General features: G+C 66.2%; 108 protein-coding genes, 4 tRNA genes and 4 pseudogenes (1 of these 116 cut by a window edge). 89 read left to right on the top strand and 27 right to left on the bottom strand.

Annotated elements, in window-relative coordinates; all coding sequences use genetic code 11:
• The 5 genes from D577_RS14310 to D577_RS0100370 form a co-directional block, all read left to right on the top strand.
• On the top strand, positions 1-1,320 hold a 1,320-nt coding region (locus tag D577_RS14310; protein ID WP_038035861.1), incomplete at its 5' end, for a YDG domain-containing protein.
• Positions 1,321-1,597: 277 nt separating this feature from the next.
• Positions 1,598-2,590: a hypothetical protein gene (locus D577_RS0100355; protein ID WP_244263415.1), complete on the top strand. Its 993-nt coding sequence runs from the start codon at positions 1,598-1,600 to the stop codon at positions 2,588-2,590.
• Positions 2,584-2,937 carry a hypothetical protein gene (locus D577_RS13490; protein WP_018945625.1) on the top strand — a complete coding sequence of 118 codons (354 nt, stop codon included), beginning with the start codon at positions 2,584-2,586 and terminating at the stop codon, positions 2,935-2,937. Before D577_RS0100355 ends, D577_RS13490 begins: the two co-directional genes overlap by 7 nt.
• A 201-nt stretch (positions 2,938-3,138) precedes the next feature.
• Positions 3,139-3,831, top strand: coding sequence for a hypothetical protein (locus D577_RS0100365; RefSeq protein WP_018945626.1), 693 nt, complete (start codon positions 3,139-3,141; stop codon positions 3,829-3,831).
• A gap of 248 nt (positions 3,832-4,079) precedes the next feature.
• Positions 4,080-5,120 (top strand): fatty acid desaturase, encoded by a 1,041-nt coding sequence (locus D577_RS0100370; protein ID WP_018945627.1) that lies wholly within the window; start codon positions 4,080-4,082, stop codon positions 5,118-5,120.
• A gap of 60 nt (positions 5,121-5,180) precedes the next feature.
• On the opposite strand, the gene D577_RS0100375 is transcribed toward D577_RS0100370, so the two are convergent.
• From D577_RS0100375 to D577_RS0100395, 5 genes and pseudogenes are all read right to left on the bottom strand, one after another.
• The gene (locus tag D577_RS0100375) at positions 5,181-5,702 is read right to left on the bottom strand and encodes a hypothetical protein (protein ID WP_018945628.1); all 522 of its coding nucleotides are present in this window, start codon (positions 5,700-5,702) and stop codon (positions 5,181-5,183) included.
• A 522-nt stretch (positions 5,703-6,224) separates the two neighbouring features.
• Positions 6,225-6,677: a hypothetical protein gene (locus tag D577_RS0100380; protein WP_018945629.1), complete on the bottom strand. Its 453-nt coding sequence runs from the start codon at positions 6,675-6,677 to the stop codon at positions 6,225-6,227.
• Between the two features lie 307 nt (positions 6,678-6,984).
• Positions 6,985-7,152, bottom strand: a pseudogene (locus D577_RS13860) (transposase); the annotation flags it as partial.
• Positions 7,153-7,254: 102 nt separating this feature from the next.
• Positions 7,255-7,419, bottom strand: coding sequence for a hypothetical protein (locus D577_RS14315; RefSeq protein ID WP_018140916.1), 165 nt, complete (start codon positions 7,417-7,419; stop codon positions 7,255-7,257).
• 3 nt (positions 7,420-7,422) lie between these two features.
• Entirely contained in the window at positions 7,423-8,469 is a 1,047-nt protein-coding gene (locus D577_RS0100395; protein WP_018945630.1) for a folate-binding protein YgfZ, read from the bottom strand.
• A gap of 111 nt (positions 8,470-8,580) precedes the next feature.
• Here D577_RS0100395 and sdhC point away from each other — a divergent pair, with 111 nt between their 5' ends.
• From sdhC to D577_RS0100425, 6 genes are read left to right on the top strand one after another with little or no spacing between them, the layout of a single operon-like run.
• Entirely contained in the window at positions 8,581-8,964 is a 384-nt protein-coding gene (sdhC, locus tag D577_RS0100400; RefSeq protein WP_018945631.1) for a succinate dehydrogenase, cytochrome b556 subunit, read from the top strand.
• On the top strand, positions 8,961-9,299 hold the full coding sequence (gene sdhD / locus D577_RS0100405; RefSeq protein ID WP_018945632.1) for a succinate dehydrogenase, hydrophobic membrane anchor protein: 339 nt from the start codon (positions 8,961-8,963) through the stop codon (positions 9,297-9,299). The genes sdhC and sdhD overlap by 4 nt, the downstream gene beginning before the upstream one ends.
• On the top strand, positions 9,296-11,071 hold the full coding sequence (sdhA, locus tag D577_RS0100410; protein ID WP_018945633.1) for a succinate dehydrogenase flavoprotein subunit: 1,776 nt from the start codon (positions 9,296-9,298) through the stop codon (positions 11,069-11,071). The genes sdhD and sdhA overlap by 4 nt, the downstream gene beginning before the upstream one ends.
• Positions 11,071-11,772, top strand: coding sequence for a succinate dehydrogenase iron-sulfur subunit (locus D577_RS0100415; RefSeq protein WP_018945634.1), 702 nt, complete (start codon positions 11,071-11,073; stop codon positions 11,770-11,772). The genes sdhA and D577_RS0100415 overlap by 1 nt, the downstream gene beginning before the upstream one ends.
• Positions 11,773-11,813: 41 nt before the next feature.
• On the top strand, positions 11,814-12,068 hold the full coding sequence (locus tag D577_RS0100420) for a succinate dehydrogenase assembly factor 2 (RefSeq protein WP_024329487.1): 255 nt from the start codon (positions 11,814-11,816) through the stop codon (positions 12,066-12,068).
• Complete coding sequence (locus tag D577_RS0100425) at positions 12,022-12,987, top strand: NifU family protein (protein ID WP_018945636.1); 966 nt, start codon at positions 12,022-12,024, stop codon at positions 12,985-12,987. Before D577_RS0100420 ends, D577_RS0100425 begins: the two co-directional genes overlap by 47 nt.
• A gap of 36 nt (positions 12,988-13,023) precedes the next feature.
• On the opposite strand, the gene D577_RS0100430 is transcribed toward D577_RS0100425, so the two are convergent.
• Genes D577_RS0100430 through D577_RS0100440 form a run of 3 tightly spaced genes read right to left on the bottom strand, consistent with a single transcriptional unit; the run spans position 13,024 to position 17,005 of the window.
• Positions 13,024-15,087 carry a DUF3488 and transglutaminase-like domain-containing protein gene (locus tag D577_RS0100430; protein ID WP_018945637.1) on the bottom strand — a complete coding sequence of 688 codons (2,064 nt, stop codon included), beginning with the start codon at positions 15,085-15,087 and terminating at the stop codon, positions 13,024-13,026.
• Positions 15,084-16,109: a DUF58 domain-containing protein gene (locus D577_RS0100435; RefSeq protein WP_018945638.1), complete on the bottom strand. Its 1,026-nt coding sequence runs from the start codon at positions 16,107-16,109 to the stop codon at positions 15,084-15,086. The genes D577_RS0100430 and D577_RS0100435 overlap by 4 nt, the downstream gene beginning before the upstream one ends.
• Entirely contained in the window at positions 16,091-17,005 is a 915-nt protein-coding gene (locus D577_RS0100440; protein ID WP_018945639.1) for a MoxR family ATPase, read from the bottom strand. Before D577_RS0100440 ends, D577_RS0100435 begins: the two co-directional genes overlap by 19 nt.
• Before the next feature lie 126 nt (positions 17,006-17,131).
• On the opposite strand from D577_RS0100440, the gene D577_RS0100445 reads away from it, so the two are divergent.
• Genes D577_RS0100445 through D577_RS0100475 form a run of 7 tightly spaced genes read left to right on the top strand, consistent with a single transcriptional unit; the run spans position 17,132 to position 22,145 of the window.
• Positions 17,132-18,283 carry an ABC transporter permease gene (locus D577_RS0100445; protein WP_026288821.1) on the top strand — a complete coding sequence of 384 codons (1,152 nt, stop codon included), beginning with the start codon at positions 17,132-17,134 and terminating at the stop codon, positions 18,281-18,283.
• 3 nt (positions 18,284-18,286) lie between these two features.
• Entirely contained in the window at positions 18,287-19,078 is a 792-nt protein-coding gene (locus D577_RS0100450) for an ABC transporter ATP-binding protein (RefSeq protein ID WP_018945641.1), read from the top strand.
• Positions 19,075-20,106, top strand: coding sequence for an MlaD family protein (locus D577_RS0100455; protein ID WP_018945642.1), 1,032 nt, complete (start codon positions 19,075-19,077; stop codon positions 20,104-20,106). The genes D577_RS0100450 and D577_RS0100455 overlap by 4 nt, the downstream gene beginning before the upstream one ends.
• Positions 20,106-20,738, top strand: a complete 633-nt coding sequence (locus D577_RS0100460; RefSeq protein WP_018945643.1) for a membrane integrity-associated transporter subunit PqiC — start codon at positions 20,106-20,108, stop codon at positions 20,736-20,738. Before D577_RS0100455 ends, D577_RS0100460 begins: the two co-directional genes overlap by 1 nt.
• Positions 20,738-21,253 carry a glutathione peroxidase gene (locus D577_RS0100465; protein ID WP_018945644.1) on the top strand — a complete coding sequence of 172 codons (516 nt, stop codon included), beginning with the start codon at positions 20,738-20,740 and terminating at the stop codon, positions 21,251-21,253. The genes D577_RS0100460 and D577_RS0100465 overlap by 1 nt, the downstream gene beginning before the upstream one ends.
• On the top strand, positions 21,250-21,777 hold the full coding sequence (gene tadA, locus D577_RS0100470; protein WP_018945645.1) for a tRNA adenosine(34) deaminase TadA: 528 nt from the start codon (positions 21,250-21,252) through the stop codon (positions 21,775-21,777). Before D577_RS0100465 ends, tadA begins: the two co-directional genes overlap by 4 nt.
• On the top strand, positions 21,774-22,145 hold the full coding sequence (locus tag D577_RS0100475; protein WP_018945646.1) for a hypothetical protein: 372 nt from the start codon (positions 21,774-21,776) through the stop codon (positions 22,143-22,145). Before tadA ends, D577_RS0100475 begins: the two co-directional genes overlap by 4 nt.
• A 196-nt stretch (positions 22,146-22,341) precedes the next feature.
• Here the strand turns inward: D577_RS0100475 and D577_RS0100480 are convergent.
• Both D577_RS0100480 and D577_RS0100485 read right to left on the bottom strand, forming a co-directional pair.
• Positions 22,342-22,417 (bottom strand) — tRNA-Thr (locus tag D577_RS0100480).
• A 1-nt stretch (position 22,418) separates the two neighbouring features.
• Positions 22,419-22,503, bottom strand: a tRNA-Leu gene (locus D577_RS0100485).
• A 90-nt stretch (positions 22,504-22,593) separates the two neighbouring features.
• Between D577_RS0100485 and queA the strand changes: the two genes are divergently transcribed.
• Genes queA through secF form a run of 5 tightly spaced genes read left to right on the top strand, consistent with a single transcriptional unit; the run spans position 22,594 to position 28,008 of the window.
• Complete coding sequence (gene queA / locus D577_RS0100490; RefSeq protein ID WP_018945647.1) at positions 22,594-23,679, top strand: tRNA preQ1(34) S-adenosylmethionine ribosyltransferase-isomerase QueA; 1,086 nt, start codon at positions 22,594-22,596, stop codon at positions 23,677-23,679.
• A complete protein-coding gene (gene tgt, locus D577_RS0100495; RefSeq protein WP_018945648.1) occupies positions 23,669-24,784 on the top strand; it encodes a tRNA guanosine(34) transglycosylase Tgt in 1,116 nt (371 codons plus the stop codon). The genes queA and tgt overlap by 11 nt, the downstream gene beginning before the upstream one ends.
• A 48-nt stretch (positions 24,785-24,832) precedes the next feature.
• Positions 24,833-25,162 carry a preprotein translocase subunit YajC gene (yajC, locus tag D577_RS0100500; RefSeq protein ID WP_018870412.1) on the top strand — a complete coding sequence of 110 codons (330 nt, stop codon included), beginning with the start codon at positions 24,833-24,835 and terminating at the stop codon, positions 25,160-25,162.
• A 13-nt stretch (positions 25,163-25,175) separates the two neighbouring features.
• The gene (secD, locus tag D577_RS0100505; protein WP_018945649.1) at positions 25,176-27,041 is read left to right on the top strand and encodes a protein translocase subunit SecD; all 1,866 of its coding nucleotides are present in this window, start codon (positions 25,176-25,178) and stop codon (positions 27,039-27,041) included.
• A gap of 16 nt (positions 27,042-27,057) precedes the next feature.
• Positions 27,058-28,008 (top strand): protein translocase subunit SecF, encoded by a 951-nt coding sequence (gene secF / locus D577_RS0100510; protein ID WP_018945650.1) that lies wholly within the window; start codon positions 27,058-27,060, stop codon positions 28,006-28,008.
• 111 nt (positions 28,009-28,119) lie between these two features.
• Here secF and D577_RS0100515 read toward each other — a convergent pair whose 3' ends face one another.
• Positions 28,120-28,947, bottom strand: coding sequence for an inositol monophosphatase family protein (locus D577_RS0100515; RefSeq protein WP_018945651.1), 828 nt, complete (start codon positions 28,945-28,947; stop codon positions 28,120-28,122).
• Positions 28,948-29,107: 160 nt separating this feature from the next.
• Between D577_RS0100515 and D577_RS0100520 the strand changes: the two genes are divergently transcribed.
• The 19 genes from D577_RS0100520 (at position 29,108) to D577_RS0100610 (ending at position 46,515) form a co-directional block, all read left to right on the top strand.
• The gene (locus D577_RS0100520) at positions 29,108-29,893 is read left to right on the top strand and encodes an RNA methyltransferase (RefSeq protein WP_018945652.1); all 786 of its coding nucleotides are present in this window, start codon (positions 29,108-29,110) and stop codon (positions 29,891-29,893) included.
• A 56-nt stretch (positions 29,894-29,949) separates the two neighbouring features.
• Positions 29,950-30,756 (top strand): serine O-acetyltransferase, encoded by an 807-nt coding sequence (cysE, locus tag D577_RS0100525; RefSeq protein WP_018945653.1) that lies wholly within the window; start codon positions 29,950-29,952, stop codon positions 30,754-30,756.
• A gap of 60 nt (positions 30,757-30,816) precedes the next feature.
• Complete coding sequence (locus D577_RS0100530; RefSeq protein WP_024329470.1) at positions 30,817-31,335, top strand: Rrf2 family transcriptional regulator; 519 nt, start codon at positions 30,817-30,819, stop codon at positions 31,333-31,335.
• Positions 31,335-32,558, top strand: a complete 1,224-nt coding sequence (locus D577_RS0100535; protein WP_018945655.1) for an IscS subfamily cysteine desulfurase — start codon at positions 31,335-31,337, stop codon at positions 32,556-32,558. Before D577_RS0100530 ends, D577_RS0100535 begins: the two co-directional genes overlap by 1 nt.
• Positions 32,559-32,606: 48 nt before the next feature.
• Entirely contained in the window at positions 32,607-33,014 is a 408-nt protein-coding gene (gene iscU, locus D577_RS0100540; protein WP_018945656.1) for a Fe-S cluster assembly scaffold IscU, read from the top strand.
• A 7-nt stretch (positions 33,015-33,021) separates the two neighbouring features.
• Positions 33,022-33,345, top strand: a complete 324-nt coding sequence (iscA, locus tag D577_RS0100545) for an iron-sulfur cluster assembly protein IscA (RefSeq protein ID WP_018870403.1) — start codon at positions 33,022-33,024, stop codon at positions 33,343-33,345.
• 121 nt (positions 33,346-33,466) lie between these two features.
• Entirely contained in the window at positions 33,467-33,988 is a 522-nt protein-coding gene (gene hscB, locus D577_RS0100550; protein WP_018945657.1) for a Fe-S protein assembly co-chaperone HscB, read from the top strand.
• A gap of 55 nt (positions 33,989-34,043) precedes the next feature.
• Positions 34,044-35,933 (top strand): Fe-S protein assembly chaperone HscA, encoded by a 1,890-nt coding sequence (hscA, locus tag D577_RS0100555; protein WP_018945658.1) that lies wholly within the window; start codon positions 34,044-34,046, stop codon positions 35,931-35,933.
• A 3-nt stretch (positions 35,934-35,936) separates the two neighbouring features.
• Positions 35,937-36,275 carry an ISC system 2Fe-2S type ferredoxin gene (gene fdx / locus D577_RS0100560; protein WP_018945659.1) on the top strand — a complete coding sequence of 113 codons (339 nt, stop codon included), beginning with the start codon at positions 35,937-35,939 and terminating at the stop codon, positions 36,273-36,275.
• A 19-nt stretch (positions 36,276-36,294) separates the two neighbouring features.
• Positions 36,295-36,498 carry a Fe-S cluster assembly protein IscX gene (gene iscX, locus D577_RS0100565; RefSeq protein WP_018945660.1) on the top strand — a complete coding sequence of 68 codons (204 nt, stop codon included), beginning with the start codon at positions 36,295-36,297 and terminating at the stop codon, positions 36,496-36,498.
• A gap of 299 nt (positions 36,499-36,797) precedes the next feature.
• On the top strand, positions 36,798-37,229 hold the full coding sequence (gene ndk, locus D577_RS0100570) for a nucleoside-diphosphate kinase (RefSeq protein WP_018945661.1): 432 nt from the start codon (positions 36,798-36,800) through the stop codon (positions 37,227-37,229).
• Between the two features lie 353 nt (positions 37,230-37,582).
• Complete coding sequence (locus D577_RS0100575) at positions 37,583-38,716, top strand: bifunctional tRNA (adenosine(37)-C2)-methyltransferase TrmG/ribosomal RNA large subunit methyltransferase RlmN (protein WP_018945662.1); 1,134 nt, start codon at positions 37,583-37,585, stop codon at positions 38,714-38,716.
• The gene (pilW, locus tag D577_RS0100580) at positions 38,716-39,489 is read left to right on the top strand and encodes a type IV pilus biogenesis/stability protein PilW (protein WP_018945663.1); all 774 of its coding nucleotides are present in this window, start codon (positions 38,716-38,718) and stop codon (positions 39,487-39,489) included. Before D577_RS0100575 ends, pilW begins: the two co-directional genes overlap by 1 nt.
• Positions 39,482-40,738 carry a helix-turn-helix domain-containing protein gene (locus D577_RS0100585; protein WP_026288823.1) on the top strand — a complete coding sequence of 419 codons (1,257 nt, stop codon included), beginning with the start codon at positions 39,482-39,484 and terminating at the stop codon, positions 40,736-40,738. Before pilW ends, D577_RS0100585 begins: the two co-directional genes overlap by 8 nt.
• Before the next feature lie 54 nt (positions 40,739-40,792).
• Entirely contained in the window at positions 40,793-42,067 is a 1,275-nt protein-coding gene (gene hisS, locus D577_RS0100590) for a histidine--tRNA ligase (RefSeq protein ID WP_026288824.1), read from the top strand.
• Positions 42,068-42,080: 13 nt separating this feature from the next.
• Positions 42,081-42,695, top strand: coding sequence for a tetratricopeptide repeat protein (locus D577_RS0100595; RefSeq protein ID WP_018945666.1), 615 nt, complete (start codon positions 42,081-42,083; stop codon positions 42,693-42,695).
• Between the two features lie 14 nt (positions 42,696-42,709).
• Positions 42,710-43,900, top strand: a complete 1,191-nt coding sequence (bamB, locus tag D577_RS0100600; protein WP_018945667.1) for an outer membrane protein assembly factor BamB — start codon at positions 42,710-42,712, stop codon at positions 43,898-43,900.
• 7 nt (positions 43,901-43,907) lie between these two features.
• Positions 43,908-45,359, top strand: a complete 1,452-nt coding sequence (der, locus tag D577_RS0100605) for a ribosome biogenesis GTPase Der (protein ID WP_018945668.1) — start codon at positions 43,908-43,910, stop codon at positions 45,357-45,359.
• Positions 45,343-46,515 carry an aminotransferase class I/II-fold pyridoxal phosphate-dependent enzyme gene (locus D577_RS0100610; RefSeq protein WP_018945669.1) on the top strand — a complete coding sequence of 391 codons (1,173 nt, stop codon included), beginning with the start codon at positions 45,343-45,345 and terminating at the stop codon, positions 46,513-46,515. The genes der and D577_RS0100610 overlap by 17 nt, the downstream gene beginning before the upstream one ends.
• 30 nt (positions 46,516-46,545) lie before the next feature.
• Here D577_RS0100610 and D577_RS0100615 read toward each other — a convergent pair whose 3' ends face one another.
• Both D577_RS0100615 and queF read right to left on the bottom strand, forming a co-directional pair.
• Positions 46,546-47,859, bottom strand: coding sequence for an FGGY-family carbohydrate kinase (locus D577_RS0100615; RefSeq protein WP_018945670.1), 1,314 nt, complete (start codon positions 47,857-47,859; stop codon positions 46,546-46,548).
• 7 nt (positions 47,860-47,866) lie between these two features.
• A complete protein-coding gene (gene queF / locus D577_RS0100620) occupies positions 47,867-48,289 on the bottom strand; it encodes a preQ(1) synthase (protein ID WP_018870388.1) in 423 nt (140 codons plus the stop codon).
• Positions 48,290-48,437: 148 nt separating this feature from the next.
• Between queF and smc the strand changes: the two genes are divergently transcribed.
• Genes smc through D577_RS0100645 form a run of 5 tightly spaced genes read left to right on the top strand, consistent with a single transcriptional unit; the run spans position 48,438 to position 56,016 of the window.
• Positions 48,438-51,953, top strand: a complete 3,516-nt coding sequence (smc, locus tag D577_RS0100625) for a chromosome segregation protein SMC (protein WP_018945671.1) — start codon at positions 48,438-48,440, stop codon at positions 51,951-51,953.
• A 32-nt stretch (positions 51,954-51,985) separates the two neighbouring features.
• Positions 51,986-53,185: a cell division protein ZipA gene (gene zipA / locus D577_RS0100630; protein WP_018945672.1), complete on the top strand. Its 1,200-nt coding sequence runs from the start codon at positions 51,986-51,988 to the stop codon at positions 53,183-53,185.
• A complete protein-coding gene (gene ligA, locus D577_RS0100635) occupies positions 53,182-55,320 on the top strand; it encodes an NAD-dependent DNA ligase LigA (protein ID WP_018945673.1) in 2,139 nt (712 codons plus the stop codon). Before zipA ends, ligA begins: the two co-directional genes overlap by 4 nt.
• Positions 55,317-55,709 carry a nucleotidyltransferase substrate binding protein gene (locus tag D577_RS0100640; RefSeq protein ID WP_018945674.1) on the top strand — a complete coding sequence of 131 codons (393 nt, stop codon included), beginning with the start codon at positions 55,317-55,319 and terminating at the stop codon, positions 55,707-55,709. The genes ligA and D577_RS0100640 overlap by 4 nt, the downstream gene beginning before the upstream one ends.
• Positions 55,702-56,016, top strand: a complete 315-nt coding sequence (locus D577_RS0100645) for a nucleotidyltransferase family protein (protein ID WP_018945675.1) — start codon at positions 55,702-55,704, stop codon at positions 56,014-56,016. Before D577_RS0100640 ends, D577_RS0100645 begins: the two co-directional genes overlap by 8 nt.
• On the opposite strand, the gene D577_RS0100650 is transcribed toward D577_RS0100645, so the two are convergent.
• Complete coding sequence (locus tag D577_RS0100650) at positions 56,013-56,864, bottom strand: ion transporter (RefSeq protein ID WP_018945676.1); 852 nt, start codon at positions 56,862-56,864, stop codon at positions 56,013-56,015. The genes D577_RS0100645 and D577_RS0100650 overlap by 4 nt on opposite strands.
• A 119-nt stretch (positions 56,865-56,983) precedes the next feature.
• Here D577_RS0100650 and D577_RS0100655 point away from each other — a divergent pair, with 119 nt between their 5' ends.
• A complete protein-coding gene (locus D577_RS0100655; protein ID WP_018945677.1) occupies positions 56,984-57,574 on the top strand; it encodes a cyclopropane-fatty-acyl-phospholipid synthase family protein in 591 nt (196 codons plus the stop codon).
• Positions 57,575-57,592: 18 nt separating this feature from the next.
• Here D577_RS0100655 and D577_RS0100660 read toward each other — a convergent pair whose 3' ends face one another.
• From D577_RS0100660 to D577_RS0100680, 5 genes are all read right to left on the bottom strand, one after another.
• On the bottom strand, positions 57,593-59,122 hold the full coding sequence (locus tag D577_RS0100660; RefSeq protein ID WP_018945678.1) for a phospholipase D family protein: 1,530 nt from the start codon (positions 59,120-59,122) through the stop codon (positions 57,593-57,595).
• Positions 59,123-59,258: 136 nt separating this feature from the next.
• Positions 59,259-59,335, bottom strand: a tRNA-Val gene (locus D577_RS0100665).
• Positions 59,336-59,724: 389 nt separating this feature from the next.
• On the bottom strand, positions 59,725-59,934 hold the full coding sequence (locus tag D577_RS0100670; protein ID WP_018945679.1) for a hypothetical protein: 210 nt from the start codon (positions 59,932-59,934) through the stop codon (positions 59,725-59,727).
• Between the two features lie 10 nt (positions 59,935-59,944).
• Complete coding sequence (locus tag D577_RS0100675; protein ID WP_018945680.1) at positions 59,945-60,949, bottom strand: sensor domain-containing diguanylate cyclase; 1,005 nt, start codon at positions 60,947-60,949, stop codon at positions 59,945-59,947.
• Positions 60,950-61,006: 57 nt separating this feature from the next.
• On the bottom strand, positions 61,007-63,157 hold the full coding sequence (locus tag D577_RS0100680; RefSeq protein ID WP_018945681.1) for an ATP-binding protein: 2,151 nt from the start codon (positions 63,155-63,157) through the stop codon (positions 61,007-61,009).
• Between the two features lie 173 nt (positions 63,158-63,330).
• Between D577_RS0100680 and D577_RS0100685 the strand changes: the two genes are divergently transcribed.
• From D577_RS0100685 to D577_RS0100745, 14 genes and pseudogenes are all read left to right on the top strand, one after another.
• Positions 63,331-64,113: a hypothetical protein gene (locus tag D577_RS0100685; RefSeq protein WP_018945682.1), complete on the top strand. Its 783-nt coding sequence runs from the start codon at positions 63,331-63,333 to the stop codon at positions 64,111-64,113.
• A 3-nt stretch (positions 64,114-64,116) separates the two neighbouring features.
• The gene (locus D577_RS0100690; RefSeq protein WP_018945683.1) at positions 64,117-65,346 is read left to right on the top strand and encodes a hypothetical protein; all 1,230 of its coding nucleotides are present in this window, start codon (positions 64,117-64,119) and stop codon (positions 65,344-65,346) included.
• 242 nt (positions 65,347-65,588) lie between these two features.
• The gene (locus D577_RS0100700; protein ID WP_018945685.1) at positions 65,589-66,620 is read left to right on the top strand and encodes a YafY family protein; all 1,032 of its coding nucleotides are present in this window, start codon (positions 65,589-65,591) and stop codon (positions 66,618-66,620) included.
• A 107-nt stretch (positions 66,621-66,727) separates the two neighbouring features.
• A complete protein-coding gene (locus tag D577_RS0100705) occupies positions 66,728-67,153 on the top strand; it encodes a hypothetical protein (RefSeq protein ID WP_018945686.1) in 426 nt (141 codons plus the stop codon).
• A 16-nt stretch (positions 67,154-67,169) separates the two neighbouring features.
• The gene (locus tag D577_RS0100710; RefSeq protein WP_244263416.1) at positions 67,170-67,598 is read left to right on the top strand and encodes a hypothetical protein; all 429 of its coding nucleotides are present in this window, start codon (positions 67,170-67,172) and stop codon (positions 67,596-67,598) included.
• Positions 67,599-67,695: 97 nt separating this feature from the next.
• Positions 67,696-69,676: pseudogene (locus D577_RS0100715) on the top strand (N-6 DNA methylase).
• A complete protein-coding gene (locus tag D577_RS0100720; RefSeq protein ID WP_208854532.1) occupies positions 69,673-71,052 on the top strand; it encodes a restriction endonuclease subunit S in 1,380 nt (459 codons plus the stop codon). Before D577_RS0100715 ends, D577_RS0100720 begins: the two are co-directional and overlap by 4 nt.
• The gene (locus D577_RS0100725) at positions 71,049-72,002 is read left to right on the top strand and encodes a GIY-YIG nuclease family protein (RefSeq protein ID WP_018945690.1); all 954 of its coding nucleotides are present in this window, start codon (positions 71,049-71,051) and stop codon (positions 72,000-72,002) included. The genes D577_RS0100720 and D577_RS0100725 overlap by 4 nt, the downstream gene beginning before the upstream one ends.
• 127 nt (positions 72,003-72,129) lie before the next feature.
• Complete coding sequence (locus tag D577_RS14210; RefSeq protein WP_155985553.1) at positions 72,130-73,293, top strand: hypothetical protein; 1,164 nt, start codon at positions 72,130-72,132, stop codon at positions 73,291-73,293.
• 23 nt (positions 73,294-73,316) lie between these two features.
• Positions 73,317-73,748, top strand: a pseudogene (locus D577_RS13865) (helix-turn-helix domain-containing protein); the annotation flags it as partial.
• 174 nt (positions 73,749-73,922) lie between these two features.
• Positions 73,923-77,117 (top strand): type I restriction endonuclease subunit R, encoded by a 3,195-nt coding sequence (locus tag D577_RS0100735; protein WP_018945691.1) that lies wholly within the window; start codon positions 73,923-73,925, stop codon positions 77,115-77,117.
• Between the two features lie 117 nt (positions 77,118-77,234).
• A complete protein-coding gene (locus tag D577_RS13870; RefSeq protein WP_077244309.1) occupies positions 77,235-78,776 on the top strand; it encodes a DUF726 domain-containing protein in 1,542 nt (513 codons plus the stop codon).
• A gap of 99 nt (positions 78,777-78,875) precedes the next feature.
• Positions 78,876-79,078 (top strand): annotated as a pseudogene (locus tag D577_RS14415) (DUF6361 family protein); the annotation flags it as partial.
• A 325-nt stretch (positions 79,079-79,403) separates the two neighbouring features.
• A complete protein-coding gene (locus D577_RS0100745; RefSeq protein ID WP_155985554.1) occupies positions 79,404-80,180 on the top strand; it encodes a hypothetical protein in 777 nt (258 codons plus the stop codon).
• A 52-nt stretch (positions 80,181-80,232) separates the two neighbouring features.
• Here the strand turns inward: D577_RS0100745 and D577_RS0100750 are convergent, their stop codons facing one another.
• Complete coding sequence (locus tag D577_RS0100750; RefSeq protein ID WP_018945694.1) at positions 80,233-80,880, bottom strand: ERCC4 domain-containing protein; 648 nt, start codon at positions 80,878-80,880, stop codon at positions 80,233-80,235.
• Between the two features lie 178 nt (positions 80,881-81,058).
• The gene (locus D577_RS0100755; protein ID WP_018945695.1) at positions 81,059-81,862 is read right to left on the bottom strand and encodes a hypothetical protein; all 804 of its coding nucleotides are present in this window, start codon (positions 81,860-81,862) and stop codon (positions 81,059-81,061) included.
• A gap of 244 nt (positions 81,863-82,106) precedes the next feature.
• On the opposite strand from D577_RS0100755, the gene D577_RS0100760 reads away from it, so the two are divergent.
• The 8 genes from D577_RS0100760 (at position 82,107) to D577_RS0100795 (ending at position 89,580) form a co-directional block, all read left to right on the top strand.
• Positions 82,107-82,757 carry an SOS response-associated peptidase gene (locus tag D577_RS0100760; protein WP_018945696.1) on the top strand — a complete coding sequence of 217 codons (651 nt, stop codon included), beginning with the start codon at positions 82,107-82,109 and terminating at the stop codon, positions 82,755-82,757.
• 199 nt (positions 82,758-82,956) lie between these two features.
• Positions 82,957-83,289: a hypothetical protein gene (locus D577_RS0100765; RefSeq protein WP_018945697.1), complete on the top strand. Its 333-nt coding sequence runs from the start codon at positions 82,957-82,959 to the stop codon at positions 83,287-83,289.
• 165 nt (positions 83,290-83,454) lie between these two features.
• Entirely contained in the window at positions 83,455-84,507 is a 1,053-nt protein-coding gene (gene recA / locus D577_RS0100770) for a recombinase RecA (protein ID WP_018945698.1), read from the top strand.
• The gene (locus tag D577_RS0100775; protein ID WP_018945699.1) at positions 84,488-84,982 is read left to right on the top strand and encodes a regulatory protein RecX; all 495 of its coding nucleotides are present in this window, start codon (positions 84,488-84,490) and stop codon (positions 84,980-84,982) included. Before recA ends, D577_RS0100775 begins: the two co-directional genes overlap by 20 nt.
• A 169-nt stretch (positions 84,983-85,151) precedes the next feature.
• A complete protein-coding gene (gene alaS / locus D577_RS0100780) occupies positions 85,152-87,767 on the top strand; it encodes an alanine--tRNA ligase (protein ID WP_018945700.1) in 2,616 nt (871 codons plus the stop codon).
• A gap of 91 nt (positions 87,768-87,858) precedes the next feature.
• Positions 87,859-89,112: an aspartate kinase gene (locus tag D577_RS0100785; protein ID WP_018945701.1), complete on the top strand. Its 1,254-nt coding sequence runs from the start codon at positions 87,859-87,861 to the stop codon at positions 89,110-89,112.
• Between the two features lie 62 nt (positions 89,113-89,174).
• Complete coding sequence (csrA, locus tag D577_RS0100790) at positions 89,175-89,378, top strand: carbon storage regulator CsrA (RefSeq protein ID WP_018945702.1); 204 nt, start codon at positions 89,175-89,177, stop codon at positions 89,376-89,378.
• Positions 89,379-89,489: 111 nt separating this feature from the next.
• Positions 89,490-89,580 (top strand) — tRNA-Ser (locus tag D577_RS0100795).
• Positions 89,581-89,651: 71 nt separating this feature from the next.
• Here the strand turns inward: D577_RS0100795 and D577_RS0100800 are convergent.
• From D577_RS0100800 to flgA, 4 genes are all read right to left on the bottom strand, one after another.
• The gene (locus D577_RS0100800; RefSeq protein ID WP_018945703.1) at positions 89,652-90,368 is read right to left on the bottom strand and encodes a flagellar brake protein; all 717 of its coding nucleotides are present in this window, start codon (positions 90,366-90,368) and stop codon (positions 89,652-89,654) included.
• 79 nt (positions 90,369-90,447) lie between these two features.
• Entirely contained in the window at positions 90,448-90,930 is a 483-nt protein-coding gene (locus D577_RS0100805) for a flagella synthesis protein FlgN (RefSeq protein ID WP_018945704.1), read from the bottom strand.
• Positions 90,931-90,934: 4 nt separating this feature from the next.
• Positions 90,935-91,252 (bottom strand): flagellar biosynthesis anti-sigma factor FlgM, encoded by a 318-nt coding sequence (gene flgM / locus D577_RS0100810; RefSeq protein ID WP_018945705.1) that lies wholly within the window; start codon positions 91,250-91,252, stop codon positions 90,935-90,937.
• A gap of 92 nt (positions 91,253-91,344) precedes the next feature.
• Positions 91,345-92,013, bottom strand: coding sequence for a flagellar basal body P-ring formation chaperone FlgA (gene flgA, locus D577_RS0100815; protein ID WP_018945706.1), 669 nt, complete (start codon positions 92,011-92,013; stop codon positions 91,345-91,347).
• 222 nt (positions 92,014-92,235) lie between these two features.
• On the opposite strand from flgA, the gene D577_RS0100820 reads away from it, so the two are divergent.
• The 14 genes from D577_RS0100820 to D577_RS0100885 all read left to right on the top strand — a co-directional run bounded on the left by D577_RS0100820 (position 92,236) and on the right by D577_RS0100885 (position 105,863).
• A complete protein-coding gene (locus D577_RS0100820; protein WP_018871225.1) occupies positions 92,236-93,165 on the top strand; it encodes a chemotaxis protein in 930 nt (309 codons plus the stop codon).
• Between the two features lie 195 nt (positions 93,166-93,360).
• The gene (locus tag D577_RS0100825) at positions 93,361-94,176 is read left to right on the top strand and encodes a protein-glutamate O-methyltransferase CheR (protein ID WP_018945707.1); all 816 of its coding nucleotides are present in this window, start codon (positions 93,361-93,363) and stop codon (positions 94,174-94,176) included.
• 187 nt (positions 94,177-94,363) lie between these two features.
• Positions 94,364-94,774, top strand: a complete 411-nt coding sequence (flgB, locus tag D577_RS0100830; RefSeq protein WP_018945708.1) for a flagellar basal body rod protein FlgB — start codon at positions 94,364-94,366, stop codon at positions 94,772-94,774.
• Positions 94,775-94,795: 21 nt separating this feature from the next.
• Positions 94,796-95,218 (top strand): flagellar basal body rod protein FlgC, encoded by a 423-nt coding sequence (gene flgC, locus D577_RS0100835; RefSeq protein ID WP_018871222.1) that lies wholly within the window; start codon positions 94,796-94,798, stop codon positions 95,216-95,218.
• Between the two features lie 10 nt (positions 95,219-95,228).
• Complete coding sequence (locus tag D577_RS0100840) at positions 95,229-95,924, top strand: flagellar hook assembly protein FlgD (protein ID WP_018945709.1); 696 nt, start codon at positions 95,229-95,231, stop codon at positions 95,922-95,924.
• Between the two features lie 33 nt (positions 95,925-95,957).
• Positions 95,958-97,202, top strand: a complete 1,245-nt coding sequence (gene flgE / locus D577_RS0100845; RefSeq protein WP_018945710.1) for a flagellar hook protein FlgE — start codon at positions 95,958-95,960, stop codon at positions 97,200-97,202.
• Between the two features lie 35 nt (positions 97,203-97,237).
• A complete protein-coding gene (gene flgF / locus D577_RS0100850; RefSeq protein WP_018871219.1) occupies positions 97,238-97,978 on the top strand; it encodes a flagellar basal-body rod protein FlgF in 741 nt (246 codons plus the stop codon).
• A gap of 43 nt (positions 97,979-98,021) precedes the next feature.
• Positions 98,022-98,810 (top strand): flagellar basal-body rod protein FlgG, encoded by a 789-nt coding sequence (gene flgG / locus D577_RS0100855; protein WP_018945711.1) that lies wholly within the window; start codon positions 98,022-98,024, stop codon positions 98,808-98,810.
• 37 nt (positions 98,811-98,847) lie between these two features.
• Positions 98,848-99,519 (top strand): flagellar basal body L-ring protein FlgH, encoded by a 672-nt coding sequence (flgH, locus tag D577_RS0100860; protein WP_371180219.1) that lies wholly within the window; start codon positions 98,848-98,850, stop codon positions 99,517-99,519.
• A 19-nt stretch (positions 99,520-99,538) separates the two neighbouring features.
• Positions 99,539-100,753, top strand: coding sequence for a flagellar basal body P-ring protein FlgI (locus D577_RS0100865; protein WP_026288828.1), 1,215 nt, complete (start codon positions 99,539-99,541; stop codon positions 100,751-100,753).
• The gene (gene flgJ / locus D577_RS0100870; RefSeq protein WP_018945714.1) at positions 100,753-101,835 is read left to right on the top strand and encodes a flagellar assembly peptidoglycan hydrolase FlgJ; all 1,083 of its coding nucleotides are present in this window, start codon (positions 100,753-100,755) and stop codon (positions 101,833-101,835) included. The genes D577_RS0100865 and flgJ overlap by 1 nt, the downstream gene beginning before the upstream one ends.
• 59 nt (positions 101,836-101,894) lie before the next feature.
• Positions 101,895-103,799, top strand: coding sequence for a flagellar hook-associated protein FlgK (gene flgK, locus D577_RS0100875; protein WP_018945715.1), 1,905 nt, complete (start codon positions 101,895-101,897; stop codon positions 103,797-103,799).
• Positions 103,800-103,865: 66 nt separating this feature from the next.
• Positions 103,866-105,110: a flagellar hook-associated protein FlgL gene (gene flgL / locus D577_RS0100880; RefSeq protein ID WP_018945716.1), complete on the top strand. Its 1,245-nt coding sequence runs from the start codon at positions 103,866-103,868 to the stop codon at positions 105,108-105,110.
• 54 nt (positions 105,111-105,164) lie between these two features.
• On the top strand, positions 105,165-105,863 hold the full coding sequence (locus D577_RS0100885; protein WP_018871212.1) for a hypothetical protein: 699 nt from the start codon (positions 105,165-105,167) through the stop codon (positions 105,861-105,863).
• Positions 105,864-105,897: 34 nt separating this feature from the next.
• Here the strand turns inward: D577_RS0100885 and D577_RS0100890 are convergent, their stop codons facing one another.
• A complete protein-coding gene (locus D577_RS0100890) occupies positions 105,898-107,532 on the bottom strand; it encodes an alpha-D-glucose phosphate-specific phosphoglucomutase (protein ID WP_018945717.1) in 1,635 nt (544 codons plus the stop codon).
• 115 nt (positions 107,533-107,647) lie between these two features.
• On the opposite strand from D577_RS0100890, the gene D577_RS0100895 reads away from it, so the two are divergent.
• Positions 107,648-108,151 (top strand): DUF1249 domain-containing protein, encoded by a 504-nt coding sequence (locus tag D577_RS0100895; RefSeq protein ID WP_018871210.1) that lies wholly within the window; start codon positions 107,648-107,650, stop codon positions 108,149-108,151.
• A 12-nt stretch (positions 108,152-108,163) separates the two neighbouring features.
• Here the strand turns inward: D577_RS0100895 and D577_RS0100900 are convergent, their stop codons facing one another.
• Entirely contained in the window at positions 108,164-108,655 is a 492-nt protein-coding gene (locus D577_RS0100900; RefSeq protein ID WP_026288829.1) for an Lrp/AsnC family transcriptional regulator, read from the bottom strand.
• Between the two features lie 155 nt (positions 108,656-108,810).
• Here D577_RS0100900 and D577_RS0100905 point away from each other — a divergent pair, with 155 nt between their 5' ends.
• The 4 genes from D577_RS0100905 to D577_RS0100920 all read left to right on the top strand — a co-directional run.
• A complete protein-coding gene (locus D577_RS0100905; RefSeq protein WP_018945720.1) occupies positions 108,811-110,511 on the top strand; it encodes a 2-isopropylmalate synthase in 1,701 nt (566 codons plus the stop codon).
• Between the two features lie 174 nt (positions 110,512-110,685).
• Positions 110,686-111,210 carry a DUF302 domain-containing protein gene (locus D577_RS0100910; RefSeq protein ID WP_018945721.1) on the top strand — a complete coding sequence of 175 codons (525 nt, stop codon included), beginning with the start codon at positions 110,686-110,688 and terminating at the stop codon, positions 111,208-111,210.
• Positions 111,211-111,568: 358 nt separating this feature from the next.
• Positions 111,569-112,804 (top strand): organoarsenical effux MFS transporter ArsJ, encoded by a 1,236-nt coding sequence (gene arsJ, locus D577_RS0100915; RefSeq protein WP_026288830.1) that lies wholly within the window; start codon positions 111,569-111,571, stop codon positions 112,802-112,804.
• Between the two features lie 113 nt (positions 112,805-112,917).
• A protein-coding gene (locus D577_RS0100920; protein WP_018945723.1) for a diguanylate cyclase crosses the window boundary here: on the top strand, positions 112,918-113,027 show its beginning. The gene runs 1,051 nt beyond the window's last position; only the first 110 of its 1,161 coding nucleotides appear in the window; its start codon is at positions 112,918-112,920; the stop codon falls past the right edge of the window.

The raw sequence follows: 113,027 nt of genomic DNA on the forward strand, positions 1-113,027 counted from the left end.
CTCGAGAACCTGGTGGCCGGGGAAGACCTGGCATTGACGGAGCTGGCGGCGGCGTTTGCCGACGCCAATGCCGGCGAGGCGATCACGGTGAACCTCACCGAGGCGGAGCTGGCCGACGGAGATGAAGGCCGGGCCAGCAACTACACCCTGTTGAGCACTGACTGGCCGACCACCACGGCGACCATTGACCCGCGTGCCGTGACGCTGGATGGCGAGTTCAGCGCCGAAGACAAGGTCTACGACGGCAGTGCGGAAGCCACGCTGGCCGACACCGGAGGCCTGAGCCTCAATAATCTGGTTGAGGGCGAAGCGCTGAATCTGGAGAGCCTGGCGGCGGCTTTCGAGCAATCGGATGTGGGTGAGAATCTGGCTGTCAGTCTCACCGGCGAGGGGCTCGCGGACGGAGAGGGCGGCAGCGCTGACAACTACACCCTGAGTCTGGATGGTGCGCCGGCGACCACGGCGAGCATTGACCCGCGTGAGTTGACGCTGGGTGGCGAGTTCAGCGTTGAGGATCGGGAGTACGACGGCACGACCGAGGCGGCCTTTGACGACACGGAAGGCCTGATCCTCGAGAACCTGGTGAACGGGGAGGACCTGGCATTGACGGATCTGGCGGCGGCGTTTGCCGACGCCAATGCCGGCGAGGCCATCACGGTGAACCTCACCGAGGCCGGTATTGCAGATGGGGTGAAGGGCGCTGCGGACAACTACACCTTGAGCCTGGACGGCGCGCCCACGACCACGGCGACCATCGACCCGCGCACCGTGACGCTGGGTGGTGAGTTCACCGCCAGGAACAAGGTCTATGACGGCACGACGGAAGCGATCTTTGACGAGACGGACGGCCTGAGCCTCGAGAACCTGGTAGACGGGGAGGACCTGGAGCTGACGGATTTGGCGGCGGCGTTCGCCGAAGCTGGGCCTGGCGAGGACATCGAGGTGTCGCTGACCAATGCGGAACTGGAGGATGGGCAGAACGGCGAGGCCAGTAACTATGCTCTCTCCCCTGACGGCTGGCCAGTGACCCATGCGTCCATCGAGCCCGAGCCCGAGCCCGAGCCCGAGCCCGAGCAAGAGGGGGTGTCAGCCGGAGATACGGGCGACGTGCTGAGGCGTGCGGATGATTCTGCCGATGGTGATACGGCCCTGGAGAACGAAAGACGCACGGACCCGGTTGCGCCGGACATGGCGGTGGGACCCATCAGTGGAAGCGCCACGCTGACCGCGCTCATGCAGAGCGAGATCCTGGTGGACGAACGCGACCTTTCCGGCCCGGTGGAGTTGGTCGATGATGACGACAGCGAAGAAGGCCAGTGAGGGTTCGGCTGCACCTGCCGTGATGTGATCGCGGTAGCGCGTTCACGGGGCTGGCACGTCGGCACGGCCCCGATCCACGTGATGGCAAAACCTCACCTCGATCACCACCTGACCCTGGCCGAGAAGCGGGCGGCGCGTGGTGTGTAATGCCCGAGGATGGGGGCTGCCGCGGGGGTGCCCGTTCCTGCCTCGGTGACCGGGAGCGAAGCTAACAGGATGTCCGGACGCTAACAAAAAAAATGTTAGCGATAGAAAATTGTGTTAGCGTTGCCCGACGATGACGCTAGGCAAGGCATTTGCGCGGTACTTCGAGCAGGAGACGGGGCTGCCCGTGACCTGGGGGCGGGCTTTGCCTGCCAATCTGCCCACGTACCTGCGCCAACTGTTGGAGCTGCACGAATGCACGGTCGACGGCGAGCGCGCGGTGGCGGTGCTGCTGCGCGACGAGAGCCGAATTCGAGGCACCCGCGCCTTTGTCGCGCAGATCGAGAAGGCCATGGAATTGGCGGGCGAGGCGGACTCGGCGTACTGCCTGGTGGCCGATGCATTGCCCAGCTATCTGCGACGGCGGCTGGTGGGTGTGCGGGTGCCCTTCGTGGTGGTCGGCGAGCAGATCTACTGGCCGCGCCTGGGCTATCTGATGACCAACCAGCGCTCTCAGCGGCGGGGCGCGGCACCCACCGAGCGGCTAAGCCCGGCCACGCAGGCGGTCTTCGTGGCCATGTTGCTCGGCCAGATCGCCATGCCTGCCAGCGCGACTGCGATGGCTGAACCACTGGGCTATACCGCCATGAGCATGAGCCGTGCAATCAAGGAACTGGAAGGCAATGGGCTGGTGCGCACCGAGCTCCATGGGCGGGAGCGCGTTGTTGAGCTCGCCGCGCCGCCGAAGGATCTATGGCAGAAGGCGCAACCCTGGTTGCGCAGCCCGGTACGCGAGACGGTGCGGGTGATGGCAACGGATATTGCGGAATGGTCGCTGCCGCGTGCTGGCGAGTCGGCGCTGGCCGAGTACTCCCTGCTGGGACCACCCGCTGAGCCGGTCTATGCCCTGGCCAGCCGCGCCTGGCGGCGGCTTGGGCAGGGCCTGGAGCTGATTCCCGTGCAGGACGACGGCACTTGTCAGGTGGAGCTATGGCGCTATCCGCCGGAAGCGAGTGCGCGCGAGGGATGTGTGGACCCGCTCTCGCTGGATCTGAGCCTGCGTGACCGCACCGACGAGCGTGTGGAGCAGGCGGTCGAGGAAATGCTGGAAGCCTTGCCATGGTGAGAGGGCTGGAATGGTTCGCCAAGCGCTTTGCCGGCTTCCAAGATTGCTACGTGCTGATCGGCGGGGCAGCGGCTTATCTGGTGCAGGAGGAAGCCGGCCTGGATCCGCGCGCGACGCGGGATCTCGACATCGTGCTGTGCGTGGAGTCGTTGACTGCCGAGTTCGGACAGCGCATGTGGGATTTCATCGAAGAAGGGGGCTACGCGGTGCGCCAGGCGGGAGAGGCGCCGCGCATGTTCTATCGCTTCAGCAAGCCGAGCGATCCGCATTTCCCGACGATGCTCGAATTTTTCGCCCGCTATAACCCGGATGTGGAGAGCGCGCCGCATTGCATCCTCTGGGCTTGAATCAGGTGACAACTACGTTGACCGATAGGGGGCGAAACCGACTAATACCTCTGGACCGCCGAGGACCACGACGCGGACGTCCTCTACAATCCAGGAGAGATCTCACAATCCCCCGCCAGTGGGGCCGGTTCTCCCGTTGACGTCGCTTCACTGCCACGAGTGTTGCGCGGCACCTTGCCCTCAGACTCCAGGAGAGATGCGATGTACCAGTTTTACGCGCGAGCGATACTGATCGGCGTCGGCCTCTGCACCTCCGGGGCCACCCTCGCGGAGACATCGGCGTCTCCGATATCGACGGTTCAAGAGGTTGAGGCTGGGGATCTTTTCCCTCTGGTTCCCGGAAAAAGCACGTTCAGGGTGGTTGACGGAGACGGAGAGGGTCGGCAAGTGGTGCAGGAACTGATTCCCGCAGAAGGTGAAGGCCGCTGGGAAGTTCGGTTTGGTGACTACAACATTCTCCATCTTTCCGAGCTTTGGGATGGCAGCGTGGTGCTGACCGGTCTGGACGTGCTGACGCAAGGCCAGACCGTGCTGTACGAGCCACCCGTGGTGCTGCTACCCAGCAGGATAGTGCCCGATCGGACATGGAGCGCCTCTGGCAGGGCCACCGTCGTGAATAGAGAGACGCAAGAGGTTGAACACACGGGTGAGTATAAGCACCGAGTCATGCCCATCACTCTAGAGCGGTATGCGACTCCGGCGGGTGATTACGAAGGCTTCCTGGTGCCGATCGAGCAGAGCATCGATCTTGATGCTCCGGCGGCGATCCGGTTTTGGCTCGATCTTGGCTTCTCCCCCGGCCAAGGACTGGTGAAACGGTCGATGAAGTTCGTCGTCGACAAACCCCTGTGGTTCGGCTCGACCACACGCCGCACAGCAGATCTCGTCCGTTAGGTGCCCTATCGGTCAACGTAGTTGGCGCTTTTGAAGCCCACCCCGGGGCTGCCTGCGCGGGGTAGCGGCATCGCGGGTTCGGTGTGCGGTATCAAACAGACGGTGAACGCGCATGGGTCCAATATGTCTTAAAAGGCAATGGCTATTGTGACCGGTATCGGGGCGATGGCTCTGTATCAGAAACCGGCACGCCGGCGATGGGTTGCGAACCCGTAGGTTGGAGGTCGAGCCTATTACGGAGTCCATACATGGATCCAGAAGTACTGCACCAGGAAACAACCGGTGATCCCCGAGCGTTACAGCGGGCACTGTCCGCTTATCGTGCGCCGCGCCTCGCCCGCAGCGTCTTCGAACTGCTCGTTACGATGATCCCGTTCGGCCTTTTCTGGTTTTTGACCTGGGCAAGCGTGAGCGCGGGCTACTGGCTCGGCCTGTTGCTGGTGATACCCGCCGCTGGATTTCTCGTGCGGCTGTTCATGATCCAGCATGACTGCGGGCACGGGTCGTTTTTTCCGTCCCGGCGCGCCAACGACTGGGTGGGACGGGCCCTGGGGGTATTGACGCTCACGCCCTACGACCTCTGGCGCCACACCCACGCCCTCCATCACGCGCACTCGGGCAATCTGGATCGCGCTGACGAGGGGGGCATCGACACCTTGAGCGTACGTGAATACCAGGCCCTGCCGCGGGCGCAGCGGCTGCGTTACCGGCTGTACCGCCACCCGCTGATCCTGTTCGGCCTGGGTCCGGTCTACCTGTTCATGTTGCGGAACCGCGTACCCGTCGGGTTCATGCGCGCGGGATGGATGCCGTGGCTGAGCACCATGGGTACGAATGCGGCCATCGTGCTGGTCGTCATTGCGATGATGTCGCTGGTGGGGGTGGGTACCTTTCTTCTGGTGCACCTGCCGATCGCGATTCTGGCTTCTTCCATCGGCGTCTGGCTGTTCTATGTGCAGCACCAGTTCGAGAATACGCGCTGGGCGCACGACGAGGAGTGGTCCTTCCGCGAAGCCGCGCTCTACGGGAGCTCCTGCTATGATCTGCCGGCTCCTTTGCGCTGGATGACCGCGAATATCGGGGTCCATCACGTCCATCACCTCGCCAGCCGCATCCCGTTCTACCGGTTGCCCGAGGTGCTGAAGGATTTCCCGCAGCTTCGCGAGATTAGTCGTCTCACGCTGCGGCAAAGTCTCCACTGCGCACGACTCGCCCTGTGGGACGAGGAGCGTCGGCGTCTGGTCCCCTTCGAGCATGCGAACGCGGAGACGCCTCCGGTGCGCCCGTGAGAGCGACGAGCGATACACGCAAATCCTGCGTGCGTGTCTGGTCCCGGCCCCGGACGAGAATCAGAAGTTGTAGCCAAGTCCGACGGTGTACGAAACGTCACCATCGAGGAACGCATTCTCTGCGTCGTTCGCGCGGCTGAAGAACCACTGGTATTCAATGCGACCCAGGGCGTAGGTGTCGTCCAGGACGTAGTACTTCAAGCCCCCATCCAATCCGGCGAACCCGCTGTCGTTGACGCCGTCGCCGTAGAATGCGCCCAGGCTCCCGCCAGCGAAGGGACGCAGGCGGCCGGCAGTGTTTTGAAAGAAGTCATTGGTCAGGAAGTCGCCCTCGAAGTCGGCGTAGTGAATGTCCTGGCGGACGCCGAGGACCAAGTGGCCACGCAGATACCAGCCTATATCACCCGTGATGCCGAGGTTGGTGTTGTCGAAACTCCGGTCACTGCTGCCACTTCCGGAAAGCGAGAATTCGCGGTCGCCTATGGAGGGCCCAAAGTTGGCGGCCGATCCTTGTTGAGCCTGGACGGAAAGGGTGAATGGTCCAGCCAGGCAGAACATGACTGCGATCACCTTTTTCATCATTACGTGCCTCCTGAAACGTTACCCACCGCGTTGGCCTGGCGCAGAGCCTTTGGAGTGCGACTGCGACCGGGAGGGCCCGCTTTGCATCCGAAACGGCAGATTGGGGTCGCAACCGAGGGGGCATCTGTTCGTTGCCGCACATTCGTCACCGGGCGTGTTGGGTTTCAGGTGACAGGAGACAGAAAAAAGGCAAGAGAATAGGTGCTTAAAGATTCTTTCGATACTTCATATGAGGTGTTCAAAAGGATCTTCAGCGAGATGCTGGTTGAAGCGCGTTTGCGTGTTCTCGCGGGGTCGCCCCATGTCGTCCAGGACAAGGGCGCTGTGCATTGGGTCGTGAACGAAAGGGGCCGGATCGTGGACGGACCCAGGTTTCTGTCAACCGGCTCTTCGACCCGTTATGAAGCGACTTTTTGGCCCGACTGGATAGTGGCGGGGGGCAGCTGCTCCCCTGATCGTGGTGTGCCTCGGGGCAGGGCAGCAGGCCTTCTTTCGGATTGACCCTGCCCCGGGCAAGAAGGCTCAGAAGTTGTAGCCAAGGCCTACGGTGTAGGCGAACGCGCCATCGCGGAAAGCATCCTCTGCATCGCTGGAGCGGCTGAAGAACCACTGGTATTCCATGCGGCCCAGGACGTAGGTGTTTTCCAGCACGTAATACTTCAGGCCGCCTTCCAGACCGGCGAACGCGCTGTTTTTAATCCCGTCGCCGTAGATGAACCCCAGGCTGCCCCCACCAAAGGGACGCAGCCTTCCGTCCGTTGTCTGGAAGTTGAGGTAGCCCCGGGTGGCTCCGTTCCAGTAGTCATCGATCAGGGACTCGCCCTCGAGGTCGGCGTAGTTGATGCTCTGGCGGACCCCGGCGATCATGTGATCGCGCAGGTACCAGCCCAGATCGCCCGAGATGCCAAAGTTGGTGTTGTCGAATTTGCGGCTACTGCTGCCGCTTCCGGAAAGCGAGAACTCGCGGTCGCCCATGGAGGGTCCGAAGTTCGCCGTTGAGCCTGCTTGCTGGGCCTGGACGGCGAAGGGGAGCGTCCCGGCGAGACAGAGTGTGAGCGCGATCAGTCTTTTCATTGGTGCGTTCTCTTAGTTGTTTCCCGTCCGGCGCGGGATGCGACCGGTACTGCGGGGGCACGGGAACAGCCGGGATGATTCCGGCCGATTCCGTGGCGCCACCCTACGATTCGGGGTCCTGGATATCTGTACGTTGGCGCACAAAGGGGTCGGCTGCGCGGGTGGAGTTATGGTCAAGTCTGGTGGATGAGCGATGACTGGATCAGGCGGCACTCCGGTCGAGCTTGAACGTCAGGCTCGAAATGGTGTTACGCGTCACGCAACCTCGGGTTTTGGCGGTGCGCAGGCGCACGGTGGCGAAGGTCGATTCGATCGGGTTGGTGGTCCGGATCGACTGCCTGTGCGCGGCCGGGAAGTCGTAGAACGCCAGCAGGGCAAAAAGGCCCCGTCGGTCGCAACCGGCGGAGCCTTTTGTATGTGTACCCAATTATTTCCCCAAAAAGCGCAGGGGGGACGAGGGGCTCGGTGGCCCGAGAGGTCAGATCACCCCGTCGAGGCGGAGATAACCGATCAGGAACAACACTGCGAGTACGCCGGCCAGGGCGTACAGCCAGTTGGACAGGGTCGGATTGTCGGGGCGGCTGAAGAACGCCGCCCACAGCGCCAGCAGGATCAGGACGAAGAAAAAGAACAGAAAGCGCATGCGTCAGGCCCCTTCGGGAACGTCGTAGGGGAGGTCGCACAGCGTCACCGGCGCACCGTCCGGGGCGCCGCAGCGCAGTTCGGCCTCGGCCGCGTCCACCTTGAGCACCGCCAGCGCGGAATACTGGCCGTCGGGGTGCAGTTCGACGGCGACCAGTTCGCCATCGGCCTGGTCGGGTTTGCCATCGGCGCGAAACACCGGCATGCCCGGTGTCGGGGGTTCGCCATCCTGGATCGCGAGGCGGAACATGCGCCGCTTGAGCTTGCCGAGGTAGTGCATGCGCGCGACCACCTCCTGCCCCGGATAACAGCCCTTGTCGAAGCTGATCGCGCCCAGGGCGTGCAGGTTCAGCATCTGCGGCACGAACATCTCGGTGGTGGCCTCGACCACGCTCGGGATCCCGGCGAGGATGTCCAGCAGCTGCCATTCGTGCGGGCCCACCGGGGCGCCGCGCACATTGAGGGCGTCCCACAGCCGGCGCATCGCGTCGAAGCCGCCGAACAGTTCGAAACGCGGGTGCACGCCCTGCACGCGCAGCGCCGTCACCCCGTCCTTTTCCACGACCTCGTGGATCTCCGCGGGACAGGCGCCCAGGGCGTCCTGCAGCTCCTTCTCGGCATCCGGACCGGACAGGCCGAAGCGGATGCGGCTGTCGCCGGCCTGCTCGATGATCACGTCGGAGCGCAGGACGAACATCTGCAGTCGTTTGGCGACCGGCTCCACGCGATCCGCCGGCATCTCCAGCAGATAGCCGTCCTGAGTGCGCAGGACACGGAACACCGCATAGGTGCGGCCCTTGGGGCTGGCGTAACTGGACAGCTGGGCGTGCCGCTCGTCCACCTGCCGGATATCGTTGCCGAACTGGCCCTGGAGGAATTCGGTGGCATCGGCACCGCGGATCTCCAGCAGCCCGCGATGGGAAAGGTCGCAGATGACATCGCCGTTGACGGCCATCTGCCGTTCACGCTCCGGGTTGCCGTAGTGGACGAGCTCGTCGCCCTCGAATTCGGCACCGGAATCGACAAGGTGTTTCTTCCAGTCTTCGCGCATCACGCATCTCCTGTGGCCGCGGGGGCGGCATTTCCCTGGCGGCCCGATAGTAGACGAACGCCGTGTCGGGTGTCAGGATCCCTTATGTCGCCCATCCGAGCGAGAGGTAGCATGCCCCGGTCACCGGTTCGTCCCGTTTTCCTCGATCTGCGCAGGATCCGGTTTCCGCTGAATGCCGTGGTCTCGATTCTGCACCGCGTGACCGGCGTGCTGCTGATTCTCGCGATCCCCGTGCTGTTGTGGCTGCTGCAGCTCTCGCTGTCCGGACCCGAGGGTTTTGCTCGCGTGGCCGGCTGGGTCGGTCACCCGCTGGGCTTGCTGGTGCTGCTGGGTGTCCTGTGGTGGCTGCTGCATCATCTTTTCGCGGGCATCCGCTATCTGGCGATGGAATTCGGGATCGGCGAGGACCGCGAGGGCTCGCTGCGCACTGCGCGCCAGGCCCTGATCGCGGGGGGCGTCGCCACCCTGATCGTCTGGGGAGGACTGTGGCTGTGAGACTCCTGAGCGGACAGCGGGCCTGGCTGCTGCAGCGGATCACGGCCGTGTACCTGGGCGTGTTCACCGTGCTGATGCTGGGTTATTTCGTCTTTTTCCCGCCGGCCGATCATGCCCTCTGGATCGCCTTCGTCGGGCATCCGGTGGTCGGGCTGCTGACTGCACTGGGCGTGCTGGCCCTGCTGCTGCACGCCTGGATCGGCCTGCGCGACGTGATCATGGACTACGTCCATCCCTTCGGCATCCGCCTGACGGTGCTGATCCTGTCGGCCACCGGCCTGCTGGTCCTTGGCCTGTGGGCCTTCGCAATCCTGTTCAAGGCATGGCTCTCATGAACGTGACCCGGCGCAAGTTCGACGCCCTCATCATCGGGGCCGGCGGGGCCGGCCTGCGGGCGGCCCTGCAGCTGTCCAACGCCGAGGCCAAGGTGGCCGTGGTGTCCAAGGTGTTCCCCACGCGCTCGCACACGGTGGCGGCCCAGGGCGGGGTGAACGCCGCGCTGGCCAACGTGCTGCCCGATTCCTGGCACTGGCACATGTTCGACACGGTGAAGGGTTCCGACTACCTGGGCGACCAGGACGCGATCGAATACATGTGCCGCGCCGCCTCCAGGGTGGTCTACGAGCTGGACCACTTCGGCGTGCCGTTCTCGCGCCTGGACAACGGCAACATCTACCAGCGTGCGTTCGGCGGGCAGAGCCAGAACTTCGGCCAGGACCAGGCCGCGCGCACCTGTGCCGCCGCCGACCGCACCGGCCACGCGATCCTGCACTCGCTGTACCAGCAGAACCTGCGCGCACGCACGCATTTCTTCGACGAATATTTCGCGGTGGACCTGCTGCGCGATGCCGAGGGGCACGTGCTGGGGGTGCTGGCGTTCGAGATCCTCAGTGGCGAGCCGATCGTGATCGAGGCCAAGACCACGCTGATCGCCACCGGCGGGGCGGGGCAGCTGTTCCGCACCACCACTAACGCGCTGATCAACACCGGCGACGGCATGGCGATGGCCCTGCGCGCGGGGATCCCGCTGGAGGACATGGAGTTCGTACAGTTCCACCCCACCGGGATCGCCGGGCGCGGGATGCTGATCACCGAGGGTGCGCGCGGCGAGGGCGGCTACCTGGTCAATTCGGACGGCGAGCGTTTCATGGAGCGCTATGCGCCGAACGCGAAGGACCTGGCCTCGCGCGACGTGGTCTCGCGCGCGATCGCCACCGAGGTGCGCGAAGGCCGCGGCTGCGGGCGCAACGCCGATCACGTGTTCCTCGACCTGCGCCATCTGGGCGCGGACACCATCATGCAGCGCCTGCCGGGGATCCGCGAGGCCAGCCAGACCTTTCTCAACGTGGATCCGATCGACGCGCCGATCCCGGTGTTTCCGACCTGTCACTACAGCATGGGCGGGATCCCCACCAACCGCGACGGGCAGGTGGTCGCGCCGGTCAAGGACTCGCCCGAGGACCCGGTGCCGGGGCTGTATGCCGCCGGCGAGGCGGCCTGTGTCTCGGTCCACGGGGCGAACCGGCTGGGGGGTAACTCGCTGCTGGACATCCTGGTGTTCGGCCGCGCGGCGGCCAATCACATCCTCGAATACCTCGAGGAGAACCGCTATCACCGTCCGCTGGACGAATCCGCGGTGGAGGCGGCCATGGCCCGGCTCGCCCGCTGGGATCGGCGCGATTCGGGCACCGGCGAAATGGAGTCGGTGGACGGGCTCAAGCGCGAACTGCGCAAGGTGATGGAGGACCACTGTTCGGTGTTCCGCACCGACGAGGTGATGCGCGAGGGCGTGGAGAAGGTGCGCGAGCTGCGCCGACGCCTGGACCACGCGGTGATCCATGACCACACCCCCACGTTCAACACCGCGCGGGTGGAAGCGATGGAGCTGGAGAACCTGATGGACTGCGCGATCGCCACCATCCGCTCCGCGCTGGGGCGCGAGGAGAGCCGGGGCGCGCATTCGCGCATCGATTTCCCCGAGCGCGACGACCGGCAGTGGCTTCGGCACAGCCTGTATTCGCTGGAGGACGACAGCCTCGACTACAAGCCGGTGCGGACCCGGCCGAATACCGTGGCCTCGTTCCCGCCGAAGGAGCGCACCTACTGATGGAATTCTCGATCTACCGCTTCAACCCGGAGACCGACACGCTACCGAAGATGCAGCGTTTCACCCTGCCCGACGAGCAGGTGGAGCCGGGGATGATGCTGCTGGATGCCCTGCTGCTGCTGAAGGAGCAGGACGACTCGCTGGGTTTCCGGCGTTCCTGTCAGCACGGGGTCTGCGGCTCCGACGGCATGAGCATCAACGGCACCAACGGACTGGCCTGCGTGACGCCGCTGGAGGAGCTCGACACCCCGGTGACCCTGCGCCCGTTCCCGGGGATGCCGGTGATCCGCGACCTGATCGTGGACATGACCAATTTCTGGGACCAGTACCGGGCCGCCGAGCCCTGGCTGGTGAACGACAGCCCGGAGCCCGAGGTAGAGCGCAAGCAGGACCCGGCCGACCGCGACGAGCTGGACGGTCTCTACGAATGCATCCTGTGCGGCTGCTGTTCGGCGGCCTGCCCGTCGTACTGGTGGAACCCGGACAAGTTCCTCGGCCCCGCCGCGCTGCTGCAGGCGGCGCGCTTCATCAAGGACACCCGCGACGAGGCGACCGAGCACCGGCTGGAGCGGCTGGACGATGCCTGGAAGCTGTACCGCTGTCACACCATCATGAACTGCACGCAGGTGTGCCCGAAGGGCCTCAACCCGGCGAAGGCGATCAGCGACATCCGCCGCACCATGCTGAAGAGGTCGTTATGAACCCACAGGGGCTGCAGGAAGCATCTCCGGGAGGGCGTATGATGGAGCCTGACAGCCGCACTCGCTGGCGCTGCCGTCGCGGCATGCTGGAGAATGACTGGCTGCTCGGGGAGTTTCTCGCGCAGGGATATGCGCAACTGGACCAGGAGGGTCGCGATGCCTTCGAACGGCTGCTGGATTATCCCGACAACGTGCTCTACGAGGTGGTCATGGGCCGCCAGACCACCGCGGATGCCGGGATAGCCCGGCTTGCCCCGCTCATCCGCGCCGCCGCTGCGGCTGCGCCTGCACCCTGACCCGCGGCTCGCGCGGCGGATTCTCGCCGGTCAGGTGCTGCTGAGCACCGCGGTCGTGCTGTACGCGCTGGTCTACGGCGTGTGGTGGACATGGCCGGCGGCGGGCGTCCTGGTGGCGGCCGCGTTCGGCTGGTCCCGGCGTGGCCGCCAGCCGCACTTCGACTGGCTGGGCTGCACCGTGCACGGGCGCTGGTGGCTGGCCACCGCCGAGGGCCTGCGCCAGGAACGCATCCACGATATCGAGATCCTGCCGGACACCCGGGTGTTCGCGACCCGTGTGGTGCTGCGCTATCGCCCCGCTGGTGGGGGGCGCCCGGGGACCCTGTGGCTGTACCCGGGGCGGGTGGATGCGGACGACCTGCGCCGGTTGCGCATGCGCCTGCGCTGGCCCGCGCCGGGTCCGGCGGAATCCGGGGAGCCGGTGAGGCCTCGCGACGTGATCGCGCGCGGCGTTGCTATACTGGCCACACTGCGAGCTAGCGGAGGCCGGATCATGGCGGGAGATCAAACGCGTCCCGACAACGCACAGGTCATGGTGGACGTGTCGCACCTGCTGAAGGACGACCCGGATCACGTCTACAGCGAGGAAGAGCTGGACGCGATCGAGGAGCTCGATCCGGAGCTGGCCCTGCGGCTGGACCGGGCCCAGACCCATGCGGCGCGGGAACAGGCCGACGTGCCGGCCGACGGCCCCATCGACGAGGACGCGGTGCGCGAGGCCATCGAGGAGGCGCGGCGCATCATGATGCAGGATGGCGGCGACATCGAGTTCGTCGAGCTGGACGGGCGCACCGTGCGCGTGCGCCTGAAGGGGGCCTGCGTCGGCTGCCCGCGTTCCACCCTGGATCTCAAGAACGTGGTCGAACGCCTGGTGCGCTCGCGGGCGCCGGGCGTGGCCTCGGTGGCCAATACCTTCTGATCCCGCTGACCCCCCGCTCCTGACCCGGAGCCCCGCTCAGGCCCGGGTGTCGGCAGGCGTTTCCGCGTCCGTGTCCGTGGTCGGCCGGCGTCGCGGGATGCGGGCGAGGGCGGCCTTCAGGGCCTGGCCCTGTTCGTGCCGTCCCTGCCTGTCCAGCGGCGCGAAGCGCAGGGCGTTGTAGTGCCGGGCAAAGTCCTCCAGGGCATCGCGGTCCTGCGGCCGGGCCGCGGCCACGCGCCGCACCCAGGCATCCACGCTCTCGTGCGGCTGGTGCGCCAGGCCCGCACCGCGCAGGCGCCGGGACAGCCGGTACAGGGCGCGCTGCGCCGGATCCCGGCGCTCGCGTCCGCGCAGCAGCAGCCACAGCGCGACCCCGGCGGCCAGGGTGCCGAAGCTGACCCCCAGCGCGATCAGCACGCTGCGCCAGTCGCGCGGGTCCAGGCCAAAGCGCTCGAACAGCCGCTGCTGACGCTCGGGGGTGAAGGCCAGCACCCAGGTCTCCCAGCGAAAGCCGATGAACTCCCGCCAGTCCTGCAGCTCGAAGCGCGCCTGCTGCAGCCAGGAGAGGCCCTCGCGGCGCAGGAAATCCGGCGTCTGCTCGCCCTCGGAGGGTGACAGGCCCTGCAGTCCCTGCTCGATGCGCTCGGGCGCGATCGCCGCGGTGGGGTCGACCCGCCGCCAGCCCTCGCCGTCGATCCAGACCTCGTTCCAGGCATGGGCGTCGGCATTGCGCAGGCGCAGATAGCCACCGCGTTCGCGCCACTCGCCTCCGTGATAGCCGGTGACTACCCGCGCGGGGATGCCCGCCGCCCGCATCAGCACCGCGAACGCCGAGGCGTAGTGTTCGCAGTAGCCGGCGTGGGTATCGAAAAGGAACGCATCGGTGTGATCGCCCGTCGTCTGCGGTGGCTGCAGGGTGTAGCGGTAGGGTTCGCCGGAGAAACGCGCCAGGGCGGTTTCAATGATGGCGCGCGGGTCGTCGTGCGTGGCCGTCCAGAGCCCGGCCTGGGCGCGGGCCTGCGGCGCGGCGCCCGGGGGCAGCGCCAGGGCCCGCTCGCGGGTCTCGGGGTCCAGGGCGGGGACGTTGGCGTCGCTGCCCGGGGGGCGCGTCAGATCGGCGCTGGCGGTGTACTGGATGCGCCCGGTGATGCGCTGGTCGCGGATGACCTGATGGTTCGCGCGCAGCTCGGCATCGTCGGGCAAGCGGGCGGGATATTCCAGAACCGGCAGGTAGCGGGAACGCGTGGGTTCCAGCGTGACGGTGTAGTCGACGGTATCGCCCTCCACCGCGGGCGGTTCGATCGACGAATCTCCACGATCGGCACGCCATTGGCGGCCGTCGAAGTCGGTCATCACCATGCTCCGCCAGTATTGTGCGCGGGTCGGCGGGATCTCGCCGTGGAATTCGACCCGGGCGGCGACGGTTTCGTCCTGCAGCAGTTCGGCGATGTCGCCGGGGTTCATCTCGTCGGACAGGCCGGTCTGCGCGGTGTCGTCCCGGTCCTCGCGATCGCCCCAGAGCGGCCCTTCGATGCGCGGGAAGACGATGAACAGGATGAGCATGAACGGCAGGGCGTGTACCAGCATGGTCCCGGCGCGGCGGGCCAGATAACCGGGCGTCAGCGGGCGGGCGGCGTGCAGCTGCACCAGGGCCGCGGTCAGCAGCAGCGCCCCCAGCAGCGACCACAGCCCGATCCAGAAAGCCTGGTCGAAGAAATACGTGGTGACGATGACGAAATAACCCAGAAACAGCGCAATGACCACGTCGCGTCGGCTGCGCGCCTCCAGCAGCTTGAGCGCGATCATCACCAGCAGCAGCGCGCTCCCGGCCTCCTGGCCGAACAGGGTGCCGTAATGTGCCAGGGTCATGGCGCCGGCACCCAGGGCGAGGAGGCTCATCACCCACAGCGAGGGCGCGCGGGTCCCGCGCCAGTGCACCCAGCCGCGCAGCAGCACGGCCAGGGCCATCAGCAGGGTCACCCAGGCCGGCTGGTACCAGGCGTGCGGCAGCGCGGCCACGGGCAGGGCGATCAGCGCGATGCCCAGCCCGCGCAGTTCCTCGCGCGGCGGGGCCGGGCGGGTGAGCCAGCCCTCCCTCATGCTCCGTCCTCCAGCGGCAGGGGTGCCGGGGCGGCGCGAAAACGGGCCAGCGCCTGCAGGCAGTGGTCACGATGTTCCGGGCCCTGGCCGGGGTCGATGCGCTGGCCCGGCAGACGCAAGCCCCAGGCGCGCTCCTGCGCATGGGCCTCCAGCACCTGATGGCAGAGCATCGACAGGCGGGTCTCGGTGTCGCCGTGGGGCAGCGCGTCGTAGTCGAACCAGAGGTCGTCCTGTACCCCGCCGGGGCTTTCGCGCACATGCAGCTTGCCGCTGCGGGCATAGGCCTTCCAGATGATGCGGCCGGGCGGATCGCCGGGGCGGTAGGGCCGGATGTGGTCGGGCGGTTCCTCGGATTGCCCGCGGGCGCCGGTGTCCTCGTCGCCGTCGCCGTGTCCGGCCAGGGCCCGGCCGGGGTCCACGGGCGACGGATAGACCAGGATCTCGGCGTCCAGATTGAGCCAGCTCCAGGCCTCCAGGACCCCCAGCGGGAAGCGCGTGTCCACGCGCTGGCGCGGCAGGCGGTAGACCCCGCGCGGCACGGCCGGCAGCACGATGCGGGCATCGCTCCGGCCACCCGCGGGGATGGCGACCGGTTCGCAAGCGTGTGCACCGACCCGCACGTTAATGGCTTCGCGTCCCCGGCCGTCGGTTTCATGGAGTCGCAGTTGCGCTTCGGGCGCGCTCCCGGCGAACACCGGGTCGATCGGCAGCGGGCGAATCTCCAGTCCCAGCAGGTTGCGATGGGTGTACCAGATGGCGTTGTGCCCGATCCCGGCCAGCAGGAAGGTCAGCAGGAACGCCATGTTGTTGGCGTAATTGATGGAGCCCAGCAGCATGATCAGGATAATCCCGAGCAGGGTGTAACCGGCGCGGGTGGGCAGGATGTAGATGCGGTCGCGGCCCAGCCGCGCATGCTCGCCGTCGTGCGCGTGACGGCGGTTGATCCAGCGGATCGCGTCGTCGCGCAGGCGCTGCCAGGTGCCGCGCAGGCGTCGCCGGCGGTTCAGCGGCTGGGCACGCATTCCAGCAGGGCCTCCACGGTGCGGGCGGAATCCTGCGGCTCGCGGGCGCGTACGCGGTGGCCGGCCACCGCCGGCAGGACCCGGGCGATGTCGTCGGGGGTGATGTAGTCGCGCGTATCCAGGAACGCATGGGCACGTGCCGCGCGCAGCAGGCCCACGCCGGCACGCGGCGACAGGCCGTGGGCAAAGCGGGCGGTATCGCGGCTGGCAGCCACCAGCTCCTGGAGATAGTCGAGCACCTTGGAATCGGCGTGCACGGCATCCACGGATGCCTGCCACTCGGCCAGCTGTTCCGGCGTGGCCATGGTGTCCGGGGCCGGGTGGCCGGTGTCCCCGCGGCGTTCCAGCAGGGCGCGCTCGGCCCTTGGGTCGGGGTAGCCGAGTTCGATGCGCATCAGAAAGCGGTCCAGCTGCGACTCCGGCAGCGGATGCGTGCCGACCTGCTCCTCGGGGTTCTGGGTGGCGATCACGAAGAACGGCTCGGGCAGGTCGCGGGTCGCGCCTTCCACGCTGGCCTGGCGTTCTTCCATGGCTTCCAGCAGGGCGCTCTGGGTCTTCGGTGGTGCGCGGTTGACCTCGTCGGCCAGCAGCACCTGGGTGAAGATCGGCCCGGGATGAAAGCGGAATTCGCCGCTGCCCTGTTCGAACACCGATACGCCCAGCACGTCACCCGGGAGCAGGTCGCTGGTGAACTGGACCCGGCGGTAGTCCAGGTTCATCGCGCGCGCCAGTGCGTGCGCCAGCGTGGTCTTGCCCACGCCGGGCAGGTCCTCGATCAGCAGATGGCCGTTGGCCAGCAGGCAGGTGAGCGCCAGACGGATGGCGCGGGGCTTGCCGAGAAGGATCTGGTTGAGGGCCTGTTCCACCCGCTGCAGGGCGTCCGTTCCCGAAGACATGGCATTCTCGCGTTATGGGGGAGTTGCAGAAGAGTTTGTAGCGGCCGGATGGTTCCCCTGTATCTGCAGAGTGTCCCCCGCGCTCCGGCGCGGCTACCATGGTCGCGCACGAGTCGGGAAAACGGCATGGACACAGCGTCAGGGGCCCAGCGGCCAGCCTTCCAACATGATGCCACAGACGGACCGTCCCCCGGTCTGCGCCTGTCGGGCAGCCTGGACACCGCTGCGGTGGAACGGTCCTGGGGCCCGCTGCGCGATCGCGTGCGCCTGCTGGCGCGCGAGGCGGGGGGCGGGACTCTGCCCGTGGATGTCACCGGTCTGAGCTATTGTGACGGAGCCGGGGCCGCCCTGCTGCACGCGCTGGAACGGGATGCCGCGGCCGGGGGGGTGACGCTGGAGCTGGTCGGCGCCACGCGCATGGTCGAGGAGCAGCTGGCTCCGTATCGTGAGCTGGATGCGGTGACGCCCGCGCGCGGTGAGGGCCGCAGTGACTGGCGCAGCCGCTGGATGGACGCGGTCGGACAGGTGGGACGCGCAGGCTGGGAGCAGATGGCGTTCATCGGCGAACTGGGCCGTGCCCTGGGGGCGGCGCTGCGCTATCCGCGGCAGGTGCGCTGGGGCGACACTTTCCGCGTGGCCGAGGTTGCCGGGTTCCAGGCCCTGCCGATTGTCTCGTTGATTGCCTTCCTGATGGGCGTGATCCTGGCGTTCCAGTCGGCGATCGCGATGCGTCAGTTCGGCGCGGAGATCTTCGTCGCCGATCTGGTCGCGGTGTCGCTGTTCCGCGAGCTGGGCCCGCTGATGATGGCGATCCTGCTGGCGGGGCGCTCGGGGGCTGCGTTTGCCGCCGAGATCGGGACCATGAAGGTGAACGAGGAGGTGAATGCCCTGCAGACCATGGCCCTGGATCCGGTGCGCTTCCTGGTGGTGCCCAAGGTGCTGGCGGGAATCCTGGTCGCGCCGCTGCTGGCGCTGTACGCCAATCTGATCGGCCTGCTGGGTGCGGCCCTGGTGCTGCAGGGCTTCGGCATCCCGTGGGTTGCGTTTCTCAACCAGGTGACCGGCGCGGTGGCGCTTTCGGACCTGTTCTCCGGATTGTTCAAGGCCGGGGTATTCGGCCTGCTGGTGGCCAGCGTTGGCTGCCTGCGCGGCCTGCAGACCGGCAACGGCGCGGCGGCCGTGGGCAGCTCCACCACCAGTGCGGTGGTCACGGCGATCATCCTGATCGTGGTGTTCGACGGCCTGTTCGCGGTCCTGTTCTATCACCTGGGGGTATGAGGCATGGCGCAGTCCGATACGGATCCGGTGATCCGGGTAGAAGGCCTGACCATGGGCTTCGACGATTTCGTATTGATGCGCGATCTGAACTTCGAGGTCCGCCGTGGCGAGATCTTCGTGATCCTGGGGGGGTCCGGGAGCGGCAAGAGCACCCTGCTCAAGCACATGATCGGGCTGTATACCCCGCAGGCCGGGAGGATCTGGATCGGGGACGCGGATATTGCCCACGCCGACGGTGAGCATTTCGAGGCCATCCTGCGAGGCATGGGGGTGATGTATCAGATGGGCGCGCTGTTCGGGTCCATGACCCTGCAGGAGAATGTGCGCCTGCCGCTGGAGGTTCACACCGCTCTGCCGCGTCCGGCGATGGACGCAGTGGCCCGGGCGAAGCTGCAGCTGGTGGGGCTGGGCGCGTTCGTGGATTTCATGCCCTCGGAGATCTCCGGTGGCATGCAGAAACGTGCCGCCATCGCGCGGGCCATGGCGCTGGACCCCTCGGTGCTGTTCCTGGATGAACCCTCGGCCGGGCTGGATCCGATTACCTCGCGCGAGCTGGACCGGTTGATCCGGCGGCTCGCGCGCAGCCTGGGCATGACCATCGTGATCGTGAGCCACGAGCTCGCGAGCATTTTTGCCATCGCCGACCGCGTGATTATGCTCGACAAGGAAACCCGGGGCATCGTCGCCGACGGGGATCCGCGACGCCTGCGCGAGGAGTCGGCACACCCCTGGGTGCGGCGCTTTCTGGGCGGTGACCACGACGAAGCAGCCAACGGCGAGGAGGCCTCCGCATGAGTGCCCGACAGCATTTCCGGCTGGGCCTGTTCATCCTCGGCGGGCTCGCATCGCTGGTGATCATCCTGTTGATTGCGACGGCGGGGAATTTCTTCCGACCGTCGATGATGATCGAGACCTACATGGATTCCTCGGTGCAGGGGCTGGAGGTCGGCGCCCCGGTGAAGTTCCGCGGTGTCCAGATCGGCGAGGTGACCCGACTCGGCTTTACTTCGGTGGAGTACGAACAGGATGTGCCTCCGGCCGAGCGCAAGCGCTACGTGCTGGTGCGCGCGCGCCTGTGGCCGGACCGTTTTGCGACCACGCCGCAGGAAGCCCTGTTCGAGGACGATGTCCTGGAGCAGCTGGTCGAGGCCGGGCTGCGGGTGCGCATGGCGGCCCAGGGCATCACCGGCATGAACTACCTGGAGGCGGACTTCGCCGATCCCGCGGAACACCCGCCGCTGGACCACCCCTGGGATCCCGAGTACGCCTATCTGCCGTCGGCGCCCAGCATCACGATGCAGTTCATTGAGTATGCCGAGAAGCTGCTGGAACGCATCGACGATATCGATATCGAGGGCGTGGTGGGGAATCTCAACAGCCTGCTGGTCAATCTCGACGACACCGTCTCGAGTATCGACGTGGGGGGCATCGCCGGACGGGCGGACGACCTGATCGGCGAACTGGAGACCACGGCCACCAGCGCCGAGCGCATCATGGAATCCGTCGAGAATCTCCTCGACCATCCCGATACGCAGGCCCTCCCGGGCGAGACCCGCGAGACCATGCGTCAGCTGAGACGCACCGCGGAACAGGCCGAGATCGGCGAGCTGGTGGCCCGGATCGAGGGTATGGTGGAACGCCTGGATCGTGGCGTGGAAGTGAACGAGGCGAAACTGGCGGAGACCCTGGAAGAGCTGCAGAGCACCACGCGCAGCCTGCGCAGCCTTTCGGAGGACGTGCGGCGCAATCCGGCGGGTACCCTGTTCGGGGCACCGCCGCCGCGCAGTATCATGGACCGGGACAACCGGGGAGAGGAACGCTGATGACACGCGCGCTACTGCTGGCGGTGCTGGCCGCATTCCTGCTGGGGGGCTGCGGCCTGCTGGCCGAACGCGAACCGGTGGAGCGGGCGTGGTTCCTGCTGGAACTGCCGGAGGACACCGGGCCGCCCGCAACCGATGCCGGGGCGCCCGTGGCGGTGGAGCTGGGCTCGGTGCGCGTGGCCCCCGCCTATGCCGAGAAGGGGCTGGTGTACCGCCTGGGGCCGCACGAGTACGAAGCGGACTACTACAACGAATGGTTCCTGCGTCCGGCGGAACAGGTGGAACAGCTGCTGCGCGAACGCTGGACCCGTGGCGACGGCGCCGTGGTTCTGGTGGACGACGCCCGCGCCGCGCGGGCGGCCGGGCAACCGGTGGTGGAACTGCACGTGCTGGTCACGGCCCTGTACGGTGACCTGGATACGAACAGCGGCCGCGATGCCGCCCGAGTGGGGCTGCGGACCCGGCTGGGTGGTGCTGACCGGACCGAGCTGGCGCATTTCGAGGCCACCGAAGCCCTGCAACAACGCTCGCCCCGGGCCCTGGTGGCCGCCCTGTCCCGCGGCATGGCGGCCAGCCTTACGGACCTCGAGGCGGAACTCCAATCCTTCGCGCGACAGGAGGCGGACGGATAATGGCCGACCCGCAAGCCACGGTGTATGACTTCGAAGTGACCCGCGCCGACGGCCGGCGGCAGCGGCTCGACGAGTACCGCGGCGAGGTGCTGCTGATCGTCAACGTCGCCTCGCAATGCGGCTTCACCCCGCAGTACGAAGGGCTGCAGGCGCTGCAGGATCGCTATGGCGAACGCGGCTTCCGGGTGCTGGGGTTCCCCTGCAACCAGTTCGGTCGACAGGAGCCGGGCGATGCCGACTCCATCCGGGTCTGCGGTCTGCGCTTTGGCGTGAGCTTCCCGGTGTTCGCCCGCATCGAGGTGAACGGGGAGGGCGCCGACCCGCTGTTCCGCCACCTCAAGACGGGCGGCCCAGGTGCCCTGGGCACGCAGCGGATCAAATGGAACTTTACCAAGTTTCTGGTGGGGCGGGACGGCCGCGTCATCCGGCGCTTCGCCCCCACGCGGCGCCCGCAGGATCTGGCCAGCGCCATCGAACGGGCGCTGGACGAGCCCGCGCCCGCCAGCGCCGCATGAGCGAGCAGGATGACGTGCGCTGGATGGAACAGGCGCTCGCACAGGCCGAGGCCGCAGCCGCAGCCGGCGAGGTGCCCGTAGGCGCGGTGCTGGTGGATGCCGAAGGCAACGCCCTCGCGGCGACCCACAACGCACCCATCGCCAGCCGTGACGCCACCGCGCACGCCGAGATCCGCGCCCTGCGCGCGGCCGGGGAGCGTGTGGGCAACTACCGCCTCCCCGGCACCACCCTCTACGTGACCCTGGAGCCCTGTTCCATGTGCGCCGGCGCCATCATCCACGCCCGCGTGGCGCGGCTGGTGTACGCCGCGGCCGATCCACGCACCGGGGCCACCGGCAGTGCCATCGACCTGATCCACCATCCGGCCCACAACCACCGCGTGGCGGTCACCGGCGGCGTGCTGGCCGAACGTGCCGCGACCCAGCTGCGCGACTTCTTCCGCGCCCGTCGGCGCAACACGCCCGCCGTCGGGGACGAAAATGGCGCGCAGCCCGAACCCGATCCGCAAAGGAGAACTTCATGATCCGAATCCGCCACATGCTGCTGGCCCTGCCGCTGGCTGCGGGCCTGCTGGTCACGGCCGTTGCCGCGAACGAGATACACAGCGTGGAAGCCCTGAATCAGGCACCGGAAGAGCTTGAGGGCGAGACGGTGCGTCTGGAAGGCATCATCGCGCAGGTCAACGAGGACATCATGGGCCGCAATTTCCTGCGGCTGGTGGACGGCACGGGCGAGCCCGGCGACTTCATTACCCTCACCAGCCAGCAGACCGCCGATCCGGGTGACCGTGTGCGGGTGGAAGGGGTCTACGTGCTCGAAAGGGATTTCGGTGCCGGCTACGTCTACCCGGTCCTGATCGAACAGGCCCGCCTGGAGGATGCGGAAGATTGACATCGGCACGCGCCGCATGACGTAGCGTTGCACTTATTGGTTGAATTCAGGATCTGGGGGAAGATGATGCTGGGAGCGTAGCGCCAAAGGCAGGGCGAAAAAAACTGGCTACCGTTTCTGTGCGCCACGATGTGCACCACGGAGGGGAAGGCGGGGAGTGTTGCGGCGGGTGATGTGCCGCAAACCCTTGATTTTATGGAGCCGGTGACAGGAGTCGAACCTGCGACCCTCTGATTACAAATCAGACGCTCTACCAGCTGAGCTACACCGGCCTGGTGCCGGGAGTGGGACTCGAACCCACAAGGCCGAAGCCAGCGCATTTTGAGTGCGCCGTGTATACCAATTCCACCATCCCGGCGTGCAGCGCCCGTAGTGTAGCGCACGCAGGGGGTGTGGCAATACGGCCGAGCGGTATCCCGCGAGCCGGGGCATGGTAGGATCGCGCGCCATGCGAGTTGCCGATTTTGATTACGAGCTCCCGTCCGAGCTGATCGCGCAGGATCCGTTGCCGGAGCGCACCGGGTCCCGGTTGCTGGTCCTGGAGGGCGGGGAGCCGGAGGATGCCGTGTTCGCGGACATCGGGCGCTGGCTGCGTCCGGGCGATCTGCTGGTCCTCAATGACACGCGGGTGATCCCGGCGCGGGTGTTTGGGCAGAAGGCGAGCGGCGGCCGGGTGGAGGTCCTGTTCGAGCGCGTGCTGGAAGGCGGGCGCGAGGCGCTGGCGATGGTGCGTGCGACCCGGGCTCCGGGCGTCGGAGTGCGGTTGTGGCTGGCGGACGGGGCCTTCGAGGTGGAAGTGACCGGGCGCGAGGGGCCGTTCTTCCGCCTGTCGCTGTGTGGCGAAGGAAAGGCGGGCGAGCAGGATCTGCCGGCCCTGCTGCATGCCCATGGTCAGGTGCCGCTGCCGCCGTACATCGAACGTGCGCCGGAGCAGGAGGACACCACGCGCTATCAGACGGTGTTCGCGCGGCGAGAAGGGGCGGTGGCGGCGCCGACGGCGGGGCTGCATTTCGACGACACCCTGCTGCGCGGACTGCGCGACAGTGGCGTGGAGACGGCAACGGTGACGCTGCACGTGGGCGCGGGTACTTTTCAGCCGGTCAAGGTGGAGGACACGACGGACCACGAGATGCACGCGGAGTGGCTGGAGGTCTCGCCGGAGCTGTGCGCGGCGGTGGCACGCTGCCGCGAGCGCGGCGGCCGGGTGGTGGCCGTGGGCACGACCTGCGTGCGTGCGCTGGAGTCGGCCGCGGCGGGTGGCGAGCTGGAGCCGTTCACGGGCGATACGCGGCTGTTCATCCAGCCGGGATATCCGTTCCGCGTGGTGGACCGCATGATCACCAATTTTCATCTGCCGCAGAGCACGCTGCTGATGCTGGTATCGGCGTTTGCCGGGTATCGGCGGCTGTTCGCGGCCTACGCACATGCTGTGTCGCAGCGCTACCGGTTCTTCAGTTACGGGGATGCGATGTGGCTGGCACCCGGCGATCCGGACGATCAGCCGCCGAGCGCGGAGGCTTCCGATGCAGTTTGAACATCTGGGCAGCGACGGTGCGGCCCGCCGCGGCCGGCTGACCTTCCCGCGGGGGGAGGTGGAGACTCCGGCGTTCATGCCGGTGGGAACCTACGGCACGGTCAAGGCGATGACCCCCGAGGAACTCACGGGGCTGGGGGCGCAGATCATCCTGGGCAATACCTTCCATCTGATGCTGCGCCCCGGGACGGAGATCATCCGGGCGCACGGCGATCTGCATGACTTCATGCACTGGGAGGGGCCGATCCTGACCGATTCCGGCGGGTTCCAGGTCTTCTCGCTGGCCGAGATGCGCAAGATCAGCGAGGAAGGCGTGCGCTTCCAGTCGCCGGTGGACGGCTCGAAGGTGCTGATGACGCCCGAGTCGTCGATGCAGGTCCAGCGCGAGCTGGGCTCGGACATCGTCATGATCTTCGACGAATGCACTCCGTATCCGGCCACGCATGACGAAGCGCGCCGCTCAATGGAGCTCTCGCTGCGCTGGGCCGATCGTTCGCGTCAGGCCCACGGCGACAACCCGGCGGCGCTGTTCGGGATCGTGCAGGGGGGCATGATCCCCGAGCTGCGACGGGAGTCGGCGGCCGGCCTGCGCTCGATCGGCTTTGACGGATACGCCATCGGCGGGCTGTCGGTGGGCGAGCCGGAAGACGAACGCCTGACCACCCTGGACGTGACCCTGCCGCAGCTGCCGGTGGAACAGCCGCGCTATCTGATGGGCGTGGGGCGGCCCGAGGACATCGTGGAGGCGGTGCGCCGCGGCGTGGACATGTTCGACTGCGTGATGCCGACCCGTAACGCCCGCAACGGTTTTCTGTATACCCGCGAGGGGGTTCTGCGGATCCGTAATGCCCGGTTCCGCGACGATACCCGCCCGATCGACCCCGAGTGCGGGTGTTACGCGTGCCGCAACTACTCGCGGGCCTATCTCAAGCACCTCGACAAGTGCAACGAGATTCTCGGCTCGCGCCTGGCGACCACGCACAACCTGCATTACTACCAGGACCTGATGCGCGGGATGCGCGAGGCGATTGCCGAAGGGGCTCTGGATGCCTTCGTGGCGGATTTCTATCACCGGCGCGGCATGGACGTGCCTGCTGTGCCATAATTCGCGCCGCCTGTTTGACCGAACCGATTTGCTGAACGGAGAAGCTGCATGGATTTCCTGATTTCCGCCGCCCACGCGCAGGAAGGCCAGGCCGCCGGTGGTGGCCTGATCGAATTCCTGATCATGATCGTGATCTTCTTTGCGATCATGTACTTCCTGATCATTCGTCCGCAGAGCAAGCGGGCCAAGGAACATCGCTCCATGGTCGAGTCCCTGTCGAAGGGTGACGAGATCGTGACCAATGGCGGCATGGCCGGAAAGATCACGGAAGTCGGCGAAAACTTCATTCACGTCGATGTGGCCGATGGCGTGAACGTCGTCGTGCAGAAGCAGTCCGTGCAGTCCGTCATGCCCAAGGGTTCCCTGAAAGACCTCTGAAGGCCCGTAGCCGATGCGCAACTCCTATCCGGTGTGGGTGTATGCCCTGATCGTCGTGGTCGTGACGATCGGGCTGCTTTATGCCGCCCCCAACCTGTTCCCCGAAGATCCGTCCGTGCAGATCGACAACCCCATGGCGGGGGAAGTCGAGGAGAACATGGAGGGCGTGATCGGTACCGTGCTCGGTGCCCAGGGCCTGACCCCGATGCGGGCCGAGCGCCGCGACGGCCAGCTGCTGCTGCGGTTCGAAACCGCGGACCAGCAGGCCCGGGCCGCGGAAATCCTGCGGAACTCGCTGGACGACAACCATACGGTTGCGCTCAACATGGCGCCGGCCACGCCCGACTGGCTGCGTGCCATCAATGGCCAGCCGATGTCGCTCGGGCTCGATCTGCGGGGCGGGGTGCACTTCCTGATGGAAGTCGACCTCAATGCGGTGATCGGTACGGCCATCGAACGCTACACCAACGAGCTGCGTCCCCGTCTGCGCGAGGAACGCCTGAGTTTCTCCGCGCTCGAGGATGGCGGTGACGAGTTGCGCATTCGCTTTGCCAGTGACGGCGAGCGCGACGAGGCCGAGAGCTGGCTGAGCAGTGAATACCGCGGCGAGCTCGAGTGGGCCCCGCGCCGGGAGGACGACGACTGGTTGCTGGTCGGCACTCTCGAGGAGGAGCACCTGACTGAACTGCGCCGCCAGGCGCTGCAACAGAACATCTCCACGCTGCGCACCCGCGTGGATGAGCTGGGCGTGGCCGAGCCGCTGATCGCCCAGCAGGGCGAGCATCGCATCGTGGTGCAGCTGCCGGGCGTGCAGGACACCGCGCGCGCCAAGGAAGTGCTGGGTGCGACCGCGACTCTGGAATTCCGCCTGGTGTCCGAAAGCGGGGACCCCATGGAGGCCCGCGAAACCGGCGAGGTGCCTTCCGGGACCCGGCTGTACGAAGAGCGTGACGGCACCCCGGTGCTGCTGCAGCGGCAGGTCATGCTCACCGGGGAGTTCATTACGGACGCCTCGTCCGGCATCGCTGACGACACGGGCGGGCCGGCGGTCTTCATCAATCTCGATGGCCAGGGCGCCCGCATCTTCTCGCGCGTGACCTCGGACAACGTCGGCCGGCTGATGGCCACGGTGTTCATCGAGACCACGATCGAGACCGAGGAAGAAGACGGCGAAGTGGTGATGCGCAGCTCGCAGAGCGAGGAAGTGATCAACGTCGCGCGCATCAACGAGCCGCTGGGCGGGCGTTTCCAGATCACCGGGCTGGATTCCACCACCGAAGCGCGGAATCTGGCACTGCTGCTGCGGGCCGGGGCGCTGGCTGCACCCATGTCGATCGTGGAGGAACGCACGGTCGGCCCGAGCCTGGGTCAGGAGAACATCGACCGCGGGATCCAGTCGGTCATCATCGGCTTCGTGCTGGTCATGCTGTTCATGATCCTGTACTACCGGGTGTTCGGCGTGATCGCCAACGTCGCGCTGGCGCTCAATCTGGTGTTCATCGTGTCGGTGCTGTCGATGCTGCAGGCCACGCTGACGTTGCCGGGGATCGCCGGGATCGTGCTTACGGTCGGCATGGCGGTGGACGCCAACGTGCTGATCTTCGAGCGCATCCGCGAGGAGCTGCGCAACGGCATGTCGCCGCAGGCGGCGATCGCATCGGGCTACGACCGCGCCGTGACCACCATCGCGGATGCCAACGTGACGACCCTGATCGCGGCCGTGGTGCTGTTCATCTTCGGGACCGGCCCGATCAAGGGCTTCGCCATCACGCTGTCGATCGGGATCGTCGCCTCGATGTTCACCGCCATCGTGGTGACTCGGGCCATCGTCAATCTGACCTACGGACGCCAGCCGCGGCTGGCCCGTCTGTCCATTTAAGTCCGGGAGCCGGGGAATGCTGCCGCATCTCAACTTCGCCGAGTCCAACTTCGACTTCCTGGGCAAGCGCCGGGTCACCCTGGTGATCTCGGTGGTGCTGATCCTGCTGTCGGTGCTGATGCTCGCCACACGCGGGATCAATTTCGGCATCGACTTCACGGGGGGCACCCTTGTGGAGGTCGGCTACCCGGAAGCGGTGGAGCTCGATCCGATTCGGGAAACCATCAACGAGGGCGGATTCCAGGGGGCGCAGGTCCAGACCTTCGGTACCGCGCGGGATGTGCTGATCCGCCTGCCTCCGCGCGATGACGAGCCGGACGAGGCGGCGCTGTCCAATCAGGTCATGCAGTTGCTGGAGGCCGGCGGTCCGGAGGGCGCGGAACTGCGCCGGGTGGAGTTCGTCGGACCGTCGGTGGGCGAGGAGCTGCGCGAGCAGGGCGGTCTGGCGATGATCTACGCCCTGGTCGGGATCCTGATCTATGTCGCCGTGCGGTTCGAGTGGCGCTTCGCCGCGGGGTCCGTGCTGGCGCTGGTACATGACGTGGTGATCACGCTGGGGATCTTCTCGGCACTGCAGCTCGAGTTCGACCTCGGGGTGCTGGCGGCGGTCCTGGCGGTGATCGGTTATTCGCTCAACGACACCATCGTGGTGTACGACCGCATACGCGAGAACTTCCGGATACTGCGCAAGCAGGGCACCGAGTTCGTGATGAACAATGCGGTCAACAAGACACTGGCGCGGACGATCGTGACCAGTATGACGACCCTGCTGGTGCTGTTCGCGCTGTTCTTCCTTGGCGGGGCGGCTCTGCAGAACTTCTCGGTGGCGCTGATCATCGGTGTCATCGTCGGGACGTACTCCTCGATCTTCATCGCGGCCACGGCGGCGCTGATGCTGGGGGTCGACCGCCAGGTGCTGCTGCCGGTGAAGAAGGAAGGGGCGGACGAGGAGGATGCGACGCCCTGAGAACGCCCTGATTCGGGGGGAGGGCAGGGACGGACAAGGAAGCCCGCCCCCACAGGGATATGAGGGCGTGGCTGCGGGAGCAGAGCGGGGCCGATGACCGCCCCGGGCGATTCAGCCTTCGCCGTGCGGGCTTCCGGTCTTGCGTCCCTCCACCTCCGCAGCGTGCAGACGCTGCAGCATCGTTTTCAGGACCTTGGGGTTCCCGGCCACGACATCGCCCTTGCGAAAGATCTCGTTGCCACCCTGCCAGTCACTGGTCAGGCCACCGGCTTCCTGCACCAGCAGCAGTCCCGCTGCCATGTCCCAGGGCTGCAGGCCCATCTCCCAGAAGCCGTCAAAACGGCCGCAGGCGACCCACGCCAGATCCAGCGCCGCGGAACCCGGCCGCCGAATGCCGGCCGTGCCCGGGATCATGTGGCGCAGGGTGCGCAGATAACGTTCCAGGTCCTGCCCCTCGCGAAACGGGATGCCCGTGCCCAGCAGCGCACCTGACAGATCCTTGCGCTGCCCCACGCGGATACGCCGGTTGTTGAGGAAGGCGCCGCCGCCGCGCGTGGCGGTGAAGAGTTCTTCCTTGATCGGGTCGTAGACCACCGCGTGTTCCAGGCGCCCCTTCTGCCGCAGGGCGATGGACACCGCGTACTGAGGGATCTCGCGCAGGTAGTTGGTGGTGCCGTCCAGCGGATCGATGATCCATTCGTGCTCGGCGCCGGTGGCCCCGGGCTGGTTGCCTCCCTCCTCCGCGAGGATCGCGTGATCCGGATAGGCCTTTTTCAGGGTCTGGACGATGGCCTCTTCGGCATTCACGTCGACATCGCTGACCCAGTCGTTGCGGGCCTTCTCGCGCGTGTTCATCCGGTCCGGCCGGCCCCAGGCGCGGGTGGTGATGCGTCCGGCCGCGCGGGCCGCCGATACCGCCGTGTTCAGCATGGGGTGCATGAGGGATCTCCGACATCGCTTGGGAAGGAATCGGGGCCGGCGCACGGACGCCCCCGAAGGTCGCGAACGATACACAACGCATCGAGGCTTTGGAAGTGTGCGGGCCAGCCGGCGCGGGGCGGTGTACAATCGCGCCCGCATGGGAAGGGGCAGGGGTGCCATGGAATCAAAGACTGACGAGCATCGACCGATCGATCCGGGCCCGGGGGCCGCCGCCCGGGTCCGGGTCGTGCTGGTGGGAACGACCCACCCGGGCAATATCGGATCCGCGGCCCGCGCCATGAAGGCGATGGGCATGCGCGACCTGGCGCTGGTGGCGCCGGAGCGCTTCCCGCATGCCGACGCCACCGCGCTGGCGTCCGGTGCCGACGACGTGCTGGCAGGGGCCACGGTGGTCGACACGCTGACCGAGGCGGTCGCCGACTGTCATCAGGTGGTGGGGACCAGCGCCCGCACGCGCACCCATTCGGTGCCGGTGCTGGAGCCCGACGGTGCCGCGTCGCGGGTGCTCGGCGGGGCGGCCGAGGGGCCGGTGGCATTGGTCTTCGGCCGCGAGCACAGCGGCCTGACCAACGAAGAGCTCGACCATTGCCACGCATTCGTCCGCATCCCGACCGACCCCGATTTTTCCTCCCTCAATCTCGCCGGCAGCGTCCAGATCATGACCTGGGCGGTGCGCCGGGCGGCACTGGCCGATGTCGGGGAGTCGGGTGCCGTGGTGCGCCAGGCCTCGGCGGCGGAGCGGGATCCTGCGGCCACCCACGCGGAGCTGGAAGGTCTGTTCGAACATTACGAGAAGACCCTGGAGGCCATCGACGTGCTCGATCCGGAGAATCCGCGCCACACCATGCGCCGGTTGCGCCATCTGTACCTGCGCGCGGAACCGACGGCCTCGGAGGTGCGGCTGCTGCGCGGCATATTGACGCACACCCTGCGGGGCCGGTGAGCGCGGATTCCCGGCTGTGATACCCTACCGAATAACTCAGGATTGAGACCGGAATCATGTTCAAGACCCTGCGCGAGGATATCCGCTGCGTATTTGCGCGCGATCCCGCTGCCCGCAATGCCTTCGAGGTGCTGACGGCGTATCCGGGTCTGCATGCGCTGTGGTTTCATCGCGCGTCGCACTGGCTGTGGAATCATCGCATGCGCTGGCTGGGGCGCATCCTGGGCAATATTGCGCGGCTTCTGACGGGGATCGAGATTCATCCAGGAGCCACCATCGGACGCCGGTTCTTCATCGACCACGGCATGGGCGTGGTGATCGGCGAGACGGCCGAGATCGGCGATGACTGCACGATCTACCACCAGGTGACCCTCGGGGGGACCAGCTGGGAGGGCGGCAAGCGCCATCCGACTTTGGGGAACGAGGTCGTGATCGGGGCCGGGGCCAAGCTGCTGGGGCCGATCCATATAGGGGACCATGCGCGGGTGGGCTCCAATGCCGTGGTGCTCAAGGATGTGCCCGCGGACGCGACGGCGGTGGGGATTCCGGCGCGGGTGCTGGGGCCGCGCCCGGAGCCGGACCCACGCTTTCAGCAGGCCGCCAGTCGCATGGGTTTCGACGCCTACGGTGTCACCCGGGACATGCCCGACCCGGTGGCGAACGCCCTGCACCGCATCGTGGATCGCGTCCACGAGCTGGATGACCGTATGGAGAAGGCCTGTCAGGCGCTAAAGCGCGCGGGGATCGACCCGGGCGAGGCGATGGGCGAGGATACCGGCCATCCGCTGGAGCCCTGTGACCTCGAGGGGCTGGAACCGGACGATTGTGAAATCCCGCCACGCAAACAGCAGGGTAATAGTTGACCGTTTTGCTCAGGAATTGCTAAGCTCTCGAGCAACCTGAACAAGAAGGCGCATCGAGTCATGAAACTGACGACCAAAGGACGTTACGCCGTAACCGCCATGCTCGACGTGGCGACTCATACCCGCGAGGGCCCGGTCTCGCTGGCCGAGGTGGCGGGGCGGCAGAAGCTTTCGCTGTCCTATCTGGAGCAGTTGTTCTCGCGGCTGCGCAAGAAGGGGCTGGTGGTCTCCAGCCGCGGCCCTGGCGGCGGTTACGCGCTGAGTCGCGACGCGGCCGAGATCAGTGTGGCCGAGATCATCGTGGCGGTGGATGAACCGGTCGATGTGACCCGCTGTGGCGGCAAGGCCAACTGCAACAAGGAATCGCGCTGCCTGACTCACGATCTGTGGGCGGACCTGAGCGATCAGCTTTATGATTTCCTCAGCAATCGTTCGCTGGCGGAAGTGCTGGAGCGCCACGAGGCAAGCGTGCAGGCGCGCGAACAGGGAGAGCATCCGGTGACGGTGCACGGCTCGAACGGAAAAGAAAACGATCATGCGGGCGCCACGGTAGCGGCCGCGGACAGGAGCAATGCGTGATGAGTGACCTGAAACTGCCGATCTATCTCGACTATTCCTCGACCACCCCGGTGGACGAGCGCGTCGCCGAAGAAATGAAGAAGTTCCTGACGCGGGACGGTTTTTTCGGTAACCCGGCCTCCCGGAGTCACAGCTTCGGCTGGGATGCCGAGAAGGCGGTCGAGAACGCGCGGGAACAGGTCGCCGCTCTGGTGGGTGCGGATCCCAAGGAGATCATCTGGACCAGCGGGGCCACCGAGGCTGACAACCTGGCCCTCAAGGGTGCCGCTCATTTCTATCAGCGCAAGGGCAAGCACGTCATCACGGTGAAGACCGAACACAAGGCGGTGCTGGACCCGGCGCGCCAGCTGGAGCGTGAAGGCTTCGAGGTGACCTATCTGGGGGTCGACGAGAACGGTCTGGTCGACCTGCAGGAACTGCGCGACGCCATGCGTGACGACACCATCGTGGTGTCGGTCATGCACGTAAACAACGAGATCGGCGTCATTCAGGACATCGAGGCGATCGGCAATCTCTGTCGCGAACGCGGCATCGTGTTCCACGTGGACGCGGCGCAGTCGACGGGCAAGGTGGCGGTCGACCTGTCGAAGCTGCCGGTGGACCTGATGAGCTTCTCCGCGCACAAGACCTACGGTCCGAAGGGCATCGGCGCGCTGTTCGTCCGCCGCAAGCCGCGCGTGCGGATCGAGGCGCAAATCCACGGCGGCGGGCATGAACGCGGCATGCGTTCCGGTACGCTCGCGCCGCACCAGATCGTCGGCATGGGCGAGGCCTTCCGTATCGCCGGCGAAGAGATGGGCAGCGAGCTGGAACGTATCCGCATGCTGCGTGACCGCCTGTGGGAGGGCCTCAATGACATGGAAGAGGTCTACCTCAACGGTGACAAGGAGCGCCGGGTGGCCCACAACCTGAACGTGTCGTTCAACTTCGTGGAGGGCGAGAGCCTGATCATGTCGCTGCGCGACATCGCGGTTTCCTCCGGTTCGGCCTGCACTTCGGCCAGCCTGGAGCCCTCTTACGTACTGCGCGCCCTGGGTCGCGACGACGAGCTGGCGCACAGCTCGATCCGCTTCTCCATTGGCCGCTACACCACGGTCGAAGAGATCGACCACACCATCGACATCGTGCACAAGGCAGTTGGCAAGCTGCGCGAACTGTCGCCGCTCTGGGAGATGTACCAGGACGGGATCGATCTCAAGAGCATCGAATGGGCGGCCCACTGAGGCCGTTCCGGAACATCCACCCACGGGTACGCGAACAGGAGAGTCATCATGGCTTACAGTGACAAGGTGATGGATCATTATGAAAATCCGCGCAATGTCGGCAGCTTCGAGAAGGGCGATGAATCGGTAGGCACCGGCATGGTCGGTGCGCCGGCCTGCGGTGACGTGATGAAGCTGCAGATCAAGGTAAACGACGATGGCGTGATCGAGGACGCCAAGTTCAAGACCTACGGCTGCGGTTCGGCGATCGCGTCCAGCTCGCTGCTCACCGAATGGGTGCGCGGCAAGAGCCTGGAAGAAGCGAGCCAGATCAAGAACACGCAGATCGCGGAAGAACTGGCGCTGCCGCCGGTGAAGATCCACTGCTCGGTGCTGGCCGAAGATGCGATCAAGGCAGCGATCTCCGACTATCAGGAGAAGCACGGCGCCGAGGAACCGGAACAGAAGACGGCCTGAAGACGATATGGCAATCACACTGACCGACAGCGCGGCCGACCGCATCCGGCACTTCCTCGAACAGCGGGGCAAGGGTGTCGGCGTGCGGCTCGGGGTGAGGACCACGGGCTGCTCCGGCATGGCCTACGTGGTGGAGTTCGCCGACGAGGTCGAGGAAACGGACACGGTGTTCGAGGTCGACGGGGTGAAGCTGGTGGTGAGTCCCAAGTCCCTGGTGTACCTCGACGGCACCGAGCTCGACTTCGGCAAGGAAGGCCTGAACGAGGGTTTTCGTTTCAACAACCCGAACGAGAAGGCCCGCTGCGGCTGCGGTGAAAGCTTCAACGTCTGAAGGTACCGGGCCAGCGCGGGGTGCGGCGGGATCGTCCGGATACGGGCGTCCCGCTCACCCCTTTTCTTTGCCGGGCCTGCGGGCCCGGTTTTCGCTACGGACAAGGGATGACAGTCGGCCGATGAACGATCCGTTTGAACAGTTCGATCTTCCGGTCGCCTTCGAGGTGGATCGCGATGCCCTGGAGGAACGTTTCCGGCGCTTGCAGGCGGAGCTTCATCCCGACCGCTTCGTGCGTCAGGGCGATCAGGCGCGGCGCATGGCCGCGGCGATGGCGGCGGACGTGAACGAGGCCCACGATATCCTGGCGAACGACTATCGGCGCGCCCTGCACATCCTCGAGCGGGCCGGGTTCGAATTCGATCCCGAACGCGACACCAGCCGGGACATGGGGTTCATCGAGGCCCAGATCGAATGGCGGGAACGCCTGGAAGATGCGGAACGTGCCGGCGATGCCGCCGCACTGGATACCCTGGCCGACGAGCTGAATGGGGCGCGGGCCGAGGCACGCGAGAAAGTGGCCACGGCCCTGGCCGATTCGGAGAAACCGGCGGACGATGCCCGTGATCGGGTGCTCGAGCTGCGATTCTTCGACCGTTTGCTGGAGGAGCTCCAGCGAACCCGACAGTCGCTGGCGTCGTAACCGACGCCGGCGGAAGATTCCCCCCGACCGAGAGCTTCATCAGGAGCCGAACGCGATGGCGTTATTGCAGATCACCGAACCCGGCGTTGATTCCGCCCCGCACCAGCGTCACCTGGCCGCGGGTATCGACCTGGGCACCACTCACTCGCTGGTGGCGACGGTCCGCAGCGGCGAGGCCGATACCCTGCCGGACGAACAGGGTCGCCATATCCTGCCCTCGGTGGTGCACTATTCGGCGGACGGTGCGCAGGTCGGATACGAGGCGGCGGAGCATGCCGGCGATGATCCGCACAACACCATCGCATCGGTCAAGCGCCTGATCGGCCGCGCGGCATCCGACGTGGCGACGCTCTCGGGCGAGCTGCCGTTCCGGCTGAAGACCGGAGACGGTTCGAGCGTGCCGCGCATCGAGACCGCCGCCGGGGACAAGAGCGCCGTCGAGGTCTCCGCGGATATCCTCGGCAGCCTGCGGGCGCGCGCCGAGGAGAGCCTGGGTGATGAGCTGGAAGGCGTGGTGATCACCGTGCCGGCGTATTTTGACGACGCCCAGCGCCAGGCGACTCGTGACGCCGCCCAGCTTGCGGGCCTGAATGTCCTGCGCCTGATCTCCGAGCCGACCGCCGCGGCGGTCGCCTACGGGCTGGACCAGGGTGAGGAAAGCACCATCGCGGTGTACGACCTCGGCGGCGGAACCTTCGACATCTCCATCCTGCAGCTGCGTCGCGGCGTGTTCGAGGTGCTGGCCACCGGCGGCGACTCCGCGCTGGGGGGCGACGACGTGGACCGCAGCGTGGCCGAGTGGCTGCTGCAGCAGGCCGGGATGCAGGGGGAAAATGATCCGCAGCGCCTGCGCCGCGTGACCCTCGAGGCGCGCCGCGCCAAGGAGGCCCTGACCGAGGCCGACACCACCAAGGTGCGGGTGACGCGCGCCGATGGCAGTGAATGGCAGGGGCAGCTGGATCGCGCCGGCCTGCTGGAACTGGCGCGCCCGCTGCTGGACCGCACCCTTGAGTCCTGCCGTCAGGTTCTGGCGGACGCCGATCTGGAGCGCGACGCCATCGACGAGGTGATTCTGGTGGGGGGGTCGACCCGCATGCCCGCCGTGCGCGAGGCCGTGCAGGAGTTCTATGGCCGCGAACCGCGCGCCGGTATCGACCCGGATCGCGTGGTCGCGATCGGCGCGGCGCAACAGGCTGACATACTCGCCGGCAACAAGCCGGACACCGAGCTGGTGCTGCTGGACGTGATCCCGCTGTCGCTGGGACTGGAAACCATGGGCGGGCTGGTCGAGTTCATTGTCCCGCGCAACACCACCATCCCGGTCAGTCGGGCGCAGGAATTCACCACCTTCAAGGACGGCCAGACCGCCATGTCGGTGCACGTGGTGCAGGGCGAGCGCGACGTGGTGGACGCCAACCGTTCGCTGGCACGCTTCACCCTGTCCGGGATCCCGCCGATGGTCGCCGGGGCCGCGCGCATCCGCGTGAGTTTTCAGGTGGACGCCGACGGCCTGCTGAGCGTGACCGCGCGGGAGCAGACGCAGGGCGTGGAGGCCCACGTGGAGGTCAAGCCCAGCTACGGCCTGACCGATGCCGAGATCGAACAGATGTTGCGTGATTCCGCCTCGGCGGCACGTGACGACATGGAGGCCCGCCGCCTGCGCGAGGAGCAGGTGGAGGCCGATCGCGTGCTGGAGGCGCTGAACGCCGCCCTGGAAACCGACGGCGACCGCTATCTGGACGCCGAGGAACGCGCGAACATCGAGAGTGCCCGCGACGCCCTGGCCGAAGAACGCGGCCGGGGCGAGGATCCGGACGCCATCGAAGCCGCGCGCAAGCGCGTCGAGCAGGCATCCGAGGCCTTCGTCGCGCGCCGCATGAACGACAGCATTCGCCGCGCACTGGCGGGGCACAACGTCTCCGAATACGACGACTCAGGGAACTGACCCATGCCACAGGTGATCTTTCTGCCGCACCAGGAAATCTGTCCGGAGGGCGCCTCCATCGAGGCCGAGCCGGGCATCAGCATCTGCGATCTCGCCCTGAAGAACGGGATCGAGATCGAACACGCCTGCGAGAAGTCCTGCGCCTGCACGACCTGCCACGTGTATGTGCGCGAAGGGATGGACAGCCTCGAGGAGCCCAGCGAGGATGAAGAGGACATGCTCGACAAGGCCTGGGGGCTCGAGCCCGATTCGCGCCTGTCCTGTCAGGCGATCGTGAGCGATGCAGATCTGGTGGTCGAGCTGCCCAAGTACACCATCAACCAGGTGTCCGAGCACCACTGATCAGCGGGAGAGTGCGGTCATGAAATGGACTGATACCAGCGAAATCGCGATGCAGCTTGCGGATGAGCATCCGGACGTGGATCCGCGCAACGTCAACTTCGTTGACCTGAGGAACTGGGTGGTGGAACTGCCGGAGTTCGATGACGATCCGGAACGGTCCGGCGAGCGCATCCTGGAGGCGATCCAGCTCGCCTGGATGGACGAGGCGGACGTCGACGACTGAGCGGCGGCGCCGAATCGCCGGATCGGCCAGGGGGCTGGCCTCCCACAGGTTGAACCCTGTCCCCGGTGGGAGGCCGGCCCTCCGGCCGATTGTGGGGGATCGGCAGGTGCCGGATCGGCCAGAGGCTGGCCTCCTGCGGGGGCGGCCGTTGCCGCGCGCCGGCCGGGCCGCTACACTGCGCGCCGCATGTTGCCCCGTGACCGCGTTCGCATCGGGAACCCGCCATATGGCGGGTTTCGCGTTTGCGGGAGCGGGTGGCGACCCGACTCGAATCATTGCCCCTACAGGAGAGCCGCCCCATGGCCGAAGAACGTACCCTTTCCATCATCAAGCCCGACGCCGTCTCCAAGAACGTGATCGGCGAGATCTACAGCCGCTTCGAGAAGGCCGGCCTGAAGATCGTGGGCGCGCGCATGATGCACCTCGATCGCGCCCAGGCCGAGCGTTTCTATGAAGTTCACAAGGAACGCCCGTTCTTCAACGATCTGGTCGAGTTCATGATCTCGGGTCCGGTCATGGTGCAGGTTCTGGAAGGCGAGGACGCCATCGCCAAGAACCGCGACATCATGGGGGCGACCAACCCCGCTGAAGCGGCCCCCGGTACCATCCGTGCCGACTACGCGGTCTCCATCGACGAGAACGCGGTGCATGGTTCCGACGCCGCGGACACCGCCGAACGCGAGATCGCGTTCTTCTTCGGCGATGACGGTGTCTGCCCGCGCACCCGCTGAGGCGATTGCGGTCAAACCGCAGGAGCGTGAAATCGGCCGGAGGGCCGGCCTCCTGCCGGGGCAGGGTTCGACCCGCAGGAGGCCAGCCTGCTGGCCGACCCGGCGTGGCCCGACCTGGCACAGGAGGTGCCCCGGACGCACAATCGGCCGGAGGGTCGGCCTCCTGCCGGGGCAGGGTTCGACCCGTAGGAGGCCAGCCCCCTGGCCGACCCGGCGTGGCACGACCTGGCACAGGAGGTGCGCCGGACGCACAATCGGCCGGAGGGTTGGCCTCCTGCCGATGGGGGTCGCCCTGTAGGCATGCGGTGCCCGGGCGAAGTACACTGTGGCATCCGCTCCAATCGGTCGTAAGAATGTCCTTGCCCAACCACGTCCCCGTCAACCTGCTGGGTTACAGCCGCGATCAGCTCTCGGAGCTGTTCGGGGAATGGGGGGAGCCGAGCTTTCGCGCCACCCAGGTCGCGAAGTGGATGCATCAGCACGGGGTCACGGACTTCGACGCAATGACCAACGTCTCGCGCAAGCTGCGCGAGCGACTGGCGCGTGAGGCGGAGATTCGGCCGCCCGAGGTCGCGCTGGAAAAGACCTCCGACGACGGCACCGTCAAATGGGTGCTGCGTCTCCCCGATGGCAACGCCATCGAGACCGTCTACATCCCCGACAGCGGTCGCGGCACGCTGTGCGTGTCCTCTCAGGTGGGCTGTGCCCTCGACTGCACCTTCTGCTCCACCGCGCAGCAGGGGTTCAACCGCAATCTGACCAGCGCCGAGATCATCGGTCAGGTGTGGCTGGCCATGCAGCGCCTCCCGGCGCCCGAAGGGCGTCCGCGCGCCGTGACCAACGTGGTCATGATGGGCATGGGCGAACCGCTGGCCAATTTCGATGCGGTGGTCCCGGCGTTGCAGCTGATGACCGACGACAATGCCTATGGCCTCAGCCGCCGGCGGGTGACGGTGTCCACCTCGGGCCTGGTGCCGGCGCTGGACCGCCTGGCCGGGCACACCGATGTCGCCCTGGCTCTGAGCCTGCATGCCCCCAATGACGAGCTGCGGGACCGGCTGGTGCCGATCAACCGGAAATACCCGATTGCCCCGCTGATCGACGCCTGCCGACGGTATGTGGAAGCAACGGGGTCGCACAGCGGGGTTACCGTGGAATACGTGCTGCTGGCCGGGGTCAATGACCGGCCGGAGCATGCGCGCGAGCTCGCGGCGCTGCTGCGCGAGCTGCCGTGCAAGCTCAATCTTATCCCGTTCAATCCGTTCCCGGGCGCGCCGTTCGACCGGCCCTCCGAGGCGGACATCGAACGTTTTGAACGTCTGCTGCAGAAGGCCGGCTATGTGACCACCGTGCGGCGCACGCGCGGCGATGACATCGACGCCGCCTGCGGTCAGCTCGTCGGTCAGGTGGAGGACCGTACCAATCGCGGGATGCGGATGATCCGTCTGCATGCGGAGATCCCGGGAACCGAACGGAGGGCATCGTGATGATGCGCGGTGGCTGGCAGGGGAAGGCGGCCGCAATGCTGGTTGTGGTGGCATTGCTGCAGGGTTGTGCCGGGATGGACCGGCAAACGGGTCGCGATGGCGAAGAAGCGGCGGATATCAATGCGGAGCTCGGCATCGGCTACCTGCGTGAAGGCGAAATGGAACAGGCCGAACGCAGCCTGAAGCGGGCGCTGGAGTTCGACCATCGGCATCCGATGGCCAATCTGGGGATGGCGACGGTGTATGAACGCCGGGGGGCGGTCGACGAGGCGGTCGAGCACTACGAGGTGGCGCTGGCGCAGGACCCGGACGATCCCCACATCCAGGTGAGCACCGGCGCAATGCTCTGCCGCCAGGGCGAGTTCGAGCGGGCCCAGGAGCTGTTCGACAAGGCGATCAACAACGTGGATTACGACCGGCGCGATGTTGCGCTCCTGAATTCGGGGTCCTGTTACGCCGATGCGGGTGAATACGAGCGTGCCGAGCAGCGCCTTCGGGATGCACTGGAACGCAGCCCGGAGAATCCGCGCGCGCTCCTCGAGCTGGCGTCGGTCAGTTATCAGGCGGGCCAGCCGATGCAGACGCGCGCCTTCCTGCAGCGGCTGAGCGGTCGCGGCATCGAGAACGCCGAGACGCTGCTGCTTTGCTATCAGTCGGAGACGGCGCTGGGACGCGATCGCAACGCGAGCGCCTGTGCCGACCGCCTGCGCGAGGATTACCCCGACAGTGACGAAGCCCAACGGCTGCGGCGCCTGGAGCGTGACGGTGGCTGATCGTCGCGACCGGGATCCGGAGCTTGGCCGGGTGGAGGACGTGGATGATACGGCCTCCGGCCGGCCTGCGCTGGGTGGAAAGCCGGGCGCAGGCGCCGGCGAGGAACCGCCGCTGACGGCGGGTCTTTCAACGCGTGATCAGCCGGAGGGTGTTTCGGACGGCGTCGGCGTGAGCGTTGACGACATGGACGACATGGACGACGCTGACGCGCAGCCCGGTCGCGGCCTGCGCGTGGCTCGCGAGGGCGCCGGCCTGGAAATCGCCGAGCTTTCGCGCCGCACCCACCTGGGGCGCGCGCTGCTGGAAGACCTCGAGGCCAATCGCTTCGAACACATCACCCCGGCGTACGTGCGCGGGTATCTTCGGTCCTGCGCCCGGGAACTCGGGGTCGATGCCGAGCCCTGGGTGCAGGCCTACGATCGTCGGGCACCGGCCGAGCCGGCTCCGCGACCCGTCGCCACGCGCAAACATCGGGCTAACCGGCGCCGCGCGGTGTGGCCGTACTGGGTGGGTGCACTGCTGGTTGTTGTGCTGCTGGCCGTCGCCACGGTTTTCTGGGCGGAAGACGTCTCCCTGGATGCGCTGCCGGAGTTCGGTACGGGCGATGGCCTGCCGACTCTGGAAACGGAGACCACACCGGACGAGCCGGCAGGGCAAGAGCCCGCTGAAGATCGGCCACAAGATGAGCCCGGGGCCGCCACCGAGGGCGACACTGTCCCCGACACGGAAACAGGGACCGTTGAGGCCGAAACGCCGGCCATCGGTCCGCCAGAACCCCTGGCCCGGCCGGAACGTGATCCGGCTGCGGAGGAAGGTTCGGAGGAGACCGCGGCAGACACGGGCATGGATACCGTGCCCGAGGATGCGGGGATCGACGAATCGGTCGCGCCGGCCCCGGTGGACGAGGCCGGTGCGGCCGGCGAGGAAACCGAAGTCGTCGAAGCCCCCGAGGAAATCACCGAGGGAACGACCGGGGAGGCCGAATCGGCGCCGTCCGCTCACGGGCGGGCCGAACTGATCCTCGAGATCCGCGAGACCTCCTGGGTGGAGATCCGTGACGCGGACGGGGCGGTGGTCCTGACCGGCGTGCTCTCGCCGGGCACGCGCGAGGAACTGCAGCTGGAACTCCCCGGACGTGCGGTTCTGGGCAATGCCGCCGGCGTCGAGCTCACGCTGAACGGCGAGCCGGTGGCGTTTGACGAGCATGTCCGTGACGACCGTACGGCCCGCTTCGATCTGGAAGAATAATCAGGCGCGCATCATCCGGCGCGCCCCAACCCGATACCAATCCGATTACACCCGATGAAAGCCATCCGATCCATTCGCGGGATGCACGACATCCTGCCCGACAGCGTTCACCTGTGGCAGCACCTCGAGGACCAGTTGCGCGACCTGCTGACGCGCTACGGTTACCGCGAGATCCGCATGCCGCTGGTGGAGGCCACGGAGCTGTTCGCGCGATCCATCGGCGATGTCACCGACATCGTGGAAAAGGAGATGTACACCTTCGAGGACCGCAACGGTGACAGCCTGAGCCTGCGCCCGGAGGCCACGGCGAGTTGCGTGCGCGCCGGTATCCAGCACGGGCTGCTGCACAATCAGGTTCAGCGGCTGTGGTACATGGGTCCGATGTTCCGCCACGAGCGTCCGCAGAAAGGGCGTTATCGCCAGTTCCATCAGGTCGGAGTCGAGGTGTTCGGACTGCCGGGGCCGGACATCGATGCCGAGGTCCTGGCGATGACCGCGCGTCTGTGGCGCATGCTCGGTCTGAGCAACGTGCGCCTCGAGCTCAACACGCTGGGAACCCCGGAATGCCGCGCGCAGTATCGGGAGCACCTCATCGCGCACTTCGAGGCCCATCGCGAGCAGCTGGACGAAGAGGCCCGCAACCGGTTGTACGACAATCCCATGCGTATCCTCGACAGCAAGGATCCGGGGACCCGCGAGGTGGTGGCCACGGCCCCGTCGCTGATGGACCATCTGGACGCGGAATCGCGGGCGCATTTCGATGCGCTCTGCGGTCACCTGGATGCGCTGGGCATCGCGTGGGAGCACAACCCGCGTCTTGTGCGCGGGCTGGACTACTACACCCATACGGTGTTCGAGTGGATCACCGACGAGCTGGGGGCGCAGGGTACGGTGTGCGCCGGTGGCCGTTACGATGGCCTGGTGGAGCAGCTGGGTGGCCGCGGGACGCCGGCAATCGGCATGGCCATGGGGCTGGAACGCCTGGTGGCCCTGCTGGAGGCCCGCGAAGACGCGCCGGCGGCGGGGGTGCCGGACGCCTATCTGGTGGTGCCGGATACGGAACAGACGGGCGAGGCGCTGCGCCTGGCCGAGGAACTTCGCGAGGCGCGTCCCGATCTGCAACTGGTACAGCACTGCGGCGGTGGCAGCATGAAATCGCAGATGAAACGCGCGGACCGGCTGGGCGCGCGCGTGGCGCTGGTACTGGGGCCCGACGAGGCCGCGGCGGGTACCGTGACCGTCAAGCCGCTGCGCGGCGAGGGCGGCGAACAGCAGACCGTGGCGCGTGCCGAGCTGTCCGCGCATATGGACACCGCCCTGCAATCCTGAAGGAATACCTGACATGAGTTATCTCACCGACGAAGAAAAGGCGGAACGGATCAAGCAGTGGTGGTCCGACAACGGCATGGCGGTCATCGCCGGGCTGGTGCTCGGGATCGCCGGCCTGTTCGGCTACAACTGGTGGAGCGGTCAGCAGGCCGAACGTGCCGAGCAGGCATCGGAGATGTACCAGGCGCTGCAGTTCAGCATGCGCGCCGGCCAGTTCGAGCAGGCCGACGAAATGGCTCGGCAACTGATCGAACATGGCGGGCGCACGCCCTATGTGGCGCTGGCCTGGGCCCATCGCGCCGAGGTCGCGCTGGCCGGTGGCGAGCAAGAGGCCGCGGTGGCCGCCCTGCGCGAGGCCGTGGACGCCGCCCCGGATGACGGCCATCGTGCGCTGTTCCGTCTGCGGCTGGTGCGTCAGCTCATCCGGACCGAGGCCCTGGACGAAGCCGCATCGGTCCTCGCGACCGTCGAGCACGATGCATTCCGCGGCCTGCGGCTGGAACTCGACGGGGATCTGGCCCGCGCCCGGGGTGACCATGACACCGCCCGCGAGCGCTACCGCGAGGCCCTGGACGCCGGCCACAGCCCGGAATACCTGCAACTGAAATTCGAGGATCTCTCCGCGTGAGGACGCCCGCCGACATGGATCATTTCGCGAAAATTCGCTACGCCCTGCAGTGGTTCGCGGTGGCGGGCCTGGCACTGTCACTGAGTGCCTGCGGCCTGTTTTCCCGGGATGAAAGCGAGCCCCCGGCGGAACTGACCGATTTCGAAGTGCGCGGCGAACCTTCCGAGCGCTGGTCGGCCTCGCTGGGGCGTGGCGGGGATCGCTTCCTCTGGGAGGCCTATCCGGCGATCGAGGACGACCGGGTGTTCGCGGCCGGCGCGGATGGCCGGATCGTGGCGCACGACCGGGAATCCGGGGCCCGCGCCTGGCAGACGCGACTGGACGACGTGCGCATCGCTTCGGGCGTGGGCGTCGGCGAGGGCATCGTGGTTGTGGGGACCCTGGAAGGTCTGGCGATTGCGGTGAGCGATGACGGCGAAGGCGAGCGCTGGCGGAATCAGCTCTCCAGCGAAGTCATCGGGATCTCGGAGGTCGCGTCGGGAATGGTGATCGCGCGCACCAATGACGGGCGGGTGCACGCCATGGACGCGGCAACCGGCGCGGTGCAGTGGACCGCGCTGCGGACTACGCCGGCACTGAGTCTGCGCGGGGCGCACGTGCCACAGATCGTCGGCGGGCGCGTGCTGGCCGGCTTTGATGACGGTCGGCTGATGATGCTGGGCCTCACCCGCGGCAACACCCTGTGGGAGGCGACCCTGGGCGTGCCCACCGGCCGCTCCGAGGTCGAGCGCATGGTGGACGTGGATGGCCATATCCCGGTCTACCGCGGTGCGGCGCTGGGTGTCAGCTACCAGGGGCGCATGGCCGCGGTGGATCTCAATTCCGGCGAGCTCTACTGGGACCGGGAGTTCTCGTCCTATCAGGGCGGGGATGTCTCGATCAGCCGCAACGTGATGGTGGTCAGCGACGCCGATAGCCACGTGCGCGCGGTGGATCCGCGCAACGGCGGGGATCTGTGGGAAAACGCGGGCCTGCGCCTGCGCGGGGTGACCGCGCCGGTGGTTCACGAGGGTTACGCCATCGTCGGCGATTTCGAGGGCTACCTGCACTGGCTCGACCTGGAAGACGGCGAATTCGCCGCCCGCACCCGCGTGGCGCGTGGCGCCGTGGTGGCACGGCCGGTGCTGGCGGGCGATACCCTGTACGTGATCACCGACAACGGTCGGTTGACCGCGATCGACGCGCGCATCGACGAGGACGCCTGATCCCCTCATGATCCCCGTCATCGCGCTGGTCGGCCGCCCGAATGTGGGCAAGTCGACCCTGTTCAATCAGCTCACCCGCTCGCGCGACGCGCTGGTTGCGGACATGCCCGGTCTGACCCGCGACCGCCAGTACGGTATCGGCCGGGTGGGCGAGTTTCCCTACATGGTGGTGGACACCGGCGGCCTGTCCGGCGAGGAAGAAGGGGTCGACCGGGCCATGGCCGAACAGACCCGCCGCGCGGTCGCCGAGGCCGATCACGTCCTGTTCATGGTGGATGCGCGTGACGGTCTGACACCGCAGGACGAGGCGATCGCCGAACAGCTGCGCGCCAGTGGCGCGCGCGTCCGGGTCATCGTCAACAAGACCGACGGCCTGGATCCCGACGTGGTCAGCGCGGAGTTCCACGCCCTGGCCCTGGGCGATGTCACCCCGATCGCCGCGACCCACGGTCGCGGCGTGCGCGGCCTGATGCAGGCCGTGCGGGAAGACGTGGCCCGGGATCGGGAAGCGGCGGGCGGTGAAGGCGAGGGCGCCGGCGACGGCGACGGCCTGGACGTGGACGCCCAGCAGGCCGCGCTGGACGACTGGCCGGGTATCCGTGTCGCGGTGGTGGGGCGGCCCAATGCCGGCAAGTCCACTCTGGTCAACCGGATCCTCGGCGACGAACGGGTAGTCGCCACCGAGGTGGCGGGTACCACCCGCGACAGCATCTTCGTGCCGTTCACGCGCGAGGATCAGGACTATACCCTGATCGACACCGCGGGGGTGCGGCGCCGTGCCCGGGTCCACGAGACCGTCGAGAAGTTCAGCGTGGTCAAGACCCTGCAGGCGATCGAGGCCGCGCACGTGGTCATTATGGTGATCGACGCGCGTGCCGGTCTTTCGGATCAGGACGCCCACCTGCTGGGGCTGGTGATCGATGCCGGCCGTGCGCTGGTGGTGGCCGTGAACAAGTGGGACGGCATGGACCCGGATGATCGCGAGTGGGTCCGGTCCGAGATGCAGCGCCGCCTCGGTTTCGTCGATTACGCGCGGATGCGCCTGATCTCGGCCCTGCACGGCACCAACGTCGGGCACCTGCTGGACGACGTGCGCGAGGCCCACGCCAGTGCGTTCGTGGACATCTCCACCCCGGAGCTGACCCGGTTGCTGGAGGCCGCGGTAGCCGAGCATGCGCCACCGCTGGTCAGCGGGCGGCGGATCAAGCTGCGCTATGCGCACCAGGGCGGGCAGAACCCGCCGGTGATCGTGGTCCACGGCAATCAGACCCACCGTCTGCCCGGGGCCTACAAGCGCTATCTGGAGAACTTCTTCCGCCGTCAGCTGAAGCTGGTGGGGACGCCCCTGCGGCTGGAGTTCCGTTCCGGGAAGAACCCCTACGCCGGCCGGCGCAACAAGCTCACGCCGCGCCAGCAGCAAAAACGCAAAAGGTTGATGCGTCATGTCCGCAAGCGCTGAGCCCGCCCTGTCGGATTTTGCGCAGGTGGTCGAGCCGTTCCGCGTGATGGACATCCTCGACCGCGCCCAGGCGGCCGAGCGCGCCGGCCGCGACATCATCCATCTGGAGGTCGGCGAGCCGGATTTCGTGACCCCGCGTGGCGTGGTGTCCGCCGGCGAGATCGCCCTGGCCGCCGGGGAAACCCGCTACACGCCGGCGCACGGGCGCGAAAAACTGCGCCGGGCGATCGCGCAGGACTACCGCAACCGCCACGCGGCCGAAGTGGACCCGGAACGGGTCGTGGTCACGTCCGGGGCCTCGGCGGCCATCCTGCTGGCGCTGGCGGCCGGCGTGAATCCCGGGGAGGGGGTTCTGCTGCCGGACCCGGGCTACGCCTGCAACCGGCAGTTCGTCGCGGCCCGGGGTGCGCGGCCCCGGCCCCTGGTGGTGTCGGCCGAGGACGCCTGGCAGCCGACCGCCGACGCGGTGGCCGCGGCCTGGAGCGACACGACCCGCGCGGTGCTGCTGGCGTCGCCGGCCAACCCCACCGGCACCTGCCTGTCGCGCGAGACCCTCGCGGAGATCGTGGCGGTGGTGGAGGCCCGCGGCGGGCTGGTGATCATGGACGAGATCTACGGCCAGCTGGTGTTCGGCGAGCCCGAGCGCAGTGCCGCGGCGCTGCACCCGAACGTGGTGGTGATCAACAGCTTCTCCAAGTATTTCGCCATGACCGGCTGGCGTCTGGGCTGGATGGTGGTGCCGCCCTCGTGGGTCGATCCGGTCCGCCGCCTGGCGCAGAACCTGTTCGTGGCGCCCTCCAGCGTGGCCCAGGCGGCGGCGATGTTCGCCTTCGAACCGGACACCGAAGCGGAACTGCAGCAGCGGGTGCGCGAGCTCGAAAGCCGCCGCGACTTCCTGCTGCAGGCCCTGCCGGAACTCGGCCTGGAGGTGCGCGCACGTCCCGAAGGGGCGTTCTACATCTATGCCGACTGCAGTGCCCATGGCGCGGATTCCGAGGCCCTGTGCGCCCGCATCCTCGACGAGGCGGGCGTCGCGCTGACGCCGGGGACCGATTTCAGTCCTTCGGATGGCGCGCGCCATCTGCGCATTGCCTATACCCAGAGCGAGGCCCGGCTGCGCGAGGCGGTGGAGCGCCTGCGCGGCGTGCTGACCTGACCCGGGCGTAGAGCCGGGCCCGTCTCCGGGTCAGGCCGGAGCCGGTTCCTGCAGCGCCGCGAGCGCGGTGCCCCGCGCCAGACGGGCAGTACCGACCGCGGCCTCGTCGTCCGCTGCTATGCTTACCTCGACCCCGAGGATGCGCGCCCGGATCCGGCTCCAGGCGGGGCTGCGCGCGCCACCGCCGAGGGTCACCACGCGCTGCAGCGCGGGCGCGCCCAGTTCCCGCAGCCGTGCATAGCCGTCGCGTTCGATGCGCGCGATCCCTTCGAACAGCCCCTGCAGAAAGCGCGCATCGTTCGTCGGGCGGGGTTCCATGCGGGGCGGCAGATCCGGATCGTTGACGGGGAAGCGTTCGCCGGGGCCGGGCAGCGGGAGATAGTCCAGCCCGCTGTCGCGTTCCGGATCCAGGGCCGCACCCAGCCGCTCCAGGTCTGCATTGTTGAAGAACTGCTGCAGCACGGCCCCGCCGCTGTGCGATGCGCCGCCGGCCAGCCAGCGATCCCCCAGACGGTGGCTGTACACCCCCAGTTGCGGCGCGAACAGCGGCCGCGGAGAGAGCTGCTTGAGCGCCAGCGTCGAGCCCAGGCTGGTGACGCCGGTGGCGGTATCCGCGACCCCGGCGGCGAGGAAACCGGCGATCGAGTCGGTGGTGCCCGCGACCACCCTTGAGGCCGGATTCAGGCCGAGGTTCGCGGCCAGGTCCGGGTCCACCGGGCCCAGCGGGGTGCCCGCCGGCACCACCTCGGGCAACAGGCCGGCATGGGTGCCGAGCTCGCGGAGCAGCCATTCCGGCCAGCGGCGCCGGACCACGTCGTAGCCCAGCTTGAGGGCATTGTTCTCGTCCATGCGGTCGTAGCGCCCGCGCAGGCGGCCGGCCAGCCAGTCGGCCGGGTGCAGTACGCGGCGCACGCCGTCGAGCCCGTGTTCCCCGCGCAGCCACAGGAGCTTGGCGGCGGAACTGGAGGCCGAGTGGACCGCGGCCTCGGGCGGGGCCAGGCGCGCCAGGCGGGGCACTGCCGAGGCCGCCCGGCGGTCGTCGTACATCAGCGCCGGGTGGAGCGGGTGGCCCTGTTCGTCGGTACAGAGCAGGGTGCCCGAGGTGCCGTCCACGGCGATGGCGGCGGGTTCACCCTCCAGGCCGTCGGTCAGCTCTGCCAGGACCTCCTGCAGCGCATCCCACCAGTGCTCCGGCTCCTGTTCGTGCAGTGGCCCGTCATGCCGGATACCGGCGGGTTCCAGCGCGCGGCTGGCGGTGGCCCGGCGCCCTCCGTCGGGGTCCAGCAGCACGCCGCGCACCCCCGAGGTGCCGACGTCCAGTCCGATGGCCCGGGGCGGGTGCACGGCGGCGTCAGTATTCGGTGCCCTGCGGGCTGCGCGTCGGCGGCGGCAGGGTCACGCTCTCCGGCGGGGTCCAGCCCTCCTGACGGTGTTCCGCGACCACCGTGGTGTAGATCCCGCCGCGCACGTAGAAATTTGCGGTCAGGCGCATGAACCGCGGATCGGTCGCGGCCACCAGGTCGTTGAGGATCTGGTTGGTCACGGCCTCGTGGAACGCCCCTTCGTTGCGGAACGACCACATGTAGTTCTTCAGCGATTTCAGTTCCACGCAGCGCTGGTCCGCCACGTACTGCAGATGCAGCTCGGCGAAGTCCGGCTGCCCCGTCGCCGGGCACAGGCAGGTGAACTCCGGGATCCGGATGTAGATCGCGAAGTTGTTGTCCGGGGAGGGGTTGTCGAAGGTGTCCAGGGTCTTGCTCGGCTGGCTGGGCATGAATGCGTTCTCGTGTTTCGGCTGTTTTTGCGTGCGCGGTTGGAGAAGCGGGTCGCGCGCGAGTTCCCGTCGGGGTCACGTTCGACCTGTAAGCGTGTACCATTCTACGCCCGTACACCCCAGGCTGCGGAACACCCAGGATACCGACGTGCGCCTTGCCCGAATCAAGCTGGCCGGCTTCAAGTCCTTCGTGGACCCCACCACCCTGGTGCTGCCCGGCAACCGGGTAGGCGTGGTGGGGCCCAACGGCTGCGGCAAGTCGAACACCATCGACGCCGTGCGCTGGGTGATGGGCGAATCCTCGGCCAAGCATCTGCGCGGGGATTCCGGCGAGGACGTGATCTTCAACGGATCCTCCAGCCGCAAGCCCGTGGGGCAGGCCAGCATCGAACTGGTGTTCGACAACTCCGAAGGGCGACTGGGCGGCGAATACAGCGCCTACACCGAGATCGCGGTCAAGCGCGCGCTCACCCGCGACGGGCAGTCGAAGTACTACCTGAACGGCCATCGCGCGCGCAAGCGCGACATCGTGGATCTGTTCCTGGGCACCGGCCTGGGGCCGCGCAGCTACGCCATCATCGAGCAGGGCATGATCGCGCGGCTGATCGAGGCGCGTCCGGAGGACCTGCGCACCTATCTGGAAGAGGCGGCCGGAATCTCCAAATACAAGGAACGCCGGCGCGAGACCGAGAACCGCGTACGCCACACGCGCGAAAACCTGGAGCGCCTGGACGACCTGCGCGAGGAGGTGGGCAAGCAGGCGGAGCGGCTGAACCGACAGGCGGCGACCGCGGAGCGCTACCAGCAGCTGGCCGCGGATCGCCGGCGCAAGCGGGCCGAGGCGATCCTGCTGCGGCTGCAGGCGGAAGAGGCCGCGCTGGAAAGCCGCCGCGCCGAGCTGTCCGCCGCCGAGACCGAACTCGCCCGGCTGCAGGCCGAGGCGCAGAATGCGCGCACCCGCTCCGAGACCCTGCGTCAGCAGCGCGTGGAGCGCGAGGCGGCAGTGTCCGAGGCACAGAGCGCGTACTACGATCGCGCCGCCGAGGTCTCGCGCCTGGAGCAGTCGATTCGCCATGCCGAGGCCGAACTGGAGCGCGAGACGCGCGAACTGGAGGACCTGGACACGCGCATCCGCACGGCGGGCGAGCAGCAGGATGCGGTGGCCGGGCGCATCCGCGAGGCGGAGCGCGAATGCGAGCGCCTGCGCGAAGCGCTGGAGAATGCGGAACGCGAACAGCAGCGCCTGGAGGCCGCCGCCGAGGAGGCCGAACAGGCGGACCAGGCGGCGCGCGAGGCCCAGCAGGAATGGGAGCGCAATCTGGCCGAACCGCGTCAGGCCGCGCAGGTGGCCCGTTCGCGCATGGACAGCGCCGAACAGACCCGCCAGCGCCTCGCGCGCCGGCGCGAGAAGCTGGAGTCCGAAAAGGCCGCACTGCCGCAGACCCATCCGGGCGAGGAGGCCGAGCGCGTGGAGGGCGAGCTCGCCGGGCTGCGTGAGGCCCTGGAGGCGGAGCAGGCGCGCAGTGCCGAGGCGCGCGCCGAGCTGGAACGTCTGGAGGCGGAGCAGGCGGAGGAACAGGAACAGGCCCATGCCGTGGAGCGCGAGCACCGCGAGGTGGCCGGGCGCCTGGCCGGGCTGGAATCCTTCGGTGGCGAGGCCGATCCCGAGGCGACTCGCAAGCGGCGCGAGGAATGGGCCCGGCGCCACGGTATCGACGCCGGCCGCCCGCTGGTCCAGGCGCTGGAGGTCGAGGACGGCTGGGATACCGCGGTGGAGGCGGTGCTGGGGAGCTGGCTGGAAGCCGAGGTGCCCGAAGGTGCCGGCGATCCCCTGGGGCTGGAGGCCGCGGCCCTGGCCGATCTGCCCGAGGCGCCGCTGCGCCGCCTGGATGGCACGGCGTCCGCCGAGCCGGTACCCGACGACAGCCTGGCCGCGCGGGTGCGCGGTCCGGCAGCCGTGCGGCGCTGGCTGGCCGGCATCTACTGCGCCGCCGATGCGCAGGCGGCGCGCGAGCGGGCCCGGGACTGTGGCCCGGGCGAGAGCGTGATCACCCCCGGCGGGACCTGGCTGGGCCCGGGCTGGCTGGCCCATGGCACGCTGGAAGCCGAAGTCAGCGGGGCGGTCGCGCGGGTGCGTCTGGCACGCGAGCTGGAGCAGCAGCGCGATGCCCTGCAGGAGCGCGGCCGGGCGCTGGAGGCTTCACTGGCGGGGCGCAGGGAGCGCATCGGCGAGGCGCGCGAGGCCCGCGACGCGGTGGACGCGCGGATCGCGGAACAGCGCAAGCAGGTGCAGGAGGGCGAGAACCGCGTGCAGCGGCTGCACGATCAGGCGCGCCAACTGGAACAGCAGCAGGCGCGCATCGACCGCGAGCTGGAAGAAGTTGCCGAGGAGGACGAACGCGTACGTACCCAGTTCGACGAGGCCGAGGCCGAACGCAATCGGGCACTCGAGCGTCTGGAGGGTCTGGAGGCCGATCGCGAAGCCGTGGAGGCCCGGGTGGCCGCGACCCGCGAGGCCCGTCAGCAGGCACGCGAGCAGGCCCGTTCGGCACGCGATGCCGCGGGCAAGGCACGCCTGGCCGAGCAGGAGGCGCGCCATCGGCTGGAGCGCGAACAGAGCGAGCGGGAACGCCTGGAACGCCAGCTGAGCGAGGATCGCGAGCGTCAGGGACGCCTGCGCGAGGGTCTGGAGGGCCGGCGTGCCCCGCTGGAACAGTGGAAGAAGGACCTGCAGGCGGCGGCCGAGGCGCGTCAGGCCGCCGAGAGCGCGCTGACCGCCGCGCGCGGCCAGCTGGACGAGTGCGATCATGCCCTGCGCGAGGTGGCCGGCGAGCTGACGGAACTGGAACAGCGGGTGGAGCAGCAGCGTTCCACCTGCGAGGAATACCGACTGGACCAGCGTTCACGGGCCACGCAGCTGGAACAGCTGCGCGAACAGCTGCAGGAATCCGGATTCGACGCGCGCGAGATGGCGGCCGAGTTGCCGGAAGACGCCGGCGTGGAGGCCTGGGACCGGGCGATCGCCGAGCTGGACCGGGCGATCGAGAAGCTCGGGCCGATCAATCTGGCGGCGATCGACGAGGCCCGCGAGCTGGAAGAACGCCAGCGCTATCTGGAGGAACAGCACGCCGATCTGATCGAGGCGCTGGAGACACTGGAGGCGGCGATGCAGCGCATCGACCGCGAGACCCGCACGCTGTTCCGCGAGACCTTCGACAAGGTCAACGCCGGGCTGGGGGAGAAGTTCCAGCGCCTGTTCGGCGGCGGCGAGGCGCGCCTGGAGATGACCGGCGACGACCTGCTGGATACCGGCGTGGCGATCATGGCGCGTCCGCCGGGCAAGCGCCTGTCCACCATCCATCTGATGTCCGGGGGTGAGAAGGCGCTCACGGCTTCGGCCCTGGTATTCGCCATCTTCGAGCTGAATCCGGCACCCTTCTGCATGCTGGACGAGGTGGATGCGCCGCTGGACGAGGCCAACGTGGGGCGTTTCGGCGAGCTCCTGCGGGAGATGTCGGAGCGGATCCAGTTCATCTTTATCACCCACAACAAGTCGACCATGTCCATGGCGGAACAGCTGATCGGCGTTACCATGCACGAACCGGGCGTGTCGCGTCTGGTCAGTGTGGACGTCGACGAGGCCGTGGAAATGGCCGGGGCCTGACGGCGCCGGCGCGCAACGAGCGAGGAATTTTCGTGGACTGGATGCGGTTGAGTCTGCTGCTGCTGGGAATCGTCCTGATCGCGGGGATCTGGATCACGCACCGCATGCGCACGCGTGCGCGCGAGCGTGACGAGGCCGATGACGCCGGCGACTGGGCCGATGATGCGGTGCATATCCGTGCCGGCGCGCCCGATCCGCTGGACGAGGGCCCCCGGGTGACCGGCGGACGGCGCGAGCCGCATCTCGGCGTGACCTCACCGGGCCCGGATGCGGAGCCCGATCCGGATGATCCGTTCGAGGCCGCGCCGCGCGGCTCGGCCTCCGCGCAGGAACCCGTCAACGACATCTACGGCGTGCTGGAGGACGAAGAGCCCGGCGCCGGAGCCGGGGCCGGGGCCGGGGCCGCCGACCATGGTGCGTCCGGCCCGCGCGGGTTCGAGACCGACTACGGCGGCGACCTGCGGGCGGCGCCCGAACCCGAGCCCCAACCCGAGTCCGGGCGCCGTGCGGCTCCGGGTCGCCAGCGTCGCCGGAGCGCGAAGCCGTCGCCCGGGGAACGCCTGATTGCCGTCGGTCGCCAGGGCCTGGACGCCGTGCGCGCACGCATGCCGGGACCCGGACGCAAGTCGCGTGGCCCGGTGGGCGAACGCCTGGACCCGGACCACGAGGTGGATCCGGATCTGATCGAGGAGCCGGACCGGCCGGATCCGGAATCGCTGGGCGAATATGTGTCGGATCCGTGGAAGGCGGGCGAGAACCCGCGCGCCGCGTCGGCGTCGCTGCAGGAGAAGATTCTCCTGCTGCACGTGGTCGCGCCCCGGAACAAGCCGTTCACCGGCGTGGCGCTGGGCGCCGCGCTGGAGCGCGCGGGCCTCAAGCCCGGGGCGATGGACATCTACCACTACCATGAACCCGAGAGCGACAAACGACAGCCGCTGTTCTCGGTGGCCAACATGGTGGCGCCCGGGACCCTGCGTGACGAGGACCTGGCGGACATGATGACCCCCGGCGTCACCCTGTTCACCCAGGTGCACTACAGTGCCCATCCGCAGCGTGCGTTCGAGGCACTGCTGGAGAACGCGCACGCGCTGGCACGCGACCTCGGGGGCACCATCCTGGACGCGCAGCAGTCGACGGCGACGAACCAGACCCTGGCGCACATGCGCGAGGATCTGAACCAGTGGCTGCTGCGCAACCGGCCCGACATCCTCCGGCGCGGGAGGACGCAATGAGCGCCGACCGCGAGCGCCTGGAGGCGCTGCGCCGACAGATCGAACACCACAACCGGCGCTACTACGTCCACGACGACCCCGAGATCTCGGATACCGAATACGACGAGCTCCTGCGCGAGCTCGAGGCGCTGGAGGCCGCGCACCCCGAATGGATCACCCCGGACTCGCCGACCCAGCGCGTGGGCGCGCAGCCGGCCGAGGGCTTCGCGACGGTGCGCCACCGCCTGCCGATGCTGTCGCTGGCCAACGGTTTCGAGGCGGACGAGATCCACGACTTCGACCGGCGGGTACGCGAGCGCCTGGCGCGCGACACCGGTGATCCGGCACGTGCCGAACGGGCCGTCACCTACATGGCCGAGCCCAAGCTGGACGGGCTGGCGATCTCGCTGCTGTTCGAGGACGGGGTACTGGTGCGCGCCGCCACCCGCGGCGACGGCGAAACCGGCGAGGACGTGACCGCCAACATGCGCACCGTGCGCCCGGTGCCGCTGCGCCTGGATCCGGCCGGGGTGCAGGGCGTGGGAGGCACGATCCCGGCCGTGCTGGAGGTGCGCGGCGAGGTGTTCATGCGCCGGGCCGATTTCCTGCGCCTCAACGAAGGCCTGGAGGCCGAGGGGCAGCGCGGTTTCATGAACCCGCGCAACGCCGCCGCCGGCAGCCTGCGCCAGCTGGACCCGAAGGTGACGGCCCGGCGGCCGCTGAGTTTCTTTGCCTATTCCGTGGGGCATGTCGAGGGCGGGGCGCTGCCGGGGCGGCAGTCGGCGGTGCTGGACGCCCTGCGCGATCTCGGCCTGCCGGTGTGTCCGGAGCGCCGTGTGGTGACCGGGGTGGCGGGCTGCCTGGGCTACTACGAGGAGCTGGCCGCGCGGCGGCGCGATCTGGATTACGAGATCGACGGCATCGTGTACAAGGTGGACGATCTGGCCGACCAGCAGGTGCTGGGGTTCGTGTCGCGGGCCCCGCGCTGGGCGATCGCGCACAAGTTTCCGGCCGAGGAACGCACCACCACTTTGCGCGACGTCGAGTTCAACGTCGGGCGCACGGGCGCCCTGACCCCGGTGGCGAGGCTGGAGCCGGTGCTGGTGGGCGGCGTGATGGTCTCCAACGCCGGGCTGCACAACATGGACGAGGTGGAGCGCAAGGATATCCGCATCGGCGACCGCGTGATCGTGCGCCGCGCCGGCGACGTGATCCCCGAGGTGGTGGGCCGCGCCGGGGGCGAGCGGCCGGCGGAGACCCGCGCGATCGAACTCCCGGCCGCCTGCCCGGAATGTGGCTCGCATGTTGAGCGGCCAGAGGGCGAGGTGGTGGCGCGCTGCACCGGCGGGCTGGTCTGCCCGGCGCAGCGGCGCGAGGCGCTCAAGCACTTCGTGTCGCGCCGCGCCATGGACATCGAGGGCTTCGGCGAGAAGCTGATCGAGCAGCTGGTCGACAGCGGCCGGGTACGCACCCCGGCGGAGTTGTTCGCGCTGGATGGGGAGACCCTGCAGCAGCTGGAACGGGTGGGGCCGAAACTGGCCGACAACCTGGTGCGCGCGCTGGAGACCGCGCGCGAGACCACACTGGCGCGCTTCATCTTCGCCCTCGGCATCCGCGAGGTCGGCGAAGTCACCGCGCAGGCCCTGGCCGCGCATTTCCGTGACCTGGATGCCCTGATGGCGGCGGATGCCGAGACCCTGCAGTCGATCCCGGACGTGGGCCCCGTGGTGGCCGAACACATCGTGCATTTCTTCGCCGAGCCGCATAACCGCGAGGTGGTCGAAGCCCTGCGTGCGGCCGGGGTGCACTGGCCGGTACCGGAGCCGGCGCCGGCCTCCCCCGGTGACGCCGTGGACGAGGCCGCGCAGGCCCCGCTGGCGGGCCGCACGTTCGTGCTCACCGGGACCCTGGAGGAGATGAGCCGCGACGAGGCGCGCGCGCATCTGGAGGCGCTGGGTGCGAAGATCACCGGCTCGGTGTCCAGGAAGACCAGCGCGGTCATCGCGGGCGCCGACCCCGGCTCCAAGGTCGCAAAGGCCGAATCGCTGGGCGTCCCGGTGCTGGGCCCGGAGGGACTGGCCCGGCTGCTGGAAGGCGAGGATCTGCTGGCCGAGCCCGAGCCCGAGCCCGAAGCCACGGAAGGAGGCAGCGCATGAGCGACGGCCTGCTGGTGACCCCGCTGCGCGACGCGGCCGCCTCGCTGGAGCGGGCGCTGGCGCAGCCGAAGGACGAGTTCATGCGCGACGCGACCATCCAGCGTTTTGAATACAGCTTTGAGCTGGCGTGGAAGCTGCTGCAGCGGCGTCTGGTCGAGGATGAGGGGCGCGAGGTGGTGATGCCGCTCAGTCGTCGGGAGCTGTTTCGTCTGGCGGCAACGCGGCGATTGATTGAGGATCCCGCGCAGTGGTTTGCCTTCCACAGGGCCCGCAACATGACCTCGCACACGTATAACGAAGCCGTCGCGGAGGAGGTGTACGAGATTGCGCGAAGCTTTCTGCCCGCCGTGCAGGCCCTGATCGAGAAGCTGGAGCAACCGGGTGGTTGACCTGACGCCCGCTCAGCGGGAGGTGGTGGAGCGTCTCGTGAGGCGGCACCTGCCCGCGGGGACGCGGGTGTGGCTGTTCGGCTCGCGCGCCACCGGGTGCAGCGCGCCCGCTTCGGATCTGGACCTGCTGGTGGATGCCGGCGAGGCCCTGGACTTCGCGATCCTCGGGGAACTGGAGGCCGACCTCGCCGAGTCGGATCTGCCGTTTCCGGTGGATGTGGTGGATGCGCACCGCATATCGGAGGCGTTCGCGGCCCGCATCCGCGCCGAATGCGTGCCGCTCCCGGAGGTCGGGGAGCTGGGCTAGCGTCCTTCGCGCGATCGCTGTTCCAGCAGGTTCTGCATCCGGGACAGGCGTTCCTGTAGCGCGCTGGTCTCCTCGTGCAGGGCCTGCAGTTCGTTGTGCAGGGCCTTGTTTTCTTCGTGCACACTCTCGTGGATGGCCTGCTTTTCGATCTCCACCGCGCGGTCGTGCATGCGCTGCATCGCGTCCACGATGATGGCGATGAACAGGTTGAGTACGGTGAACGTGGCGATCAGGATGAACGGCACGAAGAACGCCCATGCCCAGGGATGCTCCTCCATGACGGGGCGGGCCACGTCTTCCGACCAGCCCTCCAGAGTCATGACCTGGAACAGGCTGTACATGGTCGCTCCGAGACTGCCGAACATCTCGGGATGCGTTTCGCGGAACAGCCCGGTGGCGATGATCGCGAACACGTAGAAGATCAGCAGCAACAGACCGATGATGGAGATGATCCCCGGGATCGCGCGCAGCAGCGCCTCCACAATGAACCGCAGCTTGGGCACCAGCGAGACCAGGCGCAGCAGACGCAGCACGCGCAGCACCGAGAACGGGCCGGTAGCCGGGATCAGCGCGATGCCAACGACGAAGAAATCGAATACGTTCCACGGGTTGCGCCAGAAGCCCAGACGATAGACGAACATCTTGGTCAGGACCTCGACGGTGAAGATCGACAGGATGATCACGTCGGCGCTGTTGATCACGGGGCCGATCGCCTGCATCACCGCATGCGAGGTTTCCAGCCCCAGGGTCAGGGCGTTCAGCAGGATCAGTCCGATGATGAAGCGCTGGGTGTAATTGGCTTCGATCAGGGCCGTCAGGCGGCCGCGCAGGGTTCCGGTCTCGGTCATGGTGGCCTGGTCGTGAAAACGAACGTATGAAGAAGCAATCGGGTGACTGCAGGGCGCGCCAAGAGTAGGGCAAACCCGCGCGCCCGGCAATGGAGCCCGGAACATGCAAGGAGTTGATGATGTGGGATGATCGCTATTCAACGGAGGAATTCGCCTACGGTACCGAGCCGAACGACTTCCTGCGCGAGGCCGTGGCCACCCTGCCGCCCGGCGATGCGCTGTGCCTGGGCGAGGGCGAGGGACGTAACGCGGTGTATCTGGCCGAACAGGGCTTCGACGTGACCGCGGTCGACAGCTCCCTGGTGGGCCTGCGCAAGGCCGAACGGCTGGCGGCCGAGCGCGGGGTGAGTATCCGGACCGAGGTCGCCGATCTGGCTGACTACCGCATTGATCCGGAAAGCTGGGATGTGATCGTGTCGATCTTCTGTCACGTGCCACCGGAGATCCGTCGCCGTGTGCATGCCGATGTCGTACAGGGGCTGCGCCCCGGCGGGACTTTCATCCTCGAGGCGTATACGCCGGCGCAGCTGGCGCACGGCACCGGTGGTCCGCCGGTGGAAGAATTGATGATGGACCTGAACGCGCTCAGCGAGGAGCTCGATGGCCTCGAGTTCGATTACGCCCACGAGCTGGAGCGCGAGGTGATCGAAGGGGTTTACCACACCGGTCGCGGCGCGGTGGTGCAGGTCGTCGGCCGGCGTCCGTCCTGAGCGGGCTGCCCGCGGGTATTACAGCAGGCTCTCCACCGGGAACAGGATGGTGAGATCCGAAAGGATCTGACGCATGTGGCCGGCCTTGGGATCGCGCCGCCACGTGCGGCCCTGGTCGTCGCTCCAGATCAGGTTGTCCTCGGCGTCCAGCTCGACCCGGTAGGCGAACTCGGGCTGGATAATCCGCTCGTGCAGGTCCACGACCTGGCCGACCAGCGCCGGTTCGCGCAGGAACACCCCGGATTCGGTATTGCTGTAGGCCGAACGTGGATCGAGGTTGTAGGAGCCCACGAACGCCTCGTGGCCGTCCATCACGAACGCCTTGGTGTGCAGGCTGGTCTGCGAAGAGCCCAGGCCCCAGCGCCTGGCCCGTTCCTCGCCGTTGGGAAGGGCGGTGGGGCGCAGCTCGTGCAGCTCCACGCCGCCCTGCAGCAGGGTCGGTCGGCGGCGGGAATATCCGCTGTGGGTGAACACCACATCATTGGAGGCCAGCGAATTGGTCAGCACGCTGACCCGAACGCCACGCTCCGCCATCTCGATCAGTTCCCGGGTGCCCCGCCGCTGCGGCACGAAATAGGGCGTGATGATGCGCAGCTCGTTGCGTACCCCGGAAAAGCGGGCCCGCAGCGCCGGGGTGACCCCGCCATCCCGTTCGGGATCGAAACCCGCGGTGTCCAGCGCCTTGGCGGGCGGGTCCGCCACGAAGTCCGCCGCCGCAGTCCAGACATAGGCTTCATCGTCATCGATATGTCCGGGGGGCAGGCGCCCGGCCGGGGCCTTCTGCAGCAGCGGGTGGTCGTTCTGTGTCGACAGCCATTCCTGCAGGGCCTCGCGATGCTCCTGCAGCCGGGGCGGATCCGGGAGACGCGAGACCACACGCTGGATGCCGATGGCACCCTGGCTGTTCCAGAAATCGTGGAAGGAGGCCTCCACCTCGGCGGCCATTGGCCCGACGATCGCCACGTCCAGATCCGCGAAATTGTATTCCGGACTGGCCTCGAAGTACTCGTCGCCGATGTTGCGCCCGCCGATGATCGCCAGGTGGCCGTCGACCACCCAGGCCTTGTTGTGCATGCGTCGGTTGAGCTGAACGCCCCGGGTCAGGAATTCCAGCCCCTTGCCGAGCATCCCGTGACGGGTGCGGAAGGGATTGAACAGGCGGATGTCGATGTTGGGGTGCTGATCGACGGCGGCGAGGATGTCGTCGCGGCCGCGGGCATCGATGTCGTCCAGCAGTACCGAGACGTTGACCCCGCGGTCGGCCGCGCGCAGCAGCTCGCCGAGAAGGGCCCGGCCGGCGGCATCGTTGCGCCAGATGTAGTACTGAATGCTCAGCCGATCTTCCGCCTTGCGCGCGCTGAAGGCCCGCCACTGAAAGGCCTCGACGCCGTCATCGAGCAGACGGAATCCGGATTCCCCCGGGGATGCGTCCACCCGGGGCGTGATCCATTCGGCGAGGGGGCCTTCGTCGGCCGGTGCGGCGGGCGGATTCGCGGGGCGGTCGTCGCGCGGTTCCAGCGACGCACAGCCGGAGGCCAGCAACAGCACCGCAAGCCCCGTTACCAACGCCCTGAGCCTGGACTCCATGTCTGACCGCCCCGATCTCCGGCAGCCCGACCCGATGTACGGGTTCCGGGCGAAAAAAAGGCGAGCCGGACCAGGTCGGGCTCGCCTTTCACAAATCTGGTAGGCGCGAGTGGACTCGAACCACCGACCCCCACCATGTCAAGGTGGTGCTCTAACCAACTGAGCTACGCGCCTGTCGTGTCCGAGACGCGTATTCTACAGCGTCTTTCGGGTGTGTCAAAGGATGCTGTAAGTGTCGGATTTGTTGAGCCATTTCGAAGGGCGTTCTGGCTATTGTGGCACATGTCGCGTTGATCATGGACTGCCCGGTTCCGTACCGGCCATCGCTGGTTATGCTGCCTGGGCCTTGTGTGGGCCTTACATGTGCCTGAATCGAACGAGGTTGGGGCGATCCGGTGCCAACGCGAGCGTGTACATTGATCAGTGTTTCCTTAAATTCGCAGAGTAACTGCATAGCCTGAAACCCGGGGCTCGCAATGTCATCCGGTTTCCAACCGGATGGGCAGACGGGCGATGACGGCGCTGCGCTGCGTGTAGCGATCGCCAAAGGACTCGCCCCGATCTCATTCGTTCTGCGTATCCTCCAACGGATCGCCGCCCAGGTAATCGCGCAGAGCTTCGTACTGGTAAAGCGCCGCAAGCATCTGCACGAACTCGCTTTCCCGCAGCAGGACCACGCGCGAGCCGTCCGCGATGCGGACGAACTCCGGGTGCAGGGTGAGCCCATCTCCCGGTTCCTGCGTATCGGGCGTCTTGGTCTTCTCGGGGGCCATATGCCGTTTCTCAGTCTGCGGGGGCCTCCGGTTCATCCGGACCGGCCGGGGTGTCGTCCGTTTCCAGACGGTTGCGGCCATGGGCCTTCGCTCTGGAAAGGGCAGCGTCGGCGCGGCGCAGGGCCTCTTCGAACCCCTCTCCGTGGTCCACAGAAGCCGTCCCCGCCGAAACGGTCAGGGTTTGGGCGATGGAGGTGTCGGCGACAGCAATGGACCGGGTTTGCGCCACGACTCTTTTCCCCAGGCTGGCCGCGCCGGAAAGGTCGGTGTCCGGCAGCAGGATCACGAACTCTTCGCCTCCAATCCGCCCCAGACGGTCGCTGGTGCGCAGCAATTCGGCGCAGGCCTGCGTGAAGCACCGCAGTGCTTCATCCCCCCGCGCATGGCCGAAACGGGTGTTGATGCTCTTGAAGTGGTCGATGTCCAGGATGAGAAGCGACAGCGGGTGCCCGTAGCGGCGGGCGCACTCGACTTCCGAGTGGGCCCGTTCGAACAGAGCTCGGCGGTTGGCGATCCCGGTCAGCGGATCGGTCTCTGCCGCCTGGCGCCAGTACTGCTCGAGCTGTTTGCGCGGCGTGATGTTGACCGCGACCCACAGGACCACGGGCTTGGGATGATCGTAACCGGGCAGGGGCAGGACACGGCCTTCAAAACACTGTTCGATCCCATCCTGCGTGGCTTCACGAGCCGTGGGCGTGAGAACGGCCACATCGTCGACGCGGAGCTGGTACTCCAGGGTCTGCATGTCGCCGGTCCGCAGGGCGGTTCGGATCGCCTCGAGACATGCTTCGGCGACGGTCGGGGGCAGCGCTTCGGCGACGCTGTGCCCCTCCAGTCCCTTGCCGCTCACGTACATGGCTTCGTTCGCCCCGCCGATGACCCGAACGTACAGCCCGTCCTCGTCGATCACGAACGAGATGTCGGGCAAGGCCTTGAGCAGGGTGAGGAGCTGATCGCGCTCGGTCTTCAGGCGCTGGATCAAACGATCCGGGTTCGATCGCGAGATGTCGTCCATGTGTTCTCTCCATATCCACGGGCCGTCAGGCCCCGATCCGTTCGAGGGGGTGTGGGCTCAGGCGAAGCCCGCCGCGCGGCGTCCGGCCCCGGGCTTGATGCGCTGCTCCGCCGCCAGGGCCTCGGCCAGGGCCTCCTGGGTCAGGTCGCCGGTACCCTGCCGGCGGGTATGCGCTCGCACGACCGTCGCGAAATCGCCGGGTGTGAGGTCATCGAGCCTTTGGACGGTTGCGCGGGCGGATTCCGTGGCGCAGCCATCGCTGGCATCGACCGGTTGAAGCCGTTCCACCAGTCGCTCGAACAGCCGTACCCGCTGCTCCATGGTCAGCGGACGCAGGTTCAGTTTGTGGTCGAACCGCCGCAGGGCGGCCGGATCCAGCGCTTCGAGGAAATTCGTGGCGCACACCAGGATCCCGCTGAACGCCTCGATCTGGACCAGCAGTTCGTTGGTGCGGGTCGTCTCCCAGGAGTGGCGAGCGCCGGAACGGTCGGTCAGGAAACTGTCAGCTTCGTCTAGCAGCAACACCGCGCCTTCCCGTCGCGCCTCGCGAAAGGCCCGTGCGAGGTTCTTCTCGGTCTGGCCCACGTAGGGGGAGATGAGCTCGGAGCCGGTCCGCTTGCGCAGGGGGCGGTCCGCCCGCCGTGCCAGGTGATGGGCCAGCGCGGTCTTGCCGGTCCCCGGAGGACCGTGAGCCAGCAGGGAACCGGACCCCGCGACGACCAGATCCTCCAGGACCGAATCCACGTCCCCTTCCGTGTTGAGGTTCTCGAGACCGTATTCCAGCGCGGCGTTCGCCCGGGGCATCGCAAGCGGGGGCCGCCCCTGGAGCTCGGCCTGCTCGGACAGATGGTCGGTGATGACGGATTCCGCCGATTCGCCATGGGCGGCCTGATCCAGCAGGCGTGCGACCCGCGCGGAGCGCTGGATCTCGGCCGGGGTGAGGCCCTCGATGCCAGCCATGTGGTCCAGCCATTCGTCACTGACCTCCAGCCCCTCGCAGGCGCGCGCCATCAGGGCGCGGCGGACGGAGCGCGGAGGATGACCGACCTCCAGGGTGAAATCGAAGCGCCGCAGATAGGCCGGATCCAGTTGCTCCGGGTGGTTCGTGATCCAGATCGCCGGGACCGGGTTATCCTCGAGCATCTGGTTGGTCCAGGCCTTGCCGCCGGTACGCGGTCCCCGCCGGGTGTTGCCGAACAGGGCGGCTAGCGGATCCTGCCCGAACACGTCTTCGATCTCGTCGAAGGCGACAAGGGAGCGGGAAGCCCGCCTCAGGAGATACTGGCAGAGCTGATAGGCCCGCTGCCGGTGCGGCGCGTCCATCGGTGTGCCATCGGGGGTCTCGTGATTGACCTCGCGGCCTTCCAGCCCGAGCTCCTGTGCGAGGCGCCGCACGAGCTGCGTCTTTCCGGTGCCGGGTGGCCCGTAGAGCAGGATATTGACCCCCGGAACGTTCTGCGAAGCGGCCTGGCCGAGCAGGGCCCGCAGCCGTGCCAGCGGCTGCTCCAGGTGGGCCAGGGCCATCTGATCCCCCTCCGGCTCGGGCATCGGGCGGAAAAACGCGCTGAAGACCGGCTCGGCCGACTCCATCCGACCGACCAGTTCCGACGCCAGATCGCCGAGCAGGTCGAAACCGAGCTGGTTCGACATCAGCATGCCGCGACCCTCGGTTTCGACGAGGCCGGAACGCACCAGCGTGTTGCGGGGCGACAGGGTTTCCCGGACCTCACGAAGCGAACGGGCCAGGGCGACCGCCACGATTTCCTCCGCGGTCAGGTCCACCGCGTCGCGCACGCTGGAAAGCAACGAGGCGAAAGGATGATGTGAGGCATTCAGTGCCAGGATCTGCAGGACCTCGCGTTCGCATTCCGAAAGGCCCAGGGGCTCCCCGAAAAGACGGACGTTGCGGGCGATTGGGTGATCCCGCTGCAACGGGCCGGCCTGCTGTTCGACGGCGTCGGCCCGCTCGATGACCGCCTCCACCCGTTCCGTGTCGTCCCAGACGTCTCCGTCGTGGTCCACGCCCAGCGCCTGAAGCATGTCGTCATCCAGCGAACGCAGGAGCGTCCCGGTCAGGTCCATGGTCAGGGCATGGCGCAGGACACGCAGGGCCCAGAGGGCCCGGATGCCTCCAAGGTTGCCGGGCAACTCCCCCCGGCGGGCGGAGCGGAAAGACTTGCGTGAGCGGCGGCGTTTGCTGACGGGCATGGCCTGGACTCCTCGACGAATGGAGCTCCAGCCTTGCACAGCCAGGCGACGGTTTTTGACGTGTGCTCGTTGCGCGGCTCCCGTACTGCCGCCAAGCCTTGCCCATGTTCCGGGCATAACGGACGATGGTTACTCCGCAACATGAGGAGGGCGCTGGTGCCAGGAGCGGCGGGATGACGGGGGTACGCCCGAACACCATGCGATCGGCGCTGCTGATTCTAGCGGCTGCAGGCGTGCTCGGGGGGAGCGTTCAGCTCCTCCCGATCCTGCCATGCTGGCTGGCGATCCTGCCGATGGCCGTGGTGGCCGGCGTGATTGGGCATGGGCTGTTCGAGTTCCGAAAGACGCGCCGGCGGGCCTGGGCGCGGCAGTATCTGCGAGAGGATGGAGCCCTCGCCCGGTGGGTTCGGCCCGGGTTGCTGATGCGCCTGGTCAGTGCCGGGGTTGGATTTTTCCTCGCGATTCTGTTGCTGGTCCAGCTTCATCGCTGGGCGAGCCCTCAATGGGTCCTTCTTGCGCTCAATATCCCGGTGTTCCTGTTTCTGGCCGTACGGGCCCGGCGATGGCTGGAGCCGGAGGTTCTTCCCCAATGGCTCGAGCCACTCTCGAGGGTTCTGGCCGTGCGTCTGAACGTCGCGATCCTGACGCCTTTCCTCGTGATTCTGGATCTCATTGCCGAGCAGACGTACTACCGCAGCGAGCCATACGAACGCGTTCTGGAAACGGTGGCGACTTCGCCCGGATGGAACTGTCATCTACTGGACCCCGTCCTGCGGGCCATGGTCTACGTTACGGAACTGAGCTACTGGGCCATGCAGAACCTGGTGGGAAGCGTCGAGACCGGCGGGCCATGGGTGCTGGTGGCCTGGATCCTGGTTTTTCTGGCCAGCCTGGGTGCGGCCTGGGCGTGGTCGCGGCTGTTGATGGGACTGTGTTACTTCGCAAAAGGCAGGTAGACCATGGATGAGCGGGAATGGGACGAAGGCGGCGAGACGGGGGAGCATGACTCCGCCGGGGCCGAAACCGAGTCGGAATCCCCCGAGGAACCGACGGCGTCGGCGGAGGACGATGCTCGAAGCCGGAAAATCAGTCTTGTCCTGGGGGCCTTCTTCGCGGTGATCGCCGTTGGTTTTCTGGCCCTCGTGGTGCCGGGCATCGACAAGGCCCTGGAATCGAAGACCCTGACGGTGGTCGTCGGTGGGGCGGCCTGGGAAATCGAAGGCGAAGAAGGGGTCGATCGGGTGCGCGCGAACGCGGGCGCGAGCCTCGAGTCCGAGCAGGCCCGGATTCGACGGGGCCTGCAGCACGAGTACCACACCGGCGTGGACTGGGCCTTCGAGGCCGCGATCGATCAGGTTCCGGCGTTCGTTGATGAATACCACTCGTTCGGCGGCTGGGCCACACGAATGTCGCTGCCTTTCTTTGGTGATCTCGACGAGTATCTGGATGAACAGGCCCGGACCTTGTTGGAGGAAGAATCCCGGATCCAGGAACACCTGGATCGGGCGGACCGGCACCTCCGGGAACAGGTGCTGCCCGCAGAAATCGCGAAATCGGGAGCACGCCTGACGCACCACCTTGCGGACGTACTGGATCGGGAACCGTCAGCCACCCGCGTCGATGAACAGGTCGAAGCGGACGTTGAGCTGTCGGGACTGTCGGCGCAGCTTGAGCAGTGGGTCAGTGAGGACCTCGAACGGCTTTCGCAGAGCGGTGCTTGGGTAGCTGGTAAAACCTTAGTAGCCACGTCCGCTGTGGGTGCCCTGCCCCTGAGCCGGCGCGTGCTGCAGCGTTCCGCGACGGTACAGGCTTCGCGTGCCGGCGGCATCAAGGCGGCTGCACGTTGGATGAGAGCCCCGGCTGCGCGCATTGTCGCGCAAACGGGCGCGGCGACCCTTGCCACTGTCAAAACCGGGCCGATGGCGGGTGTAGTGGGGGGTACGGTCTTCGTGCTCGCGACCGGCGCCGAGGGTGTCCAGGTATACCGGCAGGAGCAGGTGAGGGCCGCGGAACTCACGCAGGAACTGGAATGGGCGTTGCTCGCGGAACGGGAGGCCGTGAAATGCCGGGCGAACGAGTCACTGGATGGATATCTGGATGCCGTTCTCGATGCATGGGGCGAGCAGGTGGGGGAGCATTCGCAGGTATCGACGGACACCGCTTCATTCCGGATATTCGGTGGAACGTGACGGGGTTTGCCGTCCGCACGGTCGGCAGGCAGCATCTCGGTAAAGGGGAGCTCGGAATGGAGCAGTCGACGACCCGGGCGACGCGAATGGACGTCTGAATGGCGGAGGCTGTAGCTTGATCAGACCCATGGGAAGGGGGACGTGATGGATTATCCGAGGGCCTGTCTTGCCCGCCTGCCCGGCGTCGGACTGTCAGGCTCCAACGTGAGCCGGCATACACACGGGCAGGGGATAGAGGGGAGATGACCCAGGGCAACGGAATGCGCGCGACGCTGCAGAGGCGGATGCTGCTGCTGGGCATGCTCCCGCGACAGCCCCGCCGGGTGAGTGCGCCGGAACTGGTTGAACGCCTGCAGGCGCGGGGACTGGATACGACCCTGCGGACCATCGAACGGGATCTCGAAGCGCTGTCGGCATTCCTGCCGCTGGGGCGCGACGAGCGGGACCGTCCGTACGGCTGGTACTGGCTGGCCGACGCCCCGCTGCAGGATGTGCCCGCGCTCGACCCCGAGACGGCGCTCACCCTGCAGATCCTGGATGCTCACGCATCACGCCTGCTGCCCCCGTCCGCCCGGGAACGGCTGGAACCGCAGGTCGCGCGGGCGCGGGAGGTGCTGGAGGCTACGGGGCAGTCGTCCGGCCTGAGTCTGTGGCCCGAGCGGGTGCGCATTCTCCCCAACGGGCCGCCACTGGATCCGCCGGCGATCCCGGAAGGCGTGTTCGCGACCGTGCAGCAGGGCCTGCTGGAACGCCGGTGCCTCGATATCACCTACCGCTCGCGCTCGAAGAATCGGATCCGAGACCACCGCATCCACCCCCTGGCGCTGGTGTTCCGCGAGCCCGTCACCTACCTGCTGGCCACCATCGCACCGCACCAGGACGTGCTGCATCTGGCCGTGCACCGGGTCGAGGCCGCGGCCCTGACGGAGATGCCGGCGCGCGATCCGGACGCCGGCTTCGCCCTCGACCAGCTCATCCAGGAGGGCGCATTCGATTACCCCGAGGGCGAAACCATTCGCATCGAACTCCGGGTGAACCCCGCGCTGGCGTACCACCTGCACGAGGCCTGCCTGTCCGACGACCAGATCATCGAGCCTGAAGCGGACAGCGAGCGCTCTCGCGTCACTGCAACCGTACGTGACACCGCGCACCTGAAGTGGTGGCTGCTGGGCCTGGGTGCGGGGGTGGAAGTGCTGGGACCGGTTCACCTGCGCGAGGCGATCGCGAAGGAGCTGAACGATGCAGTGGGCCAATATCGCGGCACGCGCTTCTGAACTCATCCCTTTGGTCCACCGAACAGACCCCTGGTCGTCCGGGCGACGAGTATTGTCGCCCGGACGATTCACCATGCGATGCACCACGACCTCGGAAAAGGACTTATATGAAGCAAAAAACGAAAAGGCATCTGCTCACCATCGGGCTGCTATCGCCGATGCTTGTTCTGGCTCTGGGCAGTTACGACGAGGAAGGCGCCTCACGTGAGGTTGCGGAGATGGAGGTCGAACACCGTGTTTCGGCGCAGCAGCTTTTTTCGGAGTATGACGCCAATGAGGTGAGGGCAGGTCAGACCTACGAGGATACAGTCGTGGCCGTGACAGGCACCGTCGACAATATCGGCCGGGATATCGCGGATACCCCCTACATCACGTTCGGAACGGACAACCCGATCGTGGGGATCCAGTGCATGCTTGCGGAGTCGGATGCGGGTCTGGCGGCCAGCGTGGATTCCGGCGATCGAATAACCCTCAAGGGGCGGGTCAGTGGAAAACTCGGCAATGTGGTCATCCGCGGCTGTCAGGCGGAGTGACGAGCCGGGGAACACGGTGCCCGTCCTGCTGGGGCTGGTGCCGCTGCTTCCGGGCGCCTTGATCTATATCGGGTTCCGGCCGGAGACGCTGATCTTCGTGTCCTGGCTGGAATCGGCCGGGCTGGGAGAGCTTTACCGCTTCCTCCGGGCGTTGCTCGGTCCGGCGGCGGGTCTCATGCCGGACTGGGCCATCTACAACCTGCCGAACGGGCTGTGGGCGTTCGCCGTGTTCGCGGTGATTGCCGTCATCTGGCCACTCCGTAGCCTTGCGGGTGGCTTCTACCTCTCGATCGGCATTCTGCTGACTTGGGGCCTCGAAGTGCTGCAGCGGTTCGGCCTGATGCCCGGAACGTTCGATCCCGGCGATCTGGCAATGATGGCGTTGCTCGGGGGCGCCGGTCTCCTCACAGGGGTTGTGCTGAGGACGCGCCGGGCCCCGGAATAGCGCCCGCAAAGGTCGCGAGCGGTCTGGATTTGCTGGACAATAACGAAAATCCCATGACCTTCCTCCGGAAGTGACATCGCGAGCAGGAGAGCAGCAGTTGAACACGGAGAACCATTCGGAGACGGCGGCATGGATCTGGTCGGTGGCGGATCTGCTGCGGGGGGGACTTCCGACAATCTCAATATGGACGCATCATCCTGCCGTTCACGCTCCTGCGGCGACTGGAGTGCGTGCTGGAACCGACCCGGGAGACGGTGCTCTCGGCCGCCCGGGAGCACGCGCAAAAGCCCGACGCGGTGCGGGAGAAGCTGCTGCTGCGCGCATCGGAGCAGCCGTTTTTCAACACCTCGCCGCTGTCGCTGGTCAGCCTGTCGGATACGCAGACGGCCGAGGACCTGATGAGCTACATCCAGTCCTTCAGCAAGGATGCCCGCGAGATCTTCGATCACTTCCACTTCGAGGACTTTGTCGAGCAGCTCTCCGCCCACAATCTGCTGTACCAGGTGGTGCAGCGCTTCGCCGCCATCGACCTGCGCCCGGCGCGCATCTCCAACTTCGGCATGGGCCTGGTGTTCGAGGAGTTGATCCGCAAGTTCGCGGAGAGCTCCAACGACACCGCCGGGGAGCATTTCACCCCGCGCGACGTGGTGCACCTGACCACCTCCCTGGTCCTCACCGGGCAGGACCACAAGCTCAAGCCGCACGGCATCGTTACCGTGTATGACCCGACAGCTGGCACCGGCGGGTTCCTGTCCGAGAGCGAGGAGTACGTCCAGCAGATCAGCCAGGACGTGACCGTATCCCTGCACGGGCAGGAGCTGAACCCCGAGTCCTACGCCATCTGCAAGGCGGACATGCTCATCAAAGGCCAGGACGTCGAGAACATCAAGCTCGGCAACACCCTCGCCGACGACCAGCACGCGGAGGAGCACTTCGATTACATGCTCGCCAATCCACCCTTTGGCGTGGAGTGGAAGAAGGTCCAGAAGCAGGTCGCCGACGAGCACAACCACAAGGGCTTCAACGGCCGCTTCGGCCCCGGCCTGCCGCGCGTGTCCGACGGCTCGCTGCTGTTCCTGCTGCACCTGGTCAGCAAGATGCGTGACCCGCGCAAGGGCGGCTCGCGGATCGGCATCATCCTCAACGGCTCGCCGCTGTTCACCGGCGGGGCCGGCAGCGGCGAGTCCGAGATCCGGCGCTACCTGCTGCAGCACGACATGGTGGAGGCCATCATCGGCCTGCCCACCGACATGTTCTACAACACCGGCATCGCCACCTACATCTGGGTGCTGAACAACAACAAGCCGGCGGAACGCCGCGGCCGGGTGCAGCTCATCGACGCGACCGACCGCTACGCCAAGATGCGCAAGTCGCTGGGCTCCAAGCGCCAGTACATCGACGACGCCAACATCGACGCCATCGTGCGCACCTACGGCAGCCTGGAGGAGAGCGACAAGAGCAAGTTCTTCCCAATCGAGTCCTTCGGCTATCGCCGCATCACCGTCGAGCGCCCGCTGCGTCTGAACTTCCAGGCCAGCCCCGAGCGTATCCAGCGCATGCTGGCCGAGAAGCCGATCCAGAAGCTCGACGAGACCACCCGTCTCGGCGTGCAGGCCGCCTGCGAGCGGCTGGACGCCGAGCGCATCTACATCAACCGCGAGGCCTTCCTGAAAGACCTGAAGGCCGAGCTGAAGGATCTCGGCATCAAGCTGGGCGCCCCGGCCCTCAAGTCCATCTGGAGCGCACTGAGCGAGCGCGACCCCGAAGCGGACATCTGCACCGACAACAAGGGCAACCTGGAGTCCGACAGCGACCTGCGCGACACCGAGAACGTCCCGCTGGGCGAGGACGTGTTCGAGTACTTCGAGCGCGAGGTGAAACCGCACGTGCCGGACGCCTGGATCGACGAGGACAAACGCGACGAGCAGGACGGCGACATCGGCATCGTCGGCTTCGAGATCCCGTTCAACCGCCACTTCTACGTGTTCCAGCCCCCGCGCCCGCTGGAGGAGATCGACGCCGACCTGAAGGCCGTCACCACCCGCATCAAGCAGATGATCGAGGAGCTGTCGGCGTGAGCTTCCCGAAGTATCCCGAGTACAAGGACTCCGGCGTCCAGTGGCTGGGTAAGGTGCCGTCGCATTGGAGCACGCGCCCATTATGGACATTGTTTCGGCGGATCAAACGATCCGGTTTTATGAACGAGACCCTTCTGTCTGTTTACCGAGACTACGGGGTTATACCTAAGTCTTCTAGAGCCGATAATTTCAATAAACCCTCCGAGGATCTTGCTCCTTATCAGTTGGTTGAGGTGGGCGACTTAGCCATCAATAAAATGAAGGCTTGGCAGGGTTCGGTGGCAATTTCCAACTACCGGGGGATTGTTAGTCCTGCATATTTCGTTTACGCAAATGAGAACGAAGAAGACGCTCGATATCTTCACTACCTGTTCAGGTGTAACGAATACACTCATGGATATCTTTCAAGGTCGAAGGGCATTCGCGTGAACCAGTGGGATCTGGAGCCACAGGAGCATTCGCGCATGGAGGTGCTATTGCCTCCACGAGCTGAGCAGGTGCAGATTGCGACGTTCCTCAACCACGAAACCGGGAAGATCGATGCGCTGATCGAGGAGCAGCGGCGGCTGATCGAGCTGCTGAAGGAGAAGCGGCAGGCGGTGATCTCCCACGCCGTCACCAAGGGCCTCGACCCCAACGTTCCCATGAAGGACTCCGGCGTCGAGTGGCTCGGCGAGGTGCCGGCGCATTGGGATGTTGTACCACTGAGACGGGCTGTCGAGTGGATTCAGACGGGTGGTACGCCTTCCCAAGACTCATTCGAGGAGGAGCCGAAAAATGGCATACCGTGGTTCACTCCAGGGGATTTTGGTGATGATCTGAGCCTGCATAGCGCTAGAAAGAGCGTTTCGCATGAATCAATTGTGGGTGGCGAGTCGAAAGTTTTCCCGATCCTCTCTGTTCTGGTTGTTGGTATCGGTGCCACTCTTGGAAAAGTGGCTATTAGTGAAATCGAATTTTCGGCAAACCAGCAGATAAATGTAGTTATCCCCAGCCCTCATGTTTCGGGTCGGTTCCTGGCCTATTCCTTATCCGTGAAGTCAGAACCGATGAAGCTGCTATCAAACGCATCGACGATCGGCATAATCAATCAGCAAAAGACCAAAGAAATATGGGTGTGCATTCCCCCGACAGGAGAGCAAGAGGAGATCGAACGCGACCTTCGAAGGATTACTAGTCAAATTGACGCCTTATTATCTGGAGCATATGAAGCGATAGAGCTTCTTGAAGAGCGCCGCAGCGCTCTGATTTCCGCCGCCGTCACCGGCAAGATCGACGTTCGCGGCTGGTCGGCTGGGGCCAAGGCGGAAGCACCGGGGCTGGCAATGGTCGCCGAGGACCGAGCCGAGTATTCGGCGCAAGGCGGTGGGGCATGAGCCAGGGCCGTAGCATCCGGCTGTTCCTGGTCGATGGCACCCCGCACGGGCTGCTGACGGCGGAGATCATGAACTGGACCGGCCATGTGCTGACCGGGCCGCGCGGCAAGCTGAGCGAGCTGGTGCAGCGGCCGGAATGCGGGCGCACCGGCGTCTACTTTCTGGTGGGGCCGGATGCGGAGAACAGCGTGCGCCCGCAGGTGTACATCGGCGAGTCGGATGATGTCGGCAAACGGCTGAAGCAGCACAACCGCACCGAGGATCAGGGTGGCAAGGACTTCTGGGAGAAGGTCTGCCTGATCACCAGCAAGGACCAGAACCTGACCAAGGCCCACGTGAAGGTCCTGGAGAGCCTGCTGATCCAGCAGGCCCAACGCGTGGGTCGCTGCACCCTGACCAACGGCACCCGTCACGACTACATCGGCCTTCCCGAGGCCGACCAGGCCGACATGGCCTTCTTCCTCGAACAAATCCGGACCGTGTTGCCGGTGCTGGGCTTCGAGTTCCTGCGCGACGCCAGCCGGCCCCCATCCAGGGAAGTGGCAGCCAACGTCACCCCTGCCCCCACTTCAGACGATGCCTCACCCCGCTTCCGCATGGTGCTGCCCAAGAACGGCATCACCGCCCACGGGCAGGAGATGGACGGCGAGTTCTTCGTCCTGGAAGGATCACAGGCTCGCGAGGCGTGGGTGGGGCCGACGCCCCACGGCTATCAGCGCTTGTTCGAGCAACTGGTGGAGGAAGGCGTACTCGTACCGGATGGCAACGGCCCCATGCGGTTTTCACGCGACTACGCATTTTCCAGCCCCAGTGCCGCCGCTGCTATGGTGGTCGGAAGAACCGCAAATGGCCGCAAGGAATGGCAACGCGAGGACACCGGCCAATCCTACGGCGAATGGCAGGAACAACTGGTCGCCGAAGCGGCGGATACTTTAACCGAAGGACTCTAATTGGACACGTGTTGGAGAACGCCTCGCGTCGGATGTGAAAAGTACTCCCAGCGTCCGAGAGTAAAACGCTGGTTATTTGGATCCGCACAATCGGTCTTAATTAGGGCTAGGAAAACAGGACGAACCTATGAGCTCGGGTGAAGTTATAGAGAAATTTCTCGATGGAATGGGGCATGCCATGCATGCGCGAAGAACTCTTCTCGTGAGTGCCGCTTCTCCGCCAACTCTAGGACTTTCGCTCTCGAAAAAGATCGTCGAAGGCTCTGATTGGTCCGAGGCAATAGACCCGGATGAATGTTACGACTACATTGTCCTTGATCTTCCGTTCGGAATGGGAAAAAGCTCTCTCGGACCCGCTCATCCGTCGGTTAAAGTCCGGAAAAACTGGCTCGACCTCTACGCGGCACTCGATTTCCTAGAGGCGTCGGGAATCTGCCTGGCTATGATTGAGCCTCCAGCGTTTGGTTTAGCGGAAGGTCCTCGTTTTTTAGAAATTCTCGAACATCAGGGTTTCTATATAAATGGCGTTTTTAATACGCCGCCAGGGCTGCTCAAAACAACAAGCGTTAGGCCGGTTATCGTTGCCATCAGCCGAGAAGCTCGAAAAGGGCTTTTTGTTGCTGAGCTTGAGGATAAAGAGCAAGCGACTAAGGTTGCGAGCGCTTTTGTCGAAGATCAACATACCGGATCGTTTGCGGAGGGTGTCCATCTAGAAAATAAAGTGTTTGATGGGTTTGAAAGCGTAAAGGCGAGGGTTCAGATTGAGCGGCTTTTGACTCAGTACAAGGAATATAGGACCGAAAAGCTCGGGGACATCGCTAAAACACTCAACACCGTCAAGAGTGGCGAGTCTCTTCGGGATATGGATAATGCCATTTACATTCAAGTGGTGGGAAGTCCAAGAGTTACGGATGAACTTTCGGAAGTTAGTGTAAAACACCATAACGTGGTCCAGATTGTCCTTCCGGATTCGGTTAAGAGCAAGTATTTATCCGCATTTTTCCGGTCTGAGTTAGGGCTGCTTGTTCTTCGTTCTTTGAAGCGCGGGGCCATTATCCAGAGGATTAATAAATCTGACGTTGCTCAGGCCACAATCGCCATTCCTAAATTGGCGGAGCAGGAAGATATAGTTTGGGCGCACGAAAAGCTCGATTCGTTGTTGATAGAGATTGATAAATTTAAGAAAGAGCTTGCAGTTAACCCAAAGAATGCGGCCGTTGTGACCGAACAAGTAGATGGAATGTTGGAATTAATTGGTGGACTTACAGATTCCGATAGAATTAAAACTTAGTTCGTGAGGGTGAGTCTGCAACAGTTGAGTTTAAGGAAAGTCTTTCGTTGGATGTTCGAAAGGGTTCGCGCGAGAAATACATTGAAGTTTCTGCGTTCAAGACAATTGCCGCTTTCCTTAACACCAAAGGCGGAGTATTGCTTGTTGGGGTGGACGACTCGGGTTTCGTTCGCGGAGTGGACGCTGAGGTGACCAAGCTATTTAAGGGAAGTTTGGATAAATTTATGCTTCATTTTAAGAATGGGCTGAGAGACAGGATTGGGGAACAATTTTATCCGACGATTGATCAGAGAATAGTTCGTGTCGATGATAAGTCGGTTCTGGTTGTGGATTGCACCGCAGCTTCGATCCCTTGTTACTTAGACGGCAATGACTTCTACGTGCGTACGAATCCGGCGACGGATAAGCTGGAAGGGCCGAAGCTTGTTGAGTATGTGAAGGGTCACTTTGGGTAGAATAAAAGGAAACCAATTAACAGAGTTGGTCGCGCGCTTGATTTGATAGGTACCGGGGTGGCGCTAGTGATATCGGTTTGGCAATTCGTTAAAGAGACGTTGGTAGAGGGTGCAGATAGTCGTGGCAGCACACCGACCGGCGACTAAAAGAGAGTAACACTGGGGAGAAGCATCGTGGCGGACAGCAGGGAGGCACAGTTCCAGCAGGACATCATCGACGCGATGACCGCCGATGGCTGGCTGACCGGTCCGGCCGGCGGCTATGACGCTTTGAGCGCGCTGTACACCGAGGATCTGGTCGGCTACCTGCAGGAGGCCTGGCCGGAGCGCTGGGAGAAGTTCGCCGCGAAGAACCCGCAGGACCCGCAACGGGCCCTCGTGCGCGCGGTCACGCGCGAGCTGGAGCGCGGCGGGACGCTGGATGTACTACGCCACGGGGTGAAGACACCCGGCGTGAAGCTCGATCTGTGCAGCTTCAAGCCCGACCACGGTATGAACCCCGAGTCCCAGGCCCGCTACGGCGCCAACCGCCTGCGCGTGGTGCCGGAAGTCTCGTACTCGCCGCATGCGCGCAGCGGGGAGTACAACCCGCGTCTGGATCTGGTGCTGTTCGTCAACGGCATCCCCACCGCGACGCTGGAGCTGAAGAGCGAGTTCAAGCAGTCGGTGGAGAACGCCAAGCGCCAGTACCGGCGCGACCGCCCGCTGAAGGACCCAGTCACCCGCAAGCCCGAGCCGCTGCTCACCCCCAAGCGTGGGGCGTTGGTGCATTTCGCGGTCAGCCAGCACGAGGTGGCGATGGCGACCCGCCTGGCTGGCAAGGACACGTTCTTCTTGCCCTTCAACCAGGGCACCGAGGACGGTGGGGCCGGCAACCCCGCACCGCCGGACCCGGACAGCTACGCCACCGGTTACCTGTGGCAGCAGGTGTTCCAGCCCGATGCCTGGCTCAAGGTGCTTGGCCGTTTCCTGCATCTGGAGCAGAAGACGGTCGAGGACTTCCACGGCAAGCGCAGCAAGAAGGAGACCCTGATCTTCCCGCGCTTCCACCAGTGGGACGTGGTGAACCAGTTGATCGCGGCCACGCGGGAGGAAGGCGCCGGCCAGCGCTACCTGATCCAGCACAGCGCGGGCTCCGGCAAGTCCAACTCGATTGCCTGGATCGCGCACCAGCTCGCCTCGCTGTACGACGAGAGCGGCCAGAAGCTGTTCAACTCCGTGGTGGTCGTCACCGACCGCACCGTGCTGGACAGCCAGCTCCAGGACACCATCTACCAGTTCGAGCACGCGCACGGGGTGGTACGGCCCATCACCCGCGATGTCGGCAACCAGAGCAAGTCGGAGCAACTGGCCGAGGCGCTGGCCGAGCAGACCCGCATCATCATCGTGACCATCCAGACCTTCCCGGCGCTGTTCGACGCGCTGGACAAGCGCCCGGAGCTGGCCGCCGGGCGCTACGCAGTGATCGCCGACGAGGCGCATTCCTCGCAGACCGGTTCCTCCGCTACCAAGCTCAAGGCCATCCTGGGCACCGACAAGCCGGAGGATGAAGAGATCAGCGCCGAAGAGCTGCTGGACGCGGCCGTGGCCGCGCGCAAGCCGGCCGAGCGCATCAGCTACTACGCCTGCACCGCCACCCCCAAGGCGAAGACCCTGGAGCTGTTCGGACGCCCGCCGGATCCGGAGCTGCCGGCCTCGGCGGACAACAAGCCCGAGCCCTTCCATCTGTACTCCATGCGCCAGGCCATCGAGGAAGGCTTCATCCTCGACGTGCTGAAGAACTACACCACGTACTCCACTGCCTGGAAGCTGGCGCACCCGCACGCCGACGAGCAGGAGGTGGAGTCGCGCAAGGCCTCGACGAAGATCGCCCGCTGGGTGCGCCTGCACCCCTACAACATCTCCCAGAAGGTCGAGGTGATCGTCGAGCACTTCCGCGCCAACGTGCGCCACCTGCTGGACGGCCAGGCCAAGGCCATGGTGGTGACCGGCAGCCGCCAGGAGGCCGTGCGCTACGCGCTGGCCATGCGCGCCTATATCCAGGAGAAGGGCTATACCGACGTGCACGCGCTGGTCGCCTTCTCCGGCTCCGTCCTGCCGGACGAGGTGATCCCCGAGGAGGTGACCGAGACCAGCTCGCTGCTGAACCCGGGGCTGAAGGGGCGTGACCTGGCCGAGGCGTTCGACACCGACGAATACAACGTGATGATCGTCGCCAACAAGTTCCAGACCGGGTTCGACCAGCCCAGGCTCTGCGCCATGTACGTGGACAAGAAGCTGCAGGGCGTGGAGTGCGTGCAGACCCTCTCGCGCCTGAACCGCACCTTCCCGGGCAAGGAGGACACCTTCGTCCTCGACTTCTTCAACGATGCCGAAGACATCCTCGAGGCCTTCCGCCCGTACTACAACAAGGCCGAGCTGGCTGACGTCTCCGACCCGCAGATCGTCTACGACCTGCAGAAGAGCCTCGACGCCGCCGGCATCTACCATTGGGACGAGGTGGAGAACTTCGCCCGCGCCTTCTTCGACCCGAAGGCCGGCGCCAGCCAGCTCAGCTACTACTGTCAGCCGGCCAAGGAACGCTACCACGCCCGCTACAAGGCGGTGCTGGAGCAGATCCAGACCTGGCAGGCCGCCTACGACGAAGCCGAACGCAATGGCGACAAACCCGGCCTGCACCGCGCCGAACAGGAGCTGAAGGACGCCCACACCACCCGCGACGAGCTCGACCTGTTCCGCAAGAACCTGCAGAGCTTCGTGCGCAGCTACGAGTTCCTGTCACAGATCGTCGACTTCGAGGACCACGAGCTGGAACAGCTCAACGTTTATGCCCGCGCCCTGCACCCGCTGCTGCGCATCGAGAACCTCGAAGAAGAGCAAATCGACGTCGACGAACTGGAGCTGACCCACTACCGCCTGAACAAGCGCGCCGAACAGCGCCTGAGCCTGGAAGAGGAAGGCGCCGATTACGAAGGCCTCAAGCCCGTCTCCGACGTCGGGTCGGGCAAGCCACACGACCCGGAAAAGAAACGCCTTTCCGAGATCATCGACCAGCTCAACGAACTCTTTGGCGCCGAGGTGAGCGACGAAGACAAGCTCCAGTTCGCCAACGGCATCGCCGACCGCATCCGCCGCGACGACGCCGTAATGGCCCAGGTCGAGAACCACAGCCCAGACCAGGTGATGCACGGCCTGTTCCCCAAACGCGTCACCGACACCGTCCTCGACGCCATGACCGACCACGAAAAACTCTCCATGCAGGTCCTGGACGACCCGGAGCGCCAGCGTGATTTCGCCTTGCTGATACTGCGCTTGCTAACCGGCGGAGTAGGGGAACACAGGCCCGCCACTACAAGGATGGATCAGTGATTTGGATATGTATTTGAAGCGGTGACCATCGCGGTCCCGGCTGATAAAGGACACGTTCGAAAACAGGAAAGCTGTCCACTTCGTAACAACGATTAAGAATGCACTTGGATGGGGGCTATGAAAAAGTTTAACGAGTTCGCCAGCAAGATTGCTGGGCAAGCAAGCTCTTTCGCCGAAAAAGCTGCTGATACGATAGGGGAAATTACTGATTCAAATCTGGAGGAGCGAGGGCCGCAATATTGTTCCTTTTGCTTTGAGCGTCATACCTGTACGCCTGTTGAGTCTTCGAATTTCTCAAGGAATGTCTACTCATGTGATGGGTGCGGAAACTTTGTCGTGAAGTGCCGTGTCTGTGACAGCTTTGCAAAGTACCGGGAGAAGGGGGTTGAGCACGAGGATTCCCAGGCCGATGATCCGGAGGCTGAGGTAAAGGGGTCGTCATGGGGGTGGGAAAATCAATTCTGCTCTGTCCATTCCGGCAGTATTGCGAATTTCCAATATTTGAATGAAAAGCTCGATGTGATCACGGACTATCAGCGTCTGTTCGAACGCAGCGGAAGGGATTTCAAGAAGATCGGTACCACGGCGGCGGGTGTCACGGGGGGCGCAGCAATTGTCGCTCCGCTCGCATTCTTGGCGGCGCCCGCTGCGGGTGCCGCGATCGGCTCCAGCGCTTATGGTCTTAGTGGTGCAGCAGCTACCAGCAAAGGCCTGGCGGTCCTTGGCGGTGGATCACTCGCGAGTGGGGGGCTCGGGATGGCGGGGGGAGTCGCGGTCGTTACGGCGACTGGCTCCGCTCTTGGCGGAAGAAGTGGCGCGATCATCGCCAATGGTTATTACGGAGATATTGAGGGCTTTGAGATTGAACCGATGACCGACGGGGAGGGGTCCGCGGTTTTGTGCATTAATGGATTTCTCACTGAAGGGGATGAGAAAACCGGTGCAGAATGGTTGAAAGGGGTCATTAGGCGATACCCCGAAAATCCGATCATGCACGTTAAGTGGGAGTCGAAGCGATTGCGGGAACTCGCTGAGTCGGTAGGGGGGGTAACGAGTAGGGCGGCGGGCTGGCATGCCATGTCGACGTTAGGTAAGAGAGGTCTCAAGACGGCGGCCAAGAAAGCGAGCCCGGTCGGTGCTGCGTTGTCGGCGCTTGGGGTTGCGTCCAATCCTTGGTCTGTGGCACGCGTCAAAGCGGCGCAGACGGGTGCGTTGCTGGCAGACCTGATTGCAAGGACCGACCAGCGATACATTTTGGTAGGGCACTCGCTGGGCGCTCGTGTGATTTATTTCTGCTTGCGTGCTCTTGCAGAAACACAAGGAAGGCAAGTGGCTGAAGCGCATTTGTTAGGTGGGGCTATAGATAGTTTCGCGTCCGACAACCAGCGTGACTCGGTGGCGGAAGAAGCGGATGAAGTCGTGGATTGGGCTGTCGCGGCATCCGCGGTTGACGGAATGATAAAGAACTACTATTCGATGAATGATGATGTTTTGAAGTACGCATATACGGTTGGTGAGCTCTTCCGTGGTAGTCCGGTGGGTCGGACTCCGATTGTTCATCCGGAGATAAAGAATTTTGATGTTACGACCGAGGTAGAGGGGCACTCTGAATATATTGGAAAGTTGCGGGGCTTTTTGGAATCCGGTGAAGTGTCGTGACGGTTTTGGCCTTTCAGGTTAGTGTTTGTGGTAATAGATATGAAATTGATTAGGGCAACTTTCGGACATTAGGTAAGACGGGTGTAGGGTAGGGGCTGGATGTTCAGTTCCAGAATTTCCTCGCTTGACCATGATGCGGAGGCGCGCGAGAGGAGCATGCGCTTGCTGGCGATGTGCGGGCAGCGCGATACGTGCGATGAGCTAGGGGTTGGGGCAATTCGCGAAACCGGGTGGATCTGCTTTTTCCGGGCACAAGTACGATCCAGACGCGCTTGCGCTACATGCTGCTGGCGGCGTGGGTGTGTATGTAATGGTCAAGTGATTTCGGACACTCAAGGGAGTATAAAGAGGGGGATCAGGGGTGTTCGCGGGACCGGTGGACGATGGAAGGTTGCGACCATATATGATGTTTTCCCATTGGATGTCGCGCACGAAGTGCGCTTTGTATCCGGCCTGGTGGCGGGTAGCGGCCATTGCCGTGGCAGGGGGGCTTCTGGGGACGCCTGCCACGGCGGATCCGGCGGATATCTTCATGGCCGTTGAGGGCTATGAGGCGGTGGACGAGAAGCAGATCGAGGATCGCTCCTCGGGACCGCAGCCGGGGATGATGTCGAAACCGTTCGCGCGATGAACAGCCTTGTACCGATGACGCGTGCGCTTCTGATTCTCGAGGGAGAAGAAGGTCCTCAGGTCCATGCGCGATACCGGATCCGTTACGGGATGGATGAGCTGGGGTCCTTCCCGCCGAAGGGCTGTACGGCCCCGATCAGCTTCGTGCAGATCGACCGGTTCAACATGGGCCCGCAAAGGATGAAAGCGCTGCCTCGGGAAAAGACAGGGGAAGAACCGGACCCGCATGTGTCCTATCGCATGGTGCTGGACACCATTCAGGCGCGCACGGCCTGGATTTTGCGGGTCTCGCGTGCCGAGATCGATGACGAGACGGCGGCTGCAATGAGCTGCCTGGGCATCTCCTGCCTGTCGATGGAGTCGCCAGCCGATCAGGCCCCTGGATCCTGGGAGACGGATCCGGAAGCCGAGATGACGTTGACGCCACCCTACGACCCGATGGGGCCGGATGGCACGCACAGCCCGGCCACGGTGCTGGACCAGTTGCAGGTTCAGCACGGTTGTCTCGGAGAGCAGCAGAATGGCGGTGTGAGGTGGTCCTGTCCGGAACCGCGTGAAGCGGTCGGCTTGGGTGCACCGTTCATCGAGGTCGTCATCGATGTCAATCTGGCGCAGGACTTTGCCACCCAGGGCGTGCTGCGCGACGCTGACCCGGGCGATGACGAGATCGCGGCTCTGTGGCTCAAGGTAAGTTCCATCGCTTCGGGCGACCCGGGGGCACCGGTCGTTTCGCAGTCCATCCAGCGCGAGCGTCATCCTTCCCGTCGCGATTAAGCGCGTGTCGGGCCGGGTGCGAGAAGGTCCCGGCCCTGGTCTCTCGTCCGGCTCAGCTTTTGCGGCTGCCGTAGGTGACGACGGACTCGATGCGTTCAGCGCGTTCGGGGTCGAGGACGTCGGTCCGGGCGAGGGTAGCGGCGTCGGCGTTGATCACGTCGCGCACGCTTCCAACGTGGCGTAGCAGGTCGCGGGCTTCGTCCGCGGCGACGCCGGGCAGGCCGCTGAGGATGAATTCGGCGACCTTGCGCCGATTGTCGGACTCGGCCTCACGGTCGACGGGATCCGGCTCGATCTGTGCGTTCAGGCCGGTCAGGTAGATGAGCATGCCGCTGTTGTCGGCATCGGGGCTGGGCAGCACGCTGATGCCGAGGGCGATGGTCAGGTGGGCCAGGGCGCGATGGATGTCCAGCGCCTGCTGGTAGAAGCGCGGCTCGTACAGGTCCCCTTCGACGATGTAGATCACCTGCCGGTAGTTGGCCTTCAGCTTCGCGGCGTTCTCCCACAGGCTCTTGTCGACCACGCTCAGGACCATGTCGGCCGCGGATTTGCGTTCGATCACGACGCCGTTGGGCAAGACGTAATCGCCCACGTCCAGATCGGTGAATTCCAGTTCCACGCCCTCCAGCTCTTCGATGCGCTGGATGATCTTGCCCTTTTCGCGCTTGTCGACGCGGATCGGCAGATGAATATTTTCCATTGGGGACTCCGGTTGTGTGACCCGCACGCAGTCTAGGCGGAGCGCAGGGGGTAACTCGCAATCCCTCATGCAGTCTCGGATACCACCGTGAGGGCGCCGGTTCGTCGCCCTCCCCGGTGTTCCTGCCCGAGCTGCCCGAGCGGGTTTGTCCGGGACACCGATCGGATCCTCACCCCGGTTACGCGGGGTCGTCGGGCTCGTCGTCCAGCGATGCGCCGCCCTGTTCGAGGAAGCGGCGCACTTGCTCTTGCCGGCGGAAGGCGCCCTGGCCCGATCTGCGCGTGCGGGAGAGGGGGATGGATTCCCCAGATTTCAGATAGATGACCGGCCTGTGGGCGGGTTTGCTATGGCCGGAACGCTGTGACCTCGACCAGGTCGTCTCTACGGCCACCCGGCTGATGTCCTGCAAGGGGATGTCGCGGATCTTGCCGGGGCTCCCCGGCTGCCACCAGCGCCGTTCGGCGACCTGTAGCTGGTTAACTCCGGGCGGCAGCCACAGGGCCACGACATTGCGCTGGAACAGCAGCAGGTAGAGACCCAGCGCGCTCATCGCCAGGGGCATCCACAGGCCGAACGTGACCTGGTGGCTCATGTGGAAGTCTCCGCCCTGACGGACATCGTCGAGGCCGGTGTTGACCTCGTCCACGATGGATTGAACGCCGGATCGGCCGCTCCGGCTGTAGCCTAGGATATCCACCGAGCCGTCGTCCAGCTGCAGGTTGGCGGAGTAGGTGCGGTCGCCGTCGCTGTTCCGACTCTCGCCCAGTGTGGCCTGCTGGATCTCTTCCAGGGGGTAGCGGCCCTCGGTGGATTCATGGATGCCGAACGGGGCCGATCGGGTGAGTTCGCAGTAGCGCTCCTCCGCCCCGCAGGCGAGATGCGTGCTGCGGCCGAACGTGGTCAGGAAGATCACGCTCATCACGAGCACGAAGAGCCCCATGAACGGAGTGCCCCAGTTCTTGAATACCAGTTGGTTACCCACGGTTTCGCTTCTCCTTGTGGCTGGCCTGAGCATGTGCGTCGGGGCGTGGCGTGAACCGCACCATCGACCGACCAATGAAACCGGATGTCAGCCGGGCCGAGACACCTCTGTTTGGAGGGGGCGATGAGGCTGGACGCTGTCCTGCGTAAGCCGGACCCGGGGAAGGCGGTGCCGCCGGCAGGGGATGGAGCCCCGGGTTCGGGTTGCACGGCGCCCGTGGCATGCTGGCTCCATGTGCGGACGAATGACGCGATACAGCGCGACCAGCGAGCTGGCCATGCGCTATTTCCAGGTACCGGTCGATACGGGTTTCGACGCACCGCGGTACAACGTCGCGCCGGGGACGGAGCTGGAAGGGTTCCGGGCGGGCGACGATGCGGCGGTTGTGTTCCAGCCGATGTTCTGGGGCTTTCGTCCCGAACGGGTGGAGGAAGGCCCGCGGCCCATCAACGCGCGGGCCGAGAAGGTGGCCACCAGCCCGTATTTCCGCTCGGCGTTCGCGCATCGCCGCTGCATCGTGCTGGCCGATGGCTGGTACGAATGGCGCAGGACGGAGCAGGGCAAGCAGCCGTACTACATCACCCTGGCTGAAGACGCGCCGCAGGACGTGCTGATGATGGCGGGGATCTGGGAACCCACCACCGACGGCGGCGCCTGCTGCGCGATCATCACCGAACCCGCATCGGACCGTCTGGCGCATATCCACGAGCGCAAGCCCCTGGTACTGGATGCCGCCTGCCGCTGGGAGTGGCTGGACCCGACACTCACCGAACGGGACGCGATCCGGGCGCGGACGCAGCGCCTGAACCCCGACGCCCTCCGATATCACCCGGTGTCCACCCGCGTGAACCGGCCTGCCGAGGACGACCCGTCGCTGATCGAAGCCATCGCCTGACGGCCTTTGATGATCTCACTCGAAATCCGGAACCTTCGGGGTTTCGTTCAGGCGCTCGGTCGGATCCGCCTCCGGCAGCAACACAGTCGTGCGTCATCTTCCGCGGCGGCCGACGGTGCTTGAGATTCGGAGGAGGCTGCGGTAGAAAGACCCTGTAATGGAAGAGGTTGTGTGATATGGATATCGGGGAGGAGCGTCGATGAACATCAATATCCACATGTTGATCGGCGGCGTGTTGGCGCTGCTGGTAGTGCTGTGGGTGTGGCAACGGCGCCGTCTGCTGCGGCGTGCCGAGGCCGAGCAGGCCGAATGGCAGGCACAAAGCCGCCAGGTAGACGCGATTCAGGAGGCCATGAAGGAACGGGAAGACGTCGCCAACCGGCTGGCGGAGCTGGAGCGATCCGGCGGCGACGAGGACGCCCTGAAGTCCCTGCGCGTCGAGCTGGAGGCCATCGACGTGCGATTGACGGAGCGGCTGGAAGCGATGACCGGCCGTAGCGAAGGCGCTGCAGCTGGAAAGCCTCGCGGCTGACTACGATGCCTGTGCGAAGCCTGTGTCGATACGGGCTGTGCACATTCGGGGATGTCGACAGGTTGCGGGCCCGGGATCGAGTCCGGGTGTCTTTGGGTCCGCCCCCCGCCTGTGGGATACTCCCGCACCTAACCGCCCGAGCATTATCCATTCCGGAGGCAAACCGTGGACGAGAATCGCAAGAAGGCCCTGACGGCCGCGCTGGGTCAGATCGAGAAACAGTTCGGCAAGGGTGCCGTGATGCGCATGGGGGACCGCCAGGCGGTGGATGTGCCCTCGATCTCCACCGGTTCGCTGGCGCTGGACGTGGCGCTGGGCATCGGCGGCGTGCCGCGCGGGCGCGTGGTCGAAGTCTACGGGCCGGAATCCTCGGGCAAGACGACCCTGACCCTGCAGGTGGTGGCCGAGGCGCAGAAGGCCGGCGGTACGGCGGCGTTCGTGGACGCCGAGCATGCGCTGGACCCGACCTATGCCGAGAAGCTGGGCGTGAACGTGGACGATCTGCTGGTCTCGCAGCCGGATACCGGCGAGCAGGCCCTGGAGATCGCCGACATGCTGGTGCGCTCCGGCGCGGTGGACGTGGTGATCGTCGACTCGGTGGCGGCGCTCACCCCCAAGGCCGAGATCGAGGGCGAGATGGGCGATTCGCACGTCGGTCTGCAGGCGCGCCTGATGTCGCAGGCGCTGCGCAAGCTCACCGCCAACATCAAGCGCTCGAACACGCTGGTGGTGTTCATCAACCAGATCCGCATGAAGATCGGCGTGATGTTCGGCAGCCCGGAAACCACCACCGGCGGCAACGCGCTCAAGTTCTATTCCTCGGTGCGCATGGATATCCGCCGCATCGGTGCGATCAAGAAGGGCGACGAGGTGATCGGCAACGAGACCCGCGTGAAGGTGGTGAAGAACAAGATGGCGCCGCCGTTCAAGGAGGCGCATTTCGAGATCCTGTACGGCGAGGGGATCTCGCGCGTGGGTGAGCTGATCGAGATGGGCGTGAAGGAAGGCCTGATCGACAAGGCCGGGGCCTGGTACAGCTACAACGGCGAACGTATCGGGCAGGGCAAGGAGAATGCCCGGCAGTTCCTGAAGGACAACCCGGACAAGGCCGAGGAGCTCGAACGCAACCTGCGCGAGCGTTATCTGCCGTCGGCCGGCGGCAAGGGGACGGACGAAGACGCCGAGGCGGCGGTCGAGGATGCCGAAAGCCCGTCGTAAGGGCGGGGCGCCGGTCGACCCGGCCGATCCCGAGGCGGCCCTGGAGGCCGGACTCAAGCTCCTGGTACGGCGCGAACACGCCGCGCAGGAGCTGGCGCGCAAGCTGGCGGAGCGCGGCTTCGAACGGGACGCGGTGGATGCCGCGCTGGAGCGTGCGCGCGAACTGGACTACCTCAACGAGACCCGTTACGCCGAGTCCATGGCGCGCCACCGGGTCGGCCAGGGGTACGGCGAACAGCGCATCCGCGCCGAGCTCGCGCACAACGGGATCGATGGCGACACCGTGAGCCTCGCCATCGAGGCGCTGGAGGTCGACTGGGTCGAACAGGCCCGCGGCCAGCTCGAACGCCATTTCCGTCATCCCCCCGCGGCCCGCGAGGACGAGGCCCGCATGCTGCGTCACCTGGCCGGTCGCGGCTTCCCCGGCGATGTCGCCCACCGGGCGCTGGCCGCCTGGAAGGACGAGACCCCATAGGACGCAGGACGCAGGAGGCCAGCCCCCTGGCCGATTGGGCATCACCAACGCCCCATCGCGCAGGGGGCTGCGCTCCTGCAGCATGGCCCGAAGCAGCGGGCGGCAATACGCGGGTCGGGGGCGAGCGTGATACGATTCCGCTTTTGACCCCATACCCGACCGGACACGCATGAAGAGCGCCGACATACGCCGGAGTTTCCTCGATTTCTTTGCGCAGCACGACCACACCGTGGTGCCGTCCAGCCCGCTGGTGCCTGCCAACGATCCCACCCTGCTGTTCACCAACGCGGGGATGGTCCAGTTCAAGGATGTGTTCCTCGGCCGCGAGAAGCGCCCGTACAGCCGCGCGGCGACCAGCCAGCGCTGTGTGCGCGCCGGCGGCAAGCACAACGACCTGGAGAACGTGGGCTACACCGCCCGGCACCACACGTTTTTCGAGATGCTGGGCAACTTCTCCTTTGGCGACTACTTCAAGCGCGACGCGATCCACTACGCCTGGGATTTTCTGACGGATGTCCTCGGCCTGACGCCGGAGCGGCTGTGGGTCACGGTCTACGAGACCGATGACGACGCGTACAACGTCTGGGCCAACGAGATCCAGGTCCCGGCCGAACGCATCATCCGCATTGGCGACGATCCGGACGGCGGCTCGGACAATTTCTGGCAGATGGGTGACACCGGGCCCTGCGGTCCCTGCACCGAGATCTTCTATGACCACGGCCCGGAAGTGGCGGGCGGACCGCCCGGTTCGCCGGATGAGGATGGCGATCGCTACATCGAGGTCTGGAACCTGGTGTTCATGCAGTACGACCGCGACGCGGACGGCACGCTGAATCCGCTGCCCAGCCCGTCGGTGGATACCGGCATGGGCCTGGAGCGCCTGTCGGCCGTGCTGCAGGGCGTGCATTCCAACTACGAGATCGACCTGTTCCAGGATCTTATCGCCGCGGCGCGGCGGGTGACCGGCGCGCAGGAAGCCGATTCCGCCTCGCTGCGCGTGATCGCGGACCATATCCGGTCGATTGCTTTCCTTATTACCGATGGCGTGCTGCCCTCCAACGAGGGGCGCGGCTACGTGTTGCGGCGCATCATCCGGCGCGCGGCGCGTCATGGCTTCCAGATCGGCTCCGAGGATGCGTTCCTCTACCGCCTGGTGCGCCCGCTGATCGACACCATGGGCGAGGCCTATCCCGAGCTGGTCAAGGCCGGCGAGCAGGTGGAGAAGGTCCTGGAGAAGGAGGAGCGCAAGTTCCTCGAAACCCTGGACCACGGCATGAAGATCCTGGAGGAGGACCTCAAGGATCTGCAGGGGCGGGTGATCCCGGGCGAGACCATCTTCCTGCTCTACGACACCTACGGCTTCCCGGTGGACCTGACCGGCGACATCGCGCGCGAACACGACCTGGAACTGGACATGGCCGGTTTCGAGGCGGAGATGGAGAAGCAGCGCGAACGGGCGCGCGCCGCCTCCCGCTTCAGCATGGATACCGGCAATCTGCCGGGGCTGGAAGACCACATGACCGAATTCTGCGGCTATGAATACCTGGAGGGCGACGGCCGCGTGGTGGCGCTGTTCCGCGAGGGCGAGGCCGTGGAGCGCCTGGAGGTTGGCGAAGAGGGCATCGTGGTGCTCGACCGCACGCCGTTCTACGCCGAGTCCGGCGGCCAGGTGGGCGACATCGGCACCCTGTCGGGCTCCGGCGTCCGCTTCCAGGTGCAGGACACCCGCAAACAGGCCGCGGCGCATCTGCATGTGGGCCAGGTCCGCGCCGGCACCCTGGAGGTCGGTCAGAGCCTGTCCGGCTCGGTGGAGGGGCCGCGGCGCGAGGCCATCAAGCGCCATCATTCGGCCACCCATCTGCTGCACAAGGCCCTGCGTGACCAGCTGGGCGACCACGTGCAGCAAAAGGGTTCGCTGGTGGATTCCGAGCGCTTGCGGTTCGACTTCACCCACATGGAGCCGCTGACGGCCGAGCAGCTGAAATCGATCGAGGATCAGGTCAACGCCGAGATCCTGGCGAACGAGGCCACCGACACCCGCATCATGGACATCGACTCGGCCATGGAGTCGGGTGCCGTGGCCCTGTTCGGGGAGAAATACGGCGACGAGGTGCGGGTGCTGAAGATCGGTTCCTCGGTCGAGCTGTGCGGTGGCACCCACGTGGAGCGCACCGGCGACATCGGGCCGTTCCGGATTACGGTCGAAGGCGGGGTCGCCGCCGGGATCCGGCGCGTCGAGGCGGTGGCCGGCGAGGTGGCCCTGCGCTGGATGGACCAGCAGCTGGGCCATCTGGATGCGGTGGCGGACCGCCTGCGGGCCGGCCGCGCCGACGCCCCGGACAAGGTGCGCCAGCTGCAGGAGCGCAATCGCGAGCTGGAGAAGGAGATCGAGCGCCTGAAGGGCAAGCTCGCCAGCCAGGCCGGCGACGACCTCTCCAGCCGTGCGGTGGAGGTCGACGGGCTCAAGGTTCTGGCGGCCCCGGTGGAGGGCGTGGAGCCCAAGGCCCTGCGCGACATGGTCGATCAGCTCAAGCAGAAGCTCGGCCGTGCCGTGGTGGTGCTGGGCACCGCCACCGAGGAAGGCAAGGTCTCGCTGGTCGCCGGGGTCACCAAGGAGGAAACCGGCCGGATCCGCGCCGGCGATGTGGTGGGCCGCGTGGCCGCTCAGGTCGACGGCAAGGGCGGTGGCCGGCCGGACATGGCCATGGCCGGCGGGCAGAGCCCCGAGAAACTCGACGCAGCGCTGGCCTCGGTGGAGGACACCGTTCGCGAATTGCTGGGCTGACCAAATTCCGGATTGGAAGGGCGGGTTTGCTTTGGATGCAACCCGATTTCGTGTTTAATGCGCCGCCTTCGGGCCGGACAGGGATTCTGCAATGGCGTTGCTGGTACTGAAATTTGGCGGCACCTCGGTCGGGACGACCGAACGCATCCGGGCGGTGGCCGAACGCGCGCTCCATCTGCGCGAGGAGGGCCATCAGCTGGTAATCGTGGTGTCCGCGATGAGCGGCGAGACCGATCGCCTGCTGGGGCTGGCGAACGAACTCAACCCGCGGGTCGACGGGCGCGAGCTGGATGTCCTGCTGTCCACCGGGGAGCAGGTCACCATCGCCCTGCTGGCGATGGCACTGGAGGCCAAGGGTTGCCCGGCGCGCTCCTATACCGGTGCCCAGGTGACCATCCGGACCGATAGCGCCTACAACAAGGCGCGGATCCGCAGTATCGACGACGCCCGCGTGCGTGATGACCTGGAGGCCGGCCGCATCGTGGTCGTGGCCGGCTTCCAGGGCGTGGACGAGGACGGGGCGATCACGACCCTGGGGCGTGGTGGCTCCGACACCACGGCGGTGGCGCTGGCCGCGGCCTTGAAAGCGGACGAATGTCGCATCTATACGGATGTGGACGGAGTCTACACCACCGATCCGCGACTGGTGCCCCAGGCCCGGCGCCTCGAACGAGTGACCTTCGAGGAGATGCTGGAGATGGCGAGCCTCGGTTCGAAGGTGCTACAGATCCGGGCAGTGGAATTTGCGGGCAAGTATAACGTCCCCTTACGTGTCCTTTCGTCGTTTGGCGAGGGGCCCGGGACACTCATCACCACGGAGGAGGATGCAGCGGTGGAACAGGCGCTGGTCGCGGGAATCGCGTTCAATCAGAACGAAGCGCAGCTGACGGTGGGCGGCGTGCCGGACCAGCCCGGGGTCGCGCATCGCATCCTCGGGCCGGTGGCGGATGCCAACATCGAGGTGGACATGATCGTGCAGAACGTCGGCGAGGACGGCCGCACGACCGATTTCACCTTCACCGTGCATCGCAACGACTACGAGAAGGCGCTGGAACTGCTGCAGGGGGCAGCGGACGAACTGGGCGCCCGCGAGGTCTCGGGCGACGTCCATATCGTCAAGATCTCGGTCGTGGGTGTCGGGATGCGGTCGCATGCGGGTATTGCCAGCCGGATGTTCGAGGCCCTGTCGCGGGAAAACATCAACATCCGGATGATCTCGACGTCGGAGATCAAGATCTCGGTGGTCGTGGACGAAAAATACCTCGAACTGGCGGTGCGTGCGCTGCACGATGCCTTTGAACTCGAAGAGGAGCCAGCCGGTCTACCAAAGGAGCAGCAGGGGTGACGACTCAATCAACGGATTCCGGGCGACCGACCTCGTCCGACACAGGTACTGTGGAGAAAAGCATGCTCATACTGACGCGTCGGGTGGGGGAGACCCTCATGATCGGCGATGACGTCTCCGTCACCGTTCTGGGTGTGAAGGGCAACCAGGTCCGGATCGGCATCAATGCGCCCCCGGACGTGGCGGTTCATCGCGAAGAGATCTTTCAGCGGATTCAGGACGAAGATTCGGAACACGGCTCCGACGACAATCGCGGGAACGAGTGACGTCCGACGCTGCGATCTCCGCGCGGCCCGAATGAAGGTAAAATCATCAATTCGGGGCCGCGCGGGCTTTCATTCCGCGGCGTGAATCCGTATCCTCTGCACCGCAGTTACGGAGAGTTGGCCGAGTGGTTGAAGGCGCTCCCCTGCTAAGGGAGTATGGGTCAAAAGCCCATCGAGGGTTCGAATCCCTCACTCTCCGCCAGAACGCAAAAGGCCCGCACGGCAAGTGATGCTCGTGCGGGCCTTTTTTGTGGGCACGGAAGCCGGGGTCAGTCAGTTCATCGCGCGGCGGCGTTCCTCACGCTGATAGAACAGCAGGGCGACGTTGATGGCACGTTCCAGGCGGGCCGACATCTCGATGATCGCGCAGCCGGCATACGAGTGGCCTTTGCGAGTGGAAGGGCGCGAGTTGGCCAGTTTGACGGCGCCGGAGACCCTTTCCTGCACGTCCGGGAGCATCAAATTGGTGAACTCCAGTCGGCTTCCATAGGGGATGTCCTGCAGCACTTCATTCGGCAGTTCCACGCACATCCCTTCGGCCGAAAGGTCCACCACCGATCCCTCGATCGGTTCTTCGTGCATCTCGCCCTGGATCTGCAGGGTCGGGCGATTGCTCAGGGGGATATGAACGCGGAAGGTTTCCCGACGCTGCAGGTATTGCAGTTCGGCGGGATACGGACATTCGTAGAGATCCCCCGGCGATTCGCTCACGATCTGGCGGACCTCGGTTGTAAACCGCACGGCCACCCCGCGCAGGGTCGCGAATACGCGCAGGGGCTGGCCGGGTCGGATCCGCTGGTGCAGGGAGGGAGGTTGCAGCTGGTCGAGGTAGAGACGCCGCGCGTCGGCATCCAGACGGATCAGCGCCGAGGTGTGCAGCGGGCCGCTTTCTTCCAGGCGGATACTGACCAGGGTCAGGCCATGGTCCAGGTCGCGCAGGATCTGGCCGATGCGTTCCGGGGTGTCGACGGTATAATCGTTGTCATCCATGAGGGCACGTCGCGTCCGAAGTGGGTTCGCGCATCATACACCCTGTGACGGAGTTCACGCCTGTTCGGTCCCGTTCGGGCTAGGCGCGGGTGATGGTCTGGCCGGTGGTACGGCGGTGACGGGCCTTGCCGTAGGGGTCGTAGGTCGTGGCCGGTCCGTTGTCTTCGCCACGCAGGATCTGCATGGACATCTGCACCCGGCGCTGGTTGCGTTCGATCAGCCGGGCGTTGCCCTGGTTGAGTTCGTTGCAGCGTTCGATCGTCGCCCGCAGCGCCTGCCAGCGGTCGTTGAGGTGCTCCCCTCCCTCCAGACGCGCGAACAGCCGTGCTACCCCTTCCGGGGTGAACTCGGCACCGCGGGCTTCGATCCATTGCTGCTGTTTGCGGGTTTCGGTTTCCAGTGCCTGCAGCAGTTCCTGCTTGCGCTGGACCGCGGCCTGCAGCCGATCCGGTTCGCGTGACTCAATGGCCCGGGTTTCCTCCAGCAGGATATCCTCCAGCCGTTGTCCGAGACGGATGGATTCCTCCAGGGAAGGACGAATTCCGGTTTCGTCGGTCACCACCGGATCACCGCAGCAGGCCTTCGATTTCCATCATGCGATCGGCCAGTTCTTCGTTGTCGATCGGGTAGTTCCCCTGAGCGATCGCCTCGCGGATCTCGGCCACCTTCGCCTCGTTGAACGGCGCGGCCTCGCTGGCTTCGCCGCTGCCGTTCATGGCCTGGGCGGCACCGGTCAGGGTGACGGCGTCGCCATTGGCGGCATCGCCATTGCCGGCGCGATCCACCCCGTTGCCGCCGGTGCGGGCGTCGTCGTCACGGCCGCGGACTCCGCCGTTCTGGCTGTCGGGGCGCAGGCCGTTGATGTTGGGGCCTTTGATATCCATGACTTTGTCCTGTCGTTTTACTGGTCTACCGCGTGTATCGGCCGGAATGCCCGAAACTGTAGGGTCAGTTGCGGGATTTCCGTCACATTTTACTACAGGGCGACGCGGACCGTGCCCGATGGCTGGACCTCGCCCTCGATCTCGCGTCCCGAGGACGTGTTGCGCACGCGGATCCAGTCGCCGGCCGTGGCGTCCTCCAGGGCTTCGCCCTGCATGCGGATAGTGACACTGCCGCTGCTGGCGAGGATGGTAACGCGCTGGCCGCGCTGGATCACCTGGCGTTCGTTGACGTGCTGCTGGCCGATGACCTGGCCCTGGCGGATCGCGCGGCGGGTCTGCAGACCGACGACCTCGGATGCGTCCTCGAAATAATGGGTGGCCTGGCGCGACGTCTCGATGCGTTCCATGCGCAGATCGCCCGGTCCCAGGGTCTGCTGGCGCGACAGGTTGCGTCGGGCCACCACCACCTCGGCGTGGCGTTCCACGGCGGCCGGAACGTACACCGACCAGGTCACCGGCCCGGGGCAGCGGATGTTGACCGCGGTATTGCCTCTCGGGCGTCCGCCGGGCGGCAGCGAGGCCTCCAGGGGCTCGTCGCAGCGCTTGAGGCGCAGGCGCTCGTCGACATGACCGAGTTGCACCTCCACATCGTCACCGTTGTGCTCCCCCAGCTGCTGGTGCAGGAACCGTTCCGCGCTGTCACGGATGTTCTGCACCGGCTCGATCTCCGCTTGCGCGCCCGGGGCGAGGAGCGCGAGCATCAGGAGAAGCGCACCCCCGCTGCGGCCCGGGCTGCGGTACGGGAGCAAAGCCTGTAACTTGAGAAGGTGCATGTCCGGTCACCGTTGACCCTGTGTCTTCGTAGCGGGATGCATGCAGATTCCGTGCCATGGTATCCGGGCCTGTCCTGCACGCCCGATGCGTGGTTCAAGCTCCCGCCGGCGCGGCCGTTAGCAGGGAGAACAACCCAGGGGGCGAGAACCGTGAGTCAGTTTATTGACGACGTGAACCAGCGCACGCAGATGGTCGGGCAGAACCGGATGGAGCTTCTGCTGTTCTATCTGGGCGGCACGCAGACCTTCGGGATCAACGTGTTCAAGGTGCGCGAGGTGATTCCGCTGCCGCAGTTGCGCCAGATTCCCGGGTCCGCCGGGGTGGTGCGGGGAGTGACCACCCTGCGCGACAAGACCGTGCCGATCATCGATCTGGCGCGGGCGATGGGCATGCAGTCGACCCGGGCCGGGGCGGACGGGCAGCAGAAGGTTGTGATCACGGAGTTCAACCGCTCGGTGCAGGGCTTCATGGTATCGGCGGTGGATCGGATCGTGAACGTCAACTGGGACCAGGTGAAGTCGCCCCCGCGCGGCACCGGGCGCGAGTCGTTTCTGGTGGCGGTCACCGAACTCGACAACAAGCTGGTGGAGATCATCGACGTGGAGCGCGTGCTGTCGCTGGTCAATCCGCTGCCCACCGAGGTGTCGGAAAGCGTGCGTTCCGCGGTGGCCGAGCAGACACCCGAGCGTCGGGAAATCGTCATCGCCGACGATTCGGTGGTGGCCCGCCGCCAGATCGAAAGCGCCATCCAGGGGCTCGAGTGGCCCTACGTGCTGTGCAAGGACGGGCGTGAAGCCCTGGATTACCTGGAGGAGAAAGCCGCAGAGGGCCCGATCCACGACACGGTCGAGCTGGTGATCTCGGATATCGAAATGCCGCGCATGGACGGTTACACCCTGACGGCAAAGATCCGCGAGAACGAGCGGCTGCGACCGCTGCGGGTGCTGCTGCATTCCTCGCTCAGCGGCGAATTCAATACCGACATGGTGCGTAGGGCCGGCGCGGATGCGTTCCTCTCCAAGTTCAACCCGGACGAACTGGCCAGTGCGGTCCTGGAACAGATCAACAAGACCGCCTGAGATGTCGGTGGTTGCCGGGGGCGAGGGGTTGCCGGCCCGGCGGAGGAGGGCGGTCGGCGCTTGCCGCCCCTTTGCAGGCTGCGGACTCCCGCAAGGCCGCCTCGAAGCCCTATACTGTGGCGGCATGGAATCATCGAACCGAACAACCAGCGGACGGCGGACGGGCCCGGCACGCGTCAAGGCGGAGATGTGTGCGTGATCGATTCCCGTGACTACGAAGAATTCGCGCGCTTTCTCTCCGAGTGCTGTGGCCTGGTGCTGGGGGACAGCCGCCAGTACCTGGTGTCCAGCCGGTTGTCCCGCCTGCTGGATGAATTCGGCTACAAGGACGTGCCGGAGCTGCTGCACGCGCTGCGCAAGGCCCCCAGCCCGAAGCTGCGCACGCGCGTCATCGACGCGATGACCACCAACGAAACCTCCTGGTTTCGCGACGGTTTTCCGTTCGAAATCCTGCGCCACGTGATCCTCCCGGAGCTGGCGTCCACTCGGTCGTCGATCAAGGTCTGGTCGGCCGGGTGTTCCAGTGGCCAGGAGCCCTACAGCATCTCGATGGTGGTCTCGGAATGGGAGGCGTCGCGCCCGCGCCGGGTGGTGCCCGTCAGCATTCTCGGGACGGACCTGTCCGAGGGCGTGCTGGAAGATGCCCGCAAGGGAGTCTATGACGGTCTGAGCATCGTGCGCGGGCTCAGCGAGTCGCGGCGGTCCCGGTTTTTCGAGACCGTGCCCGAGGGGCACAAGATCATCCCCGAAGTGCAGCGCCGCTGCCGGTTTCAGAAACTCAACCTGGTCGACAGCTACGCGGCGCTGGGCAAGTTTGACATCGTGTTCTGCCGCAACGTCCTGATCTATTTCTCGGCCGAGACCAAGCGTCAGGTCCTTGACGGTATAGCGAAGCAGCTCAACCCCGGTGGCTATCTGTTTCTTGGCGCTTCCGAGACGGTCGGGCCCTACAGCAAGGCCTACGAAACCGTGCGCACCGAGTACGGCTCGGTCCTGCGGCTGAAGGGCTGAACCCCTCCACGCCGGGCCTGCAACGGGCCCGGTGCTCGTTTCCCAGCGCGGCGATTCGCCGCGCGGCCGGCCGCGCGCCGGCGTCCCTCCCAATCCTTTTCCCTTTTGCCGGCAGCCAATGGCACGGCGATTGCATCGTCGTGGTCAGGCAACGGATGCCCGCCATGTGCGGGCCGGACGGAACGGGATGAGCATATCGCTGGACAAGGCACTCGGGATTCTGCCGGAGTCGGTGAACCTGCGTTCGCAGCGCATGGAGGTTCTGAGCTCGAATATCGCCAATGCCGACACCCCCGGCTACAAGGCGCGCGATCTGGATTTTCGCAGCCAGCTGGAGGCGGCCGACGGGGGCGGTGGCGGGCAGCTGGCGATGAGCCAGACCCGGGCAGGTCATCAGGATCCAGGGACGGCCGCCGCGGGCACCGGGGCCGAGCTCAAATACCGCATTCCTTCACAGCCATCTCTGGACGGCAACACCGTGGATCCGCAGATGGAGCGGGCGGCGTTCGCCGAGAACTCGGTCAAGTACCAGAGCAGTCTCGAATTTCTTAACCGCCGGGTTTCCGGCATTCGCGATGCCTTCCGGGGCAATCGCTGAACCTGACGGGAGGCCACCGCCGTGAGTGATCTGTTCAACCTTTTCAATACCTCGGCCTCGGCGCTGACGGCGCAGTCGGCGCGGCTGAATACGGTGTCCTCGAATCTGGCCAACGCCAATACGGCGGCTGGCAGTGCCGAGGAGGCCTATCGCGGAAAGCATGTCCTGTTTCAGGCGGTGATGGACCAGGCCAACCGCGACGGGACGGCGACACCAGTGCAGGTGGCGGGCATCGAGGAATCGGATGCCGAGCCGCACATGCACTACGAGCCGAACCATCCGAAGGCGAACGAAGAAGGCTACATCTTCCGGCCCGCAGTCAGCGTGGTGGAGGAGATGGCCAACATGATGTCGGCCTCGCGCAATTACGAAGCCAACGTCGAAGTCATGGACACCACCCGCCAGCTGATGCAGCGCACGCTGCAGATGGGCGGACAGGGCTAGGAGAACGCAGATGACCGGACTGACTCCCGACATGCTTGAAGGGGCGGGCATTCGCACCGACCGCCAGGCCCAGCGCGACCGCCAGGAGGCGGAGGGGCCGAGCGAAGAACTGGGACAGGAGGACTTCCTCAAGCTGATGACGACCCAGCTGCAGAACCAGGACCCGTTCGAGCCGATGGAAAACGGGGACTTCATCGCGCAGATGGCGCAATTCTCCAGCGTCACCGGAATCCAGGAGCTGAACGAGTCGTTCGAGGGCTTCGCCCAGTCGATGGGCCAGAACCAGGCGGTGCAGGGCGCCAATCTCGTTGGCAAGGACGTGCTGGTGCCGGTGGAGTTCGGCCAGCTGGATCCCGAGGGCGGCATGAGCGGCGCGTTCGAGCTGGGGGCCTCGGCCGAGTCGGTGGAGGTCGAGATCATGAACGGAGCTGGTGAACGCGTGCGCAGCATGAATCTCGGCGCGATGGGCGCCGGGCTGCAGGACTTCCAGTGGGATGGCCTGACCGACAACGGACAGCGCGCGCCGGCCGGGGTCTACGAGGTACGGGCGACCGCGCGCAGCGGGGAGAGCACCGAATCGCTGGAGACCTTTCTCAACCAGCGCGTGGACAGCGTCTCCATGGGCGGCGAGAAAAACGGCCTGGCACTGAATGTGCATGGTGTGGGCGAGATCGACTTTTCCGACGTACGCCGGATCTCCGGCTGACGTTCGACGAAAAACCTGACGGAGGAACGGAACATGCCCTTCAACATCGGATTGAGCGGACTGAACTCGGCCCAGGCCGACCTGGACGTGACCGGCGACAACATCTCCAACTCGGGGACCACCGGGTTCAAGAAATCGCGTGCGGAATTCGGGGACGTCTATGCGCAGTCCTTCGGCGGGACCTCGCAGACGGCCACCGGTGCCGGTTCGCGCCTGCTGGCGGTGACCCAGCAGTTTAGCCAGGGGCAGACCGAGTTCACCGAGAACGGTCTGGACCTGGCCATCGACGGCGAGGGCTTTTTCCAGCTCAATGATGATGGCAATACGGTCTATTCGCGCGCCGGCGAGTTTCAGGTCGACCGCGATGGCTTCCTGGTGAACAGTCAGGGCCAGAACCTGCAGGGATACATTGCCGAGGACGGTGATACTGACCCGGCAGATCTGGGAGGTGCTCCGGGCGACCTGCAGCTGCAGACCGGCGAGGGTGCACCTCAGGTGACCTCCGATATCGAGGCCCGGCTGAATCTGCAGTCGGATTCCCCGGTGATCGAGGACGGCTTCGAAACCGATGATGGCGTGGCCGTCCCGGACAGCTACAACTTTTCCACTTCGCTGACGGTGTACAACGGCCAGGGCGAGGCCCAGGACGCGGAGGTCTATTTCACCAAGACCGATGACAACGAGTGGGAGGCCCATGTCGCCGTCAACGGCGAGGTGGTCAATGAGGGCGATCCCAAGCAGCTGGCGTTCGATGGCAACGGCGAGCTGGATTTCGACGCGATGGATGACGACGACGCGACCTTTACCTTCACTCCCGGCGGCAACTTCGAGGATGACCACGAGATCACCATCGATTTCGCCGGAACGACCCAGTACGGCTCCGATTTCGGGGTCAGCGACCTCAACCAGGACGGGTTTGCCCCGGGCACGCTGACCGATATCGATATCGACAACGAGGGCGTGGTGTTTGCGCGCTACAGCAACGGGCAGTCGGACGTGCTGGGCCAGGTGACGCTGGCCAATTTCGATAACCCGCAGGGTCTGGAACAGCTGGGCAACAACAACTGGGCCGAGACCTTCGCCTCCGGCGGGCCCACCCTGAACGCGCCGGGTTCGGGCGGCACCGGGCAGATCCAGGCCGGGGCCCTGGAGGCCTCCAATGTGGATATTGCGCAGGAGCTGGTGAACCTGATCACGGCCCAACGCAACTTCCAGGCCAACTCCCAGACCATCTCCACGGCCGACACCGTGACCCAGACGATCATCAATATCCGCTAGGGCGGTAACCGGAGGATCCTGCGGGAGGTCAAACCATGGACCGTTTTCTCTACATCGCGATGTCCGGGGCCCGGGAGACCGAGCACGCCCAGTCCGTCAACAACCACAACCTGGCGAATGCCAATACCGATGGCTTCCGTCAGGCGCTGGCAACGGCGGATACCGTCCCGGTTCGCGGACCGGTGTACGACACCCGCGACTACGTGCAGGTGGGGACCGAGGCGGCGGACTTCTCCAAGGGCACGCTGCGCAGTACCGGGCGCGACCTCGACGTGGCGATCAACGGCGATGGCTTCATCGCGGTGCAGGGTCCGGACGGTCAGGAGGGCTACACCCGCGCCGGCAATCTGCAGGTGGACGGCTTCGGTCTTTTGCGCACCGCCGACGGCATGCAGGTGATGGGGGACGGCGGCCCGATCGCGATCCCGCCATCGGAGAAGGTCGAGATCGGCACCGACGGGACCATCAGCGTGCGCCCGCAGGGGGCGCCGGCCGATGCGCTGGCGGCAGTCGAGCGCATCCGCCTGGTCAACCCGGACGTGGAGGACCTCGAGCGCGGGGATGACGGCCTCTTCCGCATGGCGGACGGCGGCGAGGCGCCGGCGGACGCCGACGTGACGCTGACCTCCGGCTCGCTGGAGAGCAGCAACGTGAACACCGTGGAGGCGCTGACCCGCATGATCGAGCTGTCCCGGACCTATGAGACGCAGGTCAAGATGATGGACACCGCCAACACGCTGGAACAGAGCAGCAACCGGCTGCTCGGCATGGGCTGATCCGGGGTATCCCGGAGACACCCCGACTGACAGGAGAAACGCCATGAACCAGGCACTGTGGATTGCCAAGACCGGTCTAGACGCGCAGGACACGCGCATGTCGACCGTGTCCAACAACCTGGCCAACTCGAACACGACCGGCTTCAAGAAGGACCGGGCGGTGTTCGAGGACCTGATTTACCAGACCGTGCGCCAGCCCGGCGCCCAGGCCACCCAGGATCAGCAGCTGCCCTCGGGCCTGCAGATCGGCACCGGCGTGCGCACGGTCAGCACCGAGAAGATGTTCGAACAGGGCAACCTGCAGCAGACCGAGAACTCTCTGGACGTCGCCATCGAGGGCGACGGCTTCTTCCAGGTGCTGATGCCCAACGGTGACGTCGGTTACACCCGCGACGGCAGCTTCCAGGTCAATTCCGACGGCCAGGTGGTGATGTCCAACGGCTATCCGCTGCAGCCGGGCCTGTTTGTCCCGGATGATGCCGAGTCGATCGACATCGGCAAGGATGGCACCGTGACCGCTCGCATTACGGGGCAGGCCGAACCGGTCGACCTGGGGCAGATCCAGCTGGCGGACTTCGTGAACCCCGCGGGCCTGGAGGCGGTGGGCGAGAACATCTTCAAGGAGACCGCGGCTTCCGGGGTGGCGCAGCAGGCCAACCCCGGGCTCAATGGCGTGGGCACGGTGATCCAGGGCTCGCTTGAGACCTCCAACGTGAATATCGCCGAGGAGCTGGTGAACATGATCGAGACCCAGCGGGCCTACGAGGTGAACTCCAAGGCCATCTCCAGTGCCGACCAGGCGCTGCAGTTCATCAACCAGACCATCGGGTGACGCCATGAACGCCATGATTCCCGTCGCCTTCCGCCGCATGGCGGTTCCGCTGGTCTTCCTGCTGCTGGGCGGCTGCGCCAGCATGCCGCACGACGAGCGCCCGGGCGATGCGCCCGAGTATCAGGCGGTGGAACCGCCCGAGCCGGTCCCGCAGGCCGAGAACAACGGCAGTATCTTCCAGGCGTCGCAGTCCCAGGGACTGTTCACCGACACCACTGCCAGCCGGGTGGGAGACGTGCTCACCGTGATCCTGGCCGAAAGTACGGATGCGCAGAAATCCTCCTCGACCAGCACCTCCAAGGACTCCGACCTCGACCTCGGCAATCTGGAGGCGTTCGGCGGCGAGGCCACACGCTCCGGGCGTCCCCTGTTCGGCGCCAGCAACAACAGCTCGCGGGAATTCGATGGCGGGGGCGACTCCAGCCAGAGCAATCAGCTCGAGGGCGAGATCACCGTCACCGTGGCCGAGGTGCTGTCCAACGGCAACCTGGTGGTGCAGGGCGAGAAATGGCTGGGCATCAACCAGGGCGAGGAATACGTGCGGCTGCGCGGCATCGTGCGGCCGCAGGACGTGAGCGCCGACAACACAGTGCTCTCCGGCCAGCTCGCGGACGCCCGCATCTCCTACGGCGGGACCGGCTTCATCGCCGACAGCAACACCCCCGGGTGGATCACCCGGTTCTTCAACAGCCCGATCTGGCCTTTCTAGCATAAGGACGAGGTGACGCATGCAGGCAGGAATCCGACAGGCGATGCGCAGGAGGCTTCGGCAAGTCGCGGTGGCGGCCCTCTCCGCCGGGCTGCTGGTCACCCTCGGGGGCCAGGGTGTCTCCGCGCAGACCGCGATTCAGCAGCAGGCCCAGCAACAGGCCGGGGCCCAGCAGGGTGGCTCCGGCATCGTGGAACGGGTCAAGGATCTGGCCAGTGTGTCCGGGGTGCGCGAGAACCAGCTGATCGGGTACGGCCTGGTGGTGGGACTGGACGGCACCGGTGACCAGACCACGCAGACGCCGTTTACCGTGCAGAGCCTCAACAATATGCTCACCCAGCTCGGTCTGAGCCCGGATGAGGATGCCAACCCCCAGCTGCAGAACACCGCGGCGGTGATGGTCACCGCCGACCTGCCGCCGTTCGCCCGGCCCGGGCAGGACATCGACGTCACCGTGTCGTCCATGGGCAACGCCGACTCCCTGCGCGGCGGTACCCTGCTGATGACCCCGCTGAAGGGGGCCGATGGCGAGACCTACGGCATCGCCCAGGGCAACCTGATCGTCGGCGGTTTTGATGCTGAGGGCGGCGACGGGTCCAGCATTACGGTCAACGTGCCCAGTGTCGGGCGAATCCCAAACGGGGCCACGGTGGAACGCGAGGTGCCCACTGCGTTCGCCGAGGGGGACACCGTGACCCTCAACCTCAATCGCCCGGACTTCACCACGGCCACGCGCCTGACCGAGGCGGTCAACGAGACCTTCGGCGCCGGCACCGCCCGGGCCGAGGACGGCTCGTCGGTCACGGTGCGTGCACCGACCGATCCCAGCCAGCGGGTCAGTTTCGTTGCCGAACTGGAAAACCTGCCGGTGGAACGCGGTGAGGCCCCCGCACGGGTGATCGTCAATTCGCGTACCGGCACCGTTGTGATCGGGTCCAGCGTGCAGGTGTCGCCGGCCGCGGTGTCGCACGGTAGTCTGACCGTGACGATTACCGAGTCACCGGAGGTGGTGCAGCCGCTGCCGCTGGCCCCGGGCGAGACCGCGATCCAGCCGGAGACCGACATCGCGATTGAGGAGGAGAACAACCCGATGTTCCTGTTCGACGCGGGAACCTCGCTGGACGAGATCGTGCGTGCGGTGAACAACGTGGGCGCGGCACCCAGCGACCTGGTGGCCATTCTGCAGGCCCTGCGCGAGGCGGGCTCGCTGCGGGCGGAGCTGGTGGTGATCTGATGATCGGACCGAGCGATCAGGGCCGGATGCAGGCCAGTCAGGCGATGGCCTCCGATCCCTCGGGCCTGCACGATCTCACGCGGGCCGCGCAGGGTGGCAGTCGCGAGGGCATGGAGTCGGTCGCGCGCGAGTTCGAGGCCATGCTGGTCGGCCAGATGCTCAAGCAGATGCGCGAGGCCTCGCTGGGCGACGGGATGTTCGAGAACGAACAGACCGAGATGTACCAGGAGATGTTCGATCAGGAGGTCGCGCGTTCGGCCAGCGAAGGCGAGGGTCTGGGGCTGCGCGAGGTGATCATGCGCGAGCTCGAACAGAACGCGCCCACCGATCCCGAGGTGCTGCACGACCCCGAGCGCCTGGACAACCTGGAGGCACCGCGGCGCAACGATTCGCTGCCGCCGCGCCGCGGCATTGATGACGATGCCGGCACGCAGGTCGATCCCGCCGAGGCCCCCGCCGGAACACGGACCGAGACGCCGGCCGAGGCGCCGGCCGCGGTCCCGCAGGCTTCCGAGGCCGGCCGTCCGGAGCCCGTGGCACGGCCGATTGCCGCCGGCGACTGGCCACCGCGCAGCCCGGAGGAATTCGTGGACCGTCTGGGGCCGCTGGCGGAGGAGGCCGCGGAGGAGCTGGGCGTCGATCCATCGGTACTGCTGGCGCAGAGTGCGCTGGAGACCGGTTGGGGCCAGCACATGCCGAGTCGGGGGGACGGTGACCCCAGCTTCAACCTGTTCGGCATCAAGGCCGACCGCTCCTGGGACGGGGATGCGGTGTCGGTGGGAACGCTGGAATTCCGCGACGGCGTGGCCCAGCGCGAGCAGGCCCGCTTCCGTGCCTACGACGGTCCGGAACGGTCGTTCGCCGATTACGTTGATTTCATCCGCAGTAACCCGCGTTACGAAAAGGCGCTGCAGGCCGGCGACGACGCCACCTACGTGCGCGAACTGCAGGCGGCGGGGTATGCGACCGACCCGGAATACGCGGACAAGATCCTGGACCTGCGCGAGCGGGTCGCGCAGGTGCGCGAACCCGTCCATGCTCAAGTTTCGGCGGGACCCGCCGATAACCCGGCCGAGGGGTAGAACATGCGTAACGGTGACAGACTGATCAATGAACCCCGCGGGTCACGGAGGATGGCGTCATGAGCTCCCTCAATATCGGGACGTCGGGCCTGCTGGCCTATCAACGGGCCATCGGCACCACCAGCAACAACATCGCCAATGCCTCCACCGAGGGGTATTCGCGCCAGGATACCTCGCTGGCCAACCGCCCGCCGCAGTTCCTGGGGGGTAACTTCCAGGGCCAGGGGGTGCAGGTCGACAACGTCCGGCGCATCTCCGACGAGTTCGTGAACCGCCAGCTCACCGACGCGACCACCACCGCCACCGGCGCCGAGACCCGGGTGCAGATCGCCAATCGCATCGATGACCTGCTCGCGGACGAGTCCTCGGGCCTGCAGCCGGTGCTGGACAGCTATTTTGACGCGGCGCAGGACGTCAGCAGCGATCCGACCTCCAGTTCCGCGCGCGAGGTGTTCCGCACCGAGGCCGAATCGCTGGTGGAACGCCTGGGCTCCATTGACAGCCGTCTGCAGGAGCAGCGCGACATCGTCAATGGCCAGATCGAGACCGGGGTGCAGGAGGTCAACGATCTCGCCGAGTCACTGGCCGACGTGAACCGCGCGATCGTCTCCGGTTCCACCCAGGCCTCCCCCAACGACCTGCTCGACCAGCGTGACCGCCTGGTCAACGAACTGGCCGAAAAGGTGGACGTGCGTACCGTGGAGCAGGATGACGGCGCGCTGAACGTGTTCGTCGGCAATGGCCAGTCGCTGGTGCTCGGCGGGGATGCGCGCGAGCTGCGCGCCGAGGCCCTGTCGGGAGACCCCGACCAGCTGGATATCGGCGTGCCCAGCGGTGACGGCACCGCCAGTATCTCGCGGTTCATCCAGGGCGGCGAGCTGGGGGCCCTGCTGGAGACGCGCGGCGGCCTGATCGACGAGGCGCAGAACACCCTCGGCCAGATCGCGCATTCCCTGGGTGAAAGCTTCAACCATCAGAACCAGCTGGGTCTGGACCTCAACGGTGAGCAGGGCGGGCCGATCTTCTCGCTGGGTGAGCCACAGGTGTGGGGTGCGGGGGATCCGAAGCCCGGTGCCAATCCCGAGGTGAGCATCGAGGACGCCTCGGCCCTGACCACCGACGACTATCGCCTGCTGCGTGATGACGAAGGGGAATACGAAGTTCGGCGCGCCTCGGACAACCGGGTTCTGGACGACTTCGAGATCGAGGATGAGGTCCTGCGGATCGATGGGCTGGCGGTGGATCTGTCGGAGCTGGAAGATCAAGACATCACCGGGGAATGGCTGATCCAGCCCACGCGTACCGGCGTCGGGCAGATGGATGTGCTGATGGAGGATGGCGACGAACTGGCGGCTGCGGCGGCCCTGCGGGCCGAGGAGGGCGCGGAAAACGTCGGCTCGGCGCAGGTGAGCGAGATCGCCGCGACGGACCCGGACCCCGATGGTGAGGCGTTTGACGGCAGTATCGACGGGCTGGAGATCACCTTCGACGGGGACGAGTTCGTGCGCTCGGACGGCGAGGAGCTGGAGACCGAGGAGGTGGACGACGGGGTCTATCGCCTCACCGGTGACGGCTGGGAAATGGAGATCCGCGGCACCCCCGAGGAAGACGACAGCTTCCAGGTCTTCACCAACGAGAATCGTGAAGGCGACAACCGCAACATGAAGGCGATGAACGAGCTCGCCGAGGCGGATCAGGTTGAAGGACGCCGCAATTTCGGCGACGCCTACAACAGCCTGATCGCCAGCGTTGGCACGCAGACCCGCCAGGCGCAGGTGGCCGAGGAATCGGCCAGCGCCCAGCTGGACCAGGCGCGTGAGCAGCGCGAGTCGGTATCCGGCGTGAACCTGGACGAAGAGGCGGCGGACCTGCTGCGCTATCAGCAGGCCTACCAGGCCTCGGCGCAGGTGATCCAGATCGGCAACAGCCTGTTCGACAGTCTGCTGGGCGCGGTGCGCGGCTGATGGGCCCGCATCCGAACGACGGTGTACAGAAGTTGACGGGATGCCGCGGCATCCGGGGATGAAACGATGCGCATATCGACCACCCAGATCTTCCAGACCGGGATCGACCAGATCCAGCGCAACCAGTCCGAGATGAACCGGACGTCGCTGCAGCTGGGCTCCGGTGAGCGGATCCTCAGGCCCTCCGATGACCCCAGCGGCGCGACCCAGACCAACCAGTTCGAACGCATCATCAGCGCCACCGAGCAGTACCAGCGCAACATCGACAACGCGCAGCCGCGCCTGAAACAGCAGGAGTCGCTGCTGCAGTCGGGCACCGATGCCCTGCAGCGGGCGCGCGAACTGGTGGTGGCCGGCAACAATGACAGCCAGACCGACGAGACCCGGCGCTACCAGGCGAACGAGCTGCGCCAGCTGCGCGACGAGCTGTTCGAGATCGCCAATACCCGCGATCCCAACGGCGAGTACATCTTTGCCGGGACCAATTCGCTGGAGCAGCCGTTCAAGCAGGACGGCGAGGGCACGGTCCGCTACGAGGGTGCTCAGGGCACCGGCAGCGTGCGTGAGGTCGAGATCTCGCCGACCCGCTCGGTGCCGGTCGGCGACACCGGTGCGGACGTGTTCATGAACGTCGCGGAGAATGACGGCCGCGCCACCGCCGAGGTGGCCAACCGCGAGAATGACAGCTCGCTGGTGATCGACAAGGCCGAGGTGTACGACGTTCGCGAGCTGGACCGCGAGGAGTACACCATCGAGTTCGCGGAGAATGCCGATGGCGAGATGGCCTACAGCGTGCGGGATGCGGATGGAAACACCGTCGACGGACCCGACGGAGAGCCACTGGACGGGCAGCCGTTTGTGTCCGGGGAATCCATCGATTTTGCCGGGCGGTCGGTGACCCTCAGCGGGGATCCTCAGGCCGGTGACGAGGTGCTCTCGCGTCCGGCGGGCAACAAGGACATCTTCTCCACCCTGGATGACATCATCGGCGCACTGGAGGACGGCACCGGTACGCGGGAGAACCGGGCCAGCCTGGCGACCGCCACCAACACCGCCCTGGCTGACCTGGATGCCTCGCTGGAAAACTTCAACGAGACCCGGGCCGACGTGGGCTCACGGCTGAAGACCATGGACGACCAGACCGAGCTCAACGAGGACCGCCTGCTGGATCTGGAAACCGCGGCCTCCGATATCCGCGACCTCGACTATGCCGAGGCCATCAGTCGCTTCAACCAGCAGCAGGTCGCGCTGCAGGCGGCGCAGCAGACCTACAGCGAGACCAGCCGGCTGTCGCTGTTCGATTTCATTTGACGCGCCGCGACCCGGCGGCGACGATGCCGGCGGACCTACACCGAGACCCCTGACATGGCCCAACGCGATTCCACCGGCAAGGGTGTGGCCGGTTCTACCGGGCGCCCGCCGCGCTACCTGCTGATCCTGCTCGGCCTGGCGATCATCTGGGCCGGATTCTGGGGCTGGGTGCAGCTGCAGTCGGGCGAGCCGAAGTCCGTGGAACTGGATGTCGAGGAGCAGCAGGCACTGGACGACAAGCTGCAGGCCCTGGAGCGCACGCGGGAACCGGCCGTGCCGCGTCCGGACGCCGAACGCGGCGGGGCGATCGTGGAACTGGACGACCCGGACGCCGAGCCGCTGATCCCCGAACTCTACGAGGAAGACGACGCCGCGCGCCGGATCGCGTTTTCCGAACGCGAACTCAACGCGCTGATCGCGCGCGATCCGGATCTGGCCAATCGCGTGTCGGTGCGCCTGACCCCGGGGCAGGTCAGCACCCGGGTACGGGTGGATGTCCCCGCCGAGGTCCCGCTGCTGGGCGGACGCACCCTGAACGTCAATTCCGGGGTGCACTTCGAGACCACCGAGGACGAGGGCGTGCGCGCGCGCCTGGTCGGGGTCAGTGTGGCCGGAATCCCGCTCCCGGATGCCTGGCTGGGCGGGCTGAAGGACGAAGACCTGCTGGCCCTGGAACCCTTCCGGGGCCTGCAGGCGGGGATCGAGTCGGTGGAAGTGGACGAGGGGGCGATGACCCTGCAGCTCGCCCCCTGACCCTTCCGGCCCGGACGGATCAGGCCCTGAAGGGTCAGGTGATGACGTCGGGGCTCCGGCGGCCGGTCAGCCCGGGGATATCGCCCAGTTCGCCGGCGGCGTCGATCAGCGGCCGCAGCACTTCCTGAGGATCCAGGTCGAGCCGCTCCGGGGCGGTTTCGTGCTGTTCGATGTACAGGCGCAGCGTTGCTCCCTCGGTGCCGGTGCCCGACAGCCGGAAGACGATGCGCGCACCGCTCTCGAACATCACCCGCAGGCCCTGACCTTCGGCCACTGATCCGTCCACCGGGTCGGTGTAGGCGAAATCGTCGGCGGCCCGGACCGTCTGTCCGGCGAGCGACTGTCCCGGCAGGGTGGCCAGCCGGTCGCGCACGCGATCCATCACCGCCTCGGCGTGTTCGCTGCGGATCCCCTCGTAATCGTGCCGGGTGTAGTAGTGCCGGCCGAAACGCTCCCAGTGCTCGCGCACGATGGTCTCCACCGACTGCCGGCGCACGGCGAGCAGGTTGAGCCAGAACAGGACCGCCCACAGGCCGTCCTTCTCGCGCACGTGGTCGGAACTGGTGCCGAAGCTCTCCTCGCCGCACAGGCGGATGCGCCCGTCATCCAGCAGGTTGCCGAAGAACTTCCAGCCGGTGGGCGTCTCGTAGCAGGGGATGCCCAGGGCCTCGGCCACGGTGTCCACCGCCTGGCTGGTGGGCATGCTGCGCGCCACCCCGCGCAGGCCATCGGCAAAGGCAGGGATGTGGTGGGCGTTGGCCGCCATGATGGCGAGACTGTCCGACGGGGTGACAAAGAAATGCCGCCCGAGGATCAGGTTGCGGTCCCCGTCGCCGTCGGAGGCGGCACCGAAGTCCGGGGCGTCGCGGCCGAACATCGCCTCGCGAAGCTGGCGCGCGTGGGCCAGGTTGGGGTCGGGGTGTCCGCCGCCGAAATCGCCCAGTGGTTCTGCCCGCAGGATGCTTTCCGGGGCCGCCCCCAGGCGGTCCACGAGCAGGGTTTCCGCATACGGGCCTGTCACCGCGTGCATGGCATCGAAGCGGAGTCGGAAGTCGCCGGCCAGCAGCTCGCGAATGGCGTGGAAATCGAACAGCTCGTCCATCAGATCCGCGTAGGCGGCGACCGGATCGACCACCTCCACGTCCATGCCGTTCAGGGTGGTCGCCTGCAGATGATCCAGATCCACGTGCACCGCTTCCTTGAGGATGCGGTAATGGGTGATGGCCTGGCTGCGGGCGTGGATGGCGTCGGTGACCGCGGGCGGAGCCGGTCCGCCCGCTGCGGTGTTGAACTTGATGCCGAAGTCGCCTTCCGGTCCCCCGGGGTTATGCGAGGCGGACAGGATCAGGGCCCCGGTGGCACCGCGGCTGCGGATGAGGTGGCTGGCGGCCGGCGTGGACAGCAGCCCGCCGCGCCCGACCACCACCCGGCCGACGCCGTTGGCGGCGGCCATGCGCAGGATGGTCTGGATCGCCTCGCGGTTGTGGAAACGGCCGTCCCCGCCCAGCACCAGTTCGGCCCCTTCCAGCGCGGGCTGGCTGTCGAATACGGCCTGGACGAAGTTCTCCAGGTAATGCGGCTGGCGGAAGCGGCTGACGCGCTTGCGCAGACCCGACGTGCCTGGCTTCTGGTCTTCGAACGGATGGGTGGTGACGACGCTGATGTCCATGTGCTGCGTGACTCCCCTGACTTTATCCCGACGGTAGCAGAAACGTACGGGGGTGTCCGCTCTGAGCGCCGGGATGCCGGACGGTGGCGGCGCAGGGCTGTTAGACTCCGCCGCCATGTTGCTGGACAGCCGTACCCCCGCGTACCTCCAGCCGCGGCCCGTCACCTTCGCCGCGTTGATGGAGCTCTACGAGGACAACTATCTGCAGTTGCGCCGCCTGTGTCCCGATCCCGCCGCCGTGGGCGGACGGGCCGTATCGCGCGTGGACGGGGCCCTCGATCTTCATCTGGAGGTGCTGGAGCGCACCCGTTACACCACCACGCTGCGCCTGACCTACCGCTTCGGCGAAGGCGACCGGGTGCGCGAGCAGCCGGACGTGCGGGTGCGCATGTTCCACGACGCCCGCCAGGCCGAGGTGCTGGGGCGCTACTGCCGCAGTACCGGGGAAGACCGCATGATCGATACCCTCGCGGGTCAGCCGGGCCTGGGCTGTCGCTGGCGGCACAACCGCTTCCTGTACAAGTGGCTGCGCTACTGCCTGCGCCAGGGGCATCGTTTTGTCGCCGACGGCTCGGCGGCCCCGGCCGCGCCGGTCAGTGGCGAGACCCCGGAGGTCTGAGCGCCGCCCGGATCATCCCGGGGAATAGTCCAGCGGGAGCGCGGTGCGGTCCAGCACCCGGCGCAGCACGAAGCTGGAGTGCACGCTGTCCACCCCCTCCAGCCTTGTGATGCGCCGCAGCAGGAATTCCTGATAGGCATCCATGTCCGGAACCACCACCTGCAGCATGTAGTCGGCTGCCTGGCCGGTGATCAGGTAGCAGCGCTGGACCTCGGGGTAGGTGGCCACCGTTTCCTCGAAGTGGGCGAAACGTTCCGGGGTGTGCCGATCCATGCCGATATGGATCAGCGCGGTCAGCTCCAGGCCCAGACGCCTCCGGTCCAGCAGGGCCACGCGCTGCAGGATGATCCCGGCACTTTCCAGGGCCCGTACCCGACGCAGGCAGGGTGACGGACTGAGGCCCACGCGCTCGGCCAGCGCCTGGTTGGAGATGCCGGCGTCCTCCTGCAGGATCTCGAGGATGTGGCGGTCGTAGCGATCGAGGCGGTGCAGTTCGTTTTCCATGAGCCGAATCTTGCGCGCACGGGCCATCCGGCGCAATCTCGTGGCGAAAAGAAAGCGGCATGGGGGTAATTCGCAATTCCCTGCGGCGAACTCTGCGTTATTCTGTTGTCCCAAGAAGAAAGCCGTAAGTATCCGGATTCAGGAGACCGATCGTCATGAGTTTCGATCACACCAAGTACGCCCCCTTCCCGCCGATCGACAAGGCGGACCGGCGCTGGCCGGCGCAGCGCACGACCGCGGCCCCGCGTTTCTGCGCGGTGGACCTGCGGGATGGCAACCAGGCGCTGGTGCACCCGATGAGCGTGGAGCAGAAGATGCGCTTCTTCGAGGTGCTCGTGGACATCGGGCTCAAGGAGATCGAGATCGGCTTCCCGGCCGCTTCGCAGATCGACTTCGACTTCACCCGCCGGCTGGTGGACGAGCAGCGCATCCCCGAGGGCGTGTACGTACAGGTGCTGACCCAGGCGCGCGAGGATCTGATCGCGCGGACCTTCGAGGCCCTGGAGGGCGCGCCGCGCGCGGTGGTGCACGTGTACAACTCCACCAACCCGGCGCAGCGCGAGCAGGTGTTCCGCATGGACCGCGACGGCATCCGTGGCATCGCCGAGAACGGCGCGCGCTGGGTGCGCGACTACGCCGCGAAGTACCCGCAGACCGACTGGATCTTCCAGTACTCGCCGGAGAGCTTCTCCACCACCGAGCTGGACTACGCAGTCGAGGTGGTCGACGCGGTGACCGCGATCTGGCGCCCGGATCGGGGCCAGAAGGTGGTCATCAACCTGCCGGCTACGGTGGAGTCGGCCACGCCCAACGTGTTCGCCGACCAGGTGGAGTGGTTCTGCGATCACGTGCAGCGGCGCGAGCACATCTGCGTGTCGCTGCATACGCACAATGACCGCGGCACCGGCGTGGCCGCGGCCGAACTGGGCCTGCTGGCCGGGGCCGACCGCCTGGAGGGCACGCTGTTCGGCAACGGCGAGCGCACCGGCAACATGGACCTGGTCACCGTTGGCATGAACCTGTATTCGCAGGGCATCGACCCGACCATCGACCTGTCCGACATGGAGCGGTTGATGGAGGTGTACAAGGAATGCACCGACATGCCGATCCATCCGCGCCATCCGTGGGCCGGCGAGCTGGTCTACACGGCCTTCTCCGGCAGCCACCAGGATGCGATCCGCAAGGGTCTGGCGCATTACCGCGAGCATGGCGGCCACTGGAACGTGCCCTACCTGCCGATCGACCCGGGCGACCTGGGACGGCGCTACGAAGAGGTGGTGCGCATCAACTCGCAGTCCGGCAAGGGCGGGGTGACCCACGTGCTGGAGCGCGACTACGGCATCGAGCTGCCGCGCTGGCTGGCGGTGGAGTTTGCCCGCATCGTGCAGCAGGACGCCGAGGCCTCCGGCGAGGAAGTGACCTCGCAGCGCATCCACGAGCTGTTCGAGAAGCACTACCTGGCGCCGGTGCCGGGCTGGGATCTGGTGCGCTACGAAATGGAGAAGGAAGGGCCGGTGGTGCGCCTGGATGCCACCGTGGGCCCGCCCGGACAGGAGACCCGCCTGAACGGGGCCGGCCACGGCGCGGTGGAGGCGCTGGCCGAGGCGCTGCACGCCAGCCGCGGCGTGGAGGTGCGCGTCAGCCACTTCGACGAGCACGCGGTGGAGGCCGGGACCGAGGCGCGCGCGATGGCCGCGGTGGATGTCTCGGTGGACGGCGAGCGCTCGGTGGGCGTGGCCCTGGGCGAGGACACCACGGCCGCGACCCTGCAGGCGGTCCTGAACGCCGCCGGCCGGCGCCTGGGCAACGAGGCCCCGCGCATCCCGGACGCGGTGATGGCCGCGGCCAGCGCCTGACCCCCCGGCGCAGACGGCCCGAGCGATCGTGTGCCGCGGTCGCAGGGACTCCATGGCAAACCCCGTGTCGCACGAGCGGCACGGGGTTTTTTGGTTGTCCGGCTCCGGTATTCCGGTGAGTGGTCTAGCCTTCGATGAAGCGGCCGGGGGCCGCGCAACGGCGGGAGGTGGAACATGAAACGGTGGATTCTGTTTTTGCTGCTGCTGGGCTGGACTCCGGGCCTGCTGGCTTCGGCGCCGGATGCGGCGCAGGAACCGGAACTCGATCGTGAAACGCTTCAGAAGATGGTGCGGCACAGCGCCGAGGTGTTCCGGATCGAGGACGGGGTGAGCGTCGAGGAGGCGGTGGAGTCGATGCAGCTGCGGGCCAATCTGCGCAACTTTCAGGAAGTGGCGAACCTGCCGCTTTCCGAGCAGGTGACGGCCATGGGCGGCGAGGGCAACTACATGCGCATACTGGCGTTCTGTGATGCCCTGATCGCGAATCAAATGGTGCAGCACGACATCATCTTTGCCAGTTTCCTGCCGTGTCGCATCGCGGTGGTGGAGGACGACGAGGGCCAGGGCTGGATCGTGACCACCAACATGGACATGATGATGCATGCCACGGATCTGCCCGAGGATCTGGAAGAAGTTGCCCGCGAGGTGAGAGACACGATCTACAGCATCGTCGAAGCCGGCCGCACCGGCGATTTCTGAGCATGAGTCGACGGCCACGGCGGGGTGCGCGTTGCCCCGCCGTGGCGTAATGCGGCGTTCATGCTTTTTCTCTACACTCCCCGCCGCGATGAGCAAGGCGGCCCCCAGGGAAACACTGATCCATGTACACGCTCGCGTTGGCACCCCGGGTTTTCCGAGACAAGGCGCGGTGCGCAGCCGGTAGTGGTTCTACCGGCAAGGGCCGCAACGCAGGATCGGGGAACCCGGGGTGCCAACCCCGAAGGGGCTCGGCCGCTTTTGTGCGCGCACGGCGTTGCGGCTCCCTTGTGCAGAATGACTGCACGGCGGTCACCGCGCCTTGTCCGCACGCAAAAGCGACTCGAGCGCGAGCGTGTACATGAATCAGTGTTTCCCTGGTCCCGATCCTGACGCTTCGCCGGTCCTCGGTGTGGGCGCCTACGCGCGCATCATCGCGAACTACTGGGCGTTCACCATCACCGACGGCGCGATCCGCATGCTGGTCGTGCTGTTCTTCCACCAGCTGGGCTACAGCCCGCTGGAGATCGTCTTCCTGTTCCTGTTCTACGAGCTGTTCGGGGTGGTCACCAACCTGACCGGTGGCTGGCTGGCCGCGCGGCTGGGGGTGAACACGACGATGATCGGCGGGACGCTGCTGCAGGTGGCGGCCCTGCTGATGCTCACGGTGCCCGAGGCCTGGCTGGGGGTGGCGTACGTGATGTTCGCGCAGGCCCTGTCGGGGATCGCCAAGGACCTGAACAAGATGAGCGCGAAATCCGGCGTGAAGCTGGTCGCCGGCGACGGCGAAGGGCGTCTGTTTCGCTGGGTCGCGGTGCTCACCGGCTCCAAGAACGCGCTGAAGGGGGTCGGTTTCTTCGTCGGTGGCGCGCTGCTGTACTCGGTCGGATTCCAGCTGGCGCTGGTGATTCTCGCCGGGATGCTGGGTGTGGTGATGCTGTTCTCGGTGGTCGGGCTGCCGCGTGGCCTGGGCAAGGTCGGCGGCAAGCCGAAGTTCACCCGGATGTTCTCGAACTCCACCGCGATCAACGTGCTGTCGGCCGCGCGCTTTTTCCTGTTTGGCGCGCGCGATGTCTGGTTCGTGGTCGCGCTGCCGGTGTTCCTGAGCGCGACCCTGGACTGGAACCACATGCAGGTGGGGGCGTTTCTGGCGCTGTGGGTGATCGGCTACGGCATCGTGCAGGCGTCGGTGCCGCGCCTGCTGGGCCGGGGCGGGGTGCATCCGACCGGGCTGACCGCGCGCCTGTGGGCGTTCGTTCTCATGCTGCTGCCGCTGGCCATCGTGATCGGCCTGGAGGCCGGCCTGGACCCGGCGTGGGTGCTGATGGTCGGGCTGGGCCTGTTCGGCGTCGTGTTCGCCATCAACTCCGCTGTGCACTCCTTCCTGATCCTCGACTACGCCGAGGCCGACCGCGTTGCGATGAAGGTCGGCTTTTACTACATGGCCAATGCCGGGGGGCGTCTGGTCGGGACCGTCGCCTCCGGTGCCATCTTCATGCTCTGGGGGCTGGAGGGGGCGCTTGTGGCCTCCACGCTGTTTGTCTTTGCCGCCTGGATGATCTCCTCGGCGCTGCCGCGCGAGGCCATGCACGCCTGAACGATCCGGCGTGCCGGTCACGGTATGCCTCTGGTACGCTCACACCTGTCGTGGGATCCTGCGCTGTCAATATCCATTCGAAGGGGAAGCGGGTGGTCGATCATCGAGGCTACATGACGCACGGCCACCTTCCGGTTCCGCTGCCGCGACCGTCACCCTGGACTGCGGCGTTCGCCGACGATGCGCTGGAGGCGCGGTTCCGCAGCGAGCGATCCCGCGGGAT

The organism is Thioalkalivibrio sp. AKL17 (assembly GCF_000377885.1).
Classification (GTDB): domain Bacteria; phylum Pseudomonadota; class Gammaproteobacteria; order Ectothiorhodospirales; family Ectothiorhodospiraceae; genus Thioalkalivibrio; species Thioalkalivibrio halophilus.

Excerpts from the sequence above, each read along its gene's own strand:
- D577_RS0100355 (WP_244263415.1), top strand. The coding sequence starts at position 1,598 with ATGACGCTAGGCAAGGCATTTGCGCGGTACTTCGAGCAGGAGACGGGG.
- D577_RS13490 (WP_018945625.1), top strand. The coding sequence starts at position 2,584 with ATGGTGAGAGGGCTGGAATGGTTCGCCAAGCGCTTTGCCGGCTTCCAA.
- D577_RS0100365 (WP_018945626.1), top strand. The coding sequence starts at position 3,139 with ATGTACCAGTTTTACGCGCGAGCGATACTGATCGGCGTCGGCCTCTGC.
- D577_RS0100370 (WP_018945627.1), top strand. The coding sequence starts at position 4,080 with ATGGATCCAGAAGTACTGCACCAGGAAACAACCGGTGATCCCCGAGCG.
- D577_RS0100375 (WP_018945628.1), bottom strand. The coding sequence starts at position 5,702 with ATGATGAAAAAGGTGATCGCAGTCATGTTCTGCCTGGCTGGACCATTC.
- D577_RS0100380 (WP_018945629.1), bottom strand. The coding sequence starts at position 6,677 with ATGGGCGACCGCGAGTTCTCGCTTTCCGGAAGCGGCAGCAGTAGCCGC.
- D577_RS14315 (WP_018140916.1), bottom strand. The coding sequence starts at position 7,419 with ATGCGCTTTCTGTTCTTTTTCTTCGTCCTGATCCTGCTGGCGCTGTGG.
- D577_RS0100395 (WP_018945630.1), bottom strand. The coding sequence starts at position 8,469 with ATGCGCGAAGACTGGAAGAAACACCTTGTCGATTCCGGTGCCGAATTC.
- sdhC (WP_018945631.1), top strand. The coding sequence starts at position 8,581 with ATGCCCCGGTCACCGGTTCGTCCCGTTTTCCTCGATCTGCGCAGGATC.
- sdhA (WP_018945633.1), top strand. The coding sequence starts at position 9,296 with ATGAACGTGACCCGGCGCAAGTTCGACGCCCTCATCATCGGGGCCGGC.
- D577_RS0100415 (WP_018945634.1), top strand. The coding sequence starts at position 11,071 with ATGGAATTCTCGATCTACCGCTTCAACCCGGAGACCGACACGCTACCG.
- D577_RS0100420 (WP_024329487.1), top strand. The coding sequence starts at position 11,814 with ATGGAGCCTGACAGCCGCACTCGCTGGCGCTGCCGTCGCGGCATGCTG.
- D577_RS0100430 (WP_018945637.1), bottom strand. The coding sequence starts at position 15,087 with ATGAGGGAGGGCTGGCTCACCCGCCCGGCCCCGCCGCGCGAGGAACTG.
- D577_RS0100435 (WP_018945638.1), bottom strand. The coding sequence starts at position 16,109 with ATGCGTGCCCAGCCGCTGAACCGCCGGCGACGCCTGCGCGGCACCTGG.
- D577_RS0100440 (WP_018945639.1), bottom strand. The coding sequence starts at position 17,005 with ATGTCTTCGGGAACGGACGCCCTGCAGCGGGTGGAACAGGCCCTCAAC.
- D577_RS0100445 (WP_026288821.1), top strand. The coding sequence starts at position 17,132 with ATGGACACAGCGTCAGGGGCCCAGCGGCCAGCCTTCCAACATGATGCC.
- D577_RS0100450 (WP_018945641.1), top strand. The coding sequence starts at position 18,287 with ATGGCGCAGTCCGATACGGATCCGGTGATCCGGGTAGAAGGCCTGACC.
- D577_RS0100455 (WP_018945642.1), top strand. The coding sequence starts at position 19,075 with ATGAGTGCCCGACAGCATTTCCGGCTGGGCCTGTTCATCCTCGGCGGG.
- D577_RS0100460 (WP_018945643.1), top strand. The coding sequence starts at position 20,106 with ATGACACGCGCGCTACTGCTGGCGGTGCTGGCCGCATTCCTGCTGGGG.
- D577_RS0100465 (WP_018945644.1), top strand. The coding sequence starts at position 20,738 with ATGGCCGACCCGCAAGCCACGGTGTATGACTTCGAAGTGACCCGCGCC.
- tadA (WP_018945645.1), top strand. The coding sequence starts at position 21,250 with ATGAGCGAGCAGGATGACGTGCGCTGGATGGAACAGGCGCTCGCACAG.
- D577_RS0100475 (WP_018945646.1), top strand. The coding sequence starts at position 21,774 with ATGATCCGAATCCGCCACATGCTGCTGGCCCTGCCGCTGGCTGCGGGC.
- queA (WP_018945647.1), top strand. The coding sequence starts at position 22,594 with ATGCGAGTTGCCGATTTTGATTACGAGCTCCCGTCCGAGCTGATCGCG.
- tgt (WP_018945648.1), top strand. The coding sequence starts at position 23,669 with ATGCAGTTTGAACATCTGGGCAGCGACGGTGCGGCCCGCCGCGGCCGG.
- yajC (WP_018870412.1), top strand. The coding sequence starts at position 24,833 with ATGGATTTCCTGATTTCCGCCGCCCACGCGCAGGAAGGCCAGGCCGCC.
- secD (WP_018945649.1), top strand. The coding sequence starts at position 25,176 with ATGCGCAACTCCTATCCGGTGTGGGTGTATGCCCTGATCGTCGTGGTC.
- secF (WP_018945650.1), top strand. The coding sequence starts at position 27,058 with ATGCTGCCGCATCTCAACTTCGCCGAGTCCAACTTCGACTTCCTGGGC.
- D577_RS0100515 (WP_018945651.1), bottom strand. The coding sequence starts at position 28,947 with ATGCACCCCATGCTGAACACGGCGGTATCGGCGGCCCGCGCGGCCGGA.
- D577_RS0100520 (WP_018945652.1), top strand. The coding sequence starts at position 29,108 with ATGGAATCAAAGACTGACGAGCATCGACCGATCGATCCGGGCCCGGGG.
- cysE (WP_018945653.1), top strand. The coding sequence starts at position 29,950 with ATGTTCAAGACCCTGCGCGAGGATATCCGCTGCGTATTTGCGCGCGAT.
- D577_RS0100530 (WP_024329470.1), top strand. The coding sequence starts at position 30,817 with ATGAAACTGACGACCAAAGGACGTTACGCCGTAACCGCCATGCTCGAC.
- D577_RS0100535 (WP_018945655.1), top strand. The coding sequence starts at position 31,335 with ATGAGTGACCTGAAACTGCCGATCTATCTCGACTATTCCTCGACCACC.
- iscU (WP_018945656.1), top strand. The coding sequence starts at position 32,607 with ATGGCTTACAGTGACAAGGTGATGGATCATTATGAAAATCCGCGCAAT.
- iscA (WP_018870403.1), top strand. The coding sequence starts at position 33,022 with ATGGCAATCACACTGACCGACAGCGCGGCCGACCGCATCCGGCACTTC.
- hscB (WP_018945657.1), top strand. The coding sequence starts at position 33,467 with ATGAACGATCCGTTTGAACAGTTCGATCTTCCGGTCGCCTTCGAGGTG.
- hscA (WP_018945658.1), top strand. The coding sequence starts at position 34,044 with ATGGCGTTATTGCAGATCACCGAACCCGGCGTTGATTCCGCCCCGCAC.
- fdx (WP_018945659.1), top strand. The coding sequence starts at position 35,937 with ATGCCACAGGTGATCTTTCTGCCGCACCAGGAAATCTGTCCGGAGGGC.
- iscX (WP_018945660.1), top strand. The coding sequence starts at position 36,295 with ATGAAATGGACTGATACCAGCGAAATCGCGATGCAGCTTGCGGATGAG.
- ndk (WP_018945661.1), top strand. The coding sequence starts at position 36,798 with ATGGCCGAAGAACGTACCCTTTCCATCATCAAGCCCGACGCCGTCTCC.
- D577_RS0100575 (WP_018945662.1), top strand. The coding sequence starts at position 37,583 with ATGTCCTTGCCCAACCACGTCCCCGTCAACCTGCTGGGTTACAGCCGC.
- pilW (WP_018945663.1), top strand. The coding sequence starts at position 38,716 with ATGATGCGCGGTGGCTGGCAGGGGAAGGCGGCCGCAATGCTGGTTGTG.
- hisS (WP_026288824.1), top strand. The coding sequence starts at position 40,793 with ATGAAAGCCATCCGATCCATTCGCGGGATGCACGACATCCTGCCCGAC.
- D577_RS0100595 (WP_018945666.1), top strand. The coding sequence starts at position 42,081 with ATGAGTTATCTCACCGACGAAGAAAAGGCGGAACGGATCAAGCAGTGG.
- bamB (WP_018945667.1), top strand. The coding sequence starts at position 42,710 with ATGGATCATTTCGCGAAAATTCGCTACGCCCTGCAGTGGTTCGCGGTG.
- der (WP_018945668.1), top strand. The coding sequence starts at position 43,908 with ATGATCCCCGTCATCGCGCTGGTCGGCCGCCCGAATGTGGGCAAGTCG.
- D577_RS0100610 (WP_018945669.1), top strand. The coding sequence starts at position 45,343 with ATGTCCGCAAGCGCTGAGCCCGCCCTGTCGGATTTTGCGCAGGTGGTC.
- queF (WP_018870388.1), bottom strand. The coding sequence starts at position 48,289 with ATGCCCAGCCAGCCGAGCAAGACCCTGGACACCTTCGACAACCCCTCC.
- ligA (WP_018945673.1), top strand. The coding sequence starts at position 53,182 with ATGAGCGCCGACCGCGAGCGCCTGGAGGCGCTGCGCCGACAGATCGAA.
- D577_RS0100640 (WP_018945674.1), top strand. The coding sequence starts at position 55,317 with ATGAGCGACGGCCTGCTGGTGACCCCGCTGCGCGACGCGGCCGCCTCG.
- D577_RS0100650 (WP_018945676.1), bottom strand. The coding sequence starts at position 56,864 with ATGACCGAGACCGGAACCCTGCGCGGCCGCCTGACGGCCCTGATCGAA.
- D577_RS0100655 (WP_018945677.1), top strand. The coding sequence starts at position 56,984 with ATGTGGGATGATCGCTATTCAACGGAGGAATTCGCCTACGGTACCGAG.
- D577_RS0100670 (WP_018945679.1), bottom strand. The coding sequence starts at position 59,934 with ATGGCCCCCGAGAAGACCAAGACGCCCGATACGCAGGAACCGGGAGAT.
- D577_RS0100675 (WP_018945680.1), bottom strand. The coding sequence starts at position 60,949 with ATGGACGACATCTCGCGATCGAACCCGGATCGTTTGATCCAGCGCCTG.
- D577_RS0100680 (WP_018945681.1), bottom strand. The coding sequence starts at position 63,157 with ATGCCCGTCAGCAAACGCCGCCGCTCACGCAAGTCTTTCCGCTCCGCC.
- D577_RS0100685 (WP_018945682.1), top strand. The coding sequence starts at position 63,331 with ATGACGGGGGTACGCCCGAACACCATGCGATCGGCGCTGCTGATTCTA.
- D577_RS0100690 (WP_018945683.1), top strand. The coding sequence starts at position 64,117 with ATGGATGAGCGGGAATGGGACGAAGGCGGCGAGACGGGGGAGCATGAC.
- D577_RS0100700 (WP_018945685.1), top strand. The coding sequence starts at position 65,589 with ATGACCCAGGGCAACGGAATGCGCGCGACGCTGCAGAGGCGGATGCTG.
- D577_RS0100705 (WP_018945686.1), top strand. The coding sequence starts at position 66,728 with ATGAAGCAAAAAACGAAAAGGCATCTGCTCACCATCGGGCTGCTATCG.
- D577_RS0100725 (WP_018945690.1), top strand. The coding sequence starts at position 71,049 with ATGAGCCAGGGCCGTAGCATCCGGCTGTTCCTGGTCGATGGCACCCCG.
- D577_RS14210 (WP_155985553.1), top strand. The coding sequence starts at position 72,130 with ATGAGCTCGGGTGAAGTTATAGAGAAATTTCTCGATGGAATGGGGCAT.
- D577_RS13870 (WP_077244309.1), top strand. The coding sequence starts at position 77,235 with ATGAAAAAGTTTAACGAGTTCGCCAGCAAGATTGCTGGGCAAGCAAGC.
- D577_RS0100745 (WP_155985554.1), top strand. The coding sequence starts at position 79,404 with ATGAACAGCCTTGTACCGATGACGCGTGCGCTTCTGATTCTCGAGGGA.
- D577_RS0100750 (WP_018945694.1), bottom strand. The coding sequence starts at position 80,880 with ATGGAAAATATTCATCTGCCGATCCGCGTCGACAAGCGCGAAAAGGGC.
- D577_RS0100760 (WP_018945696.1), top strand. The coding sequence starts at position 82,107 with ATGACGCGATACAGCGCGACCAGCGAGCTGGCCATGCGCTATTTCCAG.
- D577_RS0100765 (WP_018945697.1), top strand. The coding sequence starts at position 82,957 with ATGAACATCAATATCCACATGTTGATCGGCGGCGTGTTGGCGCTGCTG.
- D577_RS0100775 (WP_018945699.1), top strand. The coding sequence starts at position 84,488 with ATGCCGAAAGCCCGTCGTAAGGGCGGGGCGCCGGTCGACCCGGCCGAT.
- alaS (WP_018945700.1), top strand. The coding sequence starts at position 85,152 with ATGAAGAGCGCCGACATACGCCGGAGTTTCCTCGATTTCTTTGCGCAG.
- D577_RS0100785 (WP_018945701.1), top strand. The coding sequence starts at position 87,859 with ATGGCGTTGCTGGTACTGAAATTTGGCGGCACCTCGGTCGGGACGACC.
- csrA (WP_018945702.1), top strand. The coding sequence starts at position 89,175 with ATGCTCATACTGACGCGTCGGGTGGGGGAGACCCTCATGATCGGCGAT.
- D577_RS0100800 (WP_018945703.1), bottom strand. The coding sequence starts at position 90,368 with ATGGATGACAACGATTATACCGTCGACACCCCGGAACGCATCGGCCAG.
- flgM (WP_018945705.1), bottom strand. The coding sequence starts at position 91,252 with ATGGATATCAAAGGCCCCAACATCAACGGCCTGCGCCCCGACAGCCAG.
- flgA (WP_018945706.1), bottom strand. The coding sequence starts at position 92,013 with ATGCTCGCGCTCCTCGCCCCGGGCGCGCAAGCGGAGATCGAGCCGGTG.
- flgB (WP_018945708.1), top strand. The coding sequence starts at position 94,364 with ATGAGCATATCGCTGGACAAGGCACTCGGGATTCTGCCGGAGTCGGTG.
- D577_RS0100840 (WP_018945709.1), top strand. The coding sequence starts at position 95,229 with ATGACCGGACTGACTCCCGACATGCTTGAAGGGGCGGGCATTCGCACC.
- flgE (WP_018945710.1), top strand. The coding sequence starts at position 95,958 with ATGCCCTTCAACATCGGATTGAGCGGACTGAACTCGGCCCAGGCCGAC.
- flgF (WP_018871219.1), top strand. The coding sequence starts at position 97,238 with ATGGACCGTTTTCTCTACATCGCGATGTCCGGGGCCCGGGAGACCGAG.
- flgG (WP_018945711.1), top strand. The coding sequence starts at position 98,022 with ATGAACCAGGCACTGTGGATTGCCAAGACCGGTCTAGACGCGCAGGAC.
- flgH (WP_371180219.1), top strand. The coding sequence starts at position 98,848 with ATGGCGGTTCCGCTGGTCTTCCTGCTGCTGGGCGGCTGCGCCAGCATG.
- D577_RS0100865 (WP_026288828.1), top strand. The coding sequence starts at position 99,539 with ATGCAGGCAGGAATCCGACAGGCGATGCGCAGGAGGCTTCGGCAAGTC.
- flgJ (WP_018945714.1), top strand. The coding sequence starts at position 100,753 with ATGATCGGACCGAGCGATCAGGGCCGGATGCAGGCCAGTCAGGCGATG.
- flgK (WP_018945715.1), top strand. The coding sequence starts at position 101,895 with ATGAGCTCCCTCAATATCGGGACGTCGGGCCTGCTGGCCTATCAACGG.
- flgL (WP_018945716.1), top strand. The coding sequence starts at position 103,866 with ATGCGCATATCGACCACCCAGATCTTCCAGACCGGGATCGACCAGATC.
- D577_RS0100885 (WP_018871212.1), top strand. The coding sequence starts at position 105,165 with ATGGCCCAACGCGATTCCACCGGCAAGGGTGTGGCCGGTTCTACCGGG.
- D577_RS0100890 (WP_018945717.1), bottom strand. The coding sequence starts at position 107,532 with ATGGACATCAGCGTCGTCACCACCCATCCGTTCGAAGACCAGAAGCCA.
- D577_RS0100895 (WP_018871210.1), top strand. The coding sequence starts at position 107,648 with ATGTTGCTGGACAGCCGTACCCCCGCGTACCTCCAGCCGCGGCCCGTC.
- D577_RS0100900 (WP_026288829.1), bottom strand. The coding sequence starts at position 108,655 with ATGGAAAACGAACTGCACCGCCTCGATCGCTACGACCGCCACATCCTC.
- D577_RS0100905 (WP_018945720.1), top strand. The coding sequence starts at position 108,811 with ATGAGTTTCGATCACACCAAGTACGCCCCCTTCCCGCCGATCGACAAG.
- D577_RS0100910 (WP_018945721.1), top strand. The coding sequence starts at position 110,686 with ATGAAACGGTGGATTCTGTTTTTGCTGCTGCTGGGCTGGACTCCGGGC.
- arsJ (WP_026288830.1), top strand. The coding sequence starts at position 111,569 with ATGAATCAGTGTTTCCCTGGTCCCGATCCTGACGCTTCGCCGGTCCTC.